95 protein-coding genes, 2 tRNA genes and 2 pseudogenes (2 of these 99 only partly in view) are annotated in these 115,343 nt (G+C 62.2%); 35 read left to right on the top strand and 64 right to left on the bottom strand.

Going from position 1 to position 115,343, the window contains the following annotated elements; all coding sequences use genetic code 11:
- From livM to AC3Z8Y_RS22485, 3 genes are all read right to left on the bottom strand, one after another.
- A protein-coding gene (livM, locus tag AC3Z8Y_RS22475) for a high-affinity branched-chain amino acid ABC transporter permease LivM (RefSeq protein ID WP_490087629.1) crosses the window boundary here: on the bottom strand, window positions 1–383 show its 5' portion. It extends 901 nt beyond the left edge of the window; the window shows 383 of its 1,284 coding nt (coding positions 1–383); the start codon lies at window positions 381–383; its stop codon lies beyond the left edge, outside the window.
- 2 nt (window positions 384–385) lie between these two features.
- Window positions 386–1,300 (bottom strand): ABC transporter permease subunit, encoded by a 915-nt coding sequence (locus tag AC3Z8Y_RS22480; protein ID WP_181111275.1) that lies wholly within the window; start codon window positions 1,298–1,300, stop codon window positions 386–388.
- A 144-nt stretch (window positions 1,301–1,444) separates the two neighbouring features.
- Entirely contained in the window at window positions 1,445–2,581 is a 1,137-nt protein-coding gene (locus AC3Z8Y_RS22485) for a branched-chain amino acid ABC transporter substrate-binding protein (protein ID WP_490087630.1), read from the bottom strand.
- 467 nt (window positions 2,582–3,048) lie between these two features.
- Between AC3Z8Y_RS22485 and pncB the strand changes: the two genes are divergently transcribed.
- Complete coding sequence (gene pncB / locus AC3Z8Y_RS22490; protein ID WP_225776038.1) at window positions 3,049–4,245, top strand: nicotinate phosphoribosyltransferase; 1,197 nt, start codon at window positions 3,049–3,051, stop codon at window positions 4,243–4,245.
- 20 nt (window positions 4,246–4,265) lie between these two features.
- On the opposite strand, the gene azu is transcribed toward pncB, so the two are convergent.
- From azu to rnr, 12 genes are all read right to left on the bottom strand, one after another.
- A complete protein-coding gene (gene azu / locus AC3Z8Y_RS22495) occupies window positions 4,266–4,715 on the bottom strand; it encodes an azurin (protein ID WP_490087631.1) in 450 nt (149 codons plus the stop codon).
- Between the two features lie 208 nt (window positions 4,716–4,923).
- Complete coding sequence (locus AC3Z8Y_RS22500) at window positions 4,924–5,835, bottom strand: transglutaminase family protein (protein WP_490087632.1); 912 nt, start codon at window positions 5,833–5,835, stop codon at window positions 4,924–4,926.
- Entirely contained in the window at window positions 5,832–8,318 is a 2,487-nt protein-coding gene (locus AC3Z8Y_RS22505; protein WP_490087633.1) for a circularly permuted type 2 ATP-grasp protein, read from the bottom strand. Before AC3Z8Y_RS22505 ends, AC3Z8Y_RS22500 begins: the two co-directional genes overlap by 4 nt.
- A gap of 31 nt (window positions 8,319–8,349) precedes the next feature.
- A complete protein-coding gene (locus tag AC3Z8Y_RS22510) occupies window positions 8,350–11,622 on the bottom strand; it encodes a transglutaminase family protein (protein WP_490087634.1) in 3,273 nt (1,090 codons plus the stop codon).
- A 228-nt stretch (window positions 11,623–11,850) separates the two neighbouring features.
- Window positions 11,851–14,151, bottom strand: coding sequence for a YgiQ family radical SAM protein (locus AC3Z8Y_RS22515; protein WP_490087635.1), 2,301 nt, complete (start codon window positions 14,149–14,151; stop codon window positions 11,851–11,853).
- A 241-nt stretch (window positions 14,152–14,392) separates the two neighbouring features.
- Window positions 14,393–15,787, bottom strand: a complete 1,395-nt coding sequence (gene dnaB, locus AC3Z8Y_RS22520) for a replicative DNA helicase (protein ID WP_181110830.1) — start codon at window positions 15,785–15,787, stop codon at window positions 14,393–14,395.
- Between the two features lie 108 nt (window positions 15,788–15,895).
- The gene (gene rplI, locus AC3Z8Y_RS22525; protein WP_181110831.1) at window positions 15,896–16,342 is read right to left on the bottom strand and encodes a 50S ribosomal protein L9; all 447 of its coding nucleotides are present in this window, start codon (window positions 16,340–16,342) and stop codon (window positions 15,896–15,898) included.
- Window positions 16,343–16,362: 20 nt separating this feature from the next.
- On the bottom strand, window positions 16,363–17,262 hold the full coding sequence (locus AC3Z8Y_RS22530; RefSeq protein ID WP_490087636.1) for a YybS family protein: 900 nt from the start codon (window positions 17,260–17,262) through the stop codon (window positions 16,363–16,365).
- A gap of 37 nt (window positions 17,263–17,299) precedes the next feature.
- Complete coding sequence (gene rpsR, locus AC3Z8Y_RS22535; protein ID WP_040260021.1) at window positions 17,300–17,530, bottom strand: 30S ribosomal protein S18; 231 nt, start codon at window positions 17,528–17,530, stop codon at window positions 17,300–17,302.
- A 28-nt stretch (window positions 17,531–17,558) separates the two neighbouring features.
- The gene (gene rpsF / locus AC3Z8Y_RS22540) at window positions 17,559–17,993 is read right to left on the bottom strand and encodes a 30S ribosomal protein S6 (RefSeq protein WP_490087637.1); all 435 of its coding nucleotides are present in this window, start codon (window positions 17,991–17,993) and stop codon (window positions 17,559–17,561) included.
- Between the two features lie 206 nt (window positions 17,994–18,199).
- Window positions 18,200–18,943, bottom strand: a complete 744-nt coding sequence (gene rlmB / locus AC3Z8Y_RS22545; protein WP_181110834.1) for a 23S rRNA (guanosine(2251)-2'-O)-methyltransferase RlmB — start codon at window positions 18,941–18,943, stop codon at window positions 18,200–18,202.
- Window positions 18,940–21,561 (bottom strand): ribonuclease R, encoded by a 2,622-nt coding sequence (rnr, locus tag AC3Z8Y_RS22550; protein WP_490087638.1) that lies wholly within the window; start codon window positions 21,559–21,561, stop codon window positions 18,940–18,942. The genes rlmB and rnr overlap by 4 nt, the downstream gene beginning before the upstream one ends.
- A gap of 209 nt (window positions 21,562–21,770) precedes the next feature.
- Between rnr and AC3Z8Y_RS22555 the strand changes: the two genes are divergently transcribed.
- The 4 genes from AC3Z8Y_RS22555 to AC3Z8Y_RS22570 all read left to right on the top strand — a co-directional run bounded on the left by AC3Z8Y_RS22555 (window position 21,771) and on the right by AC3Z8Y_RS22570 (window position 24,858).
- A tRNA-Leu gene (locus AC3Z8Y_RS22555) sits at window positions 21,771–21,857 on the top strand.
- 183 nt (window positions 21,858–22,040) lie between these two features.
- Window positions 22,041–22,127: transfer RNA gene (locus tag AC3Z8Y_RS22560), tRNA-Leu, on the top strand.
- A 146-nt stretch (window positions 22,128–22,273) separates the two neighbouring features.
- Window positions 22,274–23,284, top strand: a complete 1,011-nt coding sequence (locus AC3Z8Y_RS22565; RefSeq protein ID WP_490087639.1) for an iron ABC transporter substrate-binding protein — start codon at window positions 22,274–22,276, stop codon at window positions 23,282–23,284.
- Window positions 23,284–24,858 carry an ABC transporter permease gene (locus tag AC3Z8Y_RS22570; protein ID WP_490087640.1) on the top strand — a complete coding sequence of 525 codons (1,575 nt, stop codon included), beginning with the start codon at window positions 23,284–23,286 and terminating at the stop codon, window positions 24,856–24,858. Before AC3Z8Y_RS22565 ends, AC3Z8Y_RS22570 begins: the two co-directional genes overlap by 1 nt.
- 9 nt (window positions 24,859–24,867) lie before the next feature.
- Here AC3Z8Y_RS22570 and AC3Z8Y_RS22575 read toward each other — a convergent pair whose 3' ends face one another.
- The 13 genes and pseudogenes from AC3Z8Y_RS22575 to AC3Z8Y_RS22635 all read right to left on the bottom strand — a co-directional run bounded on the left by AC3Z8Y_RS22575 (window position 24,868) and on the right by AC3Z8Y_RS22635 (window position 39,802).
- Complete coding sequence (locus AC3Z8Y_RS22575; RefSeq protein WP_490090069.1) at window positions 24,868–25,752, bottom strand: methyl-accepting chemotaxis protein; 885 nt, start codon at window positions 25,750–25,752, stop codon at window positions 24,868–24,870.
- 21 nt (window positions 25,753–25,773) lie between these two features.
- Window positions 25,774–26,466 (bottom strand): annotated as a pseudogene (locus AC3Z8Y_RS22580) (methyl-accepting chemotaxis protein); the annotation flags it as partial.
- 473 nt (window positions 26,467–26,939) lie between these two features.
- Window positions 26,940–28,232 carry an adenylosuccinate synthase gene (locus AC3Z8Y_RS22585; protein ID WP_181110839.1) on the bottom strand — a complete coding sequence of 431 codons (1,293 nt, stop codon included), beginning with the start codon at window positions 28,230–28,232 and terminating at the stop codon, window positions 26,940–26,942.
- A 52-nt stretch (window positions 28,233–28,284) separates the two neighbouring features.
- Window positions 28,285–29,472 (bottom strand): ATP phosphoribosyltransferase regulatory subunit, encoded by a 1,188-nt coding sequence (locus AC3Z8Y_RS22590; protein WP_181110840.1) that lies wholly within the window; start codon window positions 29,470–29,472, stop codon window positions 28,285–28,287.
- A 261-nt stretch (window positions 29,473–29,733) separates the two neighbouring features.
- Entirely contained in the window at window positions 29,734–30,603 is an 870-nt protein-coding gene (gene hflC, locus AC3Z8Y_RS22595; protein ID WP_490087641.1) for a protease modulator HflC, read from the bottom strand.
- Window positions 30,603–31,763: an FtsH protease activity modulator HflK gene (gene hflK / locus AC3Z8Y_RS22600; protein ID WP_490087642.1), complete on the bottom strand. Its 1,161-nt coding sequence runs from the start codon at window positions 31,761–31,763 to the stop codon at window positions 30,603–30,605. Before hflK ends, hflC begins: the two co-directional genes overlap by 1 nt.
- Before the next feature lie 96 nt (window positions 31,764–31,859).
- Window positions 31,860–33,161, bottom strand: a complete 1,302-nt coding sequence (gene hflX, locus AC3Z8Y_RS22605) for a ribosome rescue GTPase HflX (protein WP_490087643.1) — start codon at window positions 33,159–33,161, stop codon at window positions 31,860–31,862.
- A gap of 14 nt (window positions 33,162–33,175) precedes the next feature.
- Window positions 33,176–33,436, bottom strand: a complete 261-nt coding sequence (gene hfq, locus AC3Z8Y_RS22610) for an RNA chaperone Hfq (protein WP_181110844.1) — start codon at window positions 33,434–33,436, stop codon at window positions 33,176–33,178.
- 87 nt (window positions 33,437–33,523) lie between these two features.
- On the bottom strand, window positions 33,524–34,495 hold the full coding sequence (miaA, locus tag AC3Z8Y_RS22615; protein WP_490090070.1) for a tRNA (adenosine(37)-N6)-dimethylallyltransferase MiaA: 972 nt from the start codon (window positions 34,493–34,495) through the stop codon (window positions 33,524–33,526).
- Between the two features lies 1 nt (window position 34,496).
- Window positions 34,497–36,419, bottom strand: coding sequence for a DNA mismatch repair endonuclease MutL (gene mutL / locus AC3Z8Y_RS22620; RefSeq protein WP_490087644.1), 1,923 nt, complete (start codon window positions 36,417–36,419; stop codon window positions 34,497–34,499).
- Window positions 36,416–37,828, bottom strand: coding sequence for an N-acetylmuramoyl-L-alanine amidase (locus AC3Z8Y_RS22625; RefSeq protein ID WP_490087645.1), 1,413 nt, complete (start codon window positions 37,826–37,828; stop codon window positions 36,416–36,418). Before AC3Z8Y_RS22625 ends, mutL begins: the two co-directional genes overlap by 4 nt.
- A gap of 22 nt (window positions 37,829–37,850) precedes the next feature.
- Entirely contained in the window at window positions 37,851–38,315 is a 465-nt protein-coding gene (gene tsaE / locus AC3Z8Y_RS22630) for a tRNA (adenosine(37)-N6)-threonylcarbamoyltransferase complex ATPase subunit type 1 TsaE (RefSeq protein WP_490087646.1), read from the bottom strand.
- Window positions 38,303–39,802, bottom strand: coding sequence for an NAD(P)H-hydrate dehydratase (locus AC3Z8Y_RS22635; protein ID WP_490087647.1), 1,500 nt, complete (start codon window positions 39,800–39,802; stop codon window positions 38,303–38,305). Before AC3Z8Y_RS22635 ends, tsaE begins: the two co-directional genes overlap by 13 nt.
- Before the next feature lie 65 nt (window positions 39,803–39,867).
- Here AC3Z8Y_RS22635 and queG point away from each other — a divergent pair, with 65 nt between their 5' ends.
- A complete protein-coding gene (queG, locus tag AC3Z8Y_RS22640; protein WP_490087648.1) occupies window positions 39,868–40,947 on the top strand; it encodes a tRNA epoxyqueuosine(34) reductase QueG in 1,080 nt (359 codons plus the stop codon).
- Here the strand turns inward: queG and orn are convergent.
- Complete coding sequence (gene orn, locus AC3Z8Y_RS22645) at window positions 40,937–41,479, bottom strand: oligoribonuclease (RefSeq protein WP_181110850.1); 543 nt, start codon at window positions 41,477–41,479, stop codon at window positions 40,937–40,939. The two genes, queG and orn, sit on opposite strands and share 11 nt — an antisense overlap.
- 115 nt (window positions 41,480–41,594) lie before the next feature.
- On the opposite strand from orn, the gene rsgA reads away from it, so the two are divergent.
- Complete coding sequence (gene rsgA / locus AC3Z8Y_RS22650; protein ID WP_490087649.1) at window positions 41,595–42,626, top strand: small ribosomal subunit biogenesis GTPase RsgA; 1,032 nt, start codon at window positions 41,595–41,597, stop codon at window positions 42,624–42,626.
- Between the two features lie 54 nt (window positions 42,627–42,680).
- Here rsgA and motB read toward each other — a convergent pair whose 3' ends face one another.
- Window positions 42,681–43,745, bottom strand: a complete 1,065-nt coding sequence (gene motB, locus AC3Z8Y_RS22655) for a flagellar motor protein MotB (protein ID WP_490087650.1) — start codon at window positions 43,743–43,745, stop codon at window positions 42,681–42,683.
- Between the two features lie 3 nt (window positions 43,746–43,748).
- A complete protein-coding gene (gene motA / locus AC3Z8Y_RS22660; protein WP_181110853.1) occupies window positions 43,749–44,600 on the bottom strand; it encodes a flagellar motor stator protein MotA in 852 nt (283 codons plus the stop codon).
- Window positions 44,601–44,875: 275 nt separating this feature from the next.
- Between motA and AC3Z8Y_RS22665 the strand changes: the two genes are divergently transcribed.
- From AC3Z8Y_RS22665 to AC3Z8Y_RS22740, 16 genes and pseudogenes are all read left to right on the top strand, one after another.
- Complete coding sequence (locus tag AC3Z8Y_RS22665; RefSeq protein ID WP_490087651.1) at window positions 44,876–46,393, top strand: HDOD domain-containing protein; 1,518 nt, start codon at window positions 44,876–44,878, stop codon at window positions 46,391–46,393.
- A gap of 48 nt (window positions 46,394–46,441) precedes the next feature.
- Window positions 46,442–47,257, top strand: coding sequence for a rhodanese-like domain-containing protein (locus tag AC3Z8Y_RS22670; RefSeq protein ID WP_490087652.1), 816 nt, complete (start codon window positions 46,442–46,444; stop codon window positions 47,255–47,257).
- 9 nt (window positions 47,258–47,266) lie between these two features.
- Window positions 47,267–48,133: an archaetidylserine decarboxylase gene (gene asd / locus AC3Z8Y_RS22675; protein WP_181110856.1), complete on the top strand. Its 867-nt coding sequence runs from the start codon at window positions 47,267–47,269 to the stop codon at window positions 48,131–48,133.
- A 126-nt stretch (window positions 48,134–48,259) separates the two neighbouring features.
- Entirely contained in the window at window positions 48,260–50,011 is a 1,752-nt protein-coding gene (locus tag AC3Z8Y_RS22680) for a cyclic-di-GMP receptor FimW-related protein (RefSeq protein ID WP_490087653.1), read from the top strand.
- Window positions 50,012–50,466: 455 nt separating this feature from the next.
- Entirely contained in the window at window positions 50,467–51,486 is a 1,020-nt protein-coding gene (locus AC3Z8Y_RS22685) for a hypothetical protein (protein ID WP_490087654.1), read from the top strand.
- Between the two features lie 6 nt (window positions 51,487–51,492).
- Entirely contained in the window at window positions 51,493–52,215 is a 723-nt protein-coding gene (locus tag AC3Z8Y_RS22690) for a hypothetical protein (protein WP_490087655.1), read from the top strand.
- 351 nt (window positions 52,216–52,566) lie between these two features.
- A complete protein-coding gene (locus tag AC3Z8Y_RS22695) occupies window positions 52,567–53,583 on the top strand; it encodes a hypothetical protein (protein WP_490087656.1) in 1,017 nt (338 codons plus the stop codon).
- Between the two features lie 3 nt (window positions 53,584–53,586).
- Window positions 53,587–54,309 (top strand): hypothetical protein, encoded by a 723-nt coding sequence (locus AC3Z8Y_RS22700; RefSeq protein ID WP_490087657.1) that lies wholly within the window; start codon window positions 53,587–53,589, stop codon window positions 54,307–54,309.
- Window positions 54,310–54,379: 70 nt separating this feature from the next.
- Window positions 54,380–56,215 (top strand): annotated as a pseudogene (locus tag AC3Z8Y_RS22705) (type VI secretion system Vgr family protein).
- 249 nt (window positions 56,216–56,464) lie between these two features.
- Window positions 56,465–57,160: an RraA family protein gene (locus AC3Z8Y_RS22710; RefSeq protein WP_181110862.1), complete on the top strand. Its 696-nt coding sequence runs from the start codon at window positions 56,465–56,467 to the stop codon at window positions 57,158–57,160.
- Window positions 57,157–58,611 (top strand): TldD/PmbA family protein, encoded by a 1,455-nt coding sequence (locus AC3Z8Y_RS22715; RefSeq protein ID WP_490090071.1) that lies wholly within the window; start codon window positions 57,157–57,159, stop codon window positions 58,609–58,611. The genes AC3Z8Y_RS22710 and AC3Z8Y_RS22715 overlap by 4 nt, the downstream gene beginning before the upstream one ends.
- Window positions 58,608–59,933: a TldD/PmbA family protein gene (locus tag AC3Z8Y_RS22720; RefSeq protein WP_490087658.1), complete on the top strand. Its 1,326-nt coding sequence runs from the start codon at window positions 58,608–58,610 to the stop codon at window positions 59,931–59,933. Before AC3Z8Y_RS22715 ends, AC3Z8Y_RS22720 begins: the two co-directional genes overlap by 4 nt.
- Before the next feature lie 39 nt (window positions 59,934–59,972).
- A complete protein-coding gene (gene mdtD / locus AC3Z8Y_RS22725; protein ID WP_490087659.1) occupies window positions 59,973–61,400 on the top strand; it encodes a multidrug transporter subunit MdtD in 1,428 nt (475 codons plus the stop codon).
- Window positions 61,401–61,456: 56 nt separating this feature from the next.
- Window positions 61,457–62,836: an ATP-dependent RNA helicase DbpA gene (dbpA, locus tag AC3Z8Y_RS22730; protein ID WP_490087660.1), complete on the top strand. Its 1,380-nt coding sequence runs from the start codon at window positions 61,457–61,459 to the stop codon at window positions 62,834–62,836.
- A complete protein-coding gene (locus AC3Z8Y_RS22735; RefSeq protein WP_490087661.1) occupies window positions 62,833–64,008 on the top strand; it encodes a BaiN/RdsA family NAD(P)/FAD-dependent oxidoreductase in 1,176 nt (391 codons plus the stop codon). The genes dbpA and AC3Z8Y_RS22735 overlap by 4 nt, the downstream gene beginning before the upstream one ends.
- A 128-nt stretch (window positions 64,009–64,136) precedes the next feature.
- On the top strand, window positions 64,137–65,240 hold the full coding sequence (locus AC3Z8Y_RS22740) for an IS110 family RNA-guided transposase (RefSeq protein ID WP_490086869.1): 1,104 nt from the start codon (window positions 64,137–64,139) through the stop codon (window positions 65,238–65,240).
- 259 nt (window positions 65,241–65,499) lie between these two features.
- Here AC3Z8Y_RS22740 and AC3Z8Y_RS22745 read toward each other — a convergent pair whose 3' ends face one another.
- The 3 genes from AC3Z8Y_RS22745 to AC3Z8Y_RS22755 form a co-directional block, all read right to left on the bottom strand.
- A complete protein-coding gene (locus AC3Z8Y_RS22745; RefSeq protein ID WP_490087662.1) occupies window positions 65,500–66,204 on the bottom strand; it encodes an aspartate/glutamate racemase family protein in 705 nt (234 codons plus the stop codon).
- A gap of 18 nt (window positions 66,205–66,222) precedes the next feature.
- A complete protein-coding gene (locus tag AC3Z8Y_RS22750; protein WP_490087663.1) occupies window positions 66,223–66,993 on the bottom strand; it encodes a ParA family protein in 771 nt (256 codons plus the stop codon).
- 87 nt (window positions 66,994–67,080) lie between these two features.
- Window positions 67,081–67,968 carry a LysR family transcriptional regulator gene (locus AC3Z8Y_RS22755; RefSeq protein WP_490087664.1) on the bottom strand — a complete coding sequence of 296 codons (888 nt, stop codon included), beginning with the start codon at window positions 67,966–67,968 and terminating at the stop codon, window positions 67,081–67,083.
- A gap of 102 nt (window positions 67,969–68,070) precedes the next feature.
- Between AC3Z8Y_RS22755 and AC3Z8Y_RS22760 the strand changes: the two genes are divergently transcribed.
- Entirely contained in the window at window positions 68,071–69,336 is a 1,266-nt protein-coding gene (locus AC3Z8Y_RS22760; protein ID WP_490087665.1) for an MFS transporter, read from the top strand.
- Between the two features lie 24 nt (window positions 69,337–69,360).
- Here the strand turns inward: AC3Z8Y_RS22760 and AC3Z8Y_RS22765 are convergent, their stop codons facing one another.
- The 25 genes from AC3Z8Y_RS22765 to AC3Z8Y_RS22885 all read right to left on the bottom strand — a co-directional run bounded on the left by AC3Z8Y_RS22765 (window position 69,361) and on the right by AC3Z8Y_RS22885 (window position 96,704).
- Window positions 69,361–69,732 (bottom strand): NirD/YgiW/YdeI family stress tolerance protein, encoded by a 372-nt coding sequence (locus tag AC3Z8Y_RS22765; protein ID WP_225776006.1) that lies wholly within the window; start codon window positions 69,730–69,732, stop codon window positions 69,361–69,363.
- A gap of 61 nt (window positions 69,733–69,793) precedes the next feature.
- Window positions 69,794–70,240 (bottom strand): type II secretion system protein M, encoded by a 447-nt coding sequence (locus tag AC3Z8Y_RS22770; RefSeq protein WP_490087666.1) that lies wholly within the window; start codon window positions 70,238–70,240, stop codon window positions 69,794–69,796.
- Window positions 70,237–71,286: a hypothetical protein gene (locus AC3Z8Y_RS22775; RefSeq protein ID WP_490087667.1), complete on the bottom strand. Its 1,050-nt coding sequence runs from the start codon at window positions 71,284–71,286 to the stop codon at window positions 70,237–70,239. The genes AC3Z8Y_RS22770 and AC3Z8Y_RS22775 overlap by 4 nt, the downstream gene beginning before the upstream one ends.
- Complete coding sequence (locus AC3Z8Y_RS22780) at window positions 71,283–72,119, bottom strand: type II secretion system minor pseudopilin (RefSeq protein WP_490087668.1); 837 nt, start codon at window positions 72,117–72,119, stop codon at window positions 71,283–71,285. Before AC3Z8Y_RS22780 ends, AC3Z8Y_RS22775 begins: the two co-directional genes overlap by 4 nt.
- A complete protein-coding gene (locus AC3Z8Y_RS22785; RefSeq protein ID WP_490087669.1) occupies window positions 72,116–72,655 on the bottom strand; it encodes a type II secretion system protein GspJ in 540 nt (179 codons plus the stop codon). The genes AC3Z8Y_RS22780 and AC3Z8Y_RS22785 overlap by 4 nt, the downstream gene beginning before the upstream one ends.
- The gene (gene gspI, locus AC3Z8Y_RS22790) at window positions 72,652–72,987 is read right to left on the bottom strand and encodes a type II secretion system minor pseudopilin GspI (RefSeq protein ID WP_490087670.1); all 336 of its coding nucleotides are present in this window, start codon (window positions 72,985–72,987) and stop codon (window positions 72,652–72,654) included. The genes AC3Z8Y_RS22785 and gspI overlap by 4 nt, the downstream gene beginning before the upstream one ends.
- A complete protein-coding gene (locus AC3Z8Y_RS22795; protein ID WP_490087671.1) occupies window positions 72,984–73,457 on the bottom strand; it encodes a prepilin-type N-terminal cleavage/methylation domain-containing protein in 474 nt (157 codons plus the stop codon). Before AC3Z8Y_RS22795 ends, gspI begins: the two co-directional genes overlap by 4 nt.
- On the bottom strand, window positions 73,454–73,891 hold the full coding sequence (gspG, locus tag AC3Z8Y_RS22800; RefSeq protein ID WP_490087672.1) for a type II secretion system major pseudopilin GspG: 438 nt from the start codon (window positions 73,889–73,891) through the stop codon (window positions 73,454–73,456). The genes AC3Z8Y_RS22795 and gspG overlap by 4 nt, the downstream gene beginning before the upstream one ends.
- Window positions 73,892–75,088, bottom strand: coding sequence for a type II secretion system F family protein (locus AC3Z8Y_RS22805; RefSeq protein WP_490087673.1), 1,197 nt, complete (start codon window positions 75,086–75,088; stop codon window positions 73,892–73,894).
- A complete protein-coding gene (locus tag AC3Z8Y_RS22810; protein WP_490087674.1) occupies window positions 75,085–76,515 on the bottom strand; it encodes a GspE/PulE family protein in 1,431 nt (476 codons plus the stop codon). Before AC3Z8Y_RS22810 ends, AC3Z8Y_RS22805 begins: the two co-directional genes overlap by 4 nt.
- Window positions 76,508–78,259 carry a type II secretion system secretin GspD gene (gene gspD / locus AC3Z8Y_RS22815; protein ID WP_490087675.1) on the bottom strand — a complete coding sequence of 584 codons (1,752 nt, stop codon included), beginning with the start codon at window positions 78,257–78,259 and terminating at the stop codon, window positions 76,508–76,510. The genes AC3Z8Y_RS22810 and gspD overlap by 8 nt, the downstream gene beginning before the upstream one ends.
- Window positions 78,260–78,348: 89 nt before the next feature.
- Window positions 78,349–78,855 (bottom strand): hypothetical protein, encoded by a 507-nt coding sequence (locus AC3Z8Y_RS22820; protein WP_490087676.1) that lies wholly within the window; start codon window positions 78,853–78,855, stop codon window positions 78,349–78,351.
- On the bottom strand, window positions 78,852–79,358 hold the full coding sequence (locus AC3Z8Y_RS22825) for a cytochrome b (RefSeq protein WP_490087677.1): 507 nt from the start codon (window positions 79,356–79,358) through the stop codon (window positions 78,852–78,854). The genes AC3Z8Y_RS22820 and AC3Z8Y_RS22825 overlap by 4 nt, the downstream gene beginning before the upstream one ends.
- 56 nt (window positions 79,359–79,414) lie before the next feature.
- Window positions 79,415–80,869: an N-acetylglucosamine-binding protein GbpA gene (gbpA, locus tag AC3Z8Y_RS22830; protein WP_490087678.1), complete on the bottom strand. Its 1,455-nt coding sequence runs from the start codon at window positions 80,867–80,869 to the stop codon at window positions 79,415–79,417.
- Between the two features lie 134 nt (window positions 80,870–81,003).
- Window positions 81,004–82,068 (bottom strand): uroporphyrinogen decarboxylase, encoded by a 1,065-nt coding sequence (gene hemE, locus AC3Z8Y_RS22835; protein ID WP_490087679.1) that lies wholly within the window; start codon window positions 82,066–82,068, stop codon window positions 81,004–81,006.
- 96 nt (window positions 82,069–82,164) lie between these two features.
- The gene (locus AC3Z8Y_RS22840; RefSeq protein WP_490087680.1) at window positions 82,165–83,586 is read right to left on the bottom strand and encodes an FAD-dependent oxidoreductase; all 1,422 of its coding nucleotides are present in this window, start codon (window positions 83,584–83,586) and stop codon (window positions 82,165–82,167) included.
- 107 nt (window positions 83,587–83,693) lie between these two features.
- Complete coding sequence (gltB, locus tag AC3Z8Y_RS22845; RefSeq protein ID WP_490087681.1) at window positions 83,694–88,142, bottom strand: glutamate synthase large subunit; 4,449 nt, start codon at window positions 88,140–88,142, stop codon at window positions 83,694–83,696.
- A gap of 361 nt (window positions 88,143–88,503) precedes the next feature.
- Complete coding sequence (locus AC3Z8Y_RS22850) at window positions 88,504–90,099, bottom strand: AAA family ATPase (protein WP_490087682.1); 1,596 nt, start codon at window positions 90,097–90,099, stop codon at window positions 88,504–88,506.
- Window positions 90,100–90,109: 10 nt separating this feature from the next.
- Window positions 90,110–91,213 carry a 3-dehydroquinate synthase gene (gene aroB, locus AC3Z8Y_RS22855; RefSeq protein ID WP_490087683.1) on the bottom strand — a complete coding sequence of 368 codons (1,104 nt, stop codon included), beginning with the start codon at window positions 91,211–91,213 and terminating at the stop codon, window positions 90,110–90,112.
- Between the two features lie 50 nt (window positions 91,214–91,263).
- Complete coding sequence (aroK, locus tag AC3Z8Y_RS22860) at window positions 91,264–91,782, bottom strand: shikimate kinase AroK (protein WP_181110888.1); 519 nt, start codon at window positions 91,780–91,782, stop codon at window positions 91,264–91,266.
- Between the two features lie 4 nt (window positions 91,783–91,786).
- Window positions 91,787–93,904, bottom strand: coding sequence for a type IV pilus secretin PilQ (locus tag AC3Z8Y_RS22865; protein ID WP_490087684.1), 2,118 nt, complete (start codon window positions 93,902–93,904; stop codon window positions 91,787–91,789).
- A 34-nt stretch (window positions 93,905–93,938) separates the two neighbouring features.
- A complete protein-coding gene (locus AC3Z8Y_RS22870; protein WP_490087685.1) occupies window positions 93,939–94,466 on the bottom strand; it encodes a pilus assembly protein PilP in 528 nt (175 codons plus the stop codon).
- Complete coding sequence (pilO, locus tag AC3Z8Y_RS22875; RefSeq protein WP_490087686.1) at window positions 94,463–95,086, bottom strand: type 4a pilus biogenesis protein PilO; 624 nt, start codon at window positions 95,084–95,086, stop codon at window positions 94,463–94,465. The genes AC3Z8Y_RS22870 and pilO overlap by 4 nt, the downstream gene beginning before the upstream one ends.
- On the bottom strand, window positions 95,083–95,640 hold the full coding sequence (locus AC3Z8Y_RS22880) for a PilN domain-containing protein (protein WP_490087687.1): 558 nt from the start codon (window positions 95,638–95,640) through the stop codon (window positions 95,083–95,085). Before AC3Z8Y_RS22880 ends, pilO begins: the two co-directional genes overlap by 4 nt.
- Window positions 95,640–96,704 carry a pilus assembly protein PilM gene (locus AC3Z8Y_RS22885; protein WP_490087688.1) on the bottom strand — a complete coding sequence of 355 codons (1,065 nt, stop codon included), beginning with the start codon at window positions 96,702–96,704 and terminating at the stop codon, window positions 95,640–95,642. The genes AC3Z8Y_RS22880 and AC3Z8Y_RS22885 overlap by 1 nt, the downstream gene beginning before the upstream one ends.
- Window positions 96,705–96,886: 182 nt before the next feature.
- Here AC3Z8Y_RS22885 and AC3Z8Y_RS22890 point away from each other — a divergent pair, with 182 nt between their 5' ends.
- Window positions 96,887–99,322 (top strand): penicillin-binding protein 1A, encoded by a 2,436-nt coding sequence (locus AC3Z8Y_RS22890; protein WP_490090072.1) that lies wholly within the window; start codon window positions 96,887–96,889, stop codon window positions 99,320–99,322.
- A 132-nt stretch (window positions 99,323–99,454) separates the two neighbouring features.
- On the opposite strand, the gene AC3Z8Y_RS22895 is transcribed toward AC3Z8Y_RS22890, so the two are convergent.
- The 3 genes from AC3Z8Y_RS22895 to rpmE form a co-directional block, all read right to left on the bottom strand.
- The gene (locus AC3Z8Y_RS22895; protein ID WP_181110895.1) at window positions 99,455–100,723 is read right to left on the bottom strand and encodes a malic enzyme-like NAD(P)-binding protein; all 1,269 of its coding nucleotides are present in this window, start codon (window positions 100,721–100,723) and stop codon (window positions 99,455–99,457) included.
- 88 nt (window positions 100,724–100,811) lie between these two features.
- A complete protein-coding gene (locus AC3Z8Y_RS22900) occupies window positions 100,812–101,654 on the bottom strand; it encodes a thermonuclease family protein (protein WP_490087689.1) in 843 nt (280 codons plus the stop codon).
- Between the two features lie 11 nt (window positions 101,655–101,665).
- Window positions 101,666–101,887: a 50S ribosomal protein L31 gene (gene rpmE / locus AC3Z8Y_RS22905; protein ID WP_181110897.1), complete on the bottom strand. Its 222-nt coding sequence runs from the start codon at window positions 101,885–101,887 to the stop codon at window positions 101,666–101,668.
- Window positions 101,888–102,058: 171 nt separating this feature from the next.
- Here rpmE and AC3Z8Y_RS22910 point away from each other — a divergent pair, with 171 nt between their 5' ends.
- From AC3Z8Y_RS22910 to AC3Z8Y_RS22955, 10 genes are all read left to right on the top strand, one after another.
- Window positions 102,059–104,278, top strand: coding sequence for a primosomal protein N' (locus AC3Z8Y_RS22910; RefSeq protein WP_490087690.1), 2,220 nt, complete (start codon window positions 102,059–102,061; stop codon window positions 104,276–104,278).
- A gap of 99 nt (window positions 104,279–104,377) precedes the next feature.
- On the top strand, window positions 104,378–106,114 hold the full coding sequence (argS, locus tag AC3Z8Y_RS22915; protein WP_490087691.1) for an arginine--tRNA ligase: 1,737 nt from the start codon (window positions 104,378–104,380) through the stop codon (window positions 106,112–106,114).
- A 1-nt stretch (window position 106,115) separates the two neighbouring features.
- Window positions 106,116–106,793 (top strand): SPOR domain-containing protein, encoded by a 678-nt coding sequence (locus tag AC3Z8Y_RS22920; RefSeq protein WP_490087692.1) that lies wholly within the window; start codon window positions 106,116–106,118, stop codon window positions 106,791–106,793.
- A gap of 186 nt (window positions 106,794–106,979) precedes the next feature.
- On the top strand, window positions 106,980–107,510 hold the full coding sequence (gene hslV / locus AC3Z8Y_RS22925) for an ATP-dependent protease subunit HslV (protein ID WP_181110901.1): 531 nt from the start codon (window positions 106,980–106,982) through the stop codon (window positions 107,508–107,510).
- A 22-nt stretch (window positions 107,511–107,532) separates the two neighbouring features.
- Window positions 107,533–108,870, top strand: a complete 1,338-nt coding sequence (gene hslU, locus AC3Z8Y_RS22930) for an ATP-dependent protease ATPase subunit HslU (RefSeq protein ID WP_490090073.1) — start codon at window positions 107,533–107,535, stop codon at window positions 108,868–108,870.
- A gap of 70 nt (window positions 108,871–108,940) precedes the next feature.
- A complete protein-coding gene (locus AC3Z8Y_RS22935) occupies window positions 108,941–109,318 on the top strand; it encodes a gamma-butyrobetaine hydroxylase family protein (RefSeq protein WP_490087693.1) in 378 nt (125 codons plus the stop codon).
- A 200-nt stretch (window positions 109,319–109,518) separates the two neighbouring features.
- Window positions 109,519–111,198 carry a class II poly(R)-hydroxyalkanoic acid synthase gene (gene phaC / locus AC3Z8Y_RS22940; protein WP_490087694.1) on the top strand — a complete coding sequence of 560 codons (1,680 nt, stop codon included), beginning with the start codon at window positions 109,519–109,521 and terminating at the stop codon, window positions 111,196–111,198.
- A gap of 33 nt (window positions 111,199–111,231) precedes the next feature.
- Window positions 111,232–112,095, top strand: a complete 864-nt coding sequence (gene phaZ / locus AC3Z8Y_RS22945; protein ID WP_181110904.1) for a poly(3-hydroxyalkanoate) depolymerase — start codon at window positions 111,232–111,234, stop codon at window positions 112,093–112,095.
- Between the two features lie 12 nt (window positions 112,096–112,107).
- On the top strand, window positions 112,108–113,793 hold the full coding sequence (phaC, locus tag AC3Z8Y_RS22950; protein ID WP_490087695.1) for a class II poly(R)-hydroxyalkanoic acid synthase: 1,686 nt from the start codon (window positions 112,108–112,110) through the stop codon (window positions 113,791–113,793).
- A gap of 3 nt (window positions 113,794–113,796) precedes the next feature.
- On the top strand, window positions 113,797–114,426 hold the full coding sequence (locus tag AC3Z8Y_RS22955; protein ID WP_490087696.1) for a TetR/AcrR family transcriptional regulator: 630 nt from the start codon (window positions 113,797–113,799) through the stop codon (window positions 114,424–114,426).
- Window positions 114,427–114,435: 9 nt separating this feature from the next.
- On the opposite strand, the gene AC3Z8Y_RS22960 is transcribed toward AC3Z8Y_RS22955, so the two are convergent.
- A complete protein-coding gene (locus AC3Z8Y_RS22960) occupies window positions 114,436–115,200 on the bottom strand; it encodes a phasin family protein (protein ID WP_490087697.1) in 765 nt (254 codons plus the stop codon).
- Window positions 115,201–115,210: 10 nt separating this feature from the next.
- Window positions 115,211–115,343 carry the end of a phasin family protein gene (locus AC3Z8Y_RS22965; RefSeq protein WP_490087698.1) on the bottom strand. Its footprint extends 302 nt past the window's final position, so 133 of the gene's 435 nt are visible here — the last part of the coding sequence; the start codon falls outside the window, past its right edge; the stop codon is at window positions 115,211–115,213.

The following is a 115,343-nucleotide window of genomic DNA, read 5'->3' on the forward strand; positions in this document are numbered from 1 at the left end:
ATCAAGCCCAGGATTACCACGGTGAGCATGTACTTGTTCGCGAACACCGGGAACACCAGGGCAATCACGATCAGCAGTGGAATGATCCAGCGCAGCCGGGATTTGTAGTCTGGCGCCAGCACATGCACGCCACCACCGCTGCCCTCGAACCCTTGGAGGATGCTCACGCCCTTGGGCGTTTGCAGGAACAGGCTGAGCAGGAAGCGCCCGGCCATTACCACAGCGACCAGCACGGCGGTGCGAGCCGGTTGCAGGTTGAAACCATAGCCATCGAGCACGATACCCACGATGGGGCCGAATACGATCAGCGCCAGCAGGCCGGCAACGATTGCATCGATAAGGCTTTTCTTGAGATTGACAGGTTTATTGATCGCAGAAGACATGGTCACACCTTCGCCACAAGTGGGCGACCCAGCAGGCCTTGGGGACGGAAGATCAGGATCAGCACCAGCAGGCCGAAGCTGAACACGTCTTTGTAATCCGAGTTCACGAGCCCGGAGAATTGCGACTCGGCCACGCCGAGGATCAGCCCACCCAGCATGGCGCCCGGCAACGAGCCGATACCGCCCAATACCGCCGCGGTGAATGCCTTGATCCCGATAATGAAGCCGGCATAGAAGTCGAAGGTGCCGTAGTTCATGGTTACCAACACACCGGCCAGCGCGGCCATGGCTGCACCGATGATGAATACATAGGAAATCACCCGGTCGGTGTTGATGCCCAGGATAGAGGCCATCTTGCGGTCTTGCTGCGTGGCCCGGCACATCCGGCCCAGCTTGGTGTACTTGATGATATAGGTGAGCACCGCCATGCCGACGAACGCGGCCACGATGATGAACGCCTTGGTGTAGCTCAGCTGCACGAAGCCACTGCCTATGTGGAAGCGCCAGCCGCCTTCGAGCAAGGTGGGTACGCCTTGCTGGCGCGAGCCTTGGCTGATCTGAACGTAGTTCTGCAGGATCAGCGAAATACCGATGGCGCTGATCAAAGGCGCAAGGCGCGTGGAGTTACGCAGCGGCTTGTAGGCCACTCGCTCGATCACGAACCCGTACACGCCGGTCACCACGATGGTAAAGATCAGCGTGCCGAGAATCAGAAATGGGAAAGAATCGATGCCGAAGAGGGACAGTACCGCCAGGCCGATAGCGGAGAGGTAGCAGCTGACCATGTACACGTCGCCATGGGCGAAGTTGATCATGCCGATGATGCCGTAAACCATCGTATAACCGATGGCAATCAGCCCGTAAACCGACCCCAGGGTCAGCCCGTTGACCATTTGCTGCAGGAAAATACCGTCCATCATGCACTCTCGTGAACGTATTGGGGCGCCAGGCACTCACGCTTCGGCACAGGCCGAAACGCGCGTGCCTGCAATGTTGCGCAGGCAAGTTGGAAGTGCAGCCAGAGCGGGCGGGCCATTGCCCTGCTCGCCCTGGCGCGGGGCTTATTTTTGTTTTTCGAGTTGCTTGTACTTGCCGTCCGGGCCCCACTGGTACACGACGTAGTCGGAGACTTTAAGGTCGCCCTTGCTGTCCCAGGTTTTCTCGCCCATTACGGTCTTGACGGAGTGCCCCTTGAGCCATTCGGCGGCTTTCTCACCATTGTTTGCCTTGGCGCCGTTCAGGCCGGCAGCGATGGCCTGGAGCGAAGCGTAGGCATACAGGGTGTAGCCTTCAGGCTCGTAGCCACTCTTGCGGAACTGCTCTACAACAGCCTTGGAATCCGGCAGCAGGCGTGGGTCCGCGCCGAAGGTCATGTACACGCCATCAACGTATTGTGCGCCGCCTGCGGTGGTTACCAATTCGTCGGTCACGATGCCGTCGTCGGACACGAACTTCACGTCCTTGAGGCCCTGCTCGCGCAGTTGGCGAACCAGCGGGCCGGCTTCCGGGTGCAGGCCGCCGAAGAACACCACGTCGGCGCCGGTACCGCGAATTTTGGTGACCAGGGCACTGAAGTCTTTCTCGCCGCGGGTCAGGCCTTCTTCCAGCACGGGCGTTACGCCGCGCTTCTTCAGCTGGGCGGAGGTCGCATCAGCCAGGCCCTTGCCATAGGTGTCCTTGTCGTTGATCACCGCGACTTTCTTGGCCTTGAGCATGTCGACGATGTAATCGCCGGCAACGATGCCTTGCTGGTCGTCACGGCCGCACATCCGCAGCATGGTTTTAAGCCCGCGCTCGGTGACCGCCGGGTTGGTAGAGCCGGGGGTGATCGCGATAACGCCGGCTTCGTCATACACTTCCGACGCCGGAATGGTGTTGGACGAGCAGAAGTGCCCTACAACGCCTACCACTTTGTCCTGGTCCACCAGCCGGTTGGCAACGGCTACGGCTTGCTTGGGTTCGCACGCATCATCGCCCGCTACCAGTACGATCTTTTCCCCGTTAACGCCCCCCGCGGCGTTGACGGCATCGGCTGCGGCCTGCGCACCCTTCATGTACTGCTCACCGAACGAAGCGTTGGCACCCGTCATGGGACCAGCGACGCCGATTTTCACGTCCGCCTGTGCATACGACGCAACGCCCACCGCGGTAGCGACCGCCAGGGCCAGAAAGCCTTTCTTGTAAAACGTCTGCGACATGAGGTGATGCTCCTGAACGTTTTTTTGGTTGGCACAACAGCTTCAGCGTCATGCTCTGAGCAAGCGGCGTGCCATCAATTTTTACATGCGCGTAAAGTCGTAGCCCGAGGTTTCAAGCGCGGCCGTTGCAGGTCGATCAAACGGGACGTGCAACCGTCTAACACGAAGATAGTGACACCTCGTTACAATAAAGGAGCAACCTGGCGCGAGCGCAGAGAGCAACCATGACCGGCAAGTCAGCGCAACCGAGACGTAACAACAAGCGTAACGGAACTGCACAACCTCGGTGCGCGCTCGCTACATCGCGCACCATCGCAGCCAGGTTCTTGCACCGTTGCAGGCAGCTTGCCGCGCGCAATGTTCACGAATTTTCCGTCGCTGCGCCGAGAAGTGGCACGCTTGCCCTGGACCTTATACTTTTCATCCGATCCGTTGTCTGAAGCGTGTTGGCCAACCCGGAGCCTTTGATGATCGATTCACCCTTCCGCCCTCGTGTGATCCACTCACTGCTGGACACGGACCTGTACAAGCTGTCCATGATGCAGGCGGTGCTGCATAACTACCCCAACACGGATGTGGAGTGGGAATTCCGCTGCCGCAATGGTGAAGACCTGCGCCCTTACCTGGATGAGCTGCGGTGGGAACTGGAGCGCCTGTGCGAACTGAGCCTGGCCGATGAGGAAGCTGCCTTCCTGGAAAACATCAGCTTTATGAAGCCTGATTTTCTGCGCTTTCTGGGGTTGTTCCGGTTCAACCTGCGGTATGTGCAGCTGGGCATCGAGCACGATGAGCTCTACATCCGCCTGCGCGGGCCATGGTTGCATGTGATTCTGTTCGAGGTGCCATTGCTGGCGATGGTGAGCGAGGTTCGCAACCGCACGCTCCATCCGGGCGTCACGCTGCAGAAAGCCCGGGATCAGCTGTACCGCAAATTCGACTGGCTGGTCGCCAACGCGACGGTGGACGAACTGGCAGGCCTGCAAGTAGCGGATTTCGGCACCCGGCGCCGATTTTCCTTCGGCGTCCAGGATGAAGTAGTGCGCCTGCTCAAAGCGGAATTCCCGGCACGCTTCGTGGGCACCAGTAACGTGTACCTGGCGCGTAAATATGACCTCAAGCCCTTGGGCACCATGGCGCATGAATGGGTAATGGCGCACCAGCAACTTGGCCCCCGGCTGATCGACAGCCAGATCGCCGCGCTGGACTGCTGGGTGAGGGAATACCGCGGCCTGCTAGGCATCGCGCTTACAGACACCATCACCATGGATGCTTTCCTGCGCGATTTCGACCTGTACTTCGCCAAGCTGTTCGACGGCTTGCGCCATGACTCGGGGGACCCGCTGCTCTGGGCCGAGAAGGCCATCACCCACTACCGCAAGCTGGGCATCGACCCGATGACCAAAACCCTGGTGTTCTCCGATGGCCTGGACCTGCCGCGGGCCTTGAACCTCTACAGGGCGTTACGTGGGCGCATCAACGTGAGCTTTGGTATCGGCACCAACCTCACGTGCGATATCGACGGGGTGGCGCCCATGAGCATGGTGCTAAAGATGACCAGCTGCAATGGCCAGCCCGTGGCGAAGATCTCCGACGAAGCGGCCAAGACCCAATGCCGCGACCCGAATTTCGTGTCCTACCTGCGGCATGTGTTCAAGGTGATGTAACACCGGGGGGTTGGCTGGACCTAGTCCACCAGCTTCAAGGTGCCTTGCATCATCGAGATATGCCCGGGGAAAGTGCAGAAGAAGCTGTACTGGCCGGCGGGGTCCAGGGCAGAGGCATCGAAGGTGATGCTGTCCTGGTCACCCGCGCCGATCATGCGCGTATGCGCGATTACCCGGCTGTCTTCTGGCTGAAGGTAGCCTTCCTCGGCGCCGGCGGACATTCCATCGCTGGCCACGTTGCGCATGTCGGCCGTTTTGCTAAGCACCCAGTTATGCCCCATCACCTGCACCGGCAGCGCGCCGGAGTGGGTAAGCGTCACCTTGAATGCCTTGCAGCTTTTGCTGACGGTGATTTCCTTCTGATCGAAAGTCATCTGATCGGTGGAATCGACCGTTACCTCGCACTGCGCCGCCAAAGCGGGAACGGCGACCAGGCCAAGCAAACCGGCGAAAACGGCTTTGAGCAACATGCATACACTCCCGGGCAGTGGGCCGCTTGTCTATCGGGCCCATGAACACATTCAAAGTGCCCATCTTGCCTGCCAGGCGTAGGCTTCTCAACATCACTTGAGGAGAACCATCATGGGTTTCAACAGCTTCTTCCGTAGCCTGCTTGCCGCATACGCCTGTGGCGCCAGTGGCGCCGAGCCTGAGTACAAGGCAGGCCAGCCGCACTGATCATGCGGTAGGCAGGGTTTCTTCGATGGGCGTGACGGTTACCTGCACCTCAGGGTCGTGGCTACCGCCGCCCAGGATCACCCCACGCAGTGGTGACACATCGGAAAAGTCCCGCCCCCATGCCAGCGTGACGTGGCCCAGCCCCGGGCGTACGTTGTTGGTGGGGTCGAACTCTACCCAGCCATTGGCAGGGCAATACACCGCTACCCAGGCATGGGAGGCGTCCGCGCCGATGAGCCGGGGCTTGCCGGGTGGTGGCTGGGTGAGCAGGTAACCGCTGACATAGCGCGCCGCCAGCCCCCGCGACCGCAAACAGGCAATCATCAAATGAGCGAAGTCCTGGCACACGCCGCGTCGCCGCTCCAGCACTTCCAGCAGCGGGGTCGCTACCCCGGTAGCATTGGCGTCATAGGTAAAGTCGTTGAAGATCTTTCCCATCAGCGCCTGAGCGCCTTCGAGCAGTGGCGTGCTTGCGGGGAAACAGCTGTCAGCAAACGCAACGAAGTGCTTTTTCAGTCGAATGAAAGGTGACTCGAAACGGAAGCGACAGGCCTTCAGCACATCCAGCGGCATTGGCTGGCCGCTGTAGCACAAGCTGTCACGGGCGATTTCCCAGGCAGGCGACAATCGCATGTCGGGCACCCGGCGGGGCAACACTTCCACTTCCAGCCGCGCTTTGACCGTGAGCGCGTCATGGGGCCGCTCAAAGGCGAGGCGGGTAAGCGGGTTGCCGAACACGTCGTATTCGTCGATCCGCTGGGTTGGCAGTGGCGTCACCTCGAGTGACTGATTGCGGCAGAACTGCCAGGCGCAAGGGCGGGGCCACAAATGCGCCAGCTGTTTGGCCAGCGATACCGGGGCGTCGTACGCGTAGTGGGTGTCATGCATCACCCGATAGCAAATGCTTGTCATACCGATACCGTTTGCTGGCTTACGTCGTCCACATGGACGAAATGGCGCAAGGCAAGGCGGTCGGACACCTGGCTGCTGGCATCGCCTACCTCATCGAGCAGATCCGCCAACCCGCCCAGCACCACCCGTACACTGCCTACCCCGAACAGTGAATACTCCAACGCACCCAGATCGAATGCCGTAAGCCGCTCGATCAGTGATGCAAACGAATTATCCCGAGGCGTGCGCAAATCGTCGTGCAGCCGCCGCAGCGACCGAACCACCTGCCTGAGCTGGAATAGCACGGCGTGTGGGTTCTGAGGGTCGAGCAGCAACAGGTCGAGCACAGGGATCAGTTGCGCCTCGGCCAGGTAGCGCGAGCGGTAAGTGATGCTACTGTTCGCCAACTCCAGCAGCCACTCGAGCGCCGAAGGCTCGAATACCTGTTCACTGCGCAGGCTCGCCGCCAGGCTGGTGCACAGAAAGTGCAAACGCTCGAGGCGCCGGCCGATCATCAGGAAACGCCAGCCTTCGTCGCGGGTCATGTCATCCAGCGCAAAGCCGGACAGTGCCGCCAGTGACACCACCAGGCGGTTGAGCAGGTCCAGGGCTTCACCCAAGTCAGCGCCCAGCAGCTCCAGGCGTGCCGACTCCCGTTGCAACTCGACCAGTGCATGCCAGTTTTCACGGGACAGCTTGCCGCGTACCTGCGAGGCTGCCCACTGCAACCGTTGCAGGTTGTTGCGCAGGCTGAACGGCCAATCAGCACCCACCAGCGCCGTGAGCAGCCCGGCTTCCAACTCTCCTTCATCGGGCATCACATTCAGTGCTTGCGCGAGCGCGACCGACGCGTGCAACGCCTGCGCATCGTCGCCTTCCACATGGCGGGTGAGGACGATCCGCAGCAACCGGGCACTGTCGTCGCACCGCTCGGAATAGCGCCCGAACCAGAACAGGTTCTCGACCACACGAGATGGCAAGTAAGGGTCGCGCCGAATCACGTCCTGCACCCCGAGGGCTCGTTGTGCGCGCCACTGTTCGGCGCTGGGGGCCGGCTCGCCCAGTATCCAGGTATCCTTGCTGGCGCCGCCGCGCTGCATGGCAATCACGTCAGCGTCGGCGTGGGCGGCCACCCGGGTCAGCCCACCCGGCAGCACGCGGTAGCCCTCTTCAGCCGCCACCGCATACATGCGCATGCCAACGGCGCGAGGCTGCAGCCCGAGGTTTTCGCCATGCCACACCGGCGCCTGAGACAGCTGCGCGATGGCCTGGCCAACATAGGCATAGGGCCGAGCCTTGATCCGCTCGCTCAGGGCTTCGCGCTGCGCTCCATCGAGCTCCCGCCCGAACACAGGCCCAAAACTCTGCGACGGGAAGGCCGGCTTGAACACCAGCTCGGCCATGTGCTCCAAGGCGTGCGCCATCACCGGGGGCTCCCCGCACCACCAGGTGGCAATGGACGGCAACATCAGCTTCTCGCCAAACAGGTGCTCGTTGATCGCCGGCAAAAACCCAAGCAGCCCCGGGGACTCCAGCACGCCGCTACCCAGCGAATTGGCGACCAGCACCCGGCCTTCGCGCACTGACTGCAACAGCCCCGGCACGCCCAGGGCGGAATCGGTACGCAGCTCGAGCGGGTCGCAGAAGTCGTCATCCAGCCGGCGCAATATGGCGTGCACTCGCCGCAGCCCATTGAGTGTCTTGAGGTACACCGTGGCGTCGCGCACGGTCAGGTCGGTGCCTTCTACCAGCGGATAGCCCAATTGCCGGGCGAGGTAGAGGTGCTCGAAATAACTTTCGTTGAAGCGCCCAGGCGTCAGCACCACCACCAGGGGCGTATCAGTACCCGCAGTGGCAAGCCGCGCGAGGGTTTCCTGCAGTGTCCGGAAGAAGCCCGCCAGATGCCGCGCTTGCAGGTCCCGGTAAAGGTCGGGAAATGCGCGGGATACGATCATCCGGTTTTCCAGCGCATAGCCGGCGCCCGACGGGGCCTGCGTACGGTCTGCAGTTACCCACCAGCGCCCATCGGGGCTGCGGGCCAGATCCACTGCATACAGGTGAAGGAAAATGCCTGCGGGCGGGCGAATACCCTGGCAGGCCCAGAGGTAATTGTTGTGGCCGAACACCAGCTCGGACGGCAGCAAACCCTCCTGCATCAGGGTTTGCGGGCCGTAGATGTCCGCCAGCACCGCGTTGAGCAGGCGCGCCCGCTGAGCGATGCCGGCGGCCAGGTACTGCCATTCGCCCTGCTCGATCAGGTTCGGCAGCAGGTCCAGTTCCCACGGCCGGTCCGCGCCCTTGGGGTCGGCATACACGTTGTAGGTCACACCGTTTTCGTGAATCTGCCGGTTGAGCATGTCTTGCCGCTGGGCCAGCTGCGCGGGGCTGCTGCGTTGCAGGTGATCGAGCAGGCGCCGCCAGTGCGGCCTCACCGCGCCGGCGGGGTCGAGCATCTCGTGATAGCTGCCTGCGGTGCGCAGGTAGTGTTCAAGCAGGTCTGGCATGAAACGCTCGGCTACAGGTAGTGGGCCCGACTCATTGGAAACGGCGCATGTCCAGTGTCATGGGAAACGCTTCGTTAACCTGTACAGGTGGCGCGACCAGCGTTCCGGGAGTGTGGCCGACCCGGAAGAAACGCGCCAGCCGCCGGCTTTCGGCTTCGTTGCCATTGACCGGGAAGGTGTCGTAGTTACGGCCACCCGGGTGCGCCACATGGTATTGGCACCCGCCCAACGAACGCTGCATCCAGGTATCGACCAGATCGAATACCAAGGGCGCATGGGGTGCAATGTTCGGGTGCAATGCATTCGCTGGCTGCCACGCACGGTAGCGCACGCCCGCAACGAACTCCCCGGCCACTCCGGTGGCACGAAGCGGTACCGGCAGGCCATTGCAGGTAAGCACATAACGCCCCGGCGCCATGCCAGTCACTTTCACCTGCATGCGCTCCAAGGATGAGTCCACGTAGCGTACGGTGCCCCCGGCGGCCCCCTCCTCGCCCAGCACGTGCCAAGGCTCCAGGGCCTGGCGCAGTTCCAGCTCGATCCCGGCCACCGCATAGTCGCCCACCTTGGGAAAGCGAAACTCCAGGTGCGGCGCGAACCACTCTGCCTTGAACGGATAGCCCGCCAGCGTGAGCTCATGAAGCACATCGGCAAAGTCCTGAGCCACAAAATGGGGAAGCAGAAAACGGTCATGCAATTCCGTGCCCCAGCGGGTGAGGCGTTGCGGCGCATAGGGCGCTTTCCAGAACCGTGCCACCAGCCCGCGCAACAGTAACTGTTGCGCCAGGCTCATGCGGGCATGGGGCGGCATTTCGAACGCCCGCAATTCGAGCAGGCCAAGACGGCCACTGGCGCTGTCGGGCGAATACAGCTTGTCGATACAAAATTCGGCGCGATGCGTGTTGCCTGTCACGTCGGTCAGCAGGTTGCGCAGCAGGCGGTCTACCCGCCAGGGCGCGACTTCCTCGCCAGGGGCGGGCATCTGCGAGAAGGCGATTTCCAGCTCGTAAAGGGCATCGTTGCGCGCTTCATCCACCCTCGGCGCCTGTGACGTGGGCCCGATGAACAGCCCGGAGAACAGGTACGAAAGCGAGGGGTGATCATTCCAGTAACTCACCAGGCTACGCAGCAGGTCAGGGCGTCGAAGGAAGGGAGAATCTGCAGGCGTGGCCCCGCCGAGCACGAAATGGTTGCCACCGCCGGTGCCGGTATGGCGGCCGTCAATCATGAACTTCTCGCTGGCCAGGTGGGTGTGCCGCGCCTGCTCATAGAGGAACTCGGTACGCTCCACCAGCTCCGCCCAACTCGCCGAGGGCTGAACGTTCACCTCAATAACCCCAGGGTCGGGCGTAATGCGCAGGTTCTGCAGGCGCGGGTCGGCCGGTGGCTCGTAGCCCTCCAGCACCACCGGGCAGCGCAACCCTTCGGCCACGGCCTCAACCACCTCCACCAATTGAAGGTAATCTTCCAGCCGCTCAAGCGGCGGCATGAAGATGTGAAGCCGGCCATCCCTGGGCTCGGCGCACAGGGCGGTACGGGCAATCCAGCCTGCCGACTCTCCGGCTTTCGGAGCGCCGCCTTCGTAACGGCCTTGCACCGAAGCCGCCGGCTGCTGCAGCGCCAGGGGCGAGAAGGCCTGGTTGGGGTCACGGGCGTTGATGAAGGGGTAATCGCTTTCCTCTACCCATGGCAGCGAATTCAGCGGCAGCCGGTAACCCAAGGCCGAGTCGCCGGGCAGCAGGCGGCACTGCTCGTCGCGCAGGTACCAGCGGCTACTGTGCCATCGATCGCCGGCGGCGGTACGCGCCAGCGGCAACACATGGCCTACCACTTGGTCCAGGCCTTGGGTGAAGACCTTGCGCAGGCGCTCACGCTCTAGCTGGTCGGCCAGGCGAGCATCAGCCACGCTCAGGTTTGCCGGCAACGTCCCCTCGCGCCAGAGGTAGTAAAGGCTGTCTTCGTAAGCGGGGAAGACGAAGTCTCCCGGCAAGCCCATGTGCTCGGCCACCTGTACCAGGAAGCGCGCCGCCAGTTCGGTATCGGCGGCGTAGCGCTCCTGCTCATTGGCGATCAGCCGAGGGTTGCGCCAGATCGGCTCGCCGTCTGTGCGCCAGAAGGCATTCAATGACCATCGGGGCAGTTGCTCGCCCGGGTACCACTTCCCCTGGCCAAAGTGCACCAGCCCACCGGTGGCGTAGCGTGCTCGCAAACGTTGATACAGTTCAGTGGCAAGCTTGCGCTTGTTCGGCCCGAGGGCGGCGGTGTTCCATTCGGCGCCGTCGGGGTGGTCCACGGAAACGAACGTGGGTTCGCCGCCCATGGTCAGGCGCACGTCACCCGCCAGCAGATCGGCGTCGATGTGCTCGCCCAGCGCGAGTATGGCCTGCCATTGGTCTTCGCTGTAAGGGCGGGTAACGCGCGGCGCTTCCCAGATCCGGCGCACCGACATGGAATGGGCGAAATCACATTCGCACGGCTCTACCCTGCCGGTGATCGGCGCGGCGGAAGTGGGGTCCGGGCTGCACGCCAGTGGGATATGCCCTTCTCCAGCAAACAGCCCCGAGGTGGCATCCAGGCCGATCCAGCCAGCGCCGGGCAGGTACACCTCGCACCAGGCGTGCAGGTCGGTGAAATCCACGTCGGTGCCAGCTGGCCCGTCCAACGCTTTCACGTCAGCGGTGAGCTGAATCAGGTAGCCCGACACGAAGCGCGCCGCCAGCCCGAGGTTACGCAGCACCTGCACCAGCAGCCAGGCGGAATCCCTGCAGGAACCGCATTCCAGTTCCAGGGTTTGCTCGGGCGTCTGCACCCCTGGCTCCATGCGGATGAGGTAGCGCACGTCCTGGCTGATGCGTTGATTGAGCGCGACCAGAAAATCCACGGTCGGCGTCGGTTCGCGCTCGATACTTTCCACATAAGCGGCGAACCGGGGCGACAGCGGCAGTTTTTCCAGATAGGGCGCCAGCTCATGGCGCTCATCCGGTGCATAACTGAAGGGAACGGCGTCGGCATAGGGCTCAAGGAAAAAATCAAACGGGTTGAACACCGCCATTTCGGCGACAAGGTCCACCTCGATCCTGAACCGCTCGGTTTTCTCCGGGAACACCAGCCGCGCCAGGTAATTGCCTTGGGGGTCCTGCTGCCAGTTGATGAAATGGCCTTCGGGCAGAACCTTCAACGAATAGGAAAGAACGCGTGTTCGGCTATGCGGTGCCGGGCGCAGCCGGACTATCTGCGGCCCAAGCTCCACCGCCCGGTCGTAGCGATAGTCGGTAATGTGGTTTAACGCGACATGTATCGACACAGCGTGCCTCCTGCAGGCCAAACGGTCAGGGAAACAGCGCAAGAGTTGTGCCAGCACAACCCTTTTGTCGGTTATGCATAGCTGGCTCAGCCCGCGGTGCTCTGGTTGGACTCAACCAACCGCTGTTCTATCCACGGGGGCGACGTTAATAAACCAGGCGCTGTGCAGGCAGGCCTGAAGCCGTCGCTGATCGCTCAGGATCAGCGGAACGGCTTTCCCTCGTGTGGATCAGCGAGGAAGTACGGGCTGCCGGCTCGGCTTGCGCTTACCCTTTGCGTTGGCATTGCCCTTGTCAGCGCGAGCCGCCTGATCGCGGCGCGCCTGTGCGGCGGCCTTGGCCTCTTCACGCTTGTCCCAGGGCTTGCTGCCGTCACTGCCACGCGGCGGCAGGCCGGTGTGCTGCGTGAGAATACGCTGCTCGCGGGCAACCTTGTGGCTACCTGCGGGCGTCGAGTTCTTGCGCCGTGCGCTGGTGTAGGTATCTACGTCAGGCTGGTGCGCCGGGATCAGCTGATTTTTGCCCGAGCCGATCAGATCGGTACGGCCCATGCGCTCCAGCGCTTCACGCAGCATTGGCCAGCCCTTCGGGTCGTGGTAGCGCAGGAAGGCCTTGTGCAGCCGGCGCTGGGCCTCGCTTTTCACGATGCTCACACCCGGGCTCTTGTACGTAACCTTGCGCAGCGGGTTCTTGCCCGAGTGGTACATGGCGGTAGCGGATGCCATGGGTGACGGATAGAACGCCTGCACCTGGTCGGCGCGGAAACCGTTGCCCTTGAGCCAGAGCGCCAGGTTCATCATGTCTTCGTCGGTAGTACCGGGATGCGCCGCAATGAAGTACGGGATCAGGTACTGCTCTTTGCCGGCTTCTTTCGAGTACTTCTCGAACATGCGCTTGAAGCGGTCATAGCTACCGATGCCCGGCTTCATCATCTGGTTGAGCGGGCCTTCCTCGGTGTGCTCCGGGGCGATCTTCAGGTAGCCGCCCACATGGTGGGTGACCAGTTCCTTCACATACTCCGGCGATTCCACCGCCAGGTCATAGCGCAGGCCCGAGGCGATCAGGATCTTCTTCACACCGGGCAAGGCGCGGGCGCTGCGGTACAGCTGAATCAGCGACGAGTGATCGGTGTTCAGGTTGGGGCAGATGCCCGGGAACACGCACGAAGGCTTGCGGCACGCGGATTCGATCTCCGGGCTTTTGCAGGCGATGCGGTACATGTTCGCGGTGGGCCCGCCCAGGTCCGAGATAACGCCAGTGAAGCCGGGCACCTTGTCGCGGATTTCTTCGATCTCGCGGATGATCGACTCTTCGGAGCGGTTCTGGATGATCCGGCCTTCGTGTTCGGTGATGGAGCAGAATGTGCAGCCACCAAAGCAGCCGCGCATGATGTTCACCGAGAAGCGGATCATGTCGTAGGCCGGGATCTTTTCCTTGCCGTACGCCGGGTGCGGGACGCGCGCGTAGGGCATGCCGAACACGTAGTCCATTTCCTCGGTGGTCATCGGAATGGGCGGCGGGTTGAACCAAACGTCTACGTCGCCATGCTTCTGCACCAGCGCACGAGCGTTGCCCGGGTTGGTTTCCAGGTGCAATACGCGGTTGGCGTGGGCATAGAGCACGGCGTCGTTGCGTACTTTCTCGAAGGACGGCAAGCGGATGACCGTCTTGTCGCGGGTCATGCGCGGGCTTTCGAGGATCTGCACAACCTTGGCTTCGGTCGGGTCTTCAACCGGGCCTTTTTCCTGCTCGATGGCGCAGGCCTGGGTGTCCTGGGTGTTCACGTACGGGTTGATGATCTTGTCGACCTTGCCCGGGCGGTCGATACGCGTGGAGTCCACTTCGTACCAGCCTTGCGGCGTGTCCCGGCGCACGAACGCGGTGCCGCGGATATCCGTGATGCTTTCGATCGGCTGCCCGGCTGCCAGCCTTTGGGCCACTTCCACCACGGCGCGCTCGGCGTTGCCGTACAGAAGGATATCGGCACAGGCGTCGATCAAAATCGAATGGCGGACTTTGTCCTGCCAGTAGTCGTAATGCGCGATCCGGCGCAGCGACGCCTCGATGCCACCCAGCACGATCGGCACGTGCTTGTAGGCTTCCTTGCAGCGCTGGCTATACACCAGGCTGGCGCGGTCGGGCCGCTTGCCCGCAAGGCCGCCAGGGGTGTAGGCGTCGTCGGAGCGGATTTTCTTGTCTGCGGTGTAGCGGTTGATCATCGAGTCCATGTTGCCGGCCGCAACACCGAAGAACAGGTTCGGCTCGCCCAGCTTCATGAAGTCGGCCTTGGAGGTCCAATCCGGCTGGGCAATGATGCCCACTCGGAAACCCTGGGCTTCGAGCAGCCGGCCAATGATCGCCATGCCGAACGAGGGATGATCGACATAGGCATCACCGCTCACAATGATGATGTCGCAGGAATCCCATCCCAGCTGGTCCATTTCTTCCCGGCTCATGGGCAGGAAAGGCGCCGGCCCGAAACATTCGGCCCAGTATTTCGGATAGTCGAATAATGGCTTGGCTGCTTGCATGGTGATGACCGGTGTTATGGCAAATGGACCCGCGTGAATTCGCGGCCGCGGAGGATAGCACAAAAAATGACCAAATCCGACGACCTTTGTCGGATATAGGCTATTCGATGGCTCTGCAGGGAATATCCGAGCGAAGGTCAGGCAAGGCAAAAACAGGCGAGGAAGCGGAGTTTACTGGTTGTAAATGAGCATTCCGAGCCTGTTTTTAACGCAGCATCACCGAGCGCAGGATGTTCCCCGATTATTCGTCATCGAACTGATAGCTGCCCGGCGCCAGGTTCTCGAACCGAGTGTACTTCCCGATGAAGGCCAGGCGCACGGTACCGATCGGGCCGTTCCGCTGCTTGCCGATGATGATCTCGGCAATGCCCTTGTGCTCGGTTTCGGGGTGATACACCTCGTCCCGATAGACGAACATGATCACGTCCGCATCCTGCTCGATCGCTCCCGATTCCCGCAGGTCGGAGTTTACCGGGCGCTTGTTGGGGCGCTGTTCCAGCGAGCGGTTAAGCTGGGACAGTGCGATCACAGGGCAGTTGAATTCCTTGGCCAAGGCTTTGAGCGAGCGCGAAATCTCCGAGATTTCGTTAGTGCGGTTGTCGCCGCTCGAGCCGGGAATCTGCATCAGCTGCAGGTAGTCGATCATGATCATGGCGATCTCGCCATGCTCACGCACAATGCGCCGCGTACGGGCGCGCATTTCCGAAGGGCTGATGCCGGCGGTATCGTCAATGAACAGCTTGCGGTCGTTGAGCAGGTTGACCGCCGAGGTCAGCCGTGGCCAATCGTCGTCGTCCAGTCGGCCGGTTCGAACCTTGGTCTGGTCGATACGGCCCAGCGACGACAGCATACGCATGATCAGCGAGTCGCCTGGCATTTCAAGGGAGTACACCAGCACTACCTTGTCGCTGCGCAGTACCGCGTTTTCCACAAGGTTCATGGCAAAGGTGGTTTTACCCATGGACGGGCGCCCCGCCACGATCACCAGGTCGGACGGCTGCAGGCCGCTGGTTTTTTCGTCCAGGTCGGCATAGCCAGTGGACAGGCCGGTAATCGCCTGATCGGTATTGAATAGCGTGTCGATCCGGTCGATGGCTTTGGTCAACAGGTCATTCACGCCTACCGGACCGCCGGTCTTGGGGCGCGCCTCGGCAATCTGGAAGATCTGCCGCTCGGCCTCGTCGAGGATTTCGGACGCGTTCCGGCCTTGCGGATTGAAGGCACTGTCGGCGATATCGCTGCTGATGCTGATCAACTGGCGCAGGGTGGCGCGTTCGCGAACGATCTGCGCGTACGCCTTGATGTTGGCGACCGACGGCGTGTTCTTGGCCAGTTCGCCCAGATAGGCAAGGCCGCCGACCTGGCTACTCTGCCCTTCCTTGTCCAATTGCTCGTGCAGCGTGACCACGTCGAACGGAAGGTTCTGGTCGGCCAGGCGAGCCACCGCGCGGAAAATCAGGCGGTGGTCATGCCGGTAGAAGTCACCATCCGACACCTGGTCCAGTACCCGCTCCCAGGCATTGTTGTCCAGCATCAAGCCACCGAGCACAGCCTGTTCGGCCTCGATGGAGTGAGGTGGAACCTTGAGCGCGGCGGTTTGCAGGTCGTACTGTTCGGGCGTCGAGATTTCGTTCATAACCGGCGGAATCTGAGGGGTACATAAAAAAACAAAGGGCACGACCTGTCGAAGACAGGGCCGTGCCCCATGTTAAACCGCTGGCTGGCCGAGCGGCCAGCCAATGGCTCAGGCGGCTACAACCACAACGCGAACGGTAGCTTCAACGTCGCTGTGCAGGTGCACGGCTACGTCGTATTCACCGACGTTACGGATGGTGCCGTTCGGCAGACGAACTTCAGCCTTGGCAACTTCAACGCCGGAGGCGGTCAGTGCGTCAGCGATGTCGTGAGTACCGATCGAACCGAACAGCTTGCCTTCATCGCCCGCGGTAGCGGTGATGGTGACTTCCAGCTCGGCCAGTTGAGCGGCGCGGCTTTCAGCGGAAGCTTTCTTGTCGGCAGCTGCTTTTTCCAGGTCAGCACGGCGAGCTTCGAACGCAGCCAGGTTGGCGGCGGTCGCGGCAGTAGCCTTGCCTTGTGGCAGCAGGTAGTTACGACCGTAACCAGCCTTTACGTTTACCTTGTCGCCCAGGTTGCCCAGGTTGGCGATTTTTTCCAGCAGGATCAGTTCCATTTGGTATTAACCTCTTAACTTTAACCTTCACCGTTCGCGGAGCCCTGGTCGTTGCCTTTTTCAGGCGCCAGGCGGCCGCGAAAATCAATCAGGCTGTCGACAATGGCCACAGCCACCAGTAACGGATAGGCCAGCTGTATGAACAGCAGGAACGTGACGTACAACCCTACCAGCCAGAAGCGCCCGAGCTTGCCGCGAACGACCAGCCCATGCACCAGGGCGAAGCCCGCGAACATCAGCGGCACGCTGCACAGGGGGGTCAACATCGCCACCCTGGGACCGAACTGCGGCCCCACCAGCATGCACGCCAATAGCCCGAGGGCTACGGCACCGGGGATTCTCGTGGTGCGAAACTCGCGCCCGAAACCGCCGGGGTTATACAACACGGCCTGCCAGTAGCGCCCCAGTATCAGGGCCAACAGGCTGATGGCCTGCAACAAAGCTGCTATCAATCCGATCAGTACCGGAGCGATCAACGCCTCCAGGTGGGCCTGCTCTGCCAGCGACAAGCGCTGGTAGATGTCGCCGAGCAGGTCGGGCAAGTGGCTGTTCATGGCCACTGCCAGCTGGTTCAGGGCTTCGCCGAAGGCGGCTCCCAGTACCACGCCATACACCACACCCAGGCCGACACTTGCCAGCAACACCTTGCTCCAGGGCCATCCCGCACGCAGCAGCGCCGCGAGACCCAGCGAACCCAGCAACACCATGAGGGTGCGAGGTTCACCGAAATACCACCAGACAAACGCCGGCAGTATTCCCCAGGCAAGGACGCCAATGGCGTCGCTTCGCCCCCGCCGCAGAAGCACAAGGCAACCCGCAGCGGCACTCAACCAGAACAACAGCGGCAATGCCGCACATCCAGCCACCACCAGGGTGGCTTGCATACGACCCCGCATGATGAAATCAGCCAAGGCACGCATGCGCTCTATCCTTTACGGCTTGTCGACAAAGCCCGTATCAGCGGCCGTGGCTGTCGGTGTAAGGCAGCAGGGCCAGGAAGCGGGCGCGCTTGATAGCGGTAGCCAGCTGACGCTGATAACGAGCCTTGGTACCCGTGATACGGCTTGGAACGATCTTGCCGGTTTCAGATACGTAAGCTTTCAGGGTGTTGAGATCCTTGTAATCGATCTCTTTAACGTTTTCTGCGGTGAAGCGGCAGAATTTACGACGACGGAAGAAACGTGCCATTTAACAGGCTCCTCTAAAGATCCGTGGATTACTCGTCAGCGTTGTCGCTGTTGTCGCTGTTGTCGCTGTTGTCGCTGTCGTCGCCGTCGGCGCTTTCAGCTTGCTCAGGACGGTCACGACGCTCACGGCGCTCGCTGCGGTTTTCTTCAGCCTTGAGCATTTCGGACGGGCCGGTAACGGCTTCGTCGCGACGGATCACAAGGTTACGGAGAACGGCATCGTTGTAGCGGAAGCTGTCTTCCAGCTCGGCCAGGGCCTTGCCGGTGCATTCAACGTTCAGCATCACGTAGTGAGCCTTGTGAACATTGTTGATTGCGTAGGCCAGTTGACGACGGCCCCAGTCTTCCAGGCGGTGAATCTTGCCACCGTCTTCTTCGATCAGCTTGGTGTAACGCTCGACCATGCCGCCGACTTGCTCGCTCTGATCCGGGTGGACCAGGAAGATGATTTCGTAATGACGCATGAATGCTCCTTACGGGTTGTAGCCTGCCGAGGTACCGGTCAGACAAGGAGTGAATAGTGCTTGGTACATGCCTAGGCGGGCGCTGGTAAGCCTGCCGCCAGGGCAAGGGGCGCAATTGTAGAGAAGGGCCTTGGGCAACGCAAGGTGATTGGCGAATATTTGACCAGCCGCCTATACCCGGGCACAGCGCCCGGGCAGACGGCCCGTTAACGGCCCTGGCGCTGGCGCACCGCTTCGAACAGGCATACACCGGTGGCAACCGAAACGTTGAGGCTGCTCACGCTTCCCGACATCGGCAGCTTGACCAGATGATCACAGTGCTCGCGAGTAAGCCGGCGCATGCCCTTGCCTTCGGCCCCCATCACCAATACCAGTGGGCCAGTGAGGTCTTGCTGGTAGATCTCTTTCTCGGCCTCGCCGGCCGTGCCGACAACCCACAACCCGCGCTGCTGGAGCTTTTCCAGGCTGCGCGCCAGGTTGGTCACGGCAACCAGCGGGATCACTTCCGCCGCGCCGCAGGCCACTTTGCGTACCACGGGGGTAAGGGTGGCGGACTTGTCCTTGGGAATGATCACGGCAAGGGCGCCGGCGGCATCTGCGGTCCGCAGGCAGGCCCCGAGGTTATGTGGGTCGGTCACGCCGTCGAGCACCAGCAGCAAGGGTGGCCCCTCATGGCGGTCGAGCAGCTCGTCGAGCATTGCCTCGCCCCATACCTGACTTGGGCTTACGTCAGCGACCACGCCCTGGTGAACGCCTTCGACCCAGGCGTCCAGCTCCCTGCGCTCAGCGGAGCCGACCGTAACGCGGTGTTCGCTTGCCAGCTGCAGCAAAGCTTGCAGCCGAGGCTCACTGCGGCCTTCGGAAAGCCAGATGTGCTTGACCCGACGCGGGTGGTGGCGCAACAGCGCTTCCACGGCATGTACGCCGTAGATTTTTTCCAACTGACTCATGATTTTGCCTTGGCCTTGCGCGAGCCAGCCTTGGACGGCCCCTTGCGGTGTTTGGTGGGCTTGCTGCTATCAGCCTTGGCGGGCGCGCTCCGGGCGTCGCTCATCAGGGCTTTCTTCATTTCACGGCTTTTGCGTACTTCAGCGTTGTTGGCCGTGGCATGGGAGGCCCGATAGGCTTCGTCCACGGCCGGGTCTTTCCCCGCCTTGCGCTTGCGCGGGCGAGCCGGCTCGGGTGCAGGCTCTGCAGCCGGTGCGGCGACCGCCTCGGGCTTGCTGCGCGAGCGGCCGGCGGGCGCGGTGTCGGTTGCTTTGCGCGATTTACGCGCGCTGGCGCCGGTGTCGCGTGCTCTACCTGTACTCTTCTCAGGGGCTTTGTCAGCCAGCTCGAAGTCGATCTTGCGCTCGTCCAGGTCTACGCGCATCACGCGCACTTGAACGGTATCGCCGAGGCGGAAGCTGCGCCCGGTTCGCTCGCCAGTGAGGCGATGGTGAACCTGGTCGTAGTGGTAGTAGTCCCCCGGCAAGGCGGAGACGTGGACCAACCCTTCCACATAAATGTCGGTAAGCGCCACGAACAGGCCGAAACCGGTAGTCGCGGTGATGATGCCGGGGAATACTTCGCCAACGCGGTCCTTCATGAACTCGCACTTGAGCCAGTTCACCACGTCACGGGTGGCTTCGTCGGCACGGCGCTCGGTCATCGAGCACTGTTCGCCCAGCTGTTCCAGCGCCGCCTCGTCGTACGGGTATATCCGCGCCTTGGGCATGGCCGCGGCTCCGGCGCGCACCACGTGCGGGGTTTCGCGCTTGGAGCGGATCACGCTACGGATGGCGCGGTGAACCAGCAGGTCGGGGTAGCGGCGAATAGGCGAAGTAAAGTGGGTATAGGCCGGGTAATTCAGGCCGAAGTGGCCGTGGTTGTCCGAGGTATAGACTGCCTGGCTCAGCGAGCGGAGCATCACGGTCTGGATCAGCTGGAAGTCCGGGCGATCCTTGATACGCTCAAGCAGCGCCTGGTAATCCTTGGGCGTGGGCCCCTCTTTCCCTTTATGCAAGGCAAGGCCCAGCTCACCCAGGAAGGCCTGCAGCTTCTCGAGGCGCTCCGGCGGCGGGCCGTCGTGAACGCGGAACAGCGCTGGCACTTCATGCTTCTTGAGGAATTCGGCGGTAGCCACGTTAGCGGCCAGCATGCATTCCTCGATCAGCTTATGCGCGTCGTTACGAGTGGTCGGGCGGATTTCCGCGATCTTGCGATCCTCGCCAAAGACGATGCGGGTTTCCTGGGTTTCGAAATCGATCGCGCCCCGGGTATGGCGGCCCGCCAGCAGCACCTGGTAGAGCGCGTACAGCTGCTTGAGGTGAGGCAACACCGGGCCGTATTCGCCACGCAGCGCCTTGGCTTCCGCGGTACGGCTATGCTCGAGCATCGTGCTGACCTTGTTGTAAGTCAGGCGCGCGTGGGAGTGGATAACCGCTTCGTAGAACTTGTAGTCGACCATTTGCCCGCTTTTGGAAATGGTCATCTCGCAGACCATCGCCAAGCGATCCACATGCGGGTTGAGCGAGCAGAGGCCGTTGGACAGCTCCTCGGGCAACATCGGAATCACCCGCTCCGGGAAGTACACCGAGTTGCCGCGCACCTGTGCCTCGGCGTCCAGCGCCGAGTCGATCTTCACATAGCTCGATACGTCGGCAATGGCCACGTAAAGCCGCCAGCCGCCGGAAAACATCTTGATACGACCCGTGGGTTCGCAATAGACAGCATCGTCGAAGTCCCGCGCATCCTCGCCGTCGATGGTCACGAACGGCAGGTGACGCAGGTCGACGCGGTTCGCCTTGTGCTTGTCTTCGACTTCCGGCTTGAGCCGCGCCGCTTCTTTCTCCACGGCCTCGGGCCATACATGGGGGATGTCGTAGCTGCGCAGCGCCACGTCGATTTCCATCCCGGGCGCCATATAGTTGCCCAGCACTTCAACCACGTCGCCCTGCGGCTGGAAGCGAGCTGTCGGCCAGTGGGTGATCTTGATCTCGACGAACTGGCCCACGCGCGCCCCGCCATTACGACCGGGGGTTACCAGCACTTCCTGCTGTACCTTGGGGTTGTCCGCCTGAACGAAGCCGATGCCGCCTTCTTCGAAGTACCGCCCCACGATGGTTTCATGAGCACGGCTCACCACTTCCACCAGCGCGCCTTCACGGCGGCCGCGGCGGTCGAGCCCGGAAACCCGCGCCAGGGCACGGTCGCCATCGAACACCAGGCGCATCTGAGCCGGGCTGAGGAAGAGGTCGTCACTGCCATCGTCGGGGATCAGGAAGCCGAAACCATCACGGTGGCCACTGACGCGCCCGGCGATCAGGTCGAGTTTGTCGACCGGCGCGTAGGTGCCGCGCCGGGTATAAATAAGCTGAGCATCGCGCTCCATCGCTCGCAGTCGGCGGCGCAGGGCTTCGATCTGGTCTTCGGTCCCCAGGCCGAACTCCTCGACCAGCTGCTCGCGGCTCGCAGGAGAACCACGCTCGGCGAGGTGGTGCAGGATCAATTCACGGCTGGGGATAGGATTTTCGTATTTTTCCGCTTCACGAGCGGCCTCGGGATCGAGGGACTGCCAATCGGCCATTAGAGAGTGTTCACCTTGTGTGATATGCAAGTTAGTTTGGCATACCCCTGTGGAAACGGGAAATTCCAGCAGCTTATGGAGCCGTACAGCCTTTGCGGCGCCCCTTTGAGGCCCTACCGCGTGGCCTGGAATATTTTTGCAGCCAGGGGTTTACACTGCAATACAGCGACCGTATAGTGCGCGCCATCGACGACGCAAGTGGTCGATTTGCCCAGATGGTGAAATTGGTAGACACGCCAGCTTCAGGTGTTGGTGGCCTTACGGCCGTGGAAGTTCGAGTCTTCTTCTGGGCACCATCTTCAAACGCGAGACTACCTGAGTCCATCGCGTTCCAAAAGCCCGCGAAAGCGGGCTTTTGCATTTCCGTTCCCCGCTGCGCCCAACCCGATTCCGCAGGCCTCATTTTTTCCAAAAAGGGGTTTACAGCCTCATTCGGCAGCCGTATAGTGCGCGCCATCGACGACGCCAGTCTTCGATATGCCCAGGTGGTGAAATTGGTAGACACGCCAGCTTCAGGTGTTGGTGGCTTTACGGCCGTGGAAGTTCGAGTCTTCTCCTGGGCACCAAATTCAAGCGTTAACGCTTCAAAAAACCCGCTCACGAGCGGGTTTTTTTGTGCCCATCGGAAATGTTTGCCAATCAAATACGCCCGCATTCGAGAAGCGATCTCCTTTATACTTGCGCCCTTTTGTACCCATGGAGATACGCTCGGATGTCAATGCGAATTGCCCTCCTGCGCCTGTGCACCGTGCCAGCCCTGGCACTTGCCTTGTTCACTGGTGCCGCCCAGGCCGCCGACGCCCCTGCCCTTACGCTTTACAACGGCCAGCACAAGGAATTGGGCGAGGCGATTGCCAAGGCGTTCGAAGCCAGTACCGGCATTCATGTAAACGTGCGAAAGGGCAGCAGCAACCAGCTGGCAAGCCAGATCATGGAAGAAGGCGCCCGCTCCCCCGCCGACGTTATCTATAGCGAGGAATCTCCCCCGCTCAATGCCCTCGGCGAAAAAGGCTTCCTGGCGGTCACCGACAAAAGCACACTGGATGCATTGCCGCCCAACTATGTCGCGAAGGACGGTACCTGGATCGGTATCACGGCCCGTGTTCGTGTAGTGGCGTACAACCCGAGCCTGGTCACCGAGAAAGACATGCCCGCCTCGGTGATGGATTTTGCCCGCCCGGAGTGGAACGGCAAGATCGGCTTCGTTCCCACCAGCGGAGCGTTCCAGGAGCAGGCCGTGGCTGTGCTTCGGCTCAAGGGTGAAGAAGCTGCCGAAGAATGGCTTACGGGCCTCAAGGCCTACGGCAAGACCTACGCAAACAATATGGTGGCGATCAAGGCGGTCGAGAACGGCGAAATTGCGGCGGTATTGGTGAACAACTACTACTGGTATGCACTCAAGCGCGAAAAGGGTGAGCTCAAGTCGCAGCTGTACTATTTCAAGAACAAGGACCCGGGCGCCCTGGTGAGCATCTCCAGCGCAGCCGTGGTGAAGGCCAGCAAGCACCCGAAGGAAGCCCAGCAACTGCTGGCGTGGATGACCAGCGAGGAAGGCCAGCGGGTCATCACCCGTGCGCAGGCTGAATACCCGCTACGCAAGGGCATGGTGTCCGATCAGGGGCTCAAGCCTTTCGAAAAACTCGAAGCGCCGGACATCACCCCTGCTGACATCGGCAATGCCGAAGAAGCGCTGGACCTCCAACGTGACGTCGGCTTGAACTGATGACCGCCCAGGCTCAGCTTCCGTCGGCCGCTACGCTGCCCCGGGAGGTCAAGGGCAAGCGACCGTCCGCCTGGCTGGTCGCCCCCGTATTGCTGCTCGTCGGCCTGAGCCTTCTGCCGCTGGCGTATGTCACCATCCGTACCGCCGAAGCCGGCTGGCACGACATTGCCCGCCTGCTGCTCCGCCCTTATGTCTACGGCCTGCTGGTCAACACCCTTACGTTACTGGCCGGGGTTACCGTGGCGTGCGCGATTGCCGGCACCCTGCTCGCATGGCTGCTGGAACGCACCAACCTGTGGGGGCGGCGTGCGTGGGGCGTGGTCCTGTGCCTGCCGTTCGCGGTGCCTTCGTTCGTGTCGAGCTTTACCTGGGTGTCCCTCAGCTCCGGCTTCGAAGGCCTGGGGGGTGCCATTCTCATCATGAGCCTGTCCAAATACCCCCTGGTATTTCTGCCCGTTGCGGCCACGTTACGCAATCTGGACCATTCGCTGGAAGAATCCGCCCGGCTGCTGGGGGCGAACCGGAGCAGGCTGTTCTTCAGCATCACCCTGCCGCTGCTCTGGCCTTCCATCCTTGCCGGCAGCCTTCTGATCGCGCTGCACATGCTGGTCGAGTTCGGCGCCCTGTCGATTCTGAACGTTCGCACCTTTACCACCGCCATCTACCAGCAGTTCGAACTGGAATTCAGCAACGCCAACGCCGCCATGCTTTCAGCCGTACTGCTGGTGCTGTGCCTGGGCTTCCTGTGGCTGGAGTTGAAGGCGCGTGGGCGAGCACGGCATGTACGCACAGGCCAGGGCGTGGCTCGTCATGCGGCACCGGTGCGGCTGCCGGTGTGGGCCGGGCTTTTCGGCCAAGGCTTCTGCGCCGCGCTCGGCATCCTGGGCAGTGGGGTGCCGCTGGTGATGCTGGGCTACTGGCTGGCCCAGGGAAGCTCAGCGGCCTTTCCGGTTGTTGCCATAGGCCAGGCGCTGTTGTCGTCGCTGGGCCTGTCGCTCGCGGGCGCGGCGGTATCCCTGTTACTGGCGCTGCCGGTGGGCCTGCTGGTGGTGCGGTACCGCGGCAGCCTGGCCATCTGGGCGGAGAGGCTTCCGTACCTGCTGCATGCCTTGCCCGGGCTGGTAATCGCGCTAACGCTGGTGTATTTCTCTCTCCACTACATACCGGCGCTGTACCAGACCACGGCCTTGCTGGTGATTGCCTACGCCCTGCTGTTCCTGCCCTTGGCGCAAGGGCCAGTGCGTACCGCCCTGACCAAGGCCGCCCCGCAGCTTGAAGAGGCGGCGCGTACCTTGGGTGCAGGGGCGTTCAAGGCGTTTTGCAAGGTTACCCTGCCTATCATCTTCCCGGCGCTGGCGGCTGCCTTCGCGCTGGTGTTCCTCGACGCAATGAAAGAGCTCACCGCAACGCTGTTGCTCAGCCCCACGGGCACCACCACCCTGGCTACCGAGGTGTGGGCGCACACGTCGAACATGGAGTTCGCCGCCGCCGCGCCCTTTGCTGCCTTGCTGATCCTCGTGTCCGGGCTACCGGTGTACCTTCTCACCACCCGCATGTACCTCAGCCGCCGCTAGCGGCGTGGATCACGCGCGGAACTGACCAAGGCTTGCCCGCAGCTGGTGGGCAAGGCGGTCGAGCACCTTGCTGCTGGCAGTCGTCTGCAACACTACCTGCGCCGATTGTTCGGCCTGGGCGTGAATCACTTCTACCCTGCCTTTTACGGCCTGCGCGCCCTGCGCCTGATGCTGCGCGGCACGGGTGGCCAGGTCGATAGCGGCATGCACTTGCTCTACTGATGTCTGGACGGTTTGCTGCAGCCTCGACGCATCCCGCAGTACGCGCAAACCTTCGCTGGCTTGGCGGCCCGCCTGGCCAATGGCGGTGACCGCTTCGCGGGCACCGGCCTGAAGCGCGCCAATATGCGCCTGGATATCGCCCGTGGAGCTCTGGGTTTTACTGGCCAGTGCCCGAACCTCATCAGCGACCACGGCAAAGCCTCGGCCAGTCTCTCCTGCCCTCGCCGCTTCGATCGCGGCATTGAGAGCAAGCAAGTTGGTTTGCTCGGCAATGCCATGGATCACAGTCAGCACCACTTCGATCTGCTGGCTTTGCGTCGCCAGCCGCTCGATCACCTGCGAGCCTGTTTCCACCTGCCCCGCCAACGCCTCGATCAAGCTTCCGACCTGCGTGGACGCTTTGGTGTTTGCATCCGTGGCCTGGCGGATCTCAGCCACCTGCTTCAAGGCCGCCTGCATCGCAATGCTTTCCGCCTGGGCCTCGTCCGCCATCTGGGCCAACGCTTGCAAACTGGCAGCCACTTCGTCGCGCTGACGTTCGGCGGCGGCATCGGCTCCGGCATTGCGCTGCGTCATGGCACCGATTTCCTGGCCGGTGCGTTGCGCTACGTCTCCGGCCTCGCGCACGATGGGCTGCAACTTGGCCACAAAGCGGTTCACCGCGCCGGCCATGTCTCCGATCTCGTCGTTGCTGTTCAGCGCTACCCGCTTGGTCAGGTCGCCTTCACCGGCGGCCAGATCGTCCAGCGCGCTGATCAGTAAGCGCAATTTGTTCACGACCCGGTGCCCAAGCACCACAGCCAGCGCCAGCAATACACCCAGCGCGACCACGGCCAGGCCTGCACCGATTCTCCAGCGGAGCATCTCGGCGGCCTCGCTCACAGCATGATGAGTATTGGCCTGCATTTCCTTGGCTGCGCCCTGGGCGCTTTCAAGACGATCGCGCAACACCCGCGAGCTTTCTGCGGCAGCACCGGAAACGCTATCGGCAACCAGTTCATCACCACTGGCGATAAGATCATTGAAGCGCTTGTCCAGGGCTGCCAGCTCGGCATCCACCCCAGCGGTGGACACACCCATGCGCACCTTGCCAATCTCTGTACCGTTAGGGCTGATGGGCGCCTCAACGTAATAAACCGAAGGGTCGTTTCGAGCAGCATCGAGTACCTTCTCCAGCGGCCGCTCACCCTGCCCCTTTTCAATCAGGGCCTGGTTGATGGGGTTGTCCCGGTTCAGGTAACGCGTCAGGTGTTGCCCGGTCGCGTCGTCGTAGATGACGAATAACACATTGGGATTACGCTGCGCTCGGCGGGCAAATTCCGACAAGGTTGGAATGTCGTTATCCCACATGGCTCGGGGAGCGACAGAGGCAAGCAGCTCGGCCATATCATTGGCCGACTCCTTGATGCTGTGTTCAAGAGTGGCGCGCACCTGCTTCTGCTCATCGGTAAGCCGGCTGGATAGCCCCGCAGCCAGGCGCTGCCGAGTGCTGGCAGAGAGTTTGTCCAGGCTGCTGGTCAGGTCTTGCCCTGCCTGGTTGAGCTCATTTCCAAGGCGCTCGCTATCTGCTCCCAGTCGAACGCCCAGGTCGGTCTCAAGCGCGGCGACTGTGCTCCGAGTAAGTGCTACCGCCACCAGAACCTGCACCAAAAGGGCAATTCCCAAGGCAAGGAACACGGGGCGCAGCAAGCGGCTGCGAAAGAGCGAAAGAATGGCCGACACGGGTAAGTCCTCTGATCCAGTGCCATTAAAACAATGGCGCACACGCTGATGGATCTTCCCAGCAATCCCCGTGCCGATCAGGCGGCAAAAACGACAAAGGGCCCCATGAGGGACCCTTTGCCTTTAACACCAACGGCTTACGCGAACGGGTGGCGCAGCACGATGGTTTCGTTGCGGTCCGGGCCCGTCGAAATAATGTCGATCGGCGCACCTACCAGCTCTTCCACACGCTTGATGTAAGCACGGGCATTGGCCGGCAATTCTTCCAGGCTTTTTGCACCCAGCGTGGACTCGCTCCAGCCCGGCACGTCTTCGTACACTGGCTGCAAGCCAATGTAGCTGTCTGCATCGGTCGGCGCATCGATCACGGCACCGGCTTCGTTCTTGTAGCCAACGCAGATGCGGATGGTTTCAAGGCCGTCGAGCACGTCCAGCTTGGTCAGGCACAGGCCCGAGATGCTGTTGATTTCGATAGCGCGGCGCAGAATGACGGCGTCGAACCAGCCGCAGCGACGGGCACGGCCGGTGGTTGCGCCGAATTCATGCCCACGCTTGGCCAGGAAGGCGCCAACGTCGTCGAACAGTTCGGTCGGGAACGGGCCCGAGCCTACACGGGTGGTGTAGGCCTTGGTGATGCCCAGGATGTAATCCAGGTACATCGGGCCAAAGCCGGAGCCGGTAGCGATGCCGCCCGCCGTGGTGTTGGAGCTGGTGACGAAGGGGTAGGTGCCGTGGTCGATGTCCAGCAGCGAGCCTTGAGCGCCTTCGAACATGATGTCCTTGTCGGCCTTGCGCAGCGCGTGCAGCTCGGCGGTGACATCCTGCATCATCGGTTGCAGCAGCTCGGCGTAGCCCATGCATTCATCCAGCGTTTGCTGGAAATCGATTGCAGGCTCCTTGTAGTAATTCACCAGTACGAAGTTGTGGTAGTCCAGCAGCTCGCCCAGCTTGGCGGCAAAACGCTCGCGATGGAACAGGTCGCCCACGCGCAGCCCGCGACGCGCGACCTTGTCTTCGTAAGCAGGGCCGATACCACGGCCAGTAGTACCGATCTTGTGCTCGCCGCGCGCTTTTTCGCGCGCCTGGTCCAGAGCAACGTGGTACGACAGGATCAGCGGGCAGGCTGGGCTGATGCGCAGGCGCTCGCGCACCGGCACGCCTTTCTCTTCCAGCTTGATGATTTCGCGCATCAGCGCATCGGGGGCAACGACCACGCCGTTGCCGATCAGGCACTGTACGCCGTCACGCAGGATGCCGGACGGGATCAGGTGCAGCACGGTCTTCTCACCGTCGATTACCAGCGTATGGCCGGCATTGTGGCCACCCTGATAACGCACGACCGCGGCAGCATGTTCGGTGAGCAGATCGACGATCTTGCCTTTGCCCTCATCACCCCATTGGGTGCCCAGGACGACGACATTCTTACCCATAACACTTGTCCTCATTGGCGCAAACTTGGTGCCGACCGCGGCCGGCGTGAACTCAGGAAACCAGCGGTGCCACTTCCCAGCAACCGCCCTGCAGAATGAGCTGGCGGTCACAACCCGCCTCGCGGGCGGCCGCTGTGGCCTGCCCGGGTAATGCTTGTACGACGCGCTCGCCTCGCGAGCGAAGGCCGCATACGGTTTGCCACAGCGCGGTATCCGGGCTGTCGGGCATCCAGATGCCACCCTCGGGCAACTCGACTTCTGCGCGCCCCAGCGTAACCAGGGTTTTCAGGTCAGTCGAAAAACCCGTCGCCGGCCGAGCGCGACCGAAGTCGGCACCAAAGTCGTCGTAACGGCCACCCTGGGCGATGGACTGGCCTACGCCCGGCACGAACGCCGCGAACACAACCCCGGTGTGATAGTGATAGCCGCGCAACTCGCCGAGGTCGAAATACAGCGGAAGGCCGGGGAAGCGGGCCGCCAGCCGTTCAGCCAACTCCAGCAGTTCATCCAGTGCCGCCAGCACCGGCGCCGGGGCGCCGCCGAGAATCTCCCGCGCCTGGCCCAGTACCGAGCGGTCACCAGAGAGATTGACCAGCGCCCGCAGCATCCGTGCGGGGCCTGCGGCCACACCTTCGGTAAGCTCGAACACTTCATCCGTGGCCTTGCGTTGCAGCGCGTCGAACAGGCGCTGCTCGGTCTCGCCGGAGAGGCCAGCGGCGCGGGCCAGGCCGCGGTAGATACCTACGTGGCCCAGGTCCATGTGCACATCCGGCACCTGCCACAGCTCAAGCATTGCGAGCATGAGGCTGATCACTTCCAGGTCGCTGCCAATACTGGCGTCGCCGTACAGTTCCGCGCCAAGCTGGATCGGGCTGCGCGAATTGGAAAGTGCGCGAGGGTTGGCGTGCAGCACGCTACCGGCATAACACAGGCGGCTTGGCCCTTCGCGGCGCAGGGAGTGTGCGTCGATGCGCGCTACCTGTGGGGTGATGTCCGCGCGAAAGCCCATCTGGCGGCCCGACAACGGGTCGACCACCTTGAAGGTGCGCAGGTCCAGGTCCTGGGAAGCGCCAACCAGCAGCGACTCCAGGTATTCGATGTGCGGCGTTACGACGAATTCGTAGCCCCAGCTCTGGAACAGATCCAGTACCTGGCGCCGTGCGACTTCGATACGTGCGGCCTCCGGTGGCAGTACTTCCTCGATACCATCCGGCAAGAGCCAGCGGTCTACCGTTGCCATTACCCCATCCCCTTTGTTCCGGGCGGTGGGCTCATGCTGGCCCACCCTTGAGTGAAGCAGATACTGCCGCGCAGGCGCGAAAACCATAGCGCTTGCCGCGCCACGGGGCAGTGTCCTCGAAAAACCTTGGGGCCCGCACGGCCATCGGACCTTGCAGACGCAAAAAAGCCGGGAATTTCCCGGCTGCCGCATGATACACAGGTTTGGCCGGCGGATCACCCCGCCAGGCAGTGACCTGCCCAGCGGGAACCTTGAAGGTGCTTACGGCTTGGCCCGCTCCATGTAGCGGAAGAAATCGCTGCTAGGGTCGAGTACCAGCACATCGCCCTTGGTGGAGAAGCCCTGCCGGTAGGCCTGCAGGCTACGGTAGAACGCGTAGAAGTCCGGGTCCTGGTTATACGCCTTGGCATAGATGGAAGCAGCCTGCGCATCGCCGTCACCGCGCACCTCTTCAGACTCACGGTACGCCTCGGCCAGCAGCACCCGCCGCTGACGGTCGGCGTCCGCGCGGATACCTTCGGCCAGCTCGTTACCCTTGGCGCGGTGCTCCCGGGCTTCGCGCTCACGCTCGGTACTCATGCGCTCGAACACGCTGCGGTTCACTTCCTTGGGCAGGTCGATGGACTTGACTCGAACATCGACCACTTCAATGCCCAGCTCCTGATCCGCCATGCGGTTCAGCGAAGCGGTGATGTCTGCCATCAGGGCATCGCGCTCACCGGAAACCACTTCATGCAGGGTGCGTTTACCGAACTGGTCCCGCAGGCCCGACTCCAGCCGGCGCGCCAGGCGCTCGTCTGCGGTGGCCTTCATACCCGCCGTCGCGGTGTAGAAGCGATCGGCGTCCTTCACCCGCCATTTGGCGTAGGCATCGACCATCACGGCTTTTTTCTCGAGCGTGAGGAAGCGCTGGGTAGGTGCATCCAGGGTCATCAGGCGCGCGTCGAAACGGCGGACCTGGTTCATGTAGGGCACCTTCATGTGCAAGCCAGGCTGTACGTCGGCCTCTACCACTCGACCGAAGCGCAGCAGTACTGCCCGCTCGGTTTGAGAAACGATGTAGAAGCTGTTCCACAGCGCCACCACGGCAACTACACCGACGATAAGCGCGATTACGGATCTATTGCCCATCAGCGGCTCTCCCTGGTACGCAATTCTCGCTGCTGCTGTTGCAGGTCGCCAGCGCTACGCCCCGCGGAATCCGAAGGAGGATTGACCGCCGGCTGTGCCGGGGCCGGGCTGCGGCCTTTTTCCATCAGTTTGTCCAGCGGCAGGTAGAGCATGTTGTTCTGGCCCTTGCTGGAAACCAGCACCTTGCTGGTATTGCTGTACACATCCTGCATGGTTTCGAGGTACAGACGCTCGCGAGTTACATCCGGCGCCTTGCGGTACTCGCCCAGCAGTTTGCTGAAGCGGTCGGCCTCACCCTTGGCGCGGGAAACCACTTCGTCCCGGTAACCATTGGCATCCTCGATGATCCGCTGCGCCTGGCCGCGTGCCTCGGGCACCACGCCATTGGCATAGGTTTCGGCCTGGTTGCGGGCGCGCTGTTCGTCTTCACGGGCCCGGATCACGTCGTCGAACGCTTCCTGGACTTCCCGCGGCGCGGCAGCGCTCTGTACGTTCACCTGGGTCACACTGATACCGGTGCGATAGGTATCGAGGAACCGCTGAAGGCGCTCCTTGATTTCGCCCGCCATCTGCACGCGACCTTCGGTAAGTACCTGGTCCATTGCGGTGGAACCGACCACATGGCGCAACGCACTGTCGGTGGCATGCTGAAGGCTGACCTCCGGCTGGTCCACGTTAAGGACGAAATCGCGCAGGTTCACGATCTTGTACTGAACGGTCAGCGGAACCTCGACGATGTTTTCGTCTTCGGTCAGCATCTGGCCCTGCTTGCTGTAGGCGCGCTCACGCGTGACGTTCTCGAGGAACTTGCGATCGATCGGCGGGAAATAGATGTTCAGGCCCGGCCCTACGGTTTCGTAATACTTGCCAAACCGGAGAATGACCGCCTGCTCCTGCTCGTCCACGACGTAGACGGCACTGTACAGCCAGATGGCTGCCAGAACGGCCAGGCCAATACCCAGCAGGCCCAGCCCGCCGCCCTTCGACCCCGTCGGCTCGCCGCCGCGGCGTTTGCCGCCCCCGAACAGGCCGTTCAGGCTTTCCTGCAGCTTGCGAAAGGCTTCGTCCAGGTCCGGTGGCCCCTTGCGATCACCGCCCTTGCGGCCACCCCATGGGTCCTGGTTATTCGAATTGCCACCACCCGGCTCATTCCAAGCCATAGCGCTCTCCATCAGATAAAGCTAAGACGCACCCGCGGCGCGTCGGCCAATGCTACAGAATGCGAGCCCTCCCGACCAAACCAACGCGGAGAGCTTTTATTGCAAAGTGTGTTCCTGGATGAATTCCAGAGGTTTCAAGCCTTCCCGGCTAACCAGCCGGTTCAACTCTACCCGGGGTAAACGCACATCGAGCAAACTGGCGCCGCTCTCGTCATGGGCTTCGCCCTGCACTGCGCCGGAGGAGAAGAATTGCGCCCTGAGGCGCCCCAGCTCCTGAGGCAATCGCAGGGTAGCCACGAAAAGATCTTCACCCAGCAGTTCGGCAATCGCCTTGCCAACGAGCTCCAGGCCCCGGCCGTCCCGCGCCGACACCCATACCCGTTGCGGCTTGCCGTCTTCGCCGCGCTGGATATGCGGCTCTACCGCTTCCAGGAGGTCAAGCTTGTTATACACCTCGAGAATCGGCAGCCCTTGCGCGCCAATCTCGGTGAGCACGGCCATCACTTGCTCTACCTGCGCCATTCGCTCGGGCTCGTGGGCATCGATCACATGCAGCAGCAGGTCCGAGTTGGCGGATTCTTCGAGCGTGGCCCGGAACGCCTCGACCAGCTTGTGCGGAAGGTGGCGAATGAAGCCTACGGTATCGGCCAGCACGATCGGGCCGATGTCCGCCAGTTCCAGCCGGCGCAGCGTAGGGTCGAGCGTTGCGAACAGTTGATCCGCCGCGTAAACGTCGGATTGAGTAATGGCATTGAACAAGGTTGACTTGCCTGCGTTGGTATAACCCACCAGGGACACTGACGGGATATCCGCACGCTTTCGGCCTCGGCGGGCCTGTTCGCGCTGGCTGCGGACCTTTTCCAGCCGCGCCTTGATCTGCCGCAGGCGAACCCGTAGCAGGCGACGGTCGGTTTCAAGCTGGGTTTCCCCCGGGCCACGTAGCCCGATCCCGCCTTTCTGCCGCTCAAGGTGGGTCCAGCCGCGTACGAGGCGGGTGCTCATGTGCTCCAGCTGGGCCAGTTCGACCTGCAGCTTGCCTTCATGGGTACGGGCACGCTGAGCGAAGATATCGAGGATAAGCCCGGTGCGGTCGAGTACGCGGCACTCGAAGGCGCGCTCGAGGTTACGCTCCTGGCTGGGCGTGAGGGTGTGATTGAAGATTACAATGTCGATTTCGCCGGCCTTGACCTGCTCGCGCAGCTCATCGACCTTGCCGGTACCGATCAGATACCTGGCCGTCGGCTGGTGACGCGAGACGCTCACGAAAGCGATTGTCTCGGCACCTGCCGAGGCTGCCAACTCCTGAAACTCCTGCGGGTCTTCGCGCGCCTCAGGGTCTTGTCCATCCAGATGAACGAGAATTGCCCGTTCACCACCACCGTGGCGCTCAAAGAACAAAGGAGGCTCCTATATCAGGCGTTTCCGGGTTCGGCGTCGGCTTGTTCGGCATCACCAGCGCTTGGCAGGCGAATCGGGCGAACAGGAACGACGGTAGAGATTGCGTGCTTGTAGACCATCTGGCTGACAGTGTTCTTCAGCAGGATCACGAACTGGTCGAACGACTCGATAGTACCCTGCAGCTTGATGCCGTTTACCAGATAAATCGACACCCCCACTTTTTCTTTACGCAATGTGTTCAAGTAAGGGTCTTGTAGCGAATGCCCTTTTGACATGTGCCGCACTCCTTTAAGGATCAATAAAAAGACTTCAAAAATAATAGCTGACCGGCTTTCCCCCAAGGATAGACGGCAACGCATGACTCAGCTCAATATGGAGATCGAACCAAGGTATTTCAAGGACTGCGTCAGATTGTCGCTAGCAAGGCTGTCGAGCCACTTCAGATCATCCCAGCCGCGCAACCAGGTGAATTGCCGTTTGGCCAACTGGCGCGTTGCAATAATGCCCCGCTCTTTCATTTCATCGGCAGATAGCCTGCCGTCGAGATGATCCCACACCTGCCGATACCCGACCGCCCTGATGGAAGGCAAGCCTGCGTGCAGGTCTTCCCTGCTACGCAACTGTCTGACCTCACCAATGAAACCCTGTTCAAGCATTTGTTCGAACCGCTGGGCAATGCGCGCATGCAACACCGACCGCTCGGCCGGTGCGATGGCAAGGCTGGCGACAGTATAGGGTAATTGAAGCGTGGCCGACGCGCCTGGCGCGCCATTTTCAGCAATTTGCCGCAGGCGCAGGTCGGTCATGCTTATCCCGCCGGCATGGAAGACTTCCAGCGCGCGGATGATCCGCTGCGGATCGTTGGGATGAATCCGCGCCGCCGAGACGGGGTCTACCTTGCTCAGTTCAGCATGCAACGCCTGCAATCCTTCGGCCGCAGCCTGTGCCTCAAGCGCCTGGCGAATGGCAGGATCCGCGCTCGGCATGTCGGCGAGCCCGTCGAGCAGGGCCTTGAAATAGAGCATGGTGCCGCCCACCAGCAAGGGAATTCGCCCCCGCGCGGTGATCTCGGCCATGGCCTCCAGCGCATCGCGGCGAAACTCCGCAGCGGAGTAGGCCTGGGCCGGGTCAAGGATATCCACCAGCCGGTGAGGGAATTCGGCCAGCTGTTCTTTCGAAGGTTTGGCCGTACCGATATCCATGCCCTTGTAGACGAGGGCCGAGTCCACGCTGATCAGGTCGCAGGGCAGTACTCGCGCCAGCGCCATGGCCAGGTCGGTCTTACCGGAAGCCGTAGGCCCCATCAGGAAGATGGCAGGCGGTAATCGGGACATGTCAGCGGCCCCGCAAGAAGAGCTTGTCGAGTTCATCCAGACCAAGCTGGGTCCAGGTAGGCCTGCCGTGATTGCACTGCCCGCTGCGCTCGGTGGTTTCCATGTCCCGCAGCAGGGCGTTCATCTCAGGAACAGCCAGGCGCCGATTGGCACGCACCGCCCCGTGACAGGCCATGGTGCCCAGCAGTTCGTTGAGGTGGGCCTGGATACGATCACTGGTACCGTATTCCATCAGGTCCGCCAGGACATCGGCCACCAGCCGGTTCGCCTCGGCTTGCTTGAGCAGGGCCGGGATCTGGCGAATGGCGAGGGTTTCGGGGCCCAGGCGCTGCAATTCGAAGCCCAGGCGGGAGAACCAGGCGGTGTGCTCTTCGGCGCAATCCGCTTCGCGCTGGCTCACCGCAAGGGATTCGGGCACGAGCAAGGGCTGGCCGCTCAGCCCTTCGCTGGCCATTGCCACCTTGAGCCGCTCATACATGATGCGCTCGTGCGCCGCGTGCATGTCCACCAGTACCAGGCCGTGGGCATTTTCCGCGAGGATGTAGATACCCTTGAGTTGCGCCAGCGCAAACCCCAACGGAGGCACTTCCCCTTGTTGCTCGGGCAGCCTTGGGTTGGACGGCTCGCCTTCGGCCAGGGGCGCGAAGAATGCCCGGTACACCCCACCGGCCTCGGCCAGTGGTACGGCGGGGCGCCGTTCGGCCCCTCCACTGTAGTTGGTGTAGCCACCACCGCTCCCCTGCCCATAAGCAACCTGTGGCTGGGACTGGAACTGTTGCTGCTGGGACTGCAAAGGCCGCGCGGCGAGCGCTATCTCCTCCTGGGGGCCGAATTCGCCGACACCCAGGCCTGTGGGCCGGGCTACACCCAGTGCCGCCGTTGGCGCGGGCGCCGCCGCCAGCTGATCCTCCGGGCGAACTTCGGCAAGGGCACGGTGCAAGGTGCCATACAGGAAATCGTGCACCATGCGCCCGTCACGGAAGCGCACTTCGTGCTTGGTGGGATGGACATTCACGTCGACCACGGCGGGGTCTACTTCCAGGAACAGCACAAAGGTGGGGTGGCGACCGTTGAACAGCACGTCGCGGTAAGCCTGGCGCACAGCGTGAGCGACCAGTTTGTCCCGCACCGCGCGACCATTGACGAAGAAATACTGCATGTCTGCCTGGCTGCGGGAGAACGTGGGCAGGCCTACCCAACCCCACAGGCGCAAGCCGCTGCGTTCTACCTCGATCGGCATGGCCTGCTCGAGGAAGCCTGGCCCGCAAATGGCGCCCACGCGGCGCGCGCGCATTGCCTCGTCATGGGCCTCATGCAGGCTGAGTACGCTTTTGCCGTTGTGGCGCAAGTGGAAGGCAACGTCGAAACGCGCCAGGGCCAGGCGCCGGATCACCTCCTGCAAATGATCGAATTCGGTCTTCTCGCTTTTAAGAAACTTGCGCCGCGCCGGGGTATTGAAGAACAGGTCGCGCACTTCCACCGACGTACCCACCGGGTGCGCCGCAGGCTGTACGCGAGGTGCCATGTCGCGGCCTTCGGTTTCCACTTGCCAGGCCTGGCCCGCATCGACGGTGCGCGAGGTCAGCACCAGCCGCGCTACCGAGCTGATGGACGCCAGGGCCTCGCCACGAAAGCCCAGGCTCATGACCCGCTCGAGGTCTTCAAGGTCGCGGATCTTGCTGGTGGCATGCCGGGCCAGCGCCAACGGAAGGTCATCGGAAGCGATGCCAGAGCCGTCGTCGCGAACCTTGAGCAGCTTCACGCCGCCCTGCTCCACTTCCACGTCAATGCGACGCGCGCCGGAATCCAGGCTGTTTTCCAGCAACTCCTTGATGACCGAAGCCGGCCGCTCGACAACTTCGCCTGCGGCGATCTGGTTCGCCAGTCGAGGGCTCAGCAGTTCGATACGCGCGGCGCCGCTCATGGCTGTGCCGCCACAGCGGTGGAAGGAATGGTCAACAATTGGCCAATTTTCAGCTCATCGTTTTTCAAGTCGTTGGCACTGCGCAATGCACTGACCGACACCTGATAGCGGGTCGCGATCATGGGCAAGGTCTCGCCGCTGCGCACGGTGTGCTCGCTTTCGCTGCGGGCCAGCTTGCCGGAATCGCGCAGCCAGGCGATGTAGGTGCCCGGCGGCGGATTTTGCTCGAAGAACTGCTTCACCCCGGCACGGATGGAGCGTGCCAGCGCCTGCTGGTGAGCGGCGGACTGCAACTTGCTGGATTCGCCGGAATTGGAAATGAAGCCAGTTTCTACCAGAATCGACGGGATGTCCGGGGATTTCAGCACCATGAACGCGGCTTGCTCTACCCGGCTCTTGTGCAGGGTGGTTACCCGGCCAATGTTGCTCAGCACTTTCTGCCCTACGTTCAGGCTGGAACTGAGGGACGCCGTCATGGACAGGTCCAGCAGCACGCCGGCCAGCATGCGGTCCTTGTCGTCCAGGCTCACGTTGCCAGCCCCGCCGATCAAGTCGGACCGGTTTTCGCTGTCAGCCAGCCAGCGCGCTGTTTCCGAAGTGGCCCCGCGCTCGGACAACGCGAACACCGAAGCCCCGTAGGCCGCCGAAGATGGCGCGGCGTCGGCGTGGATCGAAACGAACAGGTCGGCGCCCTTCTTGCGGGCGATTTCGGTACGGCCACGCAGCGGAATGAAGTAGTCGCCGGTACGGGTGAGCTCGGCCCGGAAGCCTTTCTCCTGGTTGATCTGCCGTTGCAGCTCTTTGGCGATCGCCAGCACCACGTCTTTCTCGTGCTCGCCGCGCGAACCGGAGGCGCCCGGGTCTTCGCCGCCGTGGCCGGCGTCGATGGCGATAATGATGTCACGCTTGCCGTTGGGCACGGGGGCCAGCTTGATTTCCGGCTTGGCCGGCGTCACCGGCACCGCTGGTGTAGTGGCGATGGTCGGCGGCGGCGCGGCCGGCTCGGCATCTGAAGCCTGGTCGTACAAGTCCACTACCAACCGATTGCCATATTGCTGGTTCGGCGCCAGGGTGAAGCTTTTGGGCGTGAGGGGCTTTTTGAGGTCTACCACCACGCGCAGGTCGGTCGGGGTGCGCTGAGCGGAGCGCACACTGCCAATAGGGGTGTTGGCCGTAGAGACGTTCAACGTCCCGGCCAGGGTTGCGCCATTGATGTCGATCACCAGGCGGTCCGGTGCCGTGAGGGTGAACACACTGTGCTCCACCGGGCCGGACAGATCGAACACCAAGCGGGTGTTATCGGGAGCTCGCCACAACCGCATGCTCTTGACTTGCGTGATGGCCGTAGCGTCGACCGCGAATGCCGTAAGCCAAAGTCCCACGACTGCGATCAGCGCGCGAATGCGCATATGTTCCCCACCCCTTCATTGATCAACCAGGCGCCAGCGCGCCCAACCACGTTTCACCGACCGAGCTGCCGGCGCGCAATTCAAGACGGCGCCCGGGCTCATGGGCGCTTATGGTAATGGTCAGGTCAGCCTTTGGCAAAACGCCCTCACCCTTTGCCGGCCATTCCACCAGGCACAGCGCGTTGCCCTCGAAGTAATCCCGAATCCCCATGAATTCAAGCTCTTCGGGATCTGCCAGGCGGTAGAGGTCGAAGTGATAGAGCGCCACGTCGCCCAGTTCGTACGGCTCCACCAACGTGAAGGTTGGGCTTTTGACGGCGCCAGTGTGCCCGAAACCACGGACGATGCCTCGCGACAGGGTGGTTTTGCCAGCCCCCAGGTCGCCCTCGAGGAACACGGTACCGCGCCCTTTTGTGGCGTGAGCCAGGCGCGCACCCAATGCGGTCATCGCTGCCTCATCAGGCACGAATAGTGTCAGGCTTTGCATGGCGCAACCTCTTCCAATAACTGACGAATGGCGGGAATCAGATCGACGGCGGCCAGCCCTCGCCCTTGCGCGCCTTGCTGCTCGCCGGCGCTGGCGTGCAGCCACACGCCAAGACACGCCGCCTCGAACGCAGGCATATGCTGGGCCAGCAACGCGCCGATCACGCCAGATAGCACATCACCCAAACCGGCGGTGGCCATGGCAGGGTGCCCGCGATCACAGAGGGCGAGCCGGCCATCGGGGTCGGCAATCAGGCTGCCGGCGCCCTTGAGCACGCAAACGTTGCCGTATTTACGGGCCAACGCCCTCGCCGCCGAAGGGCGATCGGCTTGCACATCGGCCGTGCTCATCCCTAGCAGCCGTGCAGCCTCCCCGGGATGCGGCGTGATCACAGAACCCGAGGGCAGTGCCACCAAGCCTTCACTGAGCAGGTTGAGTGCATCGGCATCCCATACCTGAGCCGTTTGGCTGGACGCTGCAACCGACAGCAGGCTGCGCCCCCAGGCGCCAGTGCCCATCCCGGGCCCGACCACCAGCACGGAAGCGGCCTTGATCAGGGCTGGCAACTGGTTGGCCGAATCGACTGCTGCGGTCATCACTTCAGGCAAGCGGGTTAATGCAGGCGCCAGGTGCACCTCACGGGTAGCGAGCGAAACCATGCCGGCACCGGTGCGCAAGGCTGACTCTGCCGCCATGATCGCGGCGCCGCCCGTTCCCCGTTCGCCGCCAATTACGAGCACCCGGCCAAACTGCCCCTTGTGCGCGGTTGCCACCCTCGGGGCCGGCAAGGGCAGGCCTCCGGGCTTGAGCAACCTGGCCTGCGGCTTCACTTGGGCGAGTATCGAGGCATCGGCGTTCAGGTCATCAAATACCAGCGAACCCACCAGTGTTGGTGCTTCGCCGGTAAAAAGTCCCAGCTTGGGCGCAATGAAGGTCACCGTAAGGTCAGCGCGCACCGCAGTGCCCATTACATGGCCGGTATCGGCGTTCAGGCCGGACGGTATATCCACGGCCAGTACGCCCAGGCCGCTGGTATTGACCGCCTCGATGGCCTCGGCATACACGCCTTGCACTTCCCGGCCCAGCCCGGTGCCCAGCAGCGCATCGACCAGTACGCCTCGCAAAGTGGCGCCGTTGCTCCATGGCTGACAGTGCACACCTGCGGCTTGAGCTTCGGCGAATGCCGCAGCGGCATCGCCGGTGAGTTTATCGGCGGGCGCCAGGGCAAAAACGGTAGCGCGCCAACCGGCTCGCCGGGCAAGGGCCGCCACCAGGTAGCCATCTGCCCCGTTATTGCCCGCCCCGGCCAGCACGGTGACTTCCGCGGCATGGGGCCAGCGCAGGCATAGCGCGCGCCAGCAGGCGTTGGCAGCGCGCTGCATGAGTTCGAAGCCTGGGGTGCCGGCGGCGATAAACCGTGCGTCGAGGTCTCGCACCTGGGCGGCGGTATACAGTACGTCGGGTAAAGGGTTATCAGCCTGTGCCATCGTTCAACCATGAGCGTGGATGTCTGGCAGAATTATACCCACCCCAGCCTTGGTTTCCCCTTTTCATGTCCGCCGCCGTTCTCGACCTTACCGAACTTGCCTCCTCCATCAAGGACTGGGGCCGTGAGCTGGGCTTTCAGCAGGTGGGCATCAGCGGCCTTTCCCTGGGCGAACACCAACAGCACCTGCAACGTTGGCTGGACGCAGGGCACCACGGTGAAATGGACTACATGGCCGCCCACGGCAGCAAGCGGTGGCGGCCCGAGGAGCTGGTGCCTGGCACGCTGCGGGTTATTTCGGTGCGAATGGATTACTTGCCCGGCGACACCCGCATGGCCGAGCGCCTGGCACAACCCGAGAAGGCTTATATTTCCCGCTATGCCCTTGGCCGCGATTACCACAAGGTTGTACGCAAACGCCTGCAGCAGTTGGCCGAACGTATCGGTGCGGTGATCGGGCCGTTTGGTTATCGGGCGTTCGTGGACAGCGCGCCTGTGCTGGAGAAAGCGATCGCCGAGCAGGCGGGCCTTGGCTGGATCGGCAAGAACACGCTTGTGCTGAACCGCAAGGCAGGCAGCTACTTCTTTTTGGGCGAGCTGTTCGTGGATTTGCCGCTGCCGACCGATCCGCCCCAGGCCAGCGAGCATTGCGGCAAATGCCATGCATGCCTGGACATCTGCCCGACCAATGCTTTCATCGGCCCGTATCAGCTGGATGCGCGGCGGTGCATTTCCTATCTCACCATCGAGTACAAAGGGTCGATCCCCGAGGCGCTGCGGCCGCTGATCGGCAACCGTGTATTCGGTTGCGACGATTGCCAACTGGTGTGCCCCTGGAACCGCTTCGCCCGCCCTACTACCGAGGGGGATTTCACCCCGCGCCACGGCCTGGACAACGCAGAGCTGGCGGCGCTGTTTCGCTGGGACGAGCAAACGTTTCTATCGCATACCGAAGGCTCGCCCCTGCGCCGCGCAGGTTACGAGCGCTGGCTGCGTAACCTGGCGGTGGGGCTGGGCAATGCACCCACCACTATCGCAGTGATCGAGGCCTTGCGCGCCCGGCTGGGCCATCCCTCCGCACTGGTACGCGAGCATGTGGAATGGGCGCTCGGGCGCCACGGCGAGACGGTTGCGGTTACGCCTTGATGAAGTGCTGACGGTAGTGCTGCAACTCGGCGATGGATTCGCGAATGTCGTCCAATGCCAGGTGGCTGCCGCCTTTCTTCAGGCTGCCGAGCACGTCAGGTGCCCATAGCCCCGCGAGGATCTTGAGGGTGGACACGTCCAGGTTGCGGTAGTGGAAGTAGCCCTCCAGCGCCGGCATGTGCCGGTAGAGGAAGCGCCGGTCCTGGCAGATGCTGTTGCCACAGATCGGGGATTTGCCCTTGGGTACCCATTGTTCGAGGAACGCAAGGGTCTGGGCCTCGGCTTCGGCCATGGATACCTTGCTGTCACGCACGCGCTGGGTCAGCCCCGAGCCGCCATGTTGCCGGGTGTTCCACTCGTCCATGCGCGCCAACACTTCATCGCTGTGGTGAATGGCGATCACGGGGCCTTCAGCCAAGGTGTTGAGCTGGCTGTCGGTCACGATGGTGGCCATTTCGATGATGACGTCGTTGTCCGGATCCAGCCCGGTCATTTCCAGATCGATCCAGATCAGGTTGGTGGGGTTAAGCATTGCAATCTCCTCGACAAGACTGCGAAGTGTAGCTTACCGGCGCATGCTAGACTCCTGCGCCTGACCTATCCCCCGCTGTTTCGCGCCTGTCCACGGCGCTTTTTTCAGGAATCCCATGGCCAAACGCCAACTGAACCGTCGCCAGGCCTGGCGCATCGATAAAATCCAGAACGAACGCGCTGACAGGGCCGCCAAGCGGGAATCGCAGGCGGTAGAAGTGCTCGAGGGCGGAGATCTGGGGCCCGAAGAAACCGGCCTGATCATTGCGCACTACGGCGTGCAGGTAGAAGTGGAAGCGCAACAGGGCGAGCACGTCGGCGAAGTGTTCCGCTGCCACCTGCGCGCCAACCTGCCAGCACTGGTGACCGGTGACCGCGTGGTGTGGCGCGCCGGTAATCAAGGGATCGGCGTAATTGTGGCGCAACTGCCGCGCAGCACCGAGCTCTGCCGCCCCGACCACCGCGGTCAGCTCAAGCCCGTGGCCGCCAACGTCGACCTGATCGTGATCGTGTTCGCACCGGCACCGGAGCCTCAGGCAAACCTGATCGACCGTTATCTGGTAGCGGCTGAACATGCGGGCATTCATCCGTTGTTGCTGTTGAACAAGGCTGACCTGATCAACGCCGACAACGAAGGCAAGCTCAACGACCTGCTCGAAGCCTACCGGCAACTGGGCTATCCGTTGCTGGAGGTGTCCGCCCATGAAGGCGATGGCATGCAGCAGCTCAAAGAGCGGCTCAAAGGGCACACCAGTGTGTTCGTAGGGCAATCGGGTGTGGGCAAGTCTTCGCTGGTGAACACGCTGCTGCCCGACGCTCAGGCACGGGTAGGTGCGCTGTCGGATTGGTCCGGGCAAGGCACCCACACTACCACCACGGCCAAGCTGTTCCATTTCCCGTTGGGGGGCGACCTGATCGACTCGCCGGGCATCCGGGAGTTCGGCCTGGTGCACGTGAGCCGGGACGATGTGGAAGCAGGCTTTATCGAGTTTGCCGGCCTGCTCGGCCGCTGCCGCTTCCGCGACTGCAAGCATGACCGGGAACCCGGCTGCGCCCTGTTGTTGGCACTGGAGGATGGGCGCATCCACCCACAGCGGATGCACAGCTACCGGGCTATTATCGCCAGCTTGCCTGAAGAGCGGTACTGAGCGACCGCTCCATCGTTGTGACACTGTTTCGCGGGCTACGCTCGCGAAACAGACCTACAGCTGCTTGCCCGCCGGCGCTTCCATCTTCAGCGCGCCGCTGTCGAAGATGTTGAGCTTCTCCCGCAGTTCACGCGGTTGAACCGTAGGGTTCTGCCCAGCTACTGCGGGTGCCGCTGGCGGAGTGACCGGTGCCGCTGCCCCGGGTGTACCCGGAGCTGCTGCCGGCGCGCCCGGTGCGGCGGGCGGGGCAGCCTGGTCGCCGTCCGGTTGCTCGCCTTCGATGTCGCGCTGGGCCTTTTTGGTCAGCACAATGATGTCGATACGGCGGTTCACCGGGTTCAACGGGTTCTTGCGATCGAACAGTGAAGACGATCCATAACCCACCACCCGTGCAATCTGCGGCTCCGGGTAGCCACCTGTGACCAAGGCACGGCGCGCCGCGTTGGCACGGTTGGCCGACAGCTCCCAGTTGCCGAAGTCCGCGCTGGCCGCGTAGGGCTTGGCGTCGGTATGGCCGCTGATACTGACCTTGTTCGGTACTTCCTTGATGGTGTCTGCCATCGCCAGCAAAATGTCTTCGAAATACGGCTTGAGCCGCGCACTGCCAAGGTCGAACATCGGCCGGTTCTCCGCGTCCATGATCTGGATGCGCAGGCCGTCCTGGGTAATCTCGAACAGAATCTGGTCCTTGAATTTCTGCAGTTGCGGATTTTCGTCCACCTTGTTCTGCAATTCTTGCAACAGCAGCTCGAGGCGGTCTTTCTCGACCTTCTCGGCGATGTTCTCTGCCTGCTCCGGGTTCACGTCAGTCTGTGCTTCGGGCCTCGGAGGCGTGTCCTTGGTTTCCGGGTTGAGCGTGTGGTCCGGCGCCAGTTGTGGCGACCCGCCAAGGTCGATCACATAAGGCGAGCCGCTTTCGGTAAAGCCGATCGGGTCCTTGAAGTAACCGGCAATGGCGAGCTTCTGCTCGGGCGTGGCTTCGGACAACAGCCATAGCACCAGAAAGAAGGCCATCATCGCGGTCGCGAAGTCGGCGAAGGCAATTTTCCAGGCACCCCCGTGGTGCCCGGCGCCGAAGCGCTTTACACGCTTGACGATGATCGGCTGATTATTTTCCATGGCTTAGCGACCGCGTACTGCTTGTTCCAGCTCTGCGAAGCTCGGACGGTGTGCCGGGTAAAGCACCTTGCGCCCGAATTCCACCGCCAGGGTGGGCGGCATGCCGGAAGCCGAAGCCACCAGCGAAGCCTTGATGGCCTCGAACACGTTCATCTCTTCCTTGGCATCGTGGGCCAGGGTGGAGGACAACGGGCCGAAGAAACCATACGCCGCGAGAATACCCAGGAAGGTACCGACCAGCGCCGCGCCCACGTGGCCACCGATGGCGGCCTTGTCACCGTCGCCGAGCGAGGCCATGGTCACCACGATCCCCAACACCGCTGCCACGATACCGAAGCCCGGCAAACCGTCGGCGATACCTTGCACCGCATGGGACGGGTGCTCGAGCTCTTCTTTCATGCTCAGCAGTTCCATGTCGAACAAGCCTTCGAGCTCATGGGGAGCCATGTTGCCCGAGGACATGATGCGCAGGTAATCGCAGATGAACGCGGTCATGCGGGCATCGTTGAGTACCGCCGGGTACTTGGCGAAGATAGGGCTGGCCGCGGCATCTTCGATGTCGCTTTCAATCGCCATCATGCCTTCACGGCGGCTTTTGTTGAGGATCTCGTAGACCAGGCCCAGCACCTCAAGGTAGAAGGCGTGAGTGAAACGAGACTTGAACATCTTCAAGGATTTCTTGAGGACGTGCATGGTCATCGAGCCGGGGTTGGCCTGCAAGAAAGCGCCAAGGCAGGCGCCGCCAATGATCATCACCTCGAAAGGCTGGATCAGGGCCGCGATTTGCCCGTGGGAAAGGACGTATCCGCCGAGTACGCTCGCGAACACGACGATCATGCCGATAATTTTAGCCATAGGTCAGGAACACTTCGAAACGTGGAAAACTTGGCGCGGGGCCGTCTCAATCTCTGCTTCTACCTATCGGCAGAACTGCGCCAGACTATAGTGACGATTCGTGAGGTTTGTACGAAAAGTCATCAAGCGAAGGGCAGACGCGGAAAAAACGATGCGGCCCGCGCGGCTCAGGAATTGTGAATCATCGTTGTTGAGGCAGTATTGACGCAGCATGGCCGAATGCAGGCACTTTGCGTATAAATCTCAAAAACCAGTTCGAGCGAGCAGTGCCTTCTATGTCAGCAGTCCGGCAGCAGAACATCGACGCATGGGTGAAATCGCTCGGTAACGTCCGCATTCCAGTACCCCGGGACAGCCACCAGCGGGTGTGTACCGTGCTCGGCGACAGCCGCAGCTCGCTGCGCGATATCGCTGAATGCATGCAGAACAGCCCGGCGCTCGCCTTGAACGTGATTCGCGAGGCCAACCTGCAGGCCAGCGGCAGCCTGGTGGAACCTGCCGAAAGCCTCGAAATCGCGCTTAACCGCCTCGGCCTTAAACGCACCGAAGAACTGCTCACCCGCGTGCCCGCGCTGGAGCCCTCGGACATTCCATTACCGCTTCGCCAGCTGCAGTTGGTGAGCCAGCACGCCACGCAGCAAGCCAGCGGCTTTTTTGCCGCTCGGCTGGCCAGGCTGTGGCAGGAAATTCACTGGGGCAGCCTGCTGTTCCTTGCTCCGCTGTGGCCTTTGGCGATGACCGAGCCAAAGCTGTTCGAGGAGTGGGACCTGCGTGTGCTGCACAAAGGCGAAGATGCCGCCCGAGTAGAGCATGAGCTGTTCGGCGTGCGGGTACTGGACCTGTGCAAGGCACTTGCTGACTATTGGGGCCTGCCTGCCTGGGTGCGCCAGGGTTATCGCACCCTTACCCAGGAACGCCGCTCATTGGCCAAAGCCATGCTGATCGCGCGCGAAGAAGACCCGCTGCGCCAGCAGCATCAGCTGGATGCAAACCCCGAGCTGTACCGCTGGCTGAACCAGCCTGCCAATACGGTGCTGCTGGCCAACGGCCTGGCCCTGGCATGCGAACAGGGGTGGGGCACCCCGCATGTGGCGCGCTGGCAGCAACTGCTTGCGCTGTACACTCAGGCCCCGCTTGAGCAGACCCAACAGCAGACCCATCTGCTCGCCGTACAAAGCGCCCGTACCCATGCAGCCGAAGGCGTTTGGCACCCCGCGGTCACCCTGGTATGGCCACCCGACGAACGCCGGGTGCACGCGGGCCTGCTGCCGGTCCCCGGCCCATCCCAGGAAGCGCTGGCTCTCTGGCGGCAGCATTGCCAGGCCCTGCTCGAAGAACCAAGCCCCTTCAACAACGCCATGCACCTTACCGGCGTTGCCATGCAGGCGCTGGAAGCGTGTGGCATGCGCCGCATTGCGCTGCTCATGGTAGACAAGGCACAAGCCAACCTGCGGGTTCACCAGGTGTTCGGCCTGCCCAAGGCGGCGGCTGACTTGAGCATGGTGCTTGCCCATGCGCCGCTGTTGCAGCGATTGGTGGAACGGCCCGGGCAGCTACGCCTCACCCCGGAGAACAATGCCTCGCTGTCTCGGCTCATCCCGGCCAGCCTGCGCGTGATGTTCCGTGGCGAGCACTTGCTGCTGCGGTCCATCAGCAGCCACGACCGCGTACTGATGCTGGTGCTTGCCGACCAGGGGGGCTTACCCATGGCCGATACCAGTGTGCAAGCCTTTACCAAGACGGCTCAATGCATCGAGCGGGCGCTGACGGTGTTCAGTAACCGCAGCCGCTGAGGGTTGCGCTACAATCGTGGCCTTCTGTCAATTCTTGGGGACGCTTGCATGGCTGACTTCTCTGGCCTGGGGCTGGTGATCGAACCCGCCGACCTGGCGTCGCGGCTGAATGTGCCCGGCCTGGTCGTGGTCGACCTTACCAGCGCCGAACGCTATGCCGCCGGGCATATTCCTGGCGCACGGTTCGTGGCACCGGCGCGCACCCAACTGGGCAAGCCGCCCGCACCGGGCCTGCTGCCCTCCCTCGACAGCCTCAACGCACTGTTCGCCGAACTGGGCCACGGCTCGGACATCACGTACGTGGTGTACGACGACGAAGGCGGTGGCTGGGCCGGACGGTTCATCTGGCTGCTGGACGTGATCGGCCACAGCCGTTATCACTACCTCGACGGTGGCCTGCTCGCGTGGCAGGCCGAGGGCCGCGAGCTGAGCACCGACGTGCCCTTGCCCGCCCAGACGCAGGTCAGCCTCACCCTTCACGAGGGGCCGACCGCAACGCTCGACTACCTGCGCAGCCGCCTGGGCGCTGCGGATCTCGCCATCTGGGACGCCCGCGCGCCGTTGGAGTACTCGGGGCAGAAAGTGGTTGCCGCGCGCGGAGGGCACATCCCCGGCGCGGTAAACTTCGAGTGGACCGCCGGCATGGACGCAACACGCGCCTTGCGCATGCGTCAGGACCTTGCGCAGGTTCTTGAACGCCTCGGCATCACCCCGGACAAGGAAATCATCACCCACTGCCAGACCCACCATCGGTCCGGCTTCACCTATCTCGCCGCCAAGGCACTCGGTTATCCCCGGGTGAAAGCCTATGCCGGTTCCTGGGGCGAATGGGGCAACCACCCCGACACCCCTGTAGACGTTTAAGGGTTATCCATGAAAGATCGGCTGTTCATCCTTTCCCAATACCTGCTGCCCCACCACCTGCTGTCCAGGTTGGCCGGCTGCGTGGCGGAATGCCGGGCGCGCTGGCTCAAGAATGCCTTCACCGGCTGGTTCGTTCGCCGCTTCAACGTGGACATGAGCGAAGCGCAAGTTGAAGACATTACCGCCTACGAGCACTTCAACGCCTTCTTCACCCGGGCCCTCAAGCCTGGCGCACGCCCGCTGGACCCTACCCCCGGCGCTATCCTGTCCCCGGCCGACGGCGCCATCAGCCAGATGGGCCCCATCGAGCATGGCCGGGTGTTCCAGGCCAAGGGGCACAGCTACAGTGTGCTCGAGCTGCTGGGCGGCGACCCTGCCCACGCGGCGCAATTCATGGGGGGCAGCTTCGCCACGGTTTACCTGTCGCCGCGTGACTACCATCGGGTGCACATGCCCTTGGCGGGCACCCTGCGCGAAATGATCTACGTGCCGGGCCGGATCTTCTCGGTGAACCAGACCACTGCCGAAAACGTGCCCGAGCTGTTCGCCCGCAATGAACGCGTGGTGTGCCTGTTCGATACCGAGCGTGGGCCGATGGCGATGGTGCTGGTGGGCGCAATGATCGTGGCCTCCATCGAGACGGTGTGGGCAGGCCTGGTAACACCGCCCAAGCGCGCGCTCAAAAGCTGGCGTTATGACGAAGCAGCGCGCGGCCCCATTCATCTGGAAAAGGGCGAGGAAATGGGGCGCTTCAAGCTGGGTTCCACCGTGATCATGCTGTTCGGCCCGGATCAGGTGACCTGGGGTCACCACCTGGCAGCCGTGTCGCCTGTACGCATGGGCCAGGTATTGGGTATGCCGACAGTGGCCCAATGATGTATTTTGCGGCGGGTGTGACGTAATCAGGATGCTGTTAGAGTCCGATAAACGACGGCCTGCCAACGGCCATGCGTTCCCGAGCCGAAGCCGCACACGCTTCGCACGATGATCAGGAATCACTGGATGCTTCGCCCCAGCCCCCATCTTTCGCTACGCGCGCCTACGCCCTCGCAGAACACGTTAACGTTCTGCGAGGCGAACCCGCGCGACCTCAAGCGATGGATATCCGAGCTGCCGAAGGCGAACATCGGCGAAACGGCGCGGCTGCTGTACCAGGGCCTCGCCGAGCTCAATCAGCTGGTTACCCCCAGCGAAAACCGTTTGCAGCTGCTGGAACTGCTGCGGCCCGAAGTGTATTACGTGTGCAAGCAGCTGGAGCGGCACTTCCTCAACCAGGCCATCGTACTGGACGAGCGCGCCCGCAAGGTCGCGAACCTCTGCCAGGCGCTGCAGAACCACCTCGCGGCTGGCTACAAGATCATTGTGGTACGCGTGGCCTCGGCCGGCCGCGAACACTCCACGGCCCTGGCCATTGCCGTACAGCGGGCGCTTCACTGCTTATATGGGCCTCTGGTGCGCGCCGCGCTGCTGTATTGCCCGGTGCCGGAGCGGCTTTGGCACGAGCTGCATCAGCTTTACCTGGTAGCATGCGAGCACAAGGTTCAACACACCTCGGTAGCCGACGGCCTGGCCCATAACGTCAAGGCGCTCACGCCGGAGCAAACCTACGTTGCCGCCCTGCTGCTGGGCAGCTCTCGCTGCAATCAGATGCGCCAGACCGCAATCATGCGCCTGGCCGAGATGCTCGAGAGCTGGAGCCAGTACGCGCGGGTGCAGCCGGCCCTCGCTGCCAGCAGTCTGTTTGCCGTGGCGCCCGCCACTGACGGCCCGCCACGCTACAAGGCACTGTTCGAAGAGGCGGAGTTGAGCCAGTTGCTCGGGCTCGATACCGCGCTGCTTGCTCATCACATCAAGGAATACCTGGCGCTGCCGATCGAACAGCGCCCCCAGGCGCGCTTCGCGGTGCCGCCCGGCTTTAGCACCGATGTACTGCAACATGTGGCGGCTGCCTGGGGGAACGTGGCCGAGCGCACGTTCCAGCGTACGCCCGGGGACGGAAACCTTACGGTGTGCATCGGCATGAGCGCCATGCACTATTACCTGGGCGGCGAGCGAACGTTCGGGGAGCAGCTCGGGTTGCCCGGCAGCACCACCTCGGCGCAGTTCAACGCCCTGGGGAAGCAAGGCGTGTGGGGCCCGGTGATGGAGGTTCCGGCGGTAGAGGAAATCGAATACGAACCCGAGCGTGTCGGCACTCAGGGGCAAGCTCCGGAGTTTCCCACCTACAGCTTGCAGATCGTGAACCACAGCCCTGGCGGTTACTGCCTGGCCTGGCGCAAGGAAGTACCTTCGCAGCTGCAGGCGGGCGAATTGGTGGGCATCCAGGATGCGCCCGCGCAGGGCTGGAGCGTGGCCGTGGTTCGGTGGATTCGCCAGGTGCGCGACGGTGGTACCCAAATGGGTATCGAGCTCATCGCCCCGCACGCGCAGCCCTGCGGCCTGCAACTGGTGCGCGGCGACGACCCCCACAGCGAATACCTGCGCGGCCTGGTACTGCCGGAGATCCGCGCCATCGACATACCCGCCACCCTGCTGGCGCCGCGCCTGCCCTTCCAGGAAGGCCACAAGATTGTGCTCAACACCAACGGCGACGAAAACCGCGCCAGCCTGCTCAAGCGCCTCGCCAGTACCGGCAGCTTCAACCAGTTCGAGTACCGCTTCGCGGAACAGGTAGCCCAACCTGCGGCCCGCCCTGCCAGCCCGGACGGCACAGGGCGCGACGATGAATTCGACTCGCTCTGGCGGGATTTGTAGCCCCCTCATGCGGGGGCTGAATACCGTATGGGTTGTCGGCCCGGGAACGTCGAAGAACTTGAACGGGCAGCAGGCTAAAAGTTGCCAGGCTTTTCCGAACGCCCCTATCTCATTGCATCGCCGCACGGCCGAGCCTTAATTAGCCTCTACTAGGCATTAAAGTGTTTCTAACTTTGACCTTTAGCGTGGCGCACACTTTCCGCACAGACCAGTATTTTCGGCGCTCGCACCGGCATGCTGTAGGAAAGTGGGAAATATCACTGAATGATTCTGTATAACCTCGAACATTTCATTGGTTGACGTTGCCTGCTCGGCGCGTATCTTCTTGCGAACCTGCCTGCCTGGCCCGCCGGTGTGTGTGCCACTAAGGCACTTAATGAGTTGGCGCGAAGGCGTTGGTATCTTGAAAACATCCAGTTGCATTTTTACCAAGCGGAGAAGGAGCGGAATACAGAATGGATAACTATCCGCGTTGTACGGTCGCCAATCCGCGCGGCGCGCTTCGGCAAAACGGACTGCTTGGTACCGGCGAACCATTATGGCCGGCAAATATCGCTAACCGACTAATGGCGAACGCACCCAATATAAGTGAGTTCTACGCAACCAGCGACTACAACGCCGCCGTTTTCATTATTCATCAGCTGAAATCCGACGAGCCCATGTCAGCGAGGGAGGTGGAAGAATCAGTGAGCCTGCTGCAGCGGCTGCTCAGGCAGATGTCAGCCGCAGCTGATATAAGCCTGGAAGAACTCAAACAGGTTCAGCAGATGGCCGAGAGCATAAAGGGAATTGGCCCACTTCTATTTTCACCAGCAAACGTTGCAGGAACGGTAGTAAACCTCTCCAACATGTCGCTCGCTTTGGCACAAAACAAAACCGTGTCCGATTTGCTTGACTTGCCGCCCAACCAGAAGGCTCGGCTCAAGAACTGGGTAGATATGCGAGGCAAGGCAGGCGCCAGGTCTGCAAAGAAGATCAGCAAGGGGAAGATAAAACTGGTGTGGCTACGGGGCGCACTGCATTTTCAAATCCCTGCAACGGCGGAATCCGTGTACTACACCCATCAACGTCGAATGCCCGGTGTCGTCAACGTTCCGGTGTACGGAGCCAAGCGGGGCTTGAGCAGGCGGGCCTGGCTGGCTGCAGATGGAGCAAGAGGTCTCCTGAAGTATTCCTCGAGTGGCACCGCGGGGGTTGTGTTGGCAGTCGGGCCGCAGGCGTATCTGGATTATAAAAGCTCGGCAACACTCGATGAGTTTTATAGGAAGTCAGCTTACAGCCAGCCGGCCAATATTGCTGCCGTAGCGGCAGGCATATATGCAGGAGGCCTTGCTGTAACAGCAATTGGGGGAATTGGGGCAGGGCCCGCTTTTGTACTTGTGATAGCTGTAGGCTGGATAGCAAGCGTATTCACGCTCTCCGGGGCAGGAGCGTTAGGCCTTGATAAAAAAATCGGCGACTTATTGACGGATTAAGAGGCCATGCCTGACTCGTTAACTCTGAGAAAAAACTGCATAAAATATTTTCTAAGTGCTCCGCTATTATTCTTGATAGTACCTTGGGGCAACCTATACTACTGGTATTCATGGATCATAGTTACTGGACTTCATTCCGCATGGGTTCTAAACCTTGTTTATCGAAATGAAAGCTATACCGCATACATGCTCACCTTGCTGGGCTACGCAGTATTTATCCCTGCCTACCTTTCCGCGGCCACGCTTTATATCTGGCACACGGAAAGCCCTGCTCCGCCTGAACACTATAAATATTTAATACTGTCGGCCCCATACATAATCTCTGCCGCCTTGATAGCATGGTTTGCAACCAAGCGCACAATCTCATCTCCATTTTACTGTAAAGACGGAAAAGCTCATATTTTCGATTACGCTGAGCCTCCAAGCACCAGGAACCAAATCCTGTCAGTTTTGGCTTTCATTGCAGGCGCAACGGTCATTGAGAATATTGGGGGCGCCACCGCCTGGCTACTGATGTCCGGGGTGATGTTGGCGTGCGCGGTTTACATTATTTACCAAGGCCGCCATTTAATCGCGGGCCTACGCGACTTGATAAAAGAAGAGCGAAGCGCCTCGATGCGATATACGTTCTTTCAAATAGAAGAAATACGAGAAGCACGACGCCGCTGGTGGATAAGCCGTTTCGCACGCTGGCTTAAACGGCTCTTCCGATCGCGACCATCGCCTTGAATCGAGTGATCCCTGCCCAGTCACGAACTTTTCGCTTTTGGACACCACTCTACTAAAGTGTTTCTAACTTTGACCTTTAGCGTGGCGCACACTCTCCGCACAGACCAGTATTTTCGGCGCTCGCACCGGCATGCTGTAGGAAAGTGGGAAATATCACTGAATGATTCTGTATAACCTCGAACATTTCATTGGTTGACGTTGCCTGCTCGGCGCGTATCTTCTTGCGAACCTGCCTGCCTGGCCCGCCGGTGTGTGTGCCACTAAGGCACTTAATGAGTTGGCGCGAAGGCGTTGGTATCTTGAAAACATCCAGTTGCATTTTTACCAAGCGGAGAAGGAGCGGAATACAGAATGGATAACTATACGCGTTGTACGGTCGCCAATCCGCGCGGCGCGCTTCGGCAAAACGGACTGCTTGGTACCGGCGAACCATTATGGCCGGCAAATATCGCTAACCGACTAATGGCGAACGCACCCAATATAAGTGAGTTCTACGCAACCAGCGACTACAACGCCGCCGTTTTCATTATTCATCAGCTGAAATCCGACGAGCCCATGTCAGCGAGGGAGGTGGAAGAATCAGTGAGCCTGCTGCAGCGGCTGCTCAGGCAGATGTCAGCCGCAGCTGATATAAGCCTGGAAGAACTCAAACAGGTTCAGCAGATGGCCGAGAGCATAAAGGGAATTGGCCCACTTCTATTTTCACCAGCAAACATTGCAGGAACGGTAGTAAACCTCTCCAACATGTCGCTCGCTTTGGCACAAAACAAAACCGTGTCCGATTTGCTTGACTTGCCGCCCAACCAGAAGGCTCGGCTCAAGAACTGGGTAGATATGCGAGGCAAGGCAGGCGCCAGGTCTGCAAAGAAGATCAGCAAGGGGAAGATAAAACTGGTGTGGCTACGGGGCGCACTGCATTTTCAAATCCCTGCAACGGCGGAATCCGTGTACTACACCCATCAACGTCGAATGCCCGGTGTCGTCAACGTTCCGGTGTACGGAGCCAAGCGGGGCTTGAGCAGGCGGGCCTGGCTGGCTGCAGATGGAGCAAGAGGTCTCCTGAAGTATTCCTCGAGTGGCACCGCGGGGGTTGTGTTGGCAGTGGGGCCGCAGGCGTATCTGGATTATAAAAGCTCGGCAAAACTCGATGAGTTTTATAGAAAGTCAGCTTACAGCCAGCCGGCCAATATTGCTTCCGTAGCCGCCAGCATAATTGTAGGCGGATGGGTCGCAACACTGGTCATTGGAACGGGGCCAGTAGCACTTTTGGTCGTAATTGGTGCAGGTATTGTAGCAAGCTTAGGCACACTTTACGGCATAGGAAACCTGGGACTTGATAAAAAGCTTGGTGACATACTGACGGATTAAGCAATGCCGAACCCATTTAGTTTAAAACAAACCTGCACGCGATCTTTTTTAGCCGCCCCAGTGCTTTTACTGATAGCCCCATGGGGAAATTCTTACTACTGGCGCTTATGGATTGTAATTTTCGCACTTAACTCTGCGTGGAATCTATTTCTTGCTTATCGAAATGAGAGCTATACAGCATACACACTTACAGCTTTAGGTTATTTGATTTTCATCCCCACCCACCTATCTATGCTCATGCTCTATATCTGGCACAAGGAAAGCCCTACCCCGCCTGAACACTACGAATATTTAATACTGTCGTCCCCATACATAATCTCTGCCGCCTTGGTAGCATGGTTTGCAATGCAGCGCACAACCTCATCTCCATTTTACTGTGAAGACGGAAAAGCTCTTATTTTCGATTACGCAGAGCCGCCAAGTACCAGAAACCAAATCCTGTCAGTTTTGGCTTTCATCGCAGGCGCAGCGGTCATTGACCGTATCGGGGGCGCCACCGCCTGGCTACTGATGTCCGGGGTGATGTTGGCGTGCGCGGTGTACATTATTTACCAAGGCCGCCATTTAATCGCGGGCCTACGCGACTTGATAAAAGAAGAGCGAAGCGCCTCGATGCGATATACGTTCTTTCAAATAGAAGAAATACGAGAAGCACGACGCCGCTGGTGGATAAGCCGTTTCGCTCGCTGGCTTGAAAATCTCCTCAAGTCTCGACCATCGCCATAAAGTGGTAATCATCGGTCACCGTCAGGCACTCCATTTCATAACCTACCTTCAGAAAAACCAAGGGGTCTAAATGCCAAACTCTCTCCTACCGTTCTTCACCTCTCAAGAAAACAGGCTGTTCAAGCTAAAGACGGGACTAAAGGTTCACCCCGAGTTGATGATCGCCTCATTCAGCGGTGGAGAAGGGTTATCGGAAGACTTTGGATTCAAGCTGGACTTGATATCCCCCAACCGAAACATAAAGTTGAAGTCGGTACTGGGGCAGCCTGTAACAATTGAGATTTCGCTTGACCAAAACGGAACCCGGTATATAAACGGCATCATCACCGGCTTTGGCAAGCGCAGCACCGACGACAATACATGCCATTACACGGCACTAATAGGTTCCTGGCTTAGCCTTCTGGAGCAACGCCATAACTCCCGGATCTTCCAGGACAAGACAGTCATCGATGTCATCACCGAGATCTTTCAGGAATACCAAGGGCTGGCCAATTATAGATTCAGGATCACTGCCCTACTTAAGCCGCGCAGCTATATCACTCAATACAGGGAAAGTGACTACCACTTCGTGTTACGCCTGCTTGAATCCTAGGGGTTCTTATTCTACTTCGAGCATGATCCTGATAGCCATACCTTGGTTATCCTGGACGATTCCAGCAGGCTTACATCCTTGCCGGAACAGCCTGTGATTCCTTTTGACATGGACTCAAGGGCTTCCCGGCCGGACTCCATCATCGAATGGAACGCTGCGCGCGCGTTGCACTCAGGCTCAATGACCACCCAGACCTTCGACTACCGGCAGCCGAGAAATCGTCTTCCTATCTATATGAAAACGGCGACTGAGCAAGGCGAAGCGCCGACCTTCGAATTGTACGATTATATGGGCCATTACACCCATAAAGACTATAACGAGGGGGAAGCATTGGTTCGTAGAAGGATCGAACTGCTGGAACTTGGCGGCAAAGCGTTTGAAGGAAAAGGCGATTGTCGCGCGTTGCGACCCGGCTACACGTTCGAATTAAGCGGCCACTATGAGCACGACCCAGGCGCCCAGGAAGATCGCAATTTTTTGCCCATGAGCATCAAGCATACCGGAGTCAATAACTACCTTGACGAGGTAGCAGCGCACTATTTCAATACCTTTGAATGCGTGCGATCAAAAATACTTTTTCGCCCAGCCCTGAACACATTACGGCCGACAATCAACGGGCCTCAGACGGCGATAATTGTCGGCCCCAAAGGCGAAGAAATTTATACCGATGAGCTCGGCCGGGTAAAGATTCAGTTCCATTGGGATAGGTACGGTCTAAATGATGACATGAGTTCTTGTTGGGTGCGTGTCGCTCAGCCAGCAGCCAGTAGCGGCTTTGGCCATATAAGCATCCCTCGCGTAGGTGATGAGGTGGTGGTCGAGTTTCTGGATGGGGATCCGGATCGCCCGCTGATAACCGGTAGTTTGTACAACAGCGTGAATCTCCCACCATGGCAGCTCCCTGCCGACAAGGCCAAGAGCGGGTTCATGACACGATCGCTCAAGGGCAGCGGGTCGAATGCCAGTTTTCTAAGTTTTGATGATCGTGATGGGGCTGAGCGAATCTGCCTTCATGCCGAGCGCGATCTGGTTACCGAAGTTGAGGCAAACGAGCATCATCGGGTCGCTGGGAACCGTCGTATGGAGGTGGACGGCAGTCATTCCGAGACGGTGAAACGGGATGTCAGCGTTTCCGCGCTCGAAGGGACGTATAGCGTAACGGCCGAGAATGGAGCGGTTACGATCTCAGCGGCCACATCCATTACCTTGGAGGTAGGCAGTAGCAGGCTCAGGATGCATGAGAATGGCATGATCGACCTCTCCGGCATTCTCGTTTACATAAACGGCTCCACTGCCGTGCATCTCAACAAATAGGCTGACACCGCGCGCGTCACATGCTTAAGAGCGGGGATGAGTGGGATCGTCGCGCCTTGCGAAGGACATATCGGGCCTGACGCCCAGCCGCGCAATCAAACACCTAATCGATTCAGCCATCGTTAAGCCAGCATTCCCGCGCCGCTTGCGGTACAGCCAAGGCGGGGCCTAAGCTTGTTCACCCAAGAGAAGAGTTCCCCGTCACGCTGGCATCGGCCAGCGCCGTGGTTTCGCCGAGGTTTCATACCCATGTTTGATGTCGTATCTTCGAGCAAATGGCCAGCCGGCTACATGATCAACCCCAACGTCGAGCCCCTTGATCCCAAGTGGCTGACCGAATTCAGCAAGATCCCCGCCGCCGCCGTCAGTGACTGCCTGGGCCGTAACGTAGGGGGCCTGGGCCTCAAGGCGTTCCACGGCAACAAGCCCATGCTGGGCAGCGCGCTGACCGTGCGGGTACGCCCTGGCGATAACCTGATGATCCTCAAGGCCATGCAGATGGCCCGCCCCGGTGACGTACTGGTGATCGACGGCAGCGCCGACCTCACCCGCGCCGTATTTGGCGGCATCATGCGCGCCATGGCATTGAAGGCCGGCATTGCCGGTGTAGTCATCAACGGCGCGCTGCGTGATGTGGATGAATGGCAGACCGGTGAGTTGCCGGTGTACGCGATCGGTGCCGTGCACCGCGGGCCGAGCACAGACGGTGGCGGCGAAATCAACGTACCGATCTCGTGCGCGGGCATGTTGGTCATGCCTGGCGACCTGATGATCGGCGACGGTGACGGCGTGGTGGCCGCGGCGCGCGCCGAGTTGCCCGAGCTGGTGCAGCGCTGCAACGACCTGCTGGCCCGTGAGCGCGCCACCCTCGAAGGCATTGCCAACGGCACCCTCGACCCCAAGCGGTTCGATGCCATCCTGCGAGCCAAGGGTTGCCCCATCTGAGCGGCCCGGCCTTCGCCCTCACCGCAACGCTACGCGAACGCTTCAAGGCGCTGCGTACGTCGGCACAGGCGTATTCATTGCGCCATGTGCGGCAGGCGGATCATTACCTTTGTGTGAGGCGCGGCGTGGCGGAGCCACCCCGGCTCACGCTCGATGAAGGCGCCATGCTGGTCGCCCGCGTAGGTGGTAGCGAAGCCTATGCGGCCACCAGCGATCTCTCCCAGGCCGGCCTGCAGTACGCACTGGAGCGTGCCGAAGGCCTGGCCCGTCAGCTCGCGGGCCTGGGCCTTGTTGATCTGGCGACGTTAGAGATGGCCGTGGGCCAACACGATTACCTTGCGCCCGGTGTCGAGCAGCCATTTGCTTCCATCAAGGACTGCCTGGCGCTGCTCCAGGCCGAGGCTGCGCAGGTGCCAAAGGATGCCCGCTTCGCCAACTGGGAAACCAGCCTGGGCGTGAGCGAGGTCGAGCAGCTGTATTTCAACAGCGCTGGCGCCGAGCTGCGCCAGGCGTTTCGCTTTGTGTATCCGGGTGTCAGCGTCACGGCGGCAAACGAGGCCGACAGCCAGACCCGTACCCTCGGCCGCGAGAACTTCGGCCAGCAAGGCGGGCTGGACGTATTGCAGCGCCTGGGCCTGGATGGCAGCGCTGCTCGCGTGGCCGATGAAGCACTCCAGCTGCTGCTGGCGACCAATACGCCTGAAGGGCCGCGCGACCTGTTGTTGATGCCGGACCAGATGGCGCTTCAGATTCACGAATCGATCGGCCATCCGCTGGAACTGGACCGCATTCTGGGCGATGAGCGTAACTATGCGGGCACCAGTTTCGTAAAGCAGGAAGACTTCGGCAGCCTGCGTTATGGCTCGCCCCTGCTGAATGTCACTTTCGATCCGGAACTGCCCGAGCAACTGGCCAGCTACGCCTTCGACGATGACGGTACGCGCGCGTCCAAGGTGTGGCTGATCCAGGGCGGGATCTTGTTGCGCCCACTGGGCAGCCCACTGTCTTCAATACGCAGCGGCCTGGCCGGGTTGGCCAACAGCAGGGCTTCGAGCTGGAACCGCGCGCCGATTGACCGCATGGCCAACATCAATATCGAGCCGGGCGAGCAAACGCTCGAGGCACTGATCGGTTCGGTCGAGCAGGGCATCCTGATGCGCACCAACCGCTCGTGGTCCATCGACGACGCCCGCAACAAGTTTCAGTTTGGTTGCCAATGGGGCCAGCTGATTGAAAATGGACGTTTGGGCGCGGTGGTGAAAAACCCCAATTACCGCGGTATCTCGTCCAGTTTCTGGAGAAGCCTCAAAGGCGTGGGCAATCGAAGCACGCTGGAAGTGTTGGGCACGCCCAACTGCGGCAAGGGCGAGCCTAATCAGGTGGTGCGCGTGGGCCATGCCTCGCCAGCCTGCCTGTTCTCTGATATCGATGTATTCGGTGGGCGGGAATGATATCGGTCGAACGTTTCGAGCACCTGACCCAGGCCGCTATCGGTACCCTGCGCGATGGCGAGAACCTCAGCCTTTCGCTGGAAGCGGAGGCTTCGCAATTCGTTCGCTTCAACCAGGCACGTGTTCGCCAGGCCGGGCAGGTACGGCAGGCCAGGCTCAACCTGGTCCTGGACGACGGCACTCGCCAGGCGAGCGTCCAGCTGACGTTGGCGGGCACCGCGGACGACACCGGCAACGTGTTGGGCGCTATCGAACAGCTCCGTCAATTGCTGCCACTGTTGCCCGCCGATCCATGGCTGGCGCGCAACACAGCCGTATGGAAGGTGCGCAGGGTGCCCGAAAGCGCTGCCGAAGTGGATACCGCCCAGGTAGTCGAGCATATCTGCACCGAAGCCGCGGGCCTGGACCTGGTTGGCATTCTTGCCAGCGGCCCGATCTATCGAGGCTTTGCCAACAGTGCTGGCGCCTTTGGCTGGCACCAGGCCGACAACCTGCATGTGGACTGGAGCCTGTTCCACCGTAACGGCCAGGCAGTAAAGGCCGGCCTTGCCGCGCCGGGCTGGCACCCGGGCGCTTTCGATCAACAGTTGGCCATTGCACGCGAACAGCTGGGCTATCTGGGCTTGCCGCCAGTGAGCGTGAAGCCCGGCGACTATCGCGCGTATCTGGCGCCCGCCGCCCTGGATGAATTGCTCGGCATGCTGGCCTGGGGTGGCTTTTCCGCCCAGGCGCTGGAAAGCCAGGCCAGCCCGTTGCAAAAGCTGTACAGCGGCCAGGCTGCGCTGAGCGCTGCTATAAACCTGAACGAGCGGATAACCGGTTCGCTCAGCCCTGCGTTCAGCTCTGAAGGCCGCCCTCGGCATGACCTTTCGCTGATTACCAACGGTGTGGCGGGCGAGCGGCTTGTCAGCAGCCGCAGCGCCATCGAATACGGCATGCCGTGTAACGGCGCGGACCCAGGTGAAGGCCCGGTCGCCCTCGACCTCGCACCCGGTGAGCTGCCTTTGAACGAGGTGCCACAGGCACTGGACCGGGGGCTATACGTTAATAACTTGTGGTACCTGAATTACTCGGACATGCCCGCGGCGCGGCTTACCGGCCTTACCCGCTTTGCGACTTTCTGGGTCGAGAACGGTCAGATCGTAGGCCCCGTAGACACCATGCGCTTCGATGACAGCGTCTACGATCTTCTGGGCAGCCAGCTTCTGGCCCTTACCCGGGAGCGCGAGCTGATCGTTTCGACCAACACCTATGAACAACGCCACACCGCCTCGAGCCGCTTGCCCGGCGCACTGGTCAACCGGCTTCGGTTGACCCTCTGAAGGCCCGCGAGCGAGGCGGCCTGTTACTGAAGAGGTGATATGCCTACCCACGCCACGCTCGACCCCACCACCGCCCGCTGGATCCCCTGGGTGGTGGCCATCGCCTTCTTCATGCAATCGCTCGACGGCACCATTCTCAACACCGCCCTCCCCGCCATGGCGCGCGACCTGGCTGAAGACCCGCTGCGCATGCAATCGGTGGTCATCGCCTACATGCTCACCGTCGCGCTGTTGATACCCGCTTCGGGCTGGGTGGCTGACCGTTTCGGCATCAAGCGCGTGTTCATGAGCGCGATCGCCCTGTTCACCTTCGGTTCGCTGCTGTGCGCGGTGTCTGCCACGCTACCGATGCTCGTCGGCGCACGTATCCTTCAAGGTCTGGGCGGCGCGCTGCTGCTCCCGGTGGGCCGGCTGGTGGTACTGCGGGCGTATCCGCGCTCGGAGCTGGTGCGCATTCTGAGCTTCATCACCGTGCCCGGGCTGCTGGGCCCGCTGATCGGCCCTACCATGGGCGGCTGGATGGTGGAGTACCTGACCTGGCACTGGATCTTCCTCATCAACCTGCCTGTGGGCATTCTCGGCTGCGTTGCAGTGCGTCGGTTGCTGCCAGAGCTTCCCGGCGGCGAGCGAACCCGGTTCGACGGGTTCGGCTTCGCGCTGTTCGGCGCCGCCATGGTGTTGATCACCATCGCCATGGAGGGCCTGGGCGAGCTCCACCTGCCCCACCTGCGCGTGGTGCTGCTGCTGTTCGCCGGCATGGCCTGCCTGGCCGCTTACTGGCTGCGCGCCGTTCACACCGAAGCGCCCTTGTTCGCCGCCAGCCTGTTCCGTACGCGCAGCTTCGCAGTGGGTATCTTGGGCAACCTGTTCGCGCGCCTGGGCTCCGGGGCGCTGCCGTTCCTGGTGCCGCTGCTGCTGCAAGTGGGCATGGGTTACTCACCCTCGCTGGCGGGCATGAGCATGATCCCCCTTGCAGCCGCCGCCATGGTGGCCAAGTCGCTGGCGCGGCCACTGATCGAGCGGTTTGGCTACCGCACGCTGCTAACCGCCAACACAGTTGCCCTCGGGATCTTGCTGGCAAGCCTTGGGCTAGTGACCGCCGATACGCCTTATCCATTGCTGCTGGCGCTTCTGGGCGTACTTGGCGCGATCAACTCCATGCAGTTCACCGCCATGAACACGGTGACCCTCATCGACCTTGGTGATCAGGAAGCCAGCAGCGGCAACAGCCTGTTGTCGGTGGTGGCGCAGCTTTCCATGAGCCTTGGCGTAGCGTGTGCCGGCGCCCTGCTGGGCGGGTTCGAATCCGCGATCGGCAAGGACGGCGTGGAAGATGTGCTGAGCGCCTTCCATTTGACCTTCTTCACCATTGGCCTGATGGCGATGTTTGCGGCCACCATCTTCGTTCAGCTGTCACCAGAGGTCGGCCGCCGCGCTGTTCGTCCGCCTCCCGGCCCGGACGCATAGGGAGATCGGCCGCGGGCTGCTAAACTGCGCAACATTTTTTTTGCAGGACCGCTTCCGTGACCGCAACCGCCTTCGAAACCCTTCCGCTGTCGCCAGCGATGCTCGCCAACCTTGCATCGCTGGGCTACACGCAGATGACACCGATCCAGGCGCAAAGCCTGCCGGCCATTCTCGAGGGCGCTGACCTGATTGCCCAGGCCAGCACCGGCAGCGGCAAGACCGCCGCGTTCGGCATCGGCCTGCTCAACCCGATCAACCCGCGGTACTTTGGCTGCCAGGCGCTTGTGCTCTGCCCTACCCGGGAACTGGCCGATCAGGTGGCCAAGGAAATCCGCCGGCTGGCCCGCTCCGAAGACAACATCAAGGTACTTACCCTGTGCGGCGGCGTGCCGTTCGGGCCGCAAGTAGGCTCGCTGGAACACGGTGCGCACATCATCGTCGGCACCCCCGGCCGCGTGCAGCAGCACCTGGACAAGGGCACCCTGGTGCTCAGTGGGCTGAATACCCTGGTGCTCGACGAAGCGGACCGCATGCTGGACATGGGCTTCGTGGACGCCATCGCCGCGATCATCGAGCAAACCCCGAGCCGTCGCCAGACGCTGCTGTTCTCGGCTACCTACCCCAAGGGCATCGAGGCGCTGGCCGCACGGTTCATGCGCAACCCGCGCACGGTCAAGGTGGCGGCGTTGCACGATGACCGCAAGATCGAACAGCGCTTCTACGAAGTGGACGCCGAACAGCGCCTCAATTCCGTACTCAAGGTGCTGGGGCATTTCCGGCCGCAGTCCTGCGTGGCGTTCTGCTTCACCCGCCAGCAATGCCAGGAGGTGACCGACCTGTTGACCAGCAAGGGCATCAGCGCCAGCGCCTTGCACGGGGACATGGAACAACGCGACCGCGATCAGGTACTGGCATTGTTCGCCAACCGCTCCACCAGCGTGATGGTCGCCACGGACGTTGCCGCCCGAGGAATCGACATCGAAGGGCTGGACCTAGTAATCAACGTTGAGTTGGCGCGGGACCCGGAAATTCACATCCACCGCATCGGCCGGACCGGGCGCGCCGGCGAGAGCGGCGTGGCCGTCAGCCTGGTTGCCCCGGCCGAAGCCCACCGCGCGCAAGCCATCGAAGCGTTGCAAAAGGCCCAGGTGAACTGGCGCCCGCTGGAAGAACTGCAAAACCGCGGCGACGGCCCCTTGGTGCCGCCCATGGCCACCTTGTGCATCGCCGGTGGCCGCAAGGACAAGGTGCGCCCCGGCGATATCCTTGGCGCGCTCACGGGCGACGCGGGTATCCCCGGCACCCAGGTCGGCAAGATCGCCATCTTCGATTACCAGGCCTTCGTTGCCGTAGAGCGTGGGGTCGCCAAGCAGGCACTGGATCGCCTCAACAAGGGCAAGATCAAGGGCCGTTCGTTGCGGGTGCGCCTGTTGTGAAGTTGGATGTCATCGTTATCGGAGCCGGCGCCGCGGGCTTGATGTGTGGCGCCACCGCCGCGGACCGCGGTCGCAAGGTGCTGGTGATCGACCATGCGAACAAGGCGGGCAAGAAGATTCTCATGTCCGGCGGTGGGCGCTGCAACTTCACCAACATGTACACAGAGCCTGGCAACTTCCTTTCGCAGAACCCGCACTTCTGCAAGTCCGCGCTGGCGCGGTATACCCAGTGGGACTTCATTGGCCTGGTGGCCGGCTACGGCGTGCCCTACCACGAAAAGAAACTCGGGCAGCTGTTCTGTGACAACAAGGCCAGCGACATCCTGAGCCTGTTGCTGGCTGAATGCGAACGTACCGGCGCCGAGGTTCGGCTCGATACCAGCGTGCAAGAGGTGGCGGCAGTCGAGGGCGGGTATCGCTTGCTGACCAGCGGGGGGCCGCTTACCTGCGCCTCCCTGGTGATTGCCACCGGTGGCCTGTCTATTCCCACCTTGGGTGCGACAGGCTTCGGCTATCAGCTGGCGCGCCAGTTCGGTCACCAGGTGTTGCCAACCCGCGCCGGGCTGGTGCCCTTCACCATCACCGACCAGCTCAAAGCCCTGTGCACCGAGCTGTCGGGCACCTCGGTGGACTGCATCGCCAGCTGCAATGGCCAGAGCTTCCGGGAGAACCTGCTGTTCACCCACCGTGGGCTCAGTGGCCCGGCGATCCTGCAGGTGTCATCGTTCTGGGCCCCGGGTGATGTGGTGTCGATCAACCTGCTGCCAGACCACCACGCAATGGCCTGGCTGGAGGCCGCGCAGGCCGAACGGCCGAATGCCGAGCTTCGCACGGTGCTTGGCGACCTGTTCACCCGCAAGATGGCCCAATTGCTGTGCGAACAGTGGTTCGAATCCCGCCCGATGAAGCAGTACACACCGGCGCAGTTGCAAGCGATTGCCAGCCAGCTTGGCGATTGGCAACTGGTGCCCGCTGGCACCGAAGGCTACCGCACCGCCGAGGTCACCCTCGGCGGCGTGGACACCCGCGAAGTGTCCTCCAAAACCATGGAATCCCTGAAAAGCCCGGGGCTGTATTTCATTGGGGAGGTATTGGACGTGACCGGGCACCTGGGTGGGTTCAACTTCCAATGGGCCTGGGCGTCGGGGCATGCGGCTGGGGAAGTGTGCTGAGCCGCTATTGAGATGGCCATTCGCGGGCTTCGCCGGAGGGCCGATGTAATTTCATGGACTCGCCCTGGCCGAGGCGTCAGTGCGCCACGGTGGCAGTCTAAACAGCCAACGACAGCGAGGGCGAGTCCATGAAAAAGCATACGACGGTCCCACAACCTTTGTCTTCCACCGATTGGTCCGCCTGTACCACCGTGGCGGTCGACCTGGCCAAGCGGGTGTTCCAGGTGGCAGGGGAAGACGCCCTGGGGCAGGTGCGCTTCGAACAGCGGATCAAATCGCGCGAAGCCTTTTATGCTTTCCTTTGCCAGCTGTCGCCGCACGTCACGGTGCTGGTGGAAACCGGCCCTGGCGCTCAGGCCTGGGCGCTGCAGCTGCAAAAGCAGGGCAATCTGGCGCGAATCCTGCCGGCCAAGCTGGTGGCCAACCATCGTAGCGGCGCCAAGAGCGACCGCAACGACGCGCTGGCCATCCTGCGCGCCGGGCGCGACAGCAACATCCACGCCGTGCCCATCAAAAGCGCCGCCGCCCTGGCCATGCAGGCACTGCACCGCGCCCGGCAGGGTTACATCCGCCGGCGTACGGCACTGAGCAATCAGATGCGGGGGCTGTTGCTCGAGCATGGCGTGGCGCTGGCCCAGGGCGAGGCGGCGATCAGCCAGAAGGTCCCGCTGGTGCTGGAGGATGCCACCCAACCGCTGCCTGACCTGCTGCGTGAGCTGATCGACGAGTTGCTGGCTGAATGGCGACACCTGGGCGAGCGCATCAACGTCCTCACCGGGCGCCTGGAAGCGGCGGCGAACGCGGACAAGACGGCCAAACGGCTGATGACGGTGCGCGGCGTGGGGCCGATCATCGCCACGGCGCTGCTGGCCAAGCAGACCGAACCTGAACGCTTCGCCAATGCGCGCCAGTTCGCTGCCTATTTCGGCCTGGTGCCGGAACAGCGCAGCAGCGGCGAGAAAGTGCGCCTGGGCAAGATGAACAAGCGCGGCGACGGCTACCTGCGCAGCCTGATGATCCAGGGCTCACATAGTGTGCTCAGGCAGATAAAGCCAGATTCGCCCCACCCGGATGATCGGCGCCTGCTCAACTGGCTCAGCCGCCTGGGCCAGAAGGAGGCGGCGGTGCGCCTGGCCAACCGCAACCTGCGCATCCTCTGGGTGCTGCTACAGAATGAACAGACCTACTGCCGCCAACCGGCCACAAGCCAGCACGCGGCGGCAAGTCTCTGATCCACCGAGTTCTGCCACCGCGGCGCGCAAGCGCCTGTCCCTGCTGACAAACATTTACCCCAGGTCAGACCGACGCGGATAGATGCCTTGGCTCCTACCGGCCTTCGAGGCCTGAATGTAATCGGCATACCGCGTGCTCACCAAATGTTGGCCCGAAGCCGAAGCCGGCTTCCTCGAAAGGCCTGATACATAGATGCAGCCGGGCAGAATGTTAAAAGCGGGTAGACAGTGGGGGCGAGTCCATACATAGGAGCCGGGGCTACCCGGCGAACCGGCCCACCATCCACTCCAACCCCATCCGCACGTGGGCCTCGGTGCTGTCTACCAATGTGAGCGCCGTATCGTCCGGGCCAATCAGCAGGCCGATTTCGGTACATCCCAGTACTGCGGCTTGCGCGCCGTTGGCTTGCAAGCGCTCAAGGCAGGCGAGGTAGAACGCTTTTGCCTCGGGGTTGATAGCGCCTACGCACAGCTCGCTGAAGATAACCCGGTCGATTTCTTCCATCTCGGTATCGGTAGGCAACAGCACGTGTTGGCCGAAGCGTTCGTTCAAGCGATCGCGGTAGAAGGGTTCGCGCATGGTGAAACAGGTGCCCAGCAGGGCGACCTTTTCAATGCCCTGGGCCTGCAATTGCTGGCCCACCGCGTCGCCGATGTGCAGCAAGGGAATGTCTACTGCTGCTTCGATCGCCCCGGCAACCTTGTGCATGGTATTGGTGGCCAACAACAAGGCCGTTGCGCCTGCCCGCTCCAACCCTTGTGCCGCCCGCCCCAGCAGTTCCCCCGCGGCTTCCCATTCGCCGGCCTTCTGCATGGCCGCCACTTGGGCGAAATCCACCGAGTGCAACAGCAGAGGCGCCGAATGCAGGCCACCGAGCCGATCGCGCACGCCTTCGTTGAGAAGGCGGTAGTAGGTAGCGGTGGATTCCCAGCTCATGCCGCCGATGACGCCAAGGGTTCTCATGGCCGTGCTCCGTTGGGTTCAGTGCTCTTCGAGCAGATCATGAAGGTCTACGAACTGCCGGGTGAGTTTATGGCGAGGGTCGAAGTGGATCAGCGGCTTGTTCGCTTCATGAGACTCGCGCATCCGCACCGAGCTATTGAGGTATACAGGCAATACCGGCAGCCCTTCGGCAACCAGGCCATCCAGCATTTTCTGCGGTAAGGCCGCTCGGGGCTGGAACTGGTTGACCACAATGCCCTCGATCACCAGGTCTTCGTTGTGCTCGTCGCGCAACTCGCCGATTTCCTTTATCAGCCCATACAGGGCCTGGCGGGAAAAACTGTCACAATCGAAGGGGATCAGCACACGATCTGCTGCGATCATAGCCGACACCGCATAGAAATTAAGTGCAGGAGGCGTGTCTACGTAAATGCGCTCATAGTCTTCTTCCAGCGAGTCCAGCAGCTTGCGCAGCTTGTTGATCTTGAATTTGGCTTCCAGCTTGGGCTGCAGGTCCGCCAGCTCTGCCGTGGCAGTAATGAGGTGAAGGTTGTCGAACGCCGTTTCGTAGATGTCTACGGCGTTCTTCTTGCCAAACGGCCCAGAGGCCAGGGTATTGCGAAAGAAGGCGGCAATCCCGGCGGGCACATCGTCACCGGCCAGGCCGGTAAGGTACTGCGTGGCGTTGGCCTGGGCGTCCAGGTCGATCAAGAGCGTCCGGTAACCGGCGCTGGCGCTGACCGCCGCCAGGTTGCAGGCGATACTGGACTTGCCCACCCCGCCCTTTTGGTTGAACACCACACGTCGCATTGCATCCTCCTTTTTGCGTTCCGATCCGGTGCGACCGCTCGCACTCAAGGATATGTACAGGGTCTGCGTGGCAAAGGCTACCTTGGCTCAATGATGGCCAAGCAACAAACCGGTAAATGCTTCGCCCATGGCCGATCCCGGCCCGGTGCGCCGCACCAGCCATACCGCCGACTCCGCAGCCGCGTCGAGCAAGGGCCTGTACACCACGCCTTTGATACGTATGGAGCGGAACGAGGCCGGCAGTACCGAAACGCCAAGGCCTGCGGACACCAGCCCGATGATGGTCATGGCTTCGGTCGCCTCTTGAGCGAAGTGGGGGCTGAACCCTGCGGCCTGGGCCAGGCTCAACAGCTGAGCGTACAACCCGCTGCCGTAGCTGCGGGGAAAGAACACAAATGGCTGCTCGGCGAGCGCGGCCATGGGCAGCCCTTCTCCGGGCGTTGTCGCCAAGGGATGGCTGGCGTTGACCACCGCTACCAAGGGTTCTCGAAACAGCTCAACGGCATGCAATGTATCAGCAAGGGGCAGCGGCCGCATGATGCCTACTTCTACCCGCTTCTCGAGCAAGGCATCGGCGACTTCCTGGCTACTCATCTCGCGCAGGTGCAAGTGCACCGCGGGGAATGCCTGGCGAAAGGCATGGATGGCCGTGGAGATACTCGAATTGAATGGCGCGGACGACGTGAAGCCGATCTTCAGCTCTCCCAGCTCCCCTAACTGGGCCCGACGTGCCACATCCGCTGCCTTGTCAACCTGCGCCAGCACCTGCCTGGCTTCCTCAAGAAACAAGCGGCCGGCTTCACTCAAGGCTACCCGTCGGTTGGTGCGATCGAACAGGCGCGCGCCCAGTTCCTGTTCCAGCGCCTGGATCTGCTGGCTCAGCGGCGGCTGGCTGATACCCAGTGCTTCGGCGGCGCGCCCGAAGTGCAAACACTCCGCTACCGCAATGAAGTACCGAAGGTGACGAAGCTCCATATTCATATCCAGAACATATCAAACAGGTCGAACAATATATTGGAAGTCATGTTCGCCGGGTTATATGCTTTTTTAATCCCGTATTTCTCAACGAGGCCTCTCTTGAAAACCGCCGTGGCCGAACCCGTTCGCCCTGTTGCCGCTTCATCCGCCCCGGGCGCGGAACGCTGGATCGAGAAAGGCACGCCGTTGTTCCTGCGCACCGTACTGGCATTGTTTTGTGGCGGCTTTGCGACCTTTGCGTTGCTGTATTGCGTGCAGCCGATGATGCCCCTGCTTTCCAAGGAATTCTCCATCAATGCCGCGCAGAGCAGCCTGGTGCTTTCCGTGTCCACGGCCATGCTTGCGATCGGGTTGCTGATTACCGGGCCCATCTCGGACCGGGTCGGCCGCAAGCCGGTGATGGTGACCGCCCTGTTCAGCGCGGCGTTGTGCACTATGGCCAGCGCGCTGATGCCCAGTTGGCCGGCGATTCTGCTGATGCGGGCGCTGCTGGGCCTTTCGCTCAGTGGTGTTGCGGCGGTAGCGATGACGTACCTGAGTGAGGAGATCCATCCGGAACACATCGGCCTGGCGATGGGCTTGTACATTGGCGGCAACGCCATTGGCGGAATGTCGGGGCGGCTTATTCTCGGCGTATTGATCGACTACGTGAGCTGGCACACAGCAACCCTTGTGGTCGGTGGGCTGGCCTTCGCCGCTGCGGTGGTATTCGTGAAGGTGCTGCCGCCTTCGCGAAACTTCACCAGCCGCGCGCTCAACCCCCGTAGCCTGCTGGACGGGTTTGTGGTTCATTTCCGTGACGCTGGCCTGCCGTGGCTGTTCCTCGAAGCTTTCTTGCTGATGGGGGGCTTTGTTACGTTGTTCAACTATATTGGCTACCGTTTGCTGGCCGATCCCTACGATCTAAGCCAGGCAGTGGTGGGGCTGCTTTCGATCGTTTATCTCGCGGGCATCTACAGCTCGGCGCAAACCGGGGCGCTGGCGGACAAGTTCGGGCGGCGCCAGGTGTTCTGGGTAGCAATCGCGGTGATGCTGTTCGGGCTGGTGCTTACCATGCTCCCGTCGCTGGCGGCGATCCTTCCCGGCATGCTGATATTCACCTTTGGCTTTTTCGGGGCGCATTCGGTGGCAAGCAGCTGGATCGGCCGCCGCGCCACCCATGCCAAGGGCCAGGCATCTTCTCTGTACCTGTTCAGTTATTACCTGGGCTCCAGCCTGGCTGGCACACTGGGGGGCGTAGCCTGGCATTACGGCGGCTGGAACGGGATTGGCACGTTCATTGGTGCCCTGCTGGTCCTGGCACTGGCGGTAGCGGTGAAGCTAGCGCGCCTGCCAGTACTTCCGGGCAACAAAAAACCGGCCTAGGCCGGTTTTTGCCGAACGCTGCAGTTACTGGACGATTTCCACACGGTGGACGTCGACCTCGCGGCCGTCGCTGTCCACATCGACTTCGCCAACGAGCCGCACCTTCTGCTTGTCATCGACGGATGCATTGGTAGGCCATTGATCATCGTCGATCTCTACCTTGATGGTCCCGCTTGCATCGCGGAATTCGTAGTTGTCGCCCTTCAGGCGATGCGTGATGGTGCCTTCGAGCACTACCCGGGCATCATCCGCGGCCTGATTCGCTGCCTGCGCGGTATTGATCACGCCAGCGGCAGTACCTGCAGCGCCGCCATTAGGGCCGGTGTAGCCGCCAGCATGGCTGAAGGCGCTTGCGGCCAACAAAGGCAGGCAGATCGAAAGATAACGCAGCTTCATGGTTGAACCCTCATCGCTGTATTGGATGAACACAGCGTAGTGAAACCAGATGAAGCCAAGCTTAATCCGGCGGGGCCAGGCCAGAGATGGCCATGATCAGCCGTAGCCGGTCGCCTTCCCGGGCGAGCTTGATCGTGTCGAGCGTCAGGTCAGCGCTGTCGAGGCGCTCGAGCCACGGCCACAACGTAGCCGCAGCGCCTTCCAGGGTGAGCTGCGCGCGGCCCGTGGAAACATCGATGCGTTTCACATCTATGCCGGCCTCGATCAAGGACGCATGAAGCTGCTCCGGGGTGAACGCCTGCCTGGATGCTGGCTGAGCCGGCGCGTTCGCCAACTGCCTGGCCAGTGCCACGTGCTCGGTTTGAGCCGCCCTGGCCGCTTCGCTGCGCCATTGCAGCGGTAGCCACGCGAAGCGCCACAGCAACGTGGAGGTCAGCAAAGCGGCCGCCAGCAGCAACGTCAGCCGCTCGCGCCCTGAAAGCCGCTGCCAGTGCATCCAGGCACTCATGATCCGATCTCCTCCAGGCTACCGTGCCATCGGCCTTCTTCGGCCGTCATCTTCAGCATTCGCCACTGCTTGCGGTTAAGGTGAATGTCCTCCAGCCGTTGCGCGCTTACACTCAGGCGCCAGCGCTTGTCGGCGCCCCGCTCGATGGTAAGCACCCGTACCCCTGGCGTTGCGTCCAACTGCTGCAGCAACGCCACAAGCCCGGGCAGCGAACTGTTACGTGCGTTCCCGCTAGCGCCAGAGAGCCGGGCCAGCAGCGCCGGCCCCGGCAGTTGACCCGGGTACAGCTCGGCCAGGCGTTGTTCGTTACGGTGCGCCAGGGCCAGGTTGCCATCGATCAGCGCGGAGCCCACTCGGTACTCGGCGGCGCACACCAGGCCGAAAGCGCAGGCGGCTATTGCCAGGGTGGCCGCCCAGGGCCAATGTGCACGCGTGTTTCGGCGTTCAAGCAGGTCCAGCCCCGGGGAGCGCTGCAGCGTGTCCCAAAGGGTGCCGGGCGCTTCCAGCCGAGGGATGGGCTGATCGGCGTCACGTTCAAGAGCGCCCAGCCAGGCTTCGCTGGCCGCCAACCTGGGCAACCCCTTGCCGCCGACCAGCCAGCGCCCCGCGATCCAAACAGCGCCGGGCTGAGATGGAGCGCAGCAATCGGCATCAATGTACAAGCCGATCATTGTAGGCAGCGCTTTGCGTAGATATTCCACCAACGCGTGATGAGCTTGCCCGTCGGTTATCCACAGTTCATGGCGGCTGTCCGCATGCCATTGACCACGCCAGGCGCACAGGCTCTCGGCAGGCTGGAGCAGTTGCTCCTCAAGCTCGAACAGCATGGCCTCGGGGGTTGGTTTGCTGCGGTGCCGCCAGGGTGCACAAAGGTGCCAGCCAAACCGCTCCATGGGCAGCAAGACCTTCACCGGTTTGCCTTCAAGCGTACGGGCGCAATCACCCAGGGCGGTTTGGGTCACGCCCTGCGCGTTATGCATCAGCCAACACGGCTGCGCATCGAGGGTCTCGGTGGGCTGGGGCAGTATGTACAACCAGGTTGTCATGGTGATGGCGCCTCTTCGTCAATTGCGCGTAGCCAACGGCGTAGCACCCGCGGGCGCCCGTCGGTAGCAGCCAATTCCACATCGGCAAGCAAACGCAGGCGGCGTCGATCTGCCTGGGCTGCCAGCTCAAGGCGGAACCAGCGGCTACCGACGGCCAAGTCGCCGGCTTGCACGGGCAGGCCTTGCAAGGCAGGTTGACTGCGCCAGGCCTGCACCGTCGCGAACCCCTCGGAAGGCCGCCCGCGCTCCAGGCGCAGCGCAACGTCCATGGGTATGCCGAGGCTGGCCAACACAGGCGCTTGCACGGTATTGACGTTGATCCGCGCAGCCTCGGGCATCCATGCGGCATAAGGCGCAAGCCGCGCCAACCATGTGCGGCTAACGCCAGGTAGCAGGCGCGCCTGGCTCAGATCGCGCCATGCAGGCAGCGACCCTTCAGGCCATGAAACAGCCTTGAGCTCAAGCACCTGCAGCAGCCGCTCGAACTGCTCAATCCCGCTTGGCCGCGCAAGCCATTCAAGGTTGAAGCGCCCCGCCAGGTCGGTAACCGCACCCTGTAGATAAATGCCGTCTTTGAGGGTCCAGGCCTGCGGTTGGGCCCAGGGTTGGCCAACGTGCACGACTCCAGGCCGTGAGCCTTCCCAGCTTGGCAACTGGGCCAGCAGCCGCGCTTCGCCTTCGAGGAGTGCCTGGCGCAGGCGTATTGTCTCAAGCTGCATGGTTGTGGCGGCGAGCATCACCCGCTGTTGTCGCACAACCCCTTCCAACAGCAGCAACGCCAATGTGAGCACCAACAACACGCTGAGCAGCGCCATACCCCGTTGCTGCCTCATCGGCCGCGCCCTGGCCAGCGAAGCAGGCGGGTCACGGTGCCGAACAGCGAGTGTTGGACGGTCAAGCGTAACGCGGCAGGGCGGCAGGGTGCCTCGCAGGCATCCAGCCACTGATTGTCCTTGCCCAGCACCTGCCAACGGGCAGCCTTGATCCCACTCAGCAACCGCCGTTGCGTAACCGCGCCGTTATCACCCCGAGCATGCCGCCACAGTTCGCCGTCACTGAACTGATAGCTCACCTGCTGCAGCTCGCTGCGCGGAAGGTCCAGAGGGTTGCGCCAGCCCGCGCTGCCGAAGGTCAGCTGGCGCCTGTCCAGGTACAGTGGGCGGTACCAGGTGACGGCGTGCACCGCATCGTGGTCCAGGGCGGTAAACGTACGTTGCAGTTCACGCAGCGACTGGCTGCGAGTGGTTAAAGCCAGTTCCGCCCGCCAAGCCAGGTCGAACAGCTTTGAACAGGCGATACCGAGCAAGGCGAACAATGCGAGGGCAATCAGCAGCTCCACCAACGTAAAGCCGCCCTGGTTATTGCTCACGGATGCGACCCCGACCAGGTAGCCAAGGCTTCGCCACCTGGCGTTTCCTGCAGCACTATGGACAGGCCACCTGCGCCCTCGGGCCGTTGCTGCAACCACCATGTGTTCCCGGCAAACGTGAGTACCAGGCCTTCGGCGCGGGGCGATACCAGCCCCAAGGCCAAGGCCTGAAGGTGATTATCCAAGGCAATACTGGCGAACCAGCGCGCCTCCAGGCGTTGCTGATTGAGGGTGCTCCATTGCGCGGCGGACACCACCGCCGCCGCCAGCGTTGCAAACACCGCCAGGGCTACCAGCAGCTCCATCAAGGTAAAACCCCGCTGGCGCTTCACGGTTGCAACTCAGGATCAGCGGAGCCATCGGTACGGAGCACCCCGACGCTTTGCCCCTGCCATCGCAGGTGTAGCTCAAAACTGTTCAATTCATCGCTGGCCAGCGCGAGCAACTGTGGCGTAGCAGGCAGGGTTGCAGGCAGCAGCACAACCTGCCCCTCTACTGTGAGCTGCCAAGCTAGCCCCGCACCCAGCGCGCCGGCAGGAGGCAGCGCCGTCCACTTACCTTCCCGCAGCGCCATGGCTTGCCAGCCAGCCTCGCTCAAGGCAATGCCATACTGGCTGTCCAGCAACACCGCCTGTTCGCGCAACGCGCTCAATCGGGCGCCCAGTTCAGCCAAGGCCTGGCGGCCTTGGCGGTGAGGATCGGGGCCCATGGCAAGGCTTGCCGTGGCAAGCACTGCTCCGATTACGGCCATCACGATCAACAGTTCAAGCAGCGTGAAGCCGCGTTGTACCAGCGGTTTCAAGGCGCCCAGGCCTCAAGGTCGGCAGCACCCCCGGTGCCGCCGGGCTGCCTGTCCGCGCCGAGCGAGCTCAACTCGAACCCGGCGTCCGTCACGGCGTAGCGGTACTGGCTGCCCCAGGGGTCTACCGGCAGTTGCCGCAAATAGCCCCGCAGGCTCCAGTTCGGCGCAGGCGGGTCGCCTTGCGGGCGGGTGACCAGCGCTTCTAGCCCTTGTTCGGTACTGGGGTAGTGGCCGTTATCCAGGCGATACATCTCGATGGCAGTGGCGATGGCTTTTAGATCGCTGCGGGCGGCGGTGATCTTGGCCTGCTCGGGACGGTCCATGAATTGAGGCACGATCAGCGCGCCGAGCACGCCGATGATGACAACGACGATCATGATTTCAATGAGGGTAAAGCCGCGCTGGGCCGCCCGTGGCAGGTGCAATGTACGCATTCAGGTTACCAACTGGTTGAGGCTGAGGATGGGAAGCAACACGCCCATCACGATGAACATGACCACAAGCCCCATCCCCACCAGCATCAAAGGCTCGAACAGGCTAAGCATCATGGCGATACGGTTGGCGAGGAGTTTTTCCTGCTGGTCGGCGGCACGGTGCATCATCCCGGCCAGGTTGCCGGACTGCTCCCCGCTGGCGATCAACTGCAGCATGAGCGGGCTGATGGTTTTCGTGCCTGCCAGCGCCTGGGCGAGCGCACCGCCTTCAGCCACCCGATCCACCACACCCACGAGGCGATCTCGAAGCGCCAGGTTTCCCAATACGGCGTTGGCAATTCGCAGCGCTGGCAGCAATGGCACGCCACTGCCCAACATGATTGCCAGGGTGCTGATATAGCGGGCGCTTTCGGCATTTCCCAAGGTGGGGCCGAGTAACGGAACACGCAGGAACAGGCTGTCCAGCCGTCGCCGGGGAGCGGGCTTGCGCAACAATATCGGGCCCGCCATTGCCAGCAAGGCCATCAACGCGACGAGCCAAGGCCAGGCGATCCCGAGGAACCCCGTAAAGCCCATCAGCCACCGTGTTGGCCATGGCAGTGCCTGGCCGCTTCCGGTAAACAGCGCGAGAATATCCGGCACCACATAGCCCAGCAGAAACGCCACGATCACCGAGCTCACCAGCAGCAATAACGCGGGGTACACCAAGGCCGTGCGGATACGCTGACGAGCAAGCTGCCGCGCTTCGAGGTGGTCTGCCAACTGCTCCAGCACCTGCCCCAGATGCCCGGATTGCTCGCCGGCTTCCACGGTGGCGCGATACAGGTTGGAAAAGACCCGGGGCTGGGCGGCCATGGCCGAAGCCAGGCTGCGGCCTTCTATCACACCGCCTAGCACCCCCTTCAACACCTTGGCCGTGGGGCTGTCGTGCATCTGGCGGGTCACGGCCTCAAGGGCGCTTGCCAGCGGCACCGTAGCTTGCAGCAAGGTCGCGAGTTGGCGCGTGGCGAGGGCAAGCTCAGCACTTGCCACCCTTACCTTTCGCCCATGCGGGCCGCCACGGGCCACGCGTATATGGCGCGGCACCCAACCGCGTGATCGCAACTGCTGCCGCAGCGCGGCCGAACTGACAGCGCTTTCCAGCCCTCGATGAATGCGGCCCTGTGCATCTTCGGCACGGTAGCGGTAATGGTTCATGGCCCTACTTCCACCACGCGACGCACCTCGGTCAGGCTGGTGAGCCCGTCGGCTACTGCCTGCAAGCCTGCTGCGGCGAGGCCTGGCGCCTGCTGTCGGGCCAACGATTCGAGCTGTTGCTCACTCGCGCCATCATGGATCGCCAGCATGAGCGATGAATCCATCTCCACCAGTTCATATAGGGCCATCCGCCCCCGATAACCATGGCGGCAGTGCTCGCAACCTACCGGCGCGAACCCACCGCTGGCATGCGGCTGCTTGCAATGGACACACAACAGCCGCACCAGCCGCTGGGACTGCACCGCAGTGAGGCTGGAGGCCAGCAGATAGGCATCTACCCCCATATCAAGCAAGCGGGTAACCGCCCCTACGGCACTGTTGGTATGCAGGGTCGACAGCACAAGGTGGCCGGTAAGCGAGGCCTGGATGGCCACCTCGGCCGTTTCCCGGTCCCGGATTTCGCCCACCATCACCACGTCCGGGTCTTGCCGCAGAATGGCCCGCAACCCCCGCGCGAAGGTCATGCCCGCCGCCGTGTTCACGGGCGACTGGCCTATTCCGGGGAGGTGGTACTCCACCGGGTCTTCCACTGTAAGGATGTTGCGTGCCTGTTCGCGCAAACTGGCCAGGGCCGCATAAAGGCTGGTGGTTTTTCCTGAACCCGTGGGGCCGGTAACCAGGAAGATGCCGTGGGGCCGCGCCAGCACCCCTTGCAGGCGCTCTAGCCCACGGCCCGGAGGCATGATGTGTTCCAGGCTGACCGGCACGGCGTTCCTGTCGAGCAACCGCAACACCACCCGCTCGCCTTGCACGCACGGCAATGTGGATAGGCGTATGTCAATGTCGTGCCCGGCCAGGCGCAGCGCGATCCGGCCGTCCTGGGGAACCCGCTTTTCAGCGATATCCAGCCCTGCCATCACCTTGAGCCGTGACACCAGCGAAGAGGAAGCCTCACGGCGCGCCCGCAAGGCTTCTCGAAGGTGCCCATCCACGCGCAGGCGCACCACCACTGCGTTTTCCTCGGTGTCCAGGTGAACATCCGAGGCGCGCTCGCGTACCGCCTGCGCCAGCAGCGCGTTGATGAGGCGAATGACCGGCGCTTCGGCCTCGTCCTCAAGCAGGTCCAGGTTATGCGGCAGCTCTACTGCCAGTTGGTTGAGGTCCTGATCGTCATTCAGGCGCTCGGCAACCTGTCGCGCGTCGTGTTCGTCGCCTTGGTAGTGGCGGGCCAGGCGCTGCGCGAACGCGGTGTCGTCGAGCCGTTGCAGGCAAGGCTCCTGGCCCAGCCAGCGGCGTACCTCGGCACATACTTCCCAACCGGGCTGGCCACGGCATACCAGCACAGGCGCGGCAGCGGTCCCTTCGAGCAGAACGCCAGCGCGCGAGGCGTAGCGGAACGGCATGGGCGGCAACGACGGCTCAGTCATGTGAACCCGGCGCCCCCTCGAACAAGCCCTGCGCTTCAGGGGGCACGCGCCGGCCACTAGGGTCGTCGATCACCTCTGTTTCGGTTTGCCTCGCCCTTTGCAGTTGCCGCTCGGCCAAGGCCGATTGCGCTACGGCCTCGCGCATCACCGTCGGGCGCAGGAACACCATCAGGTTGGTCTTCACCTGAGTATCACGCCGCCAGGTGAACAGCCGGCCCACCCAGGGCAATCGCTTGAGCCCGGGTACGCCACTTTCGGTCTGGCGTACGCTGTCCTTGATCAAGCCTCCTAATACGATGATCTGGCCATCCCGCGCCAGGATGGTGCTTTTTACACTGCGCTTGTTGGTGATCAGGTCCTTCACAGCGGGGTCTGTGGTGGGCGCGACCTCCGAGTTCTCTTGTTCAATCTCCAGCCGCATGGCATCGCCGTCGTTGATATGGGGGCGGATCTTGAGTTTGATGCCTACGTCCCGGCGCTCTACCGTGGTGAAGGGGTTGTCCGAGCCACTGTTGCCAGTGGTGTAACTGCCCGTAAGGAAGGGGACGTTCTGGCCCACCAGAATCTCCGCCTCCTGGTTATCCAGGGTCATCAGGCTGGGGGTGGACAGCAGGTTGCTATTCACGTTGCTGGCGAGCGCCGACACCAGCAGCCGAAAACGATCATTGCCCAGCCGCAGCAGGCCACCGTCGGGTAGATCCAGTTCTTCGGCGAGCGTACCGATCGGGCTGATGCCCGCCCCGGGGAAGCTGCTGGAGCCCCCAAGGTCGCCGCCCTGCAGCCCCCACTGCACGCCCAGCGCCTGGCTGGTGTCGCCACTGATCTCGACGATAGCGGCCTCGATCATCACTTGAGCGCGGGGCTGGTCAAGTTGGCTGACCAGTGCCTGCATCGTACGAATAGCCTTGGAAGGCCCGATCATCACCAGGGCGTTCTGGCTTTCGTCGGCACGTACGGTCGCTGACTGGCCTGCGCCGGAGCGATCCCGTGGCAGCCCTTCGAGTGGTTCACCTGCCTGTTGGCTGAGCGGGTCGAGCACTTCGGCCAGCTGTCGCGCGTCGCCATGCCTGAGGTGTATCACGGCCGCATTGCTGTCACTGCTGCGGGGTACATCGAGGCTCAGGGCCAAGGCTTTGAGCCGCTCGCGCAGCGCGGGCGGGCCCAGCAGCACCAGCGCGTGGCCAGCGGGATCGGCGATTATCCGGGAGCTTTCTTCACCCTTGCGAGCGGTGGCTCGTTCCAGCAGTGTCGCGAGCTCACTGGCGTCCGCATACTTGAGCGGTAACACGTCATGCCCGGCCTGCTCACCGTTGTCCAGATCCTGAGCCAGTTGCGACAGGCGCCTGGCATTGGCCGCAGTATCAGTAATGACCAGCGCATTGGCCGAAGCCGACGGCCCCACGTAGCCATGCGCGGAGGCCAGCGGTTTGAGCAACGCTGCCAGGTCGGCTGCTTGTGCGCTATGCAGGGCCAATACCTGCGTGACTACGCCCATGTCGGTGCGGCTGGCGGCACGCGCCTTCGCGTCGGCAGCCGGAACCACCAGCAAGCGGCCGTCTTCTTCCACGGCGGCCAGCCCCCTGCTTTCCAGCACGGTGTAAAACAGCTCGCGCACCTGGTTACGATCCAGGGCCTGGTCCGAGTGCACGGTAAGGCGGGCCTTGGCCCTTGGGTCCACGATCGCGGTCAGGCCCAGGATGCCGGCAACTTCGGTCGCAACATCCGCGACCTCGGCGTCTTCCATGGATAGCATCCAGGTATCTGCCCGTAAGGGTGCGGCAGTGCATACCAACAACGTTGCCAGCGCGAGAGATAACAACTGTGGAGCATGTTTCATGAGTGTGGCTCTGCAGAGGGAGCGGAACGCAGGTAGCGCCTTGTGCCAGCAGCCGGTGGCCTATCAACCGCTTCGAAAGACGGACGGCTCGCAGTGGCCTGCCGTAAAGGCAGCACAACTTCCTCGCCACGTTGCCAGAGCACGGCGCCCCTGGCGTTTACCCGGCGAACCTGGCTCCCGTCCGGGAGCCTGTCGCCTAGGCGGTACGCCTGCACGAGGCCTGCGTGCTCCACCAGAATTCGGGATTGCTCCCCCGCTACAACGCAGGCCTTGAGCTTGAGCGCCGTGCGCGCCTGCGCAAGCGGCGGGTTCGAAGGCAGGTCGAACAGCCGTGCCACCACTTGGGGCGCAAGCGTCGCAGGCGTGGACACAGATTTGGCGATCATCGGGGGGGATGGCGTAGTGGGTAACGGCGCGTGCCAAACGCGATAGACAAGCCAGCCAGCGCCCACCGCCACTACCACCGGCAATGCCCACCACTTGTGCCGCGTGACTGTGCTCACAACATCCGGCCCAGCACCGACTGGCCCTTGAGCGCATGTTTTACCACCGCTGCAATATGCAGCCCGACCAGGGCCGCCAGCACCGCGCAACTTGCAATGTGCAGGGCGTGGAAGAACCTGGTAAGTGCAGGATCCTTGATTGGCTGCGGCAAGGTGAACCAGTCGAACACCACGATGGGACGTTCCATCATGAGCACGCCTGTAAGCAGCACCACACCGATCGTCAAATAGAGAATCACATGCACCCAACCCACAAGGCGTGTTGTCAGCGGCTGGGGTTGCGGGTGTGGCATGCGACGGCGCCACGCCAGGAAGCATCGCCAGGCGAATACAGGAATGAGCAAGGTGGTCAGGGAGACGTTGATCCATCCGGCCAAGCCTTTGATTTCCGGGCTGACCGGAGCCAGCGCGACATAAAAGCCGGTGAACAGCGCCCACAGAATCACTATGGCCGAGAGCCAATGCAGCAGCTTCTGCGAACGGGAATAGGTTTTGGTCGTCACGGATATGTCCTCGACCACCCCGGCAGCGCGCCGGGGTGGTATCGCCAGGGTCGCTGTCAGCGAGCGATCCAGGCATCTTCCCAGTGGCTGCCGGTGCCCGGCTCATACTGGGTAGCGTTCAGGTTATAGATGTTGCACCAGCCCTCGGCAGGGAACGGCTTGCACTCGTACACGCGCTCGTCCTTGGGCTGAAGCACGCGGGTGCCGGCCTTGTAGGTGCCAAGCCCATTCGGGAACACCTGGTCGTAATCCGCGGCGCCGTCGCCGGTGAGTTCCACAGGCTCGCTCACTTGCAGGTTGGCGCGGCCATCTTCGGTGCTGCCGATCACATTCAGGGTGTAATCCCCTGGCATGCCACGCACATCCAGGCTGATTGCGCTGTCACCGGGCTCAACCGCTTGGCGGATGCTGCCGACGGCCTTGTGGTTGGCGTCATAGAGGCCGGCCTCGATATTCAGGCGGCGGTTGGTGCTCACTGTAAGGCCCAGCTCGGCCTGGCCTTTGACCAGCTCGTAGTTCGGCTGCAGGTTTTGCAACGACAGCCGCGCTTCGGTATCTGGCTTGAGGTCGAATGCCATCTGGTAGTTGTCCACACCCGACTCTGCCTTGGCGTAGATGCTGTTGGCACCCCGCACAGGCTCGATCTCGCCGTCACCATTGCGGGCACCGGCCCGGATCAGCCCTTGGGTTGTATTGATCTTCGTGGCAAGGTCGAACGCCCAGTTCGCGGGCTGGCCCTGCTGGGCCGATTCGATGTCCAGCGTTACGCTGTGTTCAGCGCTTTCAGTGCCGCTGCGGAAAGCCCGAGCAGTGACCTTGTCGCCTGGCAACAGCACCTGGACGGCAGGAATGTTGGCAACGCCTTGCCAGCCGTCGATGGGGGCCGGGCCGGCTTCGGCGGTAATGTCCACATCGGCTACGTTGTAGAACGCGTTGTCCGTATCGCCAACGGTCCAGATGGCATAGATAGCGTGGTAGCCAGAGCGGTCCGCCGGCAGTGTGCATGGGTGCTTGTGCAGAAGCGGGCCACCCGAGCCGGCCGGGCCGTCGATGGGTACTTCATTGTTCGTTTCGATACTGCAGAAAGGCTCGGCATCGAATGAGGCGCGGGTCAGCGGCTCATTTGGATTCCAGCCCTGCCGGGTAATGTAGTACTCGAACCTTGTAGCCGGGTGCGCGGCTGTGAATAGCCAATCAAAAGTGATATCGCGTTTGGCGAGCTCAGTCTTGCTCCAGCGGCCGGCGGATTGGACATCCAGCGCGGCGCCCAGTGACTTGCCACCACTGGCCAGTTGGCCATCGGCAGGTCCGGAGGCAGGGAAACCTTTGGCTGTTTCGCCGACACTGTGCGGTTCGTACTGGGCCGGCCCGCAGCTGGCGTTAACACCCTGCTGGCACAGCGCAGCGCGCGAGGGAGGATAAGACAAATAGCCGTGCGCCATTGCCTGCCCAGCGACCAGGCCAGCACATACGGCCATGGCCAGCTGAGTAGGCCGGAAAAATCCTTTCATGAAAAAGTCCTCGGAAGTCACGTTGCTCCAAGCGGACGGTTCCGCCAGAGGACGCGCAATCTAAGGCCTGGCGCGCCGGACTTCTCTAGGACTTGCTCTGAAATACATTGCTGGCGGTCGATACCGCCAACAAGTCAGCCGTGGTAGGTCGCCGACAGTTCGTGCACCGCTTCGATGAATGCACCGGCGTGCGCGGGATCGACTTCCGGGGTGATGCCATGCCCCAGGTTGAACACGTGCCCGCTGCCATGGCCGTAGCTTGCAAGAATACGCGCAACCTCGGCACGGATGGCCGCAGGCTTGGCGTAGAGCACGCTGGGGTCCATATTGCCCTGAAGCGCCACCTTGTTGCCTACCCGCTGGCGGGCCTCGCCAATGTCGCACGTCCAGTCCAGCCCCAGCGCGTCGGCGCCGGCGTCCGCAATGGATTCAAGCCACAGGCCACCGTTTTTGGTGAACAGGATGACCGGCACCTTGCGGCCCTCGTGTTCACGAATCAGCCCGCTGACGATCTGCTTCATGTAGGCCAGCGAGAAGGTCTGGTACGCCGCGGACGACAGGTTGCCGCCCCAGGTATCGAAGATCTGCACGGCCTGTGCGCCGGCGAGAATCTGGCCGTTGAGGTAGGCGGTAACCGACTGCGCCAGCTTGCCCAGCAGGGCATGCATGGCTTCTGGCTGGTCGTACAGCATGGCCTTGGTTTTGCGGAAGTCCTTGGAAGAGCCACCTTCGACCATGTAAGTCGCCAGGGTCCACGGGCTGCCCGAGAAACCAATGAGCGGCACCCGGCCGTTGAGTTCGCGACGGATCGTGCTCACCGCATCCATCACATAGCCCAGGTCTTTTTGCGGGTCGGGAATCGGCAGGGCTTCGATATCGGCGACGGTGTCGATCACCTTGCGAAAACGCGGCCCTTCGCCCGTTTCGAAATACAGCCCCTGCCCCATGGCATCCGGAATGGTAAGGATGTCCGAGAACAGGATGGCGGCGTCCAACGGGTAGCGTTCCAGCGGCTGAAGGGTGACTTCGCAGGCGAAGGCAGGGTTCATGCACAGGCTCATGAAGTCGCCGGCCTTGGCACGGCTGGCACGGTATTCCGGCAGGTAGCGGCCGGCCTGGCGCATCATCCACACCGGGGTAACGTCTACCGGTTGCTTGAGCAGGGCGCGCAGGAATCGGTCGTTCTTCAAGACAGTCATGAGGGCATCCGCAAAAAAAGTGCGGGCATTTTCTCAGACACCACGACAAAAGGCACGGCGTTGCACCGTGCCTTTTATCAATCGCCTCGATAGCACTTACAGCTGAAGGTAATCCATGATGCCTTCAGCGGCGGTGCGACCCTCGTAAATGGCGGTTACCACCAGGTCCGAGCCACGCACCATGTCACCGCCAGCGAAGATCTTCGGGTTGCTGGTCTGGTGCCGGAACTGACCGCCGGTAGCTGGCGCGATGACCCGGCCCTGGCTATCGAGCTGGATCTCGTGCTGGTCGAACCACGACGCCGGGCTGGGGCGGAACCCGAACGCGATCACAACGGCATCGGCCGGCAATACTTCCTCGGAGCCTGGAATCGGCTCCGGGCTGCGCCGGCCGCGCGCGTCGGGTTCGCCCAAGCGGGTCTCCACGACCTTCACGCCTTCAACCCGGTCCTCGCCGACGATGGCGATAGGCTGGCGGTTGTAGAGGAACTTCACGCCCTCTTCCTTGGCATTCTTAACCTCGCGGCGCGAGCCCGGCATGTTTGCCTCGTCGCGGCGATAGGCACAGGTCACGGTCTTGGCGCCCTGGCGGATGGACGTACGGTTGCAGTCCATGGCGGTATCACCCCCGCCCAACACCACTACCCGCTTGCCCTTCATGTCGATGAAGTCTTCCGGGGTTTTTTCGAAGCCCAGGTTGCGGTTCACGTTGGCAATCAGGAAATCCAGCGCGTCGTGCACGCCGGGCAGGTCTTCACCAGGGAAGCCGCCCTTCATGTAGGTGTAGGTACCCATGCCCATGAATACGGCGTCGTACTCGGTGAGCAACTGCTCCATGGTGATGTCTTTGCCCACTTCGGTGTTCAGGCGGAACTCGATCCCCATGCCGGTGAAAATCTCACGCCGATTGCTCAGCACGGTTTTTTCCAGCTTGAACTCAGGGATGCCGAAGGTCAGCAGGCCACCAATTTCGGGGTTGCGGTCAAACACCACCGGCGTTACGCCGCCACGTACCAGCACGTCGGCACAGCCCAGCCCGGCAGGGCCGGCGCCGATGATTGCCACGCGCTTGCCGGTTGGCTTCACCTTGGACATATCCGGTCGCCAGCCCATGGCGAAGGCGGTGTCGGCAATGTACTTCTCTACCGAGCCAATGGTCACGGCGCCGAAGCCATCATTGAGGGTGCAGGCACCTTCGCAGAGGCGATCCTGCGGGCACACACGCCCACACACTTCAGGCAGAGTGTTGGTTTGATGTGCCAGTTCGGCGGCGGCGAGGATATTCCCCTCCGACACCAGTTTCAGCCAGTTGGGAATGAAGTTGTGCACGGGGCACTTCCATTCACAGTAAGGGTTCCCACACCCCAGGCAGCGGTGGGACTGCTCTCCAGCCTGCTGCGGCTTGAGGGGTTCGTAGATTTCCACGAATTCCTTCTTGCGCTGGCGCAGCAGCACCTTTTTCGGGTCCTTGCGGCCGACATCGATGAACTGGAAGTCGTTACTCAAGCGTTCTGACATAAGCGCCTCTCGGCGCAGCTTCAAGCGGCAAGCTTCAAGCTGCAAACAAATTCTCGGTTATCGCGGGCGGCTTGAAGCCTGTGGCTTGAAGCTCGCCCGCTCGGGCGTTACTGAGGGTTGGCAATGGTGCTGGACAACAGCGACTTGAGGCTGGCGGCCTTGGGCTTGACCAACCAGAAACGTCGCAGGTAGTCGTCCAGGTTTTCCCAGAGGTTACGGCCCCATTCACTGTCGGTCTCAGCCACGTATTCGGCCAGCACCCCTTCCAGGTGGCTGCGATAGGCTTCCATCGCTTCACCGCTGATGCGCTGGATTTCCACCAGCTCATGGTTTACCCGGTCAACGAAGGTGTTGTCCTGGTCCAGCACATAAGCGAAGCCACCGGTCATGCCGGAACCGAAGTTGTAGCCGGTTCGGCCCAGTACGCACACGAACCCGCCGGTCATGTATTCGCAGCAATGGTCGCCGGTACCCTCCACTACCGTGTGGGCACCGGAGTTACGCACTGCAAAACGCTCACCTGCGGTGCCGGTAGCGAACAGCTTGCCGCCAGTGGCGCCGTACAGGCAGGTGTTGCCGATGATGGCGCTGTCCTGGGTTTTGAACGGGCTGCCTTTCGGCGGCACGATCACCAGCTTGCCCCCGGTCATGCCCTTGCCCACGTAGTCGTTGGCGTCGCCTTCAAGGTACAGGTTCAAGCCACCGGCGTTCCATACACCGAAGCTTTGCCCTGCCGTGCCTTTGAAGCGGAAGGTCACCGGCGCGTCTGCCATACCCTGGTTGCCATAGCGCTTGGCGATCTCGCCAGACACGCGCGCGCCAATGGAGCGGTCGCAGTTGCACAGGTCCATGGCGTACTCGCCACCGGTACGGGCTTCGATCCCGGCCAGCGACAGTTCGACCATTTTTTCAGCGACCAGGCCCTTGTCGAACGGCGGGTTGCGCTCGGCTTCGCAGAACTGGGGCTTGTCCGCGGGGATATGATCGCTGCCCAACAGCGGGGTAAGGTCCAGGTTCGCCTGTTTAGCGGTTTCACCGGCCAGCATTTCAAGCAGGTCGGTACGCCCGATCAGTTCACCCAGGCTGCGAACGCCCAAACGGGCCAGCCACTCGCGGGTTTCTTCGGCCACGAAGGTGAAGAAGTTGATCACCATGTCCACGGTGCCGATGTAGTGATCCTTGCGCAGCTTTTCGTTCTGCGTGGCTACACCCGTAGCGCAGTTGTTCAGGTGGCAGATGCGCAGATACTTGCAGCCCAGCGCGATCATTGGTGCGGTGCCGAAGCCGAAGCTCTCGGCGCCGAGAATGGCCGCCTTGATCACATCCAGGCCGGTTTTCAGGCCGCCGTCGGTCTGTACCCGTACCTTGCCGCGCAGGTCGTTCCCGCGCAGGGTCTGGTGGGTTTCCGCCAGGCCCAGCTCCCACGGGCTGCCCGCGTACTTGATGGACGTGAGCGGTGATGCGCCGGTGCCGCCGTCATAGCCGGAAATGGTGATCAGGTCGGCATAGGCCTTGGCCACGCCCGCGGCGATGGTGCCCACGCCTGCTTCCGATACCAGTTTCACCGATACCAGCGCGGCCGGGTTCACCTGCTTGAGGTCGAAGATGAGCTGCGACAAGTCTTCGATCGAATAGATGTCGTGGTGCGGCGGCGGCGAAATCAGGGTCACGCCAGGTACCGCATAGCGCAGCTTGGCAATAAGGCCGTTAACCTTGCCCCCCGGCAACTGGCCGCCCTCGCCTGGCTTGGCGCCCTGCGCAACCTTGATCTGCAGCACTTCGGCGTTTACCAGGTACTCCGGCGTTACACCGAAGCGGCCGGTAGCCACTTGCTTGATCTTGGAGCTGCGCACGGTCCCGTAGCGGGACGGGTCTTCGCCGCCTTCGCCAGAGTTGGAGCGCGCACCCAGGCGGTTCATGGCCTCGGCCAAGGCTTCGTGAGCCTCCGGCGACAGCGCGCCAAGGGAAATGCCTGCCGAGTCGAACCGCTTGAGGATTGCTTCCAGCGGCTCGATGTCGGCCAACGCCAGAGGCTGCTCGGCCTCGCGGACCTTGAGCAGGTCGCGCAGCATCGACACCGGGCGCTGGTCGACCAACGCCGTGTATTCCTTGAATTTCGCGTAGTCGCCTTGTTGCACGGCAGCTTGCAGCGAGTTCACCACATCAGGGTTATAGGCGTGGTATTCACCGCCGTACACGAACTTCAACAAGCCACCCTGCTGGATTGGCTTGCGCGGGCTCCAGGCTTCGCCGGCGAGCGCTTTCTGCTCCGCCTCCAGGTCGCTGAAGCGCGCGCCCTTGATGCGGCTGGCTACACCACGGAAGCACAGGCCGGTGACCTCATCGGCCAGGCCTATGGCTTCGAACAACTGCGCACCGCGGTAGGAAGCAATGGTGGAAATACCCATCTTGGACAGGATTTTCAGCAGGCCCTTGGTGATGCCCTTGCGGTAGTTCTTGAAGACTTCGTACAGGTCGCCAAGCACTTCGCCGGTGCGGATCAGGTCGCCCAGCACTTCGTAGGCCAGGAACGGGTACACGGCGGACGCGCCAAAGCCGATCAGTACAGCGAAATGGTGTGGGTCACGGGCGGTAGCGGTTTCCACCAGGATGTTGCTGTCACAGCGCAGGCCCTTTTCGACCAGGCGGTGATGCACCGCGCCCACGGCCATGGCGGCGTGAGCAGGCAGCTTGCCTTGAGCGATGGCGCGGTCGCTGAGCACGATCTGGGTATTGCCCGCGCGCACGGCTTCCTCGGCCTGATCGGCGATGTTACGGATAGCCGCTTCCAGGCCCAGGCTTTCGTCATAGTTGAGGTCGATCAGCTGGCGCCCGAAGCCATCTCGCTCCAGGTTCATCAACGCGCGCCACTTGGCAGGCGAAATGACTGGCGAGCTGAGAATCACCCGCGAAGCATGCTCCGGAGACTCCTGAAAGATGTTGCGCTCGGCGCCGAGGCAGATTTCCAGCGACATCACGATCGCTTCGCGCAGCGGGTCGATCGGCGGGTTGGTCACCTGCGCGAACTGCTGGCGGAAGTAATCGTAAGGCGTGCGCACACGCTGGGACAGCACCGCCATCGGGGTGTCGTCGCCCATCGAGCCCACGGCTTCGTAGCCTTGTTCACCCAGTGGGCGCAGCACCTGGTCACGCTCTTCGAAGGTGACCTGGTACATCTTCATGTATTGCTTGAGGCGATCCGCGTCGTAGAAGTCCGAGCCATGGTCGTGGTCGTCCATCTTCGTCTGGATGCGCAGCGCATGACGGCGCAGCCACTGCTTGTAAGGGTGGCGCGACTTCAGGCGATCATCGATGGCGTTGGTGTCCAGGATCTGGCCGGTTTCGGTGTCCACGGCGAAGATCTGGCCCGGGCCTACGCGGCCTTTGGCGATAACGTCTTCAGGCTTGTAGTTCCACACGCCGATCTCGGACGCCAGCGTGATGTAGCCATTGCGCGTGGTCACCCAGCGCGCCGGGCGCAGGCCGTTACGGTCCAGCAGGCACACAGCGTGGCGACCTTCGGTCATCACCACGCCAGCCGGGCCATCCCACGGTTCCATGTGCATGGAGTTGTATTCATAGAACGCCCGCAGGTCGGGGTCCATGGTTTCGACGTTCTGCCAGGCTGGCGGAATCAGCATCCGCACGCCCCGGAACAGGTCGATGCCGCCGGTGACCATCAACTCAAGCATGTTGTCCATGCTGGAGGAGTCCGAGCCAACGCGGTTTACCAGCGGGCCGAGCTCTTCGAGGTCGGGGATCAGTTCGTTGGCGAACTTGGTGCGCCGCGCAAGCGCCCAGTTGCGGTTGCCGGTGATGGTATTGATTTCACCGTTATGGGCCAGGAACCGGAACGGCTGCGCCAGAGGCCATTTGGGCAAGGTGTTGGTGGAGAAGCGCTGGTGGAACACGCAGATCGCGGTTTGCAGGCGCTCATCGCTCAGGTCCGGGAAAAATGCCGCCAGGTCGGCGGGCATCATCAGGCCTTTATAAATGATGGTCTTCTGCGAAAAACTGCAGATGTAGTGATCGGTGTCCTCGGCATTGGCCACCGACGAGCGGCGCCGGGCACTGAACAGCTTGATCGCGAATTCCTGGTCGGTGAAGCCCTCGCCGCCTACGAAGACCTGTTCGATCTTGGGCAGGCGTTCCAGGGCAAGGCGCCCCAATACGCTGGTATTGATGGGCACCTGACGCCAGCCGATCAGCTGCAGGCCAGCCGCGAGGATCTCGCGGTTCATGTTTTCACGCGCGGCTTCGGCACGGGCGTCGTCCTGATTCAGGAAGACCATGCCCACTGCGTACTGGCGTGGCAATTCAGCGCCAAAATGCTCCTTGGCGATGGCTCGCAGGAACAGGTCTGGCTTCTGCATCAGCAGGCCGCAACCATCGCCCGTTTTACCGTCGGCGTTGATACCGCCGCGGTGGGTCATGCAGGTCAAGGCCTCGATGGCCGTCTGCAACAGGTTGTGGCTAGGCTCGCCCGTCATATGGGCAATGAGGCCGAAGCCGCAGTTGTCCTTGAATTCCTCGGGATGGTACAGACCTGTTTTCATAGACACTTTCTCACCAGGCTTGCCTCTCTTGGAGGCAAATGCTCTTTAATTCAACCACTTACCATCCACGCCGAACGAACGCCAGCTTTGCGGGGGCAAAAGGGCAGTCATTGTACACAGCAGGGCTGTGTGCCACAAATTTGATGTCGAACCAATGTATTTACATGTCGCAAAAGCGAACGAATTTGGCTGCCTTTATGATGTAGCGAGGCTGCCTGAGTCAATGAATTATTGGCGCGCGGTGGGGGCTTGTGGCCTGCGGGCACTTTGGGAGGGCACAAAAGCCCGCGGCGTGATACGCAGCGGGCTAGGCGATGACTCGAGGGACGTCAGGCGGTGGCGAGGATACGCCACCGGGCCATCAGTGGGCTGAGGCGAGCTCTTGTTGGACGCTTGCGACAGTTCTAGGCCATGGTTTACCAGCCTGGACCTTCGCTGGCAAGTTCTTGATGGCGGCAACCGCGGCGGCACGGTTTGCAAAGCTACCGTAGGTCACCACGTACAGCGGCTTGCCCTGCAGCGTTTTCTTGAAGTAGCGGTACTCGCCGCCCTGCTCGCGAACATAGGACTGCGCCGCGCTCTCCGAGCTGGTGCCAAAGATTTGCACTACATAGCTGCCCGGGGATTGGGCGGTATACCAGCTGGAGCCCAACGCCTTGGCGGTAGGTTTGTCCGCCGGTTTTTCAACGGGTTTGACCGGCGCTGGCTTGGCCATGGCCAACTGCTGCGCAGGTGCTGGCTTGGGCGCGGTGGCCGGCTTGCTGGCCGCGATCGGCTCAACCGGCTGCGGCGCCGGAGTGGAAGGCACCGGAACTGGCGTAGTCGCAGGGCCAGCGGGTACACCCACAGGGGGTGCGCTGGTGGTGACCATCGGCGGCTGGTTGCTTGCGGTACCGTCGACGGCAGGCGCGCCATCGTCATCCTCGGCGCCAGCAGCGGAAGCCAAGGGTTCACGCATGACAGGCTGACCGTTGAGCGGCAACGGCTTGGAATTACCGGCGAACTCGATGGCCGGGTTCCCGTCCTGGTTCGGCTGGGCGCCCCCCGGCTGCCCCTCGCCCAAGGGAAGTTGCGCTTGCTCGCCCGCCGGAGCTGGCGCCTTGTTGTGGCCCGACAGCAGGCCAGCGGCAGCGACAATGATCACTACCACGGCGGAGAGGGCCAACAGGTATTTCTTAGGCATTTTAAGTCCCATGGATGGTCGCTTACCCGCGGAGCGACTGGCGATCATTGCCTCGATCATCGAGTCCCGCGCAACCTGGTTGATAGGGCCAGGCCAGCCGCCGGATGACTCGTGAATGTCCGCGATCTGCTCGTTGCTGAACAATGCGATACCTTTGCCCGCGCCTTCCAGGCGCTGCGCCAGATATTCGCGTGTTTCTTCAAGTGTGTAGGGCTGCAGCTCGATGACGTGATAGCGCTCGGGCCCGCTTTCCTGTTGTTCCAGCAGCGATACCAGTGAAGGCTCACCGAAGAGGAACACATGCGGCCGCCCTTCCGGCACGCCGCCTGCCAGTTCCAGCAGGGCTTCGAGCCCCGATTCGTCGAGTTGTTCCGCATCGTCCACCAGCAGGTACACTTCCTGCCCGGTGAGCCCAAGCTGAACCACCCGGTGCAGAAGCGCATCGATCCCGGCTTCGGCGCAGCCTACGCCCTGGGCAATCTGGCCCAGCACGCCCGCCGCATCGCCGGCGCCCCGGGCGGACACCACCACGCTGACCACCGATTGCTTGTTGGTGCTGGCTACCAGGGCCTGACGCAGCAAGGTTTTGCCACTGCCATGGGGGCCTGTAACCACGAGCATCAACTGGCTGTAACGCGCCAGATGATGCAGTTGGCCCAGTACCGGCTTGCGCTGGGCAGGGAAGAACTTGAATCCCGGCACCCGAGCAGCGAAGGGATCGTGTTCCAGTTGATAGTGGCCGAGGAAGGCCTCATCGGCATGCAAACTTGTCATCGAACTCTCGTTAACCTCGAAGCTGATCCACGATAGCGCGGTAATCCGCCGTCAGCGTGGCCTGGAGTATCTCGGGTGCGTAGTCGTCGGTAACCACCGCTTCGCCCAGCTGGCGCAATAGCACCAGCCGCATGCGACCATCGACCACTTTCTTGTCCACGGCCATGTGCCGAAGAAAATCGTCCGCGCTCATTTCGGCCGGCGGCACTACCGGTAACCCGGCACGAAGCAACAGACGGATACCGCGGTCACGCGCGGCCTGATCAATCCAGCCCAGGCGCATGGACATTTCCAGCGCCATGGCGGTACCTGCGGCCACCGCCTCGCCGTGCAGCCACACACCATACCCCATCTGGGTCTCGATGGCGTGGCCGAAGGTATGGCCCAGGTTCAACGTGGCGCGTACGCCGGCTTCGCGCTCGTCGGCATTCACTACCAGCGCCTTGGCCGCGCAAGAGCGGCTGATCGCCTCCGTCAGCGCAGCCTGATCGACCGCCACCAAGGCGCTCATGTGCTCTTCGAGCCAGCTGAGGAACGGCTCATCGTGGATCAACCCATACTTGATCACCTCCGCAAGCCCTGCGGAAAGCTCCCGGGCGGGCAGCGAGCGCAGGGTGGCGGTGTCGATCAGTACAGCCTTGGGCTGATAGAACGCCCCGATCATGTTCTTGCCCAGCGGGTGGTTGATCCCGGTCTTGCCACCCACGGAGGAATCGACCTGGGACAGCAACGTGGTCGGCACCTGGATGAAGTCGACACCCCGCTGATAGCAGGCGGCGGCGAAGCCGGCCATGTCCCCTACCACGCCGCCACCCAAGGCAATCACGGTGGTGCGTCGATCATGGCGGGCACCCAGCAGCGCATCGAAGATGGTCTGCAGGGTTTCCCAGTTTTTGTAGGCTTCGCCATCAGGCAGCACCACCGGCAGCACGGAGCGCCCCTCCAGGGCCTTGCTCAGTTGCTTCAAGTACAGCGGCCCCACGGTTTCGTTGGTGACCACAGCTACCTGACGGCCTGCCAGATAGGGCTGCAACAGCTCGGGATTGCCAAGCAGGTTCTCGCCGATGTGAATCGGGTAGGTACGTTCGGCCAATTCGACCTTGAGTGTGTGCATAGTCAAGCGGATCCGGGCCCCAATGGCCGTTGGTCAGGTTTGCCGCCGCGTCACCGGGGTGCGAGGTGGCGCAGGCGTTCGAGGATATCGAGCACTACCATCCGTGGAGGGCGCTCGTCCGTTTCCACCACCAGGTCGGCGATTTCCCGGTACAACGGATCGCGCAGCGCCAGCAGGGCGCGCAAGGTAGCCTCGGGGTTGGCGGTGCGTAGCAACGGCCGGTTGCGGTCCCGCGCGGTGCGCCCAACCTGCTGTTCCACCGACGCATGAAGATACACCACCCGGCCTCCGGCCCGCAGGATTTCGCGATTGGCATCGCGCATCACCGCACCGCCTCCGGTGGCCAGCACCACGCCGTCATAGGCGCACAGCTCGGCCAGCATGGCATGCTCGCGTTCACGAAAGCCCGCTTCGCCTTCCTGATCGAAGATCCAGGGAATGTTAGCGCCACAGCGTGTTTCGATTTCCTTGTCCGAATCCCGGAAGGGAAGACGCAACTCTTTGGCAAGCAAGCGGCCGATGGTGCTTTTGCCCGCGCCCATCGGCCCAACGAGTATCAGATTTCGCACAGAATCAATGACTCACAGCAATCGCCTGATTGTTCATGATACGGGGAGTCAGGAACACCAGCAGTTCGGATTTGGATTCCGAGACCACGTCCCGGCGGAATAGGCGCCCAACATACGGCACATCGCCGAGAAATGGCACCTTGTCCGTCGTTTTGGTCTGGTTGTTGGAGAACACACCACCGATGACTATGGTTTCCCCGTCGTTGACCAGAACCTTGGCATTCACCTCGTTCTTGTCGATCGGCGGCACCCCCAGTACCTCGTTAAGGTAGTCCGGGGCATCCTTGGTCACCTTCACTTCCATGATGATGCGGTTGTCCGGGGTAATCTGCGGCGTGACCTCAAGGGACAGCGACGCTTCCTTGAAGGACACCGTGGTAGCACCGCTGGAGCTGGATTCCTGATACGGAATTTCCTGGCCCTTGAGGATCTTGGCGGTTTCTTTATCGGATGTCACAACCTTGGGCTGGGAGACCACCTCGCCATTGCCCGTGCTTTCCATGGCGCTGAGTTCCAGGTCGATCAGGGTGTTGTTGGTCACAAAGCCCAGGCCAATACCGGAGGTTGCATCGGCGACACCCATGTCCACGAAAGGCACATTGGTACCTACGTCACTGCCCGTATTGCCCGCTTCGTCGCCGTTGTCGTCCAGGCCGTAGATAGTGGTGTTGCCGTGGCCTGTGGAGGTACCACCCCAGCGCACGCCCAGGGCCTTGTCGTAACCCACGTTGGCTTCGACGATACGTGCCTCGATCATCACCTGGCGTACCGGGATATCCAGCTGGGCGACGATGCGCCGCAGTTCGTCCAGGCTGTCCTGGGTCTGGTAGGCGATGATGCTATTGGTGCGGTCATCCACGGTAATGGAGCCACGGGCATCGGCGTTATCTTTCGAGCCGGTAACGGACTGGAACAGCTTGGCGATGTCCGCGGCCTTGGCGTAGTTCACCTGGATCAGGTCGCGACGCAGTGGCGCCAGCTCCTGAAGCTGCTTCTGGGACTCAAGCTCTTGCCGTTCACGCGCGGCGATCTCATCAGCAGGTGCCACGAGCAGTACGTTGCCAACCTTGCGCTTGTCCAGGCCCTTGGTCTTGAGCACCAGATCCAGCGCCTGGTCCCACGGCACATTCTGCAGGCGCAGGGTAATCCCGCCCTGTACGGTGTCGCTGGCAACCAGATTGAGGTTGGTGAAATCGGCGATCAGTTGCAGCACCGAACGTACATCGATGTCCTGGAAATTCAGCGACAGCTTCTCACCGGTGTACACGTTGCGGTCGGCGTTGCGGCGCTGCAGGTCTTCGTTGGTAAGCGGGCGCACGCTCAGGGTGAGCTTGTTCTCGGTCTGGTAGGCCGAATAGTCGAACGCGCCCGACGGCTCGATCGTCACTGTGGCGTTGTCACCGGCAACGGTCGAGCTCACGAACTGCACCGGCGTGGCAAAGTCTTTCACATCCAGCCGCAAACGCAGCGGATCGGGAAGCGCGGTTCTGGCGAAGCTGACGATGATCTGGCCGCCCTGCTCTTTTACGTCGGGGCTGATGGTCGGGTCGCTCAGATCGATCACCACATTGCCTTCACCCAGCGGGCCCCGCTGGAAGTCCACGCTACGGATGGCCCTGCCCGCGGGGGCGGACACAGCCGGCCGGGGGGTAGCAACGGCTGGCGCGGCCCGGTTGGCGGGAGCGGCGGGGGCCGAAGCCACGGTGGCCCCTGCGGCGGGCGCGGAAGACTGAACCGCATTGGCGCCCTGGCCGATCAGAACGAATACATTGTTGCCTTCTACCCGGGTGCTGTAGGGCACAAGGGTAGCGAGGTTGACGATCAGCCGCGTACGGTCCTTGGCCTCGATCAGGGCCAAGGTGCGTGCATTCCCCACACCCAGGTCTCGGCTTCGCGTGGCAACGGCAGTGACCACCCCCGGGAAATCCAAGGCGATGCGGGCCGGATCCTCGGTTGTATAGCCACGCGGCGCGGTAACCGGGCTGTCGAACGACAGCTTCAGTTCGATACGGTCGCCGGGCAACGCAGCCACGTCGAGGGTCTTGAGGGTGGCCGCCAGCAGGGCTGGTGACGCCAGCAACGCGACCAGCGCGACGCCAAGGGCGGAGAAAATCCTGTTCATTGTATGGTTCCACTGAGCATGCTTGACCAACCCGTCAGGACGGTTCCTTGAGCAGAATGGCGCGTGGCCGTTCCAGCCATCCGCCTTCGCCGTCCGGAACGAGTTCCACGACATCGACTTCTGTGTCGCTGATGGCAACGATCTTTCCGTCGTTCTCGCCAATGTAGTCGCCTACCTTCACCCGATGCACCCCGCCCCCGCCTTTCATGAGCGCAAATTTCCCCGAGCCGTTGGCGAGGGTGCCGACCATTTCGAAGTCCTCGATATTGAAACCTTCGAGGAACTGCTTCACGCGGTTCGGATCCGGATGTATGTCTCGCGACCCCTTTTGCCGGTTCGCCTGCTCCACCCGAATGGGCGGCTGGAACGGGCTGCGCATGTCGGACGCCTGGTACGTGAACGCCTGATACGCCTGAAAACGTGGAATCGGTTCGATTGTTCCCTTGGGCTTTTCGTTGACCTCCTTGAGAAAGGCGTCGATATCGGAAAAATCATCCGAACCGCCGCATCCGGAGAGCGCCAGCACTACCAAAAGCATCCCTGCGTTGACCCACGCCCTCATTGCGTCAGCCCCTTGTCGTTATACCGGTAGGTCTTGGCAAGGATCTGCATCCGCAGCTGGGATGTGTTGTCTTCGCTGGCCGGCTTCACATCGAAGTCGTGCAGGGTAACGATACGCGGCAGGCTGGCCACGCCGCTGACGAAAGTGGCCAGGTCGTGGTAGTTGCCCGTTACGGTGATCTGGATAGGCAGCTCGATATAGAACTGCTGGGCCGTTTCAGGCAAGAGCTTGATTTCCTCGAACTCCAGCCCCGCGCCCAGGCCAGCGCGCGTGATGTCCTCAAGCAGGCCGGGCACTTCGGTATCACTGGGCAACTGGCGGAGCATCGCGCCGAAGGAGGTTTCCATTTCCTTCATCTGGGCGGTATAGGCTTCCAGGTTCGCCGCCTGGAAGGCCTTGGCCGTGTACTGATCCCGCAAGGCCTGCTCCTGCACCACCTGGGTATCGAGGTCCGCTTCCAAATCCTGGATATGGAAGTAATAGCCCAGCCCCAGCAACAGCAGCCCGAGCAGCACGGCGGCGATGCCTTTCACCGGTGCCGGCCACGAGCCGACATTGTTGATATCGAGTTCGCTCAGCTCGACCTTGCGCAGGCTTTCCAGCCACCCTGCCATGTTCATTTGTCATCCTCCTCCACCGTAGGCGCGGTTTGCCGTACGGACAGCTGGAACAGGTTGGTCTCGGCATCGGTCTTGGCCTTTACTTCGGTCAAGGTGGGCGCCTCGAGCCAGGGCGATGCGTCCAGGTTACGCATCAGGTCCGATACCCGATTGTTGGATTCGGCAGCGCCAGCGATGTCGATCTGCTTGCCGGTCATTTTTACATCCGTGAAATACACACCATCGGGCAGGGTGCGTACCAGCTGATCGAAGACCCGCCCGATGATCGGCCGGTTGCCTTGCAGGTCCTGAATGATGCGCATCCGGGCAAGCAATTGTTTGCGCCGGGCTTTCAGGTCGCTGATGGCCTTGATCCGCTGGTCGAGATTGGCATTCTGGGTTTGCAGATAAGTATTGCGGGCTGTCTGGCGCTCGATCTGGCCCTTGATGAACTGGTCCGCCAGAAAGATCACCCCACCGCAGAACACTACCACCGCCGCCAGCAGGATCAGGAAATGCTTCTTGCGCTCCTCGCGCTGCTGGTCGCGCCAGGGCAACAGGTTGATGCGTGCCATCAGTCGAAGCTCCTGAGCGCCAGCCCGCAAGCGATCATCAGCGCGGGGGCATCGCTGGCCAGCGCGCCGGCATTCACCTTGCTGTTGAGCGCCATGTCCGCGAAGGGGTTGGCGACCAGCGTAGGCGTGCCGATCCGTTGCTGGATCAGTTGATCCAGGCCTGCCAGGGAGGCCGTTCCGCCGGCAAGCACGATATAGTCAACCTGATTGAACTGCCCCGCTGCAAAAAAGAACTGTAACGAGCGCGATACCTGCTGAACCACCGCCTCGCGAAACGGCTGCAGCACCTCGGCGACGTAGTCGTCCGGCAAGCCGCCCTGTTTCTTGGCAAGGCCCGCTTCCTCGACGCTCAACCCGTAACGACGCTGGATTTCCTCGGTGAGCTGGCGGCCACCAAACAATTGCTCACGGGTGTAGATGATCCGCCCGTTATGGATAACGCTCAAGGTGGTCATGGTCGCGCCCACGTCCACCACCGCTACGGTAAGTGGCTGGTCGCCATTGCGCAGCTGCGGGGCCAGCAGCCCGAACGCGCGCTCCAGGGCATAGGCTTCCACGTCCACCACGCGGGCATTCAGGCCCGCTACCGCGAGCGCAGCCTCGCGTACCTCGACATTTTCCTTGCGGCAAGCAGCAAGGAGCACTTCAACGCGCTCGGGGTTGCGCGCCGAGGGGCCTTGCACCTCGAAGTCGATAGCGACTTCTTCCAGTGGATAAGGGATGTATTGGTCGGCTTCGAGCTTGAGCTGGTTTTCCATTTCGTCGTCGGTCATGCCCGCGTCCATCTCGATGGACTTGGTGATGACCGCGGAACCGGAAACAGCCAGGGCTACGCTTCGTGTGGAGGTGCGAGCCTTGGTAACCACACGGAGCAAGGCATTGCCGACGCCTTCGAGCTCGGCGATGTTCTTCTCGACCACGGCATTGGCAGGCAATGGCTCGACGGCATACGACTCTACCTTGAAGCGGTCGCCCACGCGGCTAAGCTCCAGCAGCTTGACCGAGGTAGAGCTGATGTCGATCCCCAGAAGCGAGTTCGCTTTCTTGCTGAAGAGTCCTAGCACTACTGATTCCCTAGCACTATCCGAGACTTACGGACCGTTTATGGTAAACGGCATTTAATAGCAGTCTTGACAGAAGCGCAAATGACGCTCCACAACAAAATGCTTATAATGCCGAGCGCTTTTTCTGCCTTGGCCCGCCGTATGGCCAAGCCCTTATTCTTACTGGAAATCCGAAAGCCTTGATCCGCCTGCTCAAGTTTTTCTGCTGGTCCATCCTCGCTGTGGTCTGCGGGCTTCTGCTCGGGCTGAGCGGCGCCTACCTGTATCTTAGCCCCGGCCTGCCCTCTGTGGAGGCTCTCAAAAGCGTTCAGTTGCAAATTCCCTTACGGGTATACAGCAGCGACGGCAAATTGATAGCAGAATTCGGCGAAATGCGCCGCTCGCCGATCCGCTTTTCCGACATCCCGCCTCATTTCATCCAGGCGCTGCTGTCGGCCGAAGACGACAACTTCGAGAACCACTATGGGGTAGACCCCTCGAGCCTGGTACGCGCGGCCAGCCAGTTGCTGCGCAGCGGCCACATCCAGACCGGCGGCAGTACCATCACCATGCAGGTGGCCAAGAACTACTTCCTGAGCAGCGAGCGCAGTTTCTCGCGCAAGACGAACGAGATCCTTCTGGCGCTGCAGATCGAGCGCCAGCTGTCCAAGGACGAGATCCTCGAGCTTTATGTAAACAAGATCTATCTGGGTAACCGTGCGTACGGCATCGAAGCAGCGGCGCAGGTGTACTACGGCAAGTCCATCCGTGACTGCAGCCTGGCGCAGATGGCAATGATTGCAGGCCTGCCCAAGGCCCCGTCGCGCTTCAATCCGCTGGCCAACGCCGCACGGGCGAAGGAGCGGCGTGACTGGATCCTCGGGCGGATGTACAAGCTGGGCAAGATCGACGAAGCCAGCTACCAGGCAGCATTGGCAGAACCGATCAACGCCAGTTATCACGTGCCCACACCGGAAGTGAATGCGCCGTATATCGCCGAGATGGCGCGGGCCGAAATGGTCGGCCGCTATGGTAGCGATGCCTATACCGAAGGCTTCCGTGTAACCACGACGGTGCCAAGCACCCTCCAGGAAAATGCCAACAAGGCCGTGCTGGACGGGCTGGCTACCTATGACCAGCGGCATGGTTACCGCGGGCCTGAGTCGCGCCTTCCGGGCAAAACTCGCGAAGCCTGGCTGGCCGAGCTGGCGCGCCAGCGCGCGCTCAATACGTTGGAGCCTGTGATCGTCACCCATGTGGACAAGGCCGGCCTTACCGTACTGAACCGGGACGACAAGGAAGAGCATGTCGCCTGGGAAACCATGAAATGGGCACGGCCGTTCATCAACACCAATAGCCAGGGCCGCGCGCCCAGCCAGCCTGCGGACGTGGCGCAGATCGGTGACTTGATCCGGGTACAGCGCCTGCCTGATGGCAGCCTTAAATTCAGCCAGGTACCCACGGCACAGAGCGCGTTGGTCTCTCTCGATCCACACGACGGCGCAATCAAGGCCCTGGTGGGGGGCTTTGCCTTTGAGCAAAGCAACTACAACCGCGCCATGCAGGCCAAGCGGCAACCGGGTTCGAGCTTCAAGCCATTCATCTATAGCGCAGCGCTGGACAACGGCTACACCCCGGCCAGCCTGGTGAACGACGCGCCGATCGTGTTCGTGGACGAGGCGGTGGACAAGGTATGGCGGCCAAAGAACGACACCAACACCTTCCTTGGGCCGATTCGCCTGCGTGAGGCGCTGTACAAGTCGCGTAACCTGGTGTCCATCCGCGTACTGCAAAGCCTGGGCGTGGACCACACCATCGACTACATCACCCGCTTCGGCTTCAATCGCCAGGACCTCCCTCGTAACCTGTCGCTGGCCCTGGGTACCGCCACCCTTACGCCGATGGAAATCGCAACGGGCTGGAGCGCCTTTGCCAACGGTGGTTTCAAGGTAACGCCGTACCTGATCCAGAAGATCGAAAGCCGTAACGGCGACGTGCTGTTCACCGCTGCGCCGCCTGTAGTGCCCACCGATGAGCAGGAGGCCAGCGCGCCACCCGCCGAACCGGTGACCACGGCGACCGGCAACGATGTACAAGGCGCAACCACGCCTCCTGCCGCCGTTGCGCCAGCGTTCGCACCGCGGATCATCGACGGCCGCACAACCTATATCCTGACCAGCATGCTGCAGGACGTGATCAAGAAAGGTACCGGCCGGCGGGCCCTGGCGTTGAACCGCCCAGACATCGCCGGCAAGACCGGTACCACCAACGATTCCAAGGACGCCTGGTTCTCTGGGTACAACGCCGACTACATGACCACCGTATGGACGGGCTTCGACCAGCCCGAAACGCTGGGCCACAAGGAATTCGGCGGCACTGTTGCGCTGCCGATCTGGATGGAATACATGGGGGCCGCGCTCAAGGACAAGCCACCGCACACTCAGCCGGAGCCTGAAGGGATCGTAAGCCTGAGGGTCGACCCTGTCAGCGGCCGCGCGGCAACGCCTTCCACGCCGAACGCCTACTTCGAGCTGTTCAAGAGCGAAGACACGCCGCCGTCGGTCAACGAGATCGGCAACGGCGCGGCCCCGGGCAGCCCGCTGCCAGCGGACGAAGCGGCGCCGATGGACCTGTTCTGACGCTTGGGCGGGCGCGTAGCTTTATCAGGCTTGAATTCGGGGGGCTAGCGCCCCCTCCTACAAGGGTTCACCACTGGATTCGTGACCATAAAAAAACCGGCCATCATGGCCGGTTTTTTATTGCCGCAGGGCTCAGCCCTTGAACACGTCGTCCACGCTCTTGAGCGGGTAGTTCGAGGGGTACGGCAGGGTAGCCACGCCGCTTTCGATGGCGGCCTTGGCGACGGCATCGGACACCACGTCGATCAAGCGTACGTCCAGAGGCTTGGGGATGATGTACTCGCGGCCGAAGCTCAAGCTTGGGACGTTGTAGGCATCGCACACGTCCTGAGGCACCGGCAGCTTGGCCAGGTCGCGCAGGGCGTAGGCAGCGGCGATCTTCATTTCTTCGTTGATGCGCTTGGCGCGGACATCCAGTGCACCACGGAAGATGAACGGGAAGCCCAGCACATTGTTGACCTGGTTCGGGTAGTCCGAACGGCCAGTGGCCATGATCACGTCGTCGCGAGTAGCGTGGGCCAGTTCCGGGGAAATCTCCGGGTCCGGGTTGGAGCACGCGAACACGATCGGGTTTGGCGCCATGCTCTTCAAGCCTTCAGGGCTGAGCAGGTTCGGGCCGGACAACCCTACGAACACGTCGGCACCGTCCAGGGCATCGGCCAGGGTACGCTTGTCGGTTTCGTGGGCGAACACCGCCTTGTACTGGTTCAGGTCATCACGGCCAGCATGGATCACACCCACCCGGTCGATCATGAAGATGTTTTCCACCTTCGCGCCCATGCTCACCAGCAGCTTCATGCAGGAGATAGCGGCGGCGCCAGCACCCAGGCACACGATTTTCGCGGCCTCGAGCTGCTTGCCAGCGATTTCCAGCGCGTTCAGCATGCCCGCGGCGGTCACGATCGCGGTGCCGTGCTGGTCATCGTGGAACACCGGAATGTCGCACTGCTCGATGAGCGCACGCTCGATCTCGAAGCACTCTGGCGCCTTGATGTCTTCAAGGTTGATGCCGCCGAAGGTGATGGAGATACGCTTGACGGTGTCGATGAAGGCTTGCGGGCTTTCAGCGTCCACTTCAATGTCGAACACGTCCACGCCAGCAAAGCGCTTGAACAGAACGCCCTTGCCTTCCATTACCGGCTTGGAGGCCAGCGGCCCCAGGTTACCCAGGCCAAGAATGGCGGTACCGTCAGAGATCACTGCTACCAGGTTGCCCTTGCCGGTGTATTTGTAGGCGAGCTCCGGGTCCCGGGCGATTTCACGTACAGGCTCAGCGACGCCTGGGCTGTAGGCCAGCGACAGGTCGCGCGCGGTGGCGGTCGCCTTGGTGAGTTCGACGCTCAGTTTCCCGGGGCGGGGGTGGGCATGGTATTCGAGAGCGGCAGTTTTCAGGTCTGACATGTTGGCGTTCCGCTTGACTGTTGAACTTTTCGGATCGCCGAGGATACGCACAAAGGAAAGTCGCGACAAGACTACCCAGTCACCCCTGTCAAGGGTTCACGCCTACGACTTTCGGTGCAGAAGACAGCCCTTGAAGCATCGCCGGAGCCGTCAACCGCAATACCCAGCGGGCGCGGCTGGCCGCTTCGCCCGACCGGCGGCCTCGGTCGGTAACCCAGCCTCGTGCCTCCACTGGCTGGCCGCGCATTGCCTGGAGCGCACCCAGGCCGAACGCCTCTTCATTGACCTTTGCCACATGCAAGACCAACCCGCCGTCGAGGTTCATCCACACGCCGCCCCGGTTGCGCTGGACAGACAGCACCCTGCCAGCGACTACAGCAAACCCACCGCGGTCGATGGACGCCGCAGGGCGCGGCAAGAAGGCCCGCCACACGCCGATCCCGGCCTGGCGCGCGCGCTGCTCGGCAAGTGCATGGCACTCGCTCAAGGTGTCATTGGGCAGTACCACGACCTGATAGCCCAGACCCTCTTCGAGCATGCGGGCTTCCAGGTTGCGCCCGTCAGGGGTGTATACATTCGCCAGCGTGCGCCCGTAGTGGTCACGCGGTTCGCGCCCGGGCACCACGGCAACCGCCCCACCTGCCTGATCCACCAGCGCTTGCAACCGGCGGCGAGCTACCACCGCGCCGGGCTCGTCGGTGCGGCCCTTGCGCGCGAGCTCGGGCGTATTGAGGCCGATAAGGCGGACACTACGGCCATCCACGAGCCGCAGGGTATCTCCATCCACCACCTTCACTACCTTCGCCAAGGGCGTGGAGGGTGGCGCCGGGCAGTCGGCCCAGGCGGGCAGAGACAAAACCGCAGGCAATAAAAAGGCGCCCACGAGGGACGCCTTTTCGATCAGCCTGGACAAGCCGAAACGGCTTTCCAACGCGAAAAACCTTAGTTGGTTTTCGCGGCGCCGAACACGCCGAAGCGCTGCTTGAAGCGATCGACACGGCCGCCGGTATCCAGCATTTTCTGCTTGCCGGTGTAGAACGGGTGGCACTCGTTGCACACGTCCAGGCTCAGCGGCTTGGCCAGGGTGGAACGGGTGTGGATGACGTTACCGCAGCTGCAGGTAGCTTCGATAGCTTCGTATTTCGGATGGATTTCAGGCTTCATGGGTAATTCCTCTGTTGTCGCGCCGCCACCCGGCACCATTGCCGGATACCGCACGTACTGGGGGCGGCATATTAACAGAGCCGCGCGGTGACGCAAGCGCAGCGGATACCGATGGTCACTTCGAGGTGGTAGGCTTGCGCGCTTGCTTCGCTATTCGCCGTGGAAACTTCCGTGCCCGACGTCATCCTGCGCCTTGCCCTGCCCTCGCCGCTGCGCCGCCTGTTCGATTACCGGGCGCCGGCGAACCTGCGCGCGGCCGCCCTGCAGCCTGGCATGCGCCTGCGTGTGCCCTTTGGCCGGCGCGAGATGGTCGGCGTTCTGGTGGAAGTGAGCGACCGCACCGATGTACCCCGGGACAAGCTCAAGGCCGCCATCGCGCTGCTGGACGAAACCACCCCTATACCGCCCGGGATGTTCAACCTGTGCCTGTGGACCGCTCAGTATTACCAGCACAGCCTGGGGGATACCCTGGCCTGGGCCTTGCCGAGCCTGCTGCGCCAGGGCGAGCCTGCCGAGGCCCGGCAGGAGCGTTTCTGGAGCGCAGCCCCTGCGGCCCGCAGCGATGATCCACGCCTGGCCCGGGCACCACGGCAGCGCGACGCGTTCACCGTGCTGGCGCAGCATCCCCATGGTGTCGCTCACTCCCTGCTGCCCCGCCTGGGGCTGGCCAAGGATGCGCTGGACGCACTGCTGGCCAAGGGGCTTGCCGAGGTGGAAGTGCGCAGCCACGCGCCTGCCCGGCGCCAGGCGCACTGGCTGGCCCAGCCAGAGCTACCGCTGAACCCCGAACAACGCAGCGCCTTCGAGGCAGTGAAAGCGGGGTTCGGGCATTTCCATGCCTTCTTGCTCGCCGGCGTAACCGGCAGCGGCAAGACCGAAGTTTACCTGCAGCTGATTCATGAAACGCTGCGGGCCGGCAAGCAGGCGCTGGTGTTGATCCCCGAGATCAACCTGGGGCCGCAAACGCTGCAGCGCTTCGAGCAACGTTTCAATGCCCGAATTGCGCTGGTGCATTCGGCGGTCAACGATCGCGAGCGGCTGGACGCCTGGCTGGCTGCCAGGGATGGCGACGCCGATATCATCATCGGCACCCGTTCGGCGCTGTTCACGCCCATGCTCAACCCGGGAATCATCATCGTCGACGAAGAGCACGACAGCTCTTATAAACAGCAGGAAGGCCTGCGCTATCACGCTCGCGACCTGGCCGTGGTGCGCGCCCGCCAGGACAACGTCCCGGTAGTGCTGGGCTCGGCCACCCCCTCGCTGGAAAGCCTGCACAATGCGCACAGCGGCCGCTACGGGCTGCTGCGCATGGAGCAACGTGCCGGCGGCGCGTTGCCGCCGCGGTATTTGCGCCTGGACGTGAAAAGCCGGCCGCTGGACAGCGGCATGAGCCCTCCGCTGCAACAGGCCATCGGGCAAACGCTCGCGCAGGGCCAGCAAGTGCTGGTGTTCCTCAACCGCCGCGGCTTCGCCCCTACCCTGCTGTGCCACGACTGTAGCTGGCTCTCCGAATGCCCGTTGTGCGACGCGCGCATGACCGTGCATCTGCGCTCGGGGGAACTGCGCTGTCATCATTGTGGGCATGCCGCGCCACGCCCGCGCCAGTGCCCGGCCTGCCAGTCGGTGGACCTGCGCCCCGTAGGGGCCGGCACCGAGCGCGCCGAGGACCGCCTCAACACGCTGTTCCCCAACGTACCGGTATTGCGTGTAGACCGCGACAGCACCTCGCGCAAGGAGGCGATGGCGCAGTTGTACAGCAAGGTTCAACGCGGCGAGCCGTGCATCCTCGTAGGCACCCAGATGCTCGCCAAGGGGCACCACTTTCCCCGCGTCACACTGGTGGCCATTCTGGATGCCGATGGCGGCCTGTTCTCTGCGGACTTCCGCGCAGCCGAACGCATGGCTCAGCTGATCGTACAAGTAGCCGGCCGCGCAGGCCGCGCGGAGCAACCGGGGCGCACCATCATCCAGAGCCATATGGCCGATCATCCGCTGCTGGTACAGCTTACCGAGGAGGGCTACGCCGCCTTTGCCACCCAGGCCCTGAGCGAACGCCGCGCCGCCGGGCTTCCGCCCTTCTGCCACCTGGCCTTGCTGCGCGCCGAAGCGCACAAACCCGGGCAGGCCGAGGCCTTCCTTGAGCAGGCGTGCGTAGAGGCAGAGCGCCTGCGTGACACTTTAAACGTGCCAGGCGTAGAGCTGCTGGGCCCGGTACCGGCCCCCATGGAGCGGCGCGCCGGGCGTTATCGCTCGCAGTTGTTGCTGCAGGCCAGCGCCCGGGCACCGCTGCATCGTTTGCTCAGCCTGTGGGTATTGCAGTTGGAGCAGCTTCCGGGCGGCCGGCAAGTGCGCTGGGCGCTTGATGTAGACCCTATCGACCTTTATTGAATGGCCGCGAAGGTTGGCAAGCCCGCCCCATGAACGGATAATGCCCAGTTTTTCCACCCGCGCATCCTGCGCCGCCGCCTCGCGGCACACGAGACGATCATGAAAGACACTATTCGCCTGCTGATCCAACACGCCCTCACCCGCCTCGTCGAGGACGGTGTGCTGCCCGCCGGGCTGTCGCCCGCGATCCAGGTCGAAAACACCCGTGACAAGACCCACGGGGACTTCGCCAGCAATATCGCGATGATGCTGGCCAAGCCTGCCGGCATGAAGCCACGGGACCTGGCAGAGAAGCTTATCGCCGCCCTGCCCGCCGACCCTCAGCTGAGCAAGGCTGAAATCGCCGGCCCCGGCTTTATCAATTTCTTCCAGAACACTGAAGCGCTGGCCGCCCGGCTGGACCGCGCCCTGGCTGATCGCCGCCTGGGCATCCGCAAGGCCAGCGCCAACCAGCGCGTGGTGGTGGACCTTTCGGCGCCCAACCTGGCAAAGGAAATGCACGTAGGCCATCTGCGCTCGACCATCATCGGCGACGCCGTGGCCAACGTGCTGGAGTTCCTCGGTGACACGGTGATCCGGCAGAACCACGTGGGCGACTGGGGTACCCAGTTCGGCATGCTGCTGGCCTACCTCGAAGAAAACCCGGCCGACAGCGACCAGCTGTCCGATCTGGAGAATTTCTACCGCGCGGCTAAGAAGCGCTTCGACGAATCCGAAGCCTTCGCCGAACGTGCGCGCAGCTTGGTGGTAAAGCTGCAAGCCGGCGACCCCGATTGCCTGAGCCTGTGGAAGCGCTTCAACACGATCTCGCTGTCCCATTGCCAGAAAACCTACGAGCGCCTGAACGTTCACCTCACCCCCAACGACGTGATGGGTGAAAGCGCCTACAACGACGACCTTCCGAGCGTGGTCGCAGACCTTCGCGCCAAGGGCTTGCTGGTAGAAAGCGAGGGCGCCCAGTGCGTGTTCCTCGACGAGTTCAAGAACGCCGAAGGCAACCCGCTGCCGGTAATTGTGCAAAAGGCGGGCGGCGGCTATCTCTATGCCACCACCGACCTCGCCGCCGTTCGCTATCGCAGCAACGTGCTCAAGGCCGACCGCGCCCTCTATTTCGTCGACCAGCGCCAGGCACTGCACTTCCAGCAGGTGTTCGAAGTCGCGCGGCGCGCAGGTTTCATCGCCAATGGCATGGTGGCCGAGCACATGGGCTTCGGCACCATGAACGGCGCTGACGGCCGCCCGTTCAAAACCCGCGACGGCGGCACCGTCAAGCTGATCGACCTGCTCGACGAAGCCGAACAGCGCGCCTACGCCCTGGTGAAAGAGAAGAACCCGGAGCTGGAGGAAAGCCGCCTGCGTGATATCGCCCGGGTAGTAGGGATCGGCGCGGTGAAATACGCCGATCTCTCCAAGCACCGTACCAGCGACTACAGCTTCAACTTCGAGCTGATGCTCAACTTCGAAGGCAACACCGCGCCTTACCTGCTGTACGCCTACACCCGCGTTGCCGGTGTGTTCCGCAAGCTGGGCAAGGGGTACAACGAAGCCCATGGCCAGATCGTGCTGCAGGCCCCGCACGAACAGGACCTTGCCGCCAAGTTGGCGCAATTCGGCGAAGTGCTGAACAACGTAGCGGAAAAAGGCACGCCTCACGTGCTGTGCAGCTACCTCTACGATGTAGCGGGCCTGTTCTCCAGCTTCTACGAAAACTGCCCGATCCTGGCGGCCGAAACACCGGAACAGCAGCAAAGCCGGCTGCGCCTGGCGGCGCTCACTGGCCTGACCCTCAAGCAGGGCCTGGAACTGCTGGGCCTGGAAACTCTGGAGCGTATGTAAGTTGGCGGCGAAAAAACCTGCACCCAAGCGTGGCGCCAGCCGCAACCAGGCCCCTGCGAAAAAACCCGTACCGGGCTGGCTATGGCTGGCCATCGGCCTGTCCGTGGGCGCCTTCATTGTGTTCCTGATGAAGCTCGAACCGGGGCGTAGCGACGTCAAACGGGTCAAGCCCGAGGAGCAAAAGGCAGCGGCAAAGGCGGAGATGGAAAAAACCCCGCCCAGCCCGGAGAAGATCAAACCCAAGTATGACTTCTACACACTGCTGCCCGAATCCGAGGTGATCGTGCCGCCGGAAGCGGTGCCGGAGAAAACCCCGCCGGTGCCCGCCCAGCCTGTAACCCCGGCCGAAGCGGCGAAGATCGATACCGCGCGGGCCCAGGCTGCGCTCTCGGGGCAGGTACCACCGCCCCCACCGCCGGTTATCAAGCCAGCGGCGACTACCCAGTACTACTTGCAGGCGGGCTCGTTCCGCAAGCAAACGGATGCCGATAAGGTTCGCGCCCAGATCATTCTGTTGGGCCAGGCCGTGCAGGTGGAATCGGGCACGGTGAAGGACGAAACCTGGTACCGGGTGCTGGTGGGCCCGTTCAGCAATCGCGAGCAGCTTACTGCGGCGCAGAAGATGCTCGCCGGCAGTGGCTTCAACAACCTGCTGCTGCAACAGCGTCAAAACCGCTGACAGCCGCGTTTGCCGGGGCAGGGCGCACAATGGTGTCTGCCCTGTCGCGGCCAACGCCAGCTGCTACAGCGGTATACGGAAGGGCCGCATTCAGGGATTGGGCCTTGCACTGGTTGAAATCCTTCCACGGCATCCCCACATCTGTTTGCATTGGGCATTTTCGCCCCGCAGCGTGAGGACGTTCCCTTGACCACCATCGTTTCAGTCCGCCGCCATGGCAAAGTCGTCATGGGCGGGGATGGCCAGGTTTCCCTCGGCAATACCGTGATGAAAGGCAACGCCAAAAAGGTCCGCCGTCTCTACCACGGGCAGGTGATCGCGGGTTTCGCCGGGGCCACCGCCGACGCATTCACCCTCTTCGAACGCTTTGAAGCACAGCTGGAGAAACACCAGGGCCACCTGGTGCGCGCCGCTGTGGAACTGGCGAAAGACTGGCGTACCGACCGCTCCCTCAGCCGCCTGGAAGCCATGCTGGCCGTCGCCAACAAAGACGCATCCTTGATCATCACCGGCAACGGCGATGTGGTGGAGCCCGAGGACGGCCTGATTGCCATGGGCTCCGGTGGCGCCTTCGCTCAGGCAGCCGCCCGCGCGCTGCTGAACAAGACCGATCTGTCGGCACGGGAAATCGCCGAATCCGCACTCAATATTGCCGCGGACATCTGCGTTTTCACCAACCATCACCTGACCATCGAGGAGCAGGACCTCGCGCAGTGACATGCCCGAGGCCATCAACGCCATGTCCATGACCCCCCGCGAAATCGTCCACGAACTCAACCGCCATATCATCGGCCAGGACGATGCCAAGCGCGCCGTCGCCATCGCCCTGCGCAACCGCTGGCGGCGCATGCAGCTGCCTGCAGAGCTGCGCGCTGAAGTCACCCCCAAGAACATCCTGATGATCGGCCCTACCGGTGTAGGTAAAACCGAGATCGCCCGGCGCCTGGCCAAGCTCGCCAACGCCCCGTTCATCAAGGTCGAGGCCACCAAGTTCACCGAAGTGGGCTATGTGGGCCGCGATGTAGAGTCGATCATTCGTGACCTTGCCGACGCCGCCATGAAGCTGCTGCGCGAGCAGGAAATGATCAAGGTGCAGCACCGCGCCGAAGACGCCGCCGAAGATCGCATCCTTGATGCCTTGCTGCCGCCGGCGCGGGTGGGCTTCAACGAAGATCCGGCCCCGAGCAGCGATTCCAACACCCGCCAGCTGTTCCGCAAGCGCCTGCGTGAAGGCCAGCTGGACGACAAGGAAATCGAGATCGAAGTCGCCGAAAGTGTTGGCGTGGACATTTCGGCGCCACCCGGCATGGAAGAAATGACCAGCCAGTTGCAGAACCTCTTCGCCAACATGGGCAAGGGCCGCCGCAAGGCGCGCAAGCTCAAGGTGAAGGAAGCGCTGAAGCTGGTGCGCGACGAAGAAGCCGGTCGCCTGGTGAACGACGAAGAGCTCAAGGCCCAAGCCCTGGAGGCGGTCGAGCAGAACGGTATCGTGTTCATCGACGAGATCGACAAGGTGGCCAAGCGTGGCAATGTCGGCGGCGCTGACGTGTCCCGTGAAGGTGTACAGCGCGACCTGCTGCCGCTGATCGAAGGCTGCACGGTGAACACCAAGCTGGGCATGGTCAAAACCGACCACATCCTGTTCATTGCCTCGGGTGCGTTCCACCTGAGCAAGCCCAGCGATCTGGTGCCCGAGTTGCAAGGTCGCTTGCCGATCCGCGTGGAGCTCAAAGCCCTCACGCCTGGTGATTTCGAGCGCATCCTCAGCGAGCCTCATGCCTCCCTGACTGAGCAGTACCGCGAACTGCTCAAAACCGAAGGCCTTGGCGTGGAATTCCAGGCAGACGGCATCAAGCGCCTGGCTGAAATCGCCTGGCAGGTGAATGAAAAAACCGAAAACATCGGTGCTCGCCGCCTGCACACGCTGCTCGAGCGGCTGCTCGAAGAGGTTTCCTTCAGCGCGGGCGACCTGGCGGGCGCACAGAACGGCGAGCCTATCCGCATCGACGCCGAGTACGTGAACAGCCACCTTGGCGAGCTGGCGGAAAACGAAGACCTGTCGCGCTATATTCTGTAACGCAACCGGTCGCCCGGTTCTCCTGATGGGGCCCTTCGGGGCCCTTTTCGTTACCCTGGAAGTGCGCACCATGACCCGACGCCCCACCGCCATCAAGCTGCACAAGGCTTCGAAAATTCTTAGCCTCACCTACGGGCCGGATGAAGCCTATGACCTGCCGGCGGAATTCCTGCGGGTGCACTCTCCATCGGCCGAAGTACAAGGCCACGGCAAGCCGATCCTTCAGTACGGCAAGCTTGCGGTTGCGCTGACCGGGGTGGAGCCCGCCGGCCAGTACGCGCTCAAGCTGATCTTCGATGACGGGCATGACAGCGGCTTGTATACCTGGGATTACCTCTACGAGCTGGCTATCCGTCGCGACAGCCTCTGGGAGGAGTACCTCGGCGCACTGCACACGGCCGGCAGGTCCCGTGATCCGGTCGAATCCGTGGTGAAATTCGTTCCTTGAGCGAATCCACCTTGCGCTAGTGCCCATCATGGGCTTGCTTGTGCTGTATGCCCAACTAAGGTAACCACTGTTTGCAGGCGCGAAAGTGTGTGTGCGCCCTGTGAGCAGGGCCGCGTGTATCGCGCCTACCGGATGCTCTGATTGCTGTGGGCTACTTTCGACGGTTGCATTGGCAACAGCGCAAACACGGAGCCTCGGGCATGGGCGACAGAAACCCCGAAGACATTACGGCCCAGGCCAACGACACCGGCATGGGCCTTAACCCCATACTCGGGCTGCGCCGCAAGGACCTCTTCTCCTCGGCACGCATGGTGCTGCGCCAGGTGGCTCGCCAGCCCTTGCACAGCCTTACCCACACCCTGAAATTCGGCGCAGAGCTGCGGGACGTGGTGCTGGGCAAATCCAGCCTTGCGCCGGAACCCGGTGACCGGCGCTTCGTTGATCCGGCCTGGAACGAGAACTTCCTGTACCGACGCTACCTGCAAGGGTACCTGGCTTGGCGCAAGGAGCTTCATGCCTGGATCGACACCAGCAACCTTGAACCCAAGGACGTCAATCGCGCACATTTTGTGCTTAACCTGATGACCGAGGCGATGGCGCCCAGTAACACGTTGGCCAATCCCGCGGCCATCAAGCGCCTGTTCGAAACCGGCGGTAAAAGCTTGCTCGATGGGGCGGGGCACCTGGCCAAGGACCTGGTGAAAAACGGAGGCATGCCGAGCCAGGTCGACATGGGGGCCTTCGAAGTAGGCCGCAACCTGGGCACCAGCGAAGGCTCGGTGGTGTTCAGCAACGATGTGCTGGAGCTCATCCATTACAAGCCGTCCAGCGCTGAGCTCTATCAGCGGCCACTGCTGATCGTGCCGCCGCAGATCAACAAGTTCTATGTGTTCGACCTCAGCCCCGAAAAAAGCCTGGTGCGCTTTGTGGTCCGCAGCCAGGTGCCCGCGTTTATCATCAGCTGGCGCAACCCCACCAAGGCGCAGCGCGAATGGGGGCTGTCCACCTACATCGAGGCATTGAAGGAAGCCATCGATGCCGTGTGCGACATAACCGCGAGCGAGGATGTGAACCTGCTGGGCGCCTGCTCGGGTGGCATCACCTGTGCCGCGCTACTGGGCCATTACGCCGCGCTTGGCCAGCACAAGGTCCACAGCCTCACGCTGGTGGTGAGCGTACTGGATACCAACCTGGACACGGATGTGGCGCTGTTTGTGGATGACCAGACGCTGGAAGCCGCCAAGCGACATTCCTACCAGAGTGGCGTGCTGGAAGGGCGGGACCTTTCCCGGGTATTTGCCTGGATGCGCCCCAACGACCTGATCTGGAATTACTGGGTGAACAACTACCTGCTGGGCAACGAGCCGCCGGTATTCGACATCCTGTTCTGGAACAACGATACCACCCGCCTGCCGGCCGCCTTTCATGCCGACCTGATCGAGCTTTTTCGCAACAATCCGCTTATTCATCCTGGGGCATTGGAGGTGTGCGGTACCGCCATCGATCTCAAGCAGGTCACCAGTGACCTCTTCTGCGTAGCAGGCAGCAATGACCACATCACCCCGTGGACCAGTTGCTACAAGTCGGCGCAGTTGTTTGGTGGAAACGTGGAATTCGTGCTCTCCAGCAGCGGGCATATCCAGAGCATCCTCAACCCGCCGGGCAACCCCAAGGCACGCTTCATGACCAACCCGGACATGCCCACCGCGCCCAAGGCATGGCAGAACGACGCCACCAAGCACCTGGATTCGTGGTGGTTGCACTGGGGGCTGTGGCTGGTGAATCGCTCGGGCGACATGCGCGAGGCGCCCGCTCAGCTCGGCAACAAGCGGTACCCACCCGCGCACCCCTCGCCCGGCACGTACGTGCACGAGCGCTGAGGCCGACACCCGCCCGACACACAGGACGCGCGCATGCCGCTTTCTTATGTATTTCGCACCATCGACATCAATGGCCAGGCGATCCGCACGGCCGTGCGACCGGGCAAACCTCACCTTACTCCGTTGCTGATTTTCAACGGTATCGGCGCCAACCTGGAGTTGGTATTTCCTTTCGTGGCCGCGCTGGACCCCGATCTGGAAGTGATCGCCTTCGACGTGCCGGGCGTGGGTGGTTCCTCCACCCCTAACCTGCCCTATCGCTTCCCCGGCCTGGCAAAGCTTGCCGTACGGATGCTCGATTACCTCGATTACGGGCAGGTGAATGCGATCGGCGTGTCCTGGGGTGGCGCGCTGGCGCAGCAGTTCGCCCATGACTTTCCCGAACGCTGCAAAAAACTGGTATTGGCGGCAACGTCGGCAGGGGCTTTCATGGTGCCAGGCAAGCCGCGGGTGCTGTGGTTGATGGCAAGCCCCCGGCGCTACATCCAGCCCTCGCACGGCGTGCGGATTGCCCCGGAAATCTACGGAGGCAGTTTCCGCCGGGAACCGGACCTGGCCATGGCCCATGCGCGCAAGGTGCGCTCGTCCGGCAAGCTGGGCTACTACTGGCAACTGTTCGCCGGCCTGGGCTGGACCAGCATCCACTGGCTGCATCGCATTCACCAGCCAACCCTGGTACTGGCCGGGGACGACGACCCGTTGATCCCCCTGATCAACATGCGCCTGCTGGCCTGGCGGATTCCCAATGCACAGCTACACATTATCGATGACGGGCATTTGTTCCTGGTAACCCGGGCTGGTGCTGTGGCCCCGATCATCATGAAGTTTCTCGAAGAGGAACGGCAGCGGGCGGTGGTACATCCACGGCCGGCGCCAACCGCGAGCAGCGATCACTAATCGGAGCGCCTCATGAAAACCAAGGTCGCCAAAAGCAGCCCGGCCACGTCTGCCGACTATATCAACGCGCAGAGTGTGATCACCGGCCTGCAGCGAAAGGACCTGATCGACACCGTGCGCAGCGTGGCCACCCACGGGCTGCGACACCCACTTCATGCCAGCCGCCACGCACTGGCGCTCGGGGGCCGGCTGGGCCGCGTGATGCTAGGCGACACGCTGTTCGCACCGGACCCTTCCGACACCCGCTTCAACGACCCTACCTGGGCACTGAACCCTTTGTACAAGCGGGGGCTGCAGGCGTACCTCAGTTGCCAGCAAGGCCTGCAGGAATGGCTGCAGGACAGCCAGCTCGATGAGCAATCCAGAATCCGTGCCGGCTTTCTATTCGCGCTGCTCGATGACGCGATCGCGCCCAGCAACACCTTGCTAAACCCCCTGGCGATCAAGGAGGTGTTCAACTCCGGCGGCCTCAGCCTGCTGCGTGGCGCCCGGCACCTGCTGGCTGATTTGCGGCACCACCAGGGCCTGCCTCGGCAAGTGCCCAGGCAAGCGTTCGAGGTGGGCAAGCAAGTGGCAACCACACCCGGCGCGGTTGTGTTTCGCAATGAGGTGCTCGAACTCATCCAATATGGCGCGCTCAGCGAGAAACAGCACAAGCGCCCGCTGCTAGTGGTGCCCTCCCCGATCAACCGTTTTTATATCTTTGACCTGTCGCCCGCCAACAGCTTTGTGCAATACGCGCTCAAGCATAACTTGCAGGTGTTCATGGTGAGCTGGCGCAACCCTACCCCGCGCCACCGCGAGTGGGGCCTGTCACGCTACGTGCAGGCCCTGGAGGAAGCACTGGATGCGTGTCGGACAATAAGCGCCAGCCGCGAAGTGAACCTGGTAGGCGGATGCACCGGAGGGCTTATCAATGCCGCACTGCAAAGTGTGCTGCAGCGCAAGCGGCAACTGGGGCGAGTACAGAGCGCCAGCTACTTCGTGAGCCTGCTGGATGCGCACCTGGAAGGCCCGGCAAGCTTGTTCCTTGGGGAAGAAGCCTTGGAGTCGGCGAAGCGCCGGTCCTATCAGCTGGGCGTGCTGGACGGCCGTGAGCTCGCCAGATGGGCTGCCCTGGCGCGCCCCAACGACTTGATCTGGCGATATTGGGTGAACAACTACCTGCTGGGCCGGGAGCCGGAGGCCAGCGACGTGCTGTACTGGGCCAACGACACCACTCGCCTCCCCGCCGCCCTGCACGGGGACCTCCTCGATCTGTTCAAGCACAACCCGCTGCCGCGCCCCGGCGCACTCGAGGTGTGTGGCACGCCCATCGACCTGTCCCTGGTAGGCGTGGACACGTTCACGGTCGCCGCATTGAACGACCAGATCACCCCTTGGGATTCGATCTATCGTTCCAGCCAGCTGCTGGGCGGAACGCACCGGCTGGTACTTTCCAGCGGTGGGCACGTGCGGGGCATGCTGGCGCCTCCGGGGCGAACCAGCGAAGCCTGGTATCTTGAAAACCCCAAGCTCAGCGGAGACCCTCGCGCCTGGTATTACGACGCCACGCGCCACGAAGGCAGCTGGTGGGCACCTTGGCTGGCCTGGGTACAAGAGCGCAGCGGCCCGCTACGCGCGCCGATCACCCAAGTGGGCAGCGAGAAGTTTCCGGCACTGGGCGCGGCGCCTGGAACGTACGTACTGGGCGAGTAAGGCATGCCGCCATCGGCTGGAGCGAAAACCCGCGAGCGCATCCTCGAATGCGCGCTTGGGCTGTTCAACGAGCACGGCGAACCCAACGTGACGCCCGTGGAGGTCGCTAGCCAGCTGGGCATCAGCCCGGGCAACCTGTACTACCACTATCACGGCAAGGAGCCGCTGATCCTGGGCTTGTTCGAGGTGTTCCAGCAGGAGTTGCGGCCATTATTACGCCCACCCACGGCGGCACAGCTGGGGGCTGAAGATTACTGGCTGTTTCTGCACCTGGTCGCCGAGCGCATGGCGCGGTACCGCTTCCTGTTCATGGACTTGTCCAACATGGCCCGCCGCATGCCGCGCCTGGGACGTGGCATGCGCGAGATCATCCAGGCATTGCGCCGAACGCTCGTGGCGCTGCTGGCCAGCCTCGAAGAGAACCCCCGCCTGGCGGGAGGCAATGGCGCCCTCACTGCCTTGAGCGATCAAACGGCGATGACGCTGGTCTGCAGCCTGGACTACCAGCGCATCCTGGGCCAGGAGCCGGAAGTAGGGGTGATGGTGTATCAGGCGATGATGATCATTGCCCCACACCTGCACTCCGACGCCCGTGAGGACGTCGAAGCGTTGGCCAGGCGCTACTTGGCTTGACTGATGTGCTCAGGCAGGCGTTGCGGGTTCGGCCGCCGGAGCCGTAGCGGGCGACGAAGCCGGGTTCGCCGAGTTGGCGCTGCTGGCCGTGCTTGCCTTGGCTGCGGGCTTGCGTGCGCGGGGCTTCTTCTCTGCTGCTGCAGTCGCTGCCTTGGCCGTGGATGCCGCTTCGCCCACTGCCTTGGCGCCCGCCTTGCTCGCCTTGTTCACCGTGGTTTTGGCCGCGGCTTTGGTAGAGGTAGCCGAGCCAGCAGGCTTGCTGGCCTTCGCCGTCGAAGGCTTGCTGGCGTTGGCCCGGCGTGTGGCGCTGGCCAATGGCTTGGTGGCAAGGTCATCCGGCGCCTGAAGTGCCGCCTGGGCCTGCGGCACCGTGGCGCCGGTCAGACGCTCCAGCTCACGCATCAGCAGGTCCACTTTCGCGTTGAGCGCGGCCACCTCGTTCCGGCTGGGCACGCCAAGGCGGGAAATCGCGCTGTTCAGCCGCTTGTCGAACGCCTCTTCGAGTTCGCCCCATTTACCCAGGGCCTTGTCTTTGACCCCACCCACCTTCGAGCGAGTGGTGGCCTTGACCGTGTCCACCTGCTTGTCCATTTCGCCACGTGCCTGTTTCTCGGCGCTTTCGCCTTCCTTCACCAGGCTGTCGAACAGCTTGTTGCCGTCCGTGCTGATCTTGGCGTATGCCCCCAGCCCCGCCAGCCAGATTTGCCGGGAGTATTTCTCGATGCCGCCAACCCACGAAGCGGCTTCCTTCTCTACTTTCTTTTTGCTAGCCATGAGGCGCTCCTTATTGCTTGCGGGCGGCGTATTCCACCAGCACCTGCAATTGGTCGAGTTTGGCGGACAATCGTTCCACGTCCTGACGCGAAGGAATGCCGATGCGGTGAAGCGCACCGGCCACGCGTGCGTCGAAGGCCCGT

The organism is Pseudomonas sp. 3MAES_34.3B (assembly GCF_058145875.1).

Bases quoted from the DNA above. Each gene is read 5' to 3' on its own strand.
- AC3Z8Y_RS22480 (WP_181111275.1), bottom strand. From the start codon at position 1,300: ATGGACGGTATTTTCCTGCAGCAAATGGTCAACGGGCTGACCCTGGGG.
- AC3Z8Y_RS22485 (WP_490087630.1), bottom strand. From the start codon at position 2,581: ATGTCGCAGACGTTTTACAAGAAAGGCTTTCTGGCCCTGGCGGTCGCT.
- pncB (WP_225776038.1), top strand. From the start codon at position 3,049: ATGATCGATTCACCCTTCCGCCCTCGTGTGATCCACTCACTGCTGGAC.
- azu (WP_490087631.1), bottom strand. From the start codon at position 4,715: ATGTTGCTCAAAGCCGTTTTCGCCGGTTTGCTTGGCCTGGTCGCCGTT.
- AC3Z8Y_RS22500 (WP_490087632.1), bottom strand. From the start codon at position 5,835: ATGACAAGCATTTGCTATCGGGTGATGCATGACACCCACTACGCGTAC.
- AC3Z8Y_RS22505 (WP_490087633.1), bottom strand. From the start codon at position 8,318: ATGCCAGACCTGCTTGAACACTACCTGCGCACCGCAGGCAGCTATCAC.
- AC3Z8Y_RS22515 (WP_490087635.1), bottom strand. From the start codon at position 14,151: ATGCAAGCAGCCAAGCCATTATTCGACTATCCGAAATACTGGGCCGAA.
- dnaB (WP_181110830.1), bottom strand. From the start codon at position 15,787: ATGAACGAAATCTCGACGCCCGAACAGTACGACCTGCAAACCGCCGCG.
- rplI (WP_181110831.1), bottom strand. From the start codon at position 16,342: ATGGAACTGATCCTGCTGGAAAAAATCGCCAACCTGGGCAACCTGGGC.
- AC3Z8Y_RS22530 (WP_490087636.1), bottom strand. From the start codon at position 17,262: ATGCGTGCCTTGGCTGATTTCATCATGCGGGGTCGTATGCAAGCCACC.
- rpsR (WP_040260021.1), bottom strand. From the start codon at position 17,530: ATGGCACGTTTCTTCCGTCGTCGTAAATTCTGCCGCTTCACCGCAGAA.
- rpsF (WP_490087637.1), bottom strand. From the start codon at position 17,993: ATGCGTCATTACGAAATCATCTTCCTGGTCCACCCGGATCAGAGCGAG.
- rlmB (WP_181110834.1), bottom strand. From the start codon at position 18,943: ATGAGTCAGTTGGAAAAAATCTACGGCGTACATGCCGTGGAAGCGCTG.
- rnr (WP_490087638.1), bottom strand. From the start codon at position 21,561: ATGGCCGATTGGCAGTCCCTCGATCCCGAGGCCGCTCGTGAAGCGGAA.
- AC3Z8Y_RS22565 (WP_490087639.1), top strand. From the start codon at position 22,274: ATGTCAATGCGAATTGCCCTCCTGCGCCTGTGCACCGTGCCAGCCCTG.
- AC3Z8Y_RS22570 (WP_490087640.1), top strand. From the start codon at position 23,284: ATGACCGCCCAGGCTCAGCTTCCGTCGGCCGCTACGCTGCCCCGGGAG.
- AC3Z8Y_RS22575 (WP_490090069.1), bottom strand. From the start codon at position 25,752: ATGGCCGGCGCGGTGAACCGCTTTGTGGCCAAGTTGCAGCCCATCGTG.
- AC3Z8Y_RS22585 (WP_181110839.1), bottom strand. From the start codon at position 28,232: ATGGGTAAGAATGTCGTCGTCCTGGGCACCCAATGGGGTGATGAGGGC.
- AC3Z8Y_RS22590 (WP_181110840.1), bottom strand. From the start codon at position 29,472: ATGGCAACGGTAGACCGCTGGCTCTTGCCGGATGGTATCGAGGAAGTA.
- hflC (WP_490087641.1), bottom strand. From the start codon at position 30,603: ATGGGCAATAGATCCGTAATCGCGCTTATCGTCGGTGTAGTTGCCGTG.
- hflK (WP_490087642.1), bottom strand. From the start codon at position 31,763: ATGGCTTGGAATGAGCCGGGTGGTGGCAATTCGAATAACCAGGACCCA.
- hfq (WP_181110844.1), bottom strand. From the start codon at position 33,436: ATGTCAAAAGGGCATTCGCTACAAGACCCTTACTTGAACACATTGCGT.
- miaA (WP_490090070.1), bottom strand. From the start codon at position 34,495: ATGTCCCGATTACCGCCTGCCATCTTCCTGATGGGGCCTACGGCTTCC.
- mutL (WP_490087644.1), bottom strand. From the start codon at position 36,419: ATGAGCGGCGCCGCGCGTATCGAACTGCTGAGCCCTCGACTGGCGAAC.
- AC3Z8Y_RS22625 (WP_490087645.1), bottom strand. From the start codon at position 37,828: ATGCGCATTCGCGCGCTGATCGCAGTCGTGGGACTTTGGCTTACGGCA.
- tsaE (WP_490087646.1), bottom strand. From the start codon at position 38,315: ATGCAAAGCCTGACACTATTCGTGCCTGATGAGGCAGCGATGACCGCA.
- AC3Z8Y_RS22635 (WP_490087647.1), bottom strand. From the start codon at position 39,802: ATGGCACAGGCTGATAACCCTTTACCCGACGTACTGTATACCGCCGCC.
- queG (WP_490087648.1), top strand. From the start codon at position 39,868: ATGTCCGCCGCCGTTCTCGACCTTACCGAACTTGCCTCCTCCATCAAG.
- orn (WP_181110850.1), bottom strand. From the start codon at position 41,479: ATGCTTAACCCCACCAACCTGATCTGGATCGATCTGGAAATGACCGGG.
- rsgA (WP_490087649.1), top strand. From the start codon at position 41,595: ATGGCCAAACGCCAACTGAACCGTCGCCAGGCCTGGCGCATCGATAAA.
- motB (WP_490087650.1), bottom strand. From the start codon at position 43,745: ATGGAAAATAATCAGCCGATCATCGTCAAGCGTGTAAAGCGCTTCGGC.
- motA (WP_181110853.1), bottom strand. From the start codon at position 44,600: ATGGCTAAAATTATCGGCATGATCGTCGTGTTCGCGAGCGTACTCGGC.
- AC3Z8Y_RS22665 (WP_490087651.1), top strand. From the start codon at position 44,876: ATGTCAGCAGTCCGGCAGCAGAACATCGACGCATGGGTGAAATCGCTC.
- AC3Z8Y_RS22670 (WP_490087652.1), top strand. From the start codon at position 46,442: ATGGCTGACTTCTCTGGCCTGGGGCTGGTGATCGAACCCGCCGACCTG.
- asd (WP_181110856.1), top strand. From the start codon at position 47,267: ATGAAAGATCGGCTGTTCATCCTTTCCCAATACCTGCTGCCCCACCAC.
- AC3Z8Y_RS22680 (WP_490087653.1), top strand. From the start codon at position 48,260: ATGCTTCGCCCCAGCCCCCATCTTTCGCTACGCGCGCCTACGCCCTCG.
- AC3Z8Y_RS22685 (WP_490087654.1), top strand. From the start codon at position 50,467: ATGGATAACTATCCGCGTTGTACGGTCGCCAATCCGCGCGGCGCGCTT.
- AC3Z8Y_RS22690 (WP_490087655.1), top strand. From the start codon at position 51,493: ATGCCTGACTCGTTAACTCTGAGAAAAAACTGCATAAAATATTTTCTA.
- AC3Z8Y_RS22695 (WP_490087656.1), top strand. From the start codon at position 52,567: ATGGATAACTATACGCGTTGTACGGTCGCCAATCCGCGCGGCGCGCTT.
- AC3Z8Y_RS22700 (WP_490087657.1), top strand. From the start codon at position 53,587: ATGCCGAACCCATTTAGTTTAAAACAAACCTGCACGCGATCTTTTTTA.
- AC3Z8Y_RS22710 (WP_181110862.1), top strand. From the start codon at position 56,465: ATGTTTGATGTCGTATCTTCGAGCAAATGGCCAGCCGGCTACATGATC.
- AC3Z8Y_RS22720 (WP_490087658.1), top strand. From the start codon at position 58,608: ATGATATCGGTCGAACGTTTCGAGCACCTGACCCAGGCCGCTATCGGT.
- mdtD (WP_490087659.1), top strand. From the start codon at position 59,973: ATGCCTACCCACGCCACGCTCGACCCCACCACCGCCCGCTGGATCCCC.
- AC3Z8Y_RS22740 (WP_490086869.1), top strand. From the start codon at position 64,137: ATGAAAAAGCATACGACGGTCCCACAACCTTTGTCTTCCACCGATTGG.
- AC3Z8Y_RS22745 (WP_490087662.1), bottom strand. From the start codon at position 66,204: ATGAGAACCCTTGGCGTCATCGGCGGCATGAGCTGGGAATCCACCGCT.
- AC3Z8Y_RS22750 (WP_490087663.1), bottom strand. From the start codon at position 66,993: ATGCGACGTGTGGTGTTCAACCAAAAGGGCGGGGTGGGCAAGTCCAGT.
- AC3Z8Y_RS22755 (WP_490087664.1), bottom strand. From the start codon at position 67,968: ATGGAGCTTCGTCACCTTCGGTACTTCATTGCGGTAGCGGAGTGTTTG.
- AC3Z8Y_RS22765 (WP_225776006.1), bottom strand. From the start codon at position 69,732: ATGAAGCTGCGTTATCTTTCGATCTGCCTGCCTTTGTTGGCCGCAAGC.
- AC3Z8Y_RS22770 (WP_490087666.1), bottom strand. From the start codon at position 70,240: ATGAGTGCCTGGATGCACTGGCAGCGGCTTTCAGGGCGCGAGCGGCTG.
- AC3Z8Y_RS22775 (WP_490087667.1), bottom strand. From the start codon at position 71,286: ATGACAACCTGGTTGTACATACTGCCCCAGCCCACCGAGACCCTCGAT.
- AC3Z8Y_RS22780 (WP_490087668.1), bottom strand. From the start codon at position 72,119: ATGAGGCAGCAACGGGGTATGGCGCTGCTCAGCGTGTTGTTGGTGCTC.
- gspG (WP_490087672.1), bottom strand. From the start codon at position 73,891: ATGCGTACATTGCACCTGCCACGGGCGGCCCAGCGCGGCTTTACCCTC.
- AC3Z8Y_RS22805 (WP_490087673.1), bottom strand. From the start codon at position 75,088: ATGAACCATTACCGCTACCGTGCCGAAGATGCACAGGGCCGCATTCAT.
- AC3Z8Y_RS22810 (WP_490087674.1), bottom strand. From the start codon at position 76,515: ATGACTGAGCCGTCGTTGCCGCCCATGCCGTTCCGCTACGCCTCGCGC.
- gspD (WP_490087675.1), bottom strand. From the start codon at position 78,259: ATGGAAGACGCCGAGGTCGCGGATGTTGCGACCGAAGTTGCCGGCATC.
- gbpA (WP_490087678.1), bottom strand. From the start codon at position 80,869: ATGAAAGGATTTTTCCGGCCTACTCAGCTGGCCATGGCCGTATGTGCT.
- hemE (WP_490087679.1), bottom strand. From the start codon at position 82,068: ATGACTGTCTTGAAGAACGACCGATTCCTGCGCGCCCTGCTCAAGCAA.
- AC3Z8Y_RS22840 (WP_490087680.1), bottom strand. From the start codon at position 83,586: ATGTCAGAACGCTTGAGTAACGACTTCCAGTTCATCGATGTCGGCCGC.
- gltB (WP_490087681.1), bottom strand. From the start codon at position 88,142: ATGAAAACAGGTCTGTACCATCCCGAGGAATTCAAGGACAACTGCGGC.
- AC3Z8Y_RS22850 (WP_490087682.1), bottom strand. From the start codon at position 90,099: ATGACAAGTTTGCATGCCGATGAGGCCTTCCTCGGCCACTATCAACTG.
- aroB (WP_490087683.1), bottom strand. From the start codon at position 91,213: ATGCACACACTCAAGGTCGAATTGGCCGAACGTACCTACCCGATTCAC.
- AC3Z8Y_RS22865 (WP_490087684.1), bottom strand. From the start codon at position 93,904: ATGAACAGGATTTTCTCCGCCCTTGGCGTCGCGCTGGTCGCGTTGCTG.
- AC3Z8Y_RS22870 (WP_490087685.1), bottom strand. From the start codon at position 94,466: ATGAGGGCGTGGGTCAACGCAGGGATGCTTTTGGTAGTGCTGGCGCTC.
- pilO (WP_490087686.1), bottom strand. From the start codon at position 95,086: ATGAACATGGCAGGGTGGCTGGAAAGCCTGCGCAAGGTCGAGCTGAGC.
- AC3Z8Y_RS22880 (WP_490087687.1), bottom strand. From the start codon at position 95,640: ATGGCACGCATCAACCTGTTGCCCTGGCGCGACCAGCAGCGCGAGGAG.
- AC3Z8Y_RS22895 (WP_181110895.1), bottom strand. From the start codon at position 100,723: ATGTCAGACCTGAAAACTGCCGCTCTCGAATACCATGCCCACCCCCGC.
- rpmE (WP_181110897.1), bottom strand. From the start codon at position 101,887: ATGAAGCCTGAAATCCATCCGAAATACGAAGCTATCGAAGCTACCTGC.
- argS (WP_490087691.1), top strand. From the start codon at position 104,378: ATGAAAGACACTATTCGCCTGCTGATCCAACACGCCCTCACCCGCCTC.
- hslU (WP_490090073.1), top strand. From the start codon at position 107,533: ATGTCCATGACCCCCCGCGAAATCGTCCACGAACTCAACCGCCATATC.
- AC3Z8Y_RS22935 (WP_490087693.1), top strand. From the start codon at position 108,941: ATGACCCGACGCCCCACCGCCATCAAGCTGCACAAGGCTTCGAAAATT.
- phaC (WP_490087694.1), top strand. From the start codon at position 109,519: ATGGGCGACAGAAACCCCGAAGACATTACGGCCCAGGCCAACGACACC.
- phaZ (WP_181110904.1), top strand. From the start codon at position 111,232: ATGCCGCTTTCTTATGTATTTCGCACCATCGACATCAATGGCCAGGCG.
- phaC (WP_490087695.1), top strand. From the start codon at position 112,108: ATGAAAACCAAGGTCGCCAAAAGCAGCCCGGCCACGTCTGCCGACTAT.
- AC3Z8Y_RS22955 (WP_490087696.1), top strand. From the start codon at position 113,797: ATGCCGCCATCGGCTGGAGCGAAAACCCGCGAGCGCATCCTCGAATGC.
- AC3Z8Y_RS22960 (WP_490087697.1), bottom strand. From the start codon at position 115,200: ATGGCTAGCAAAAAGAAAGTAGAGAAGGAAGCCGCTTCGTGGGTTGGC.